114 protein-coding genes and 1 other RNA gene (2 of these 115 cut by a window edge) are annotated in these 115,343 nt (G+C 31.3%); 56 read left to right on the top strand and 59 right to left on the bottom strand.

What is annotated here, in order from left to right:
• The 10 genes from BXY80_RS09045 to BXY80_RS09000 all read left to right on the top strand — a co-directional run.
• Positions 1–1,354, top strand: partial view of an efflux RND transporter permease subunit gene (locus tag BXY80_RS09045; protein ID WP_120201167.1) — the end only. 2,351 nt of this gene lie to the left of the window's left edge; only the last 1,354 of its 3,705 coding nucleotides appear in the window; its start codon lies beyond the left edge, outside the window; the stop codon is at positions 1,352–1,354.
• Positions 1,354–2,589: a TolC family protein gene (locus tag BXY80_RS09040; protein WP_054851357.1), complete on the top strand. Its 1,236-nt coding sequence runs from the start codon at positions 1,354–1,356 to the stop codon at positions 2,587–2,589. Before BXY80_RS09045 ends, BXY80_RS09040 begins: the two co-directional genes overlap by 1 nt.
• Positions 2,590–2,593: 4 nt before the next feature.
• Complete coding sequence (locus BXY80_RS09035; protein ID WP_120201165.1) at positions 2,594–5,089, top strand: heavy metal translocating P-type ATPase; 2,496 nt, start codon at positions 2,594–2,596, stop codon at positions 5,087–5,089.
• 18 nt (positions 5,090–5,107) lie between these two features.
• Positions 5,108–5,590 (top strand): DUF305 domain-containing protein, encoded by a 483-nt coding sequence (locus BXY80_RS09030; protein ID WP_106688417.1) that lies wholly within the window; start codon positions 5,108–5,110, stop codon positions 5,588–5,590.
• Positions 5,580–7,358 (top strand): efflux RND transporter periplasmic adaptor subunit, encoded by a 1,779-nt coding sequence (locus tag BXY80_RS09025; RefSeq protein ID WP_120201163.1) that lies wholly within the window; start codon positions 5,580–5,582, stop codon positions 7,356–7,358. Before BXY80_RS09030 ends, BXY80_RS09025 begins: the two co-directional genes overlap by 11 nt.
• A 32-nt stretch (positions 7,359–7,390) precedes the next feature.
• On the top strand, positions 7,391–7,885 hold the full coding sequence (locus BXY80_RS09020) for a heavy-metal-associated domain-containing protein (RefSeq protein WP_051881039.1): 495 nt from the start codon (positions 7,391–7,393) through the stop codon (positions 7,883–7,885).
• Positions 7,886–8,892: 1,007 nt separating this feature from the next.
• The gene (locus BXY80_RS09015; protein ID WP_245977231.1) at positions 8,893–9,435 is read left to right on the top strand and encodes a DUF6943 family protein; all 543 of its coding nucleotides are present in this window, start codon (positions 8,893–8,895) and stop codon (positions 9,433–9,435) included.
• 125 nt (positions 9,436–9,560) lie between these two features.
• Positions 9,561–10,202: a DUF6266 family protein gene (locus BXY80_RS09010; RefSeq protein WP_054851354.1), complete on the top strand. Its 642-nt coding sequence runs from the start codon at positions 9,561–9,563 to the stop codon at positions 10,200–10,202.
• 301 nt (positions 10,203–10,503) lie between these two features.
• Complete coding sequence (locus BXY80_RS09005; protein WP_120201161.1) at positions 10,504–11,043, top strand: retropepsin-like aspartic protease; 540 nt, start codon at positions 10,504–10,506, stop codon at positions 11,041–11,043.
• A 49-nt stretch (positions 11,044–11,092) separates the two neighbouring features.
• The gene (locus tag BXY80_RS09000; RefSeq protein WP_120201159.1) at positions 11,093–12,055 is read left to right on the top strand and encodes a hypothetical protein; all 963 of its coding nucleotides are present in this window, start codon (positions 11,093–11,095) and stop codon (positions 12,053–12,055) included.
• A gap of 574 nt (positions 12,056–12,629) precedes the next feature.
• Here BXY80_RS09000 and BXY80_RS08995 read toward each other — a convergent pair.
• The 14 genes from BXY80_RS08995 to BXY80_RS08935 all read right to left on the bottom strand — a co-directional run bounded on the left by BXY80_RS08995 (position 12,630) and on the right by BXY80_RS08935 (position 29,353).
• Positions 12,630–13,703, bottom strand: coding sequence for a trypsin-like serine peptidase (locus tag BXY80_RS08995; protein ID WP_120201158.1), 1,074 nt, complete (start codon positions 13,701–13,703; stop codon positions 12,630–12,632).
• An 11-nt stretch (positions 13,704–13,714) separates the two neighbouring features.
• Positions 13,715–14,293 (bottom strand): hypothetical protein, encoded by a 579-nt coding sequence (locus BXY80_RS08990; RefSeq protein WP_120201155.1) that lies wholly within the window; start codon positions 14,291–14,293, stop codon positions 13,715–13,717.
• 74 nt (positions 14,294–14,367) lie between these two features.
• On the bottom strand, positions 14,368–15,024 hold the full coding sequence (locus BXY80_RS08985; RefSeq protein WP_162843293.1) for a TlpA family protein disulfide reductase: 657 nt from the start codon (positions 15,022–15,024) through the stop codon (positions 14,368–14,370).
• Positions 15,025–15,150: 126 nt separating this feature from the next.
• Positions 15,151–16,476 carry a DUF885 domain-containing protein gene (locus tag BXY80_RS08980; protein ID WP_147376121.1) on the bottom strand — a complete coding sequence of 442 codons (1,326 nt, stop codon included), beginning with the start codon at positions 16,474–16,476 and terminating at the stop codon, positions 15,151–15,153.
• A 15-nt stretch (positions 16,477–16,491) separates the two neighbouring features.
• Positions 16,492–17,868 carry a serine aminopeptidase domain-containing protein gene (locus BXY80_RS08975; RefSeq protein ID WP_120201150.1) on the bottom strand — a complete coding sequence of 459 codons (1,377 nt, stop codon included), beginning with the start codon at positions 17,866–17,868 and terminating at the stop codon, positions 16,492–16,494.
• Positions 17,869–17,962: 94 nt separating this feature from the next.
• A complete protein-coding gene (locus tag BXY80_RS14085) occupies positions 17,963–18,097 on the bottom strand; it encodes a hypothetical protein (protein ID WP_262603173.1) in 135 nt (44 codons plus the stop codon).
• Between the two features lie 173 nt (positions 18,098–18,270).
• Positions 18,271–19,521: a retroviral-like aspartic protease family protein gene (locus tag BXY80_RS08970; protein WP_120201148.1), complete on the bottom strand. Its 1,251-nt coding sequence runs from the start codon at positions 19,519–19,521 to the stop codon at positions 18,271–18,273.
• Positions 19,522–19,590: 69 nt separating this feature from the next.
• The gene (locus BXY80_RS08965; RefSeq protein WP_120201146.1) at positions 19,591–20,910 is read right to left on the bottom strand and encodes a hypothetical protein; all 1,320 of its coding nucleotides are present in this window, start codon (positions 20,908–20,910) and stop codon (positions 19,591–19,593) included.
• On the bottom strand, positions 20,911–22,398 hold the full coding sequence (locus BXY80_RS08960; protein WP_120201144.1) for a M61 family metallopeptidase: 1,488 nt from the start codon (positions 22,396–22,398) through the stop codon (positions 20,911–20,913).
• A gap of 34 nt (positions 22,399–22,432) precedes the next feature.
• Positions 22,433–23,620, bottom strand: coding sequence for a hypothetical protein (locus BXY80_RS08955; RefSeq protein WP_147376119.1), 1,188 nt, complete (start codon positions 23,618–23,620; stop codon positions 22,433–22,435).
• Between the two features lie 12 nt (positions 23,621–23,632).
• On the bottom strand, positions 23,633–24,700 hold the full coding sequence (locus BXY80_RS08950; RefSeq protein ID WP_120201140.1) for a serine hydrolase domain-containing protein: 1,068 nt from the start codon (positions 24,698–24,700) through the stop codon (positions 23,633–23,635).
• A gap of 266 nt (positions 24,701–24,966) precedes the next feature.
• Positions 24,967–26,967 carry a S9 family peptidase gene (locus BXY80_RS08945; protein ID WP_120201138.1) on the bottom strand — a complete coding sequence of 667 codons (2,001 nt, stop codon included), beginning with the start codon at positions 26,965–26,967 and terminating at the stop codon, positions 24,967–24,969.
• A 2-nt stretch (positions 26,968–26,969) separates the two neighbouring features.
• Positions 26,970–28,364, bottom strand: coding sequence for an amidohydrolase family protein (locus BXY80_RS08940; RefSeq protein ID WP_120201136.1), 1,395 nt, complete (start codon positions 28,362–28,364; stop codon positions 26,970–26,972).
• 116 nt (positions 28,365–28,480) lie between these two features.
• Positions 28,481–29,353 carry a helix-turn-helix domain-containing protein gene (locus BXY80_RS08935; RefSeq protein ID WP_120201134.1) on the bottom strand — a complete coding sequence of 291 codons (873 nt, stop codon included), beginning with the start codon at positions 29,351–29,353 and terminating at the stop codon, positions 28,481–28,483.
• Positions 29,354–29,761: 408 nt separating this feature from the next.
• On the opposite strand from BXY80_RS08935, the gene BXY80_RS08930 reads away from it, so the two are divergent.
• Positions 29,762–30,292, top strand: coding sequence for an RNA polymerase sigma factor (locus tag BXY80_RS08930; protein WP_120201132.1), 531 nt, complete (start codon positions 29,762–29,764; stop codon positions 30,290–30,292).
• 1 nt (position 30,293) lies between these two features.
• Positions 30,294–31,082 carry an anti-sigma factor gene (locus BXY80_RS08925; protein ID WP_120201130.1) on the top strand — a complete coding sequence of 263 codons (789 nt, stop codon included), beginning with the start codon at positions 30,294–30,296 and terminating at the stop codon, positions 31,080–31,082.
• A 203-nt stretch (positions 31,083–31,285) separates the two neighbouring features.
• Here BXY80_RS08925 and BXY80_RS08920 read toward each other — a convergent pair whose 3' ends face one another.
• From BXY80_RS08920 to BXY80_RS14075, 4 genes are all read right to left on the bottom strand, one after another.
• A complete protein-coding gene (locus tag BXY80_RS08920; protein WP_120201128.1) occupies positions 31,286–33,508 on the bottom strand; it encodes a TonB-dependent receptor in 2,223 nt (740 codons plus the stop codon).
• A gap of 2 nt (positions 33,509–33,510) precedes the next feature.
• Entirely contained in the window at positions 33,511–34,788 is a 1,278-nt protein-coding gene (locus tag BXY80_RS08915; RefSeq protein ID WP_120201125.1) for a tetratricopeptide repeat protein, read from the bottom strand.
• 81 nt (positions 34,789–34,869) lie between these two features.
• Positions 34,870–35,445 carry a DUF4331 family protein gene (locus tag BXY80_RS14080; protein WP_120201123.1) on the bottom strand — a complete coding sequence of 192 codons (576 nt, stop codon included), beginning with the start codon at positions 35,443–35,445 and terminating at the stop codon, positions 34,870–34,872.
• A 20-nt stretch (positions 35,446–35,465) separates the two neighbouring features.
• On the bottom strand, positions 35,466–36,125 hold the full coding sequence (locus BXY80_RS14075) for a DUF4331 family protein (RefSeq protein ID WP_120201121.1): 660 nt from the start codon (positions 36,123–36,125) through the stop codon (positions 35,466–35,468).
• A gap of 541 nt (positions 36,126–36,666) precedes the next feature.
• On the opposite strand from BXY80_RS14075, the gene BXY80_RS08900 reads away from it, so the two are divergent.
• Entirely contained in the window at positions 36,667–38,448 is a 1,782-nt protein-coding gene (locus BXY80_RS08900) for a PQQ-dependent sugar dehydrogenase (RefSeq protein WP_120201119.1), read from the top strand.
• 32 nt (positions 38,449–38,480) lie between these two features.
• Positions 38,481–39,284: a sulfite exporter TauE/SafE family protein gene (locus tag BXY80_RS08895; RefSeq protein WP_120201117.1), complete on the top strand. Its 804-nt coding sequence runs from the start codon at positions 38,481–38,483 to the stop codon at positions 39,282–39,284.
• 105 nt (positions 39,285–39,389) lie between these two features.
• Here BXY80_RS08895 and BXY80_RS08890 read toward each other — a convergent pair whose 3' ends face one another.
• The gene (locus tag BXY80_RS08890) at positions 39,390–39,860 is read right to left on the bottom strand and encodes a DUF6265 family protein (RefSeq protein WP_120201116.1); all 471 of its coding nucleotides are present in this window, start codon (positions 39,858–39,860) and stop codon (positions 39,390–39,392) included.
• A 64-nt stretch (positions 39,861–39,924) separates the two neighbouring features.
• Positions 39,925–40,761 carry a helix-turn-helix domain-containing protein gene (locus BXY80_RS08885; RefSeq protein ID WP_120201114.1) on the bottom strand — a complete coding sequence of 279 codons (837 nt, stop codon included), beginning with the start codon at positions 40,759–40,761 and terminating at the stop codon, positions 39,925–39,927.
• A 48-nt stretch (positions 40,762–40,809) separates the two neighbouring features.
• Between BXY80_RS08885 and BXY80_RS08880 the strand changes: the two genes are divergently transcribed.
• Positions 40,810–41,148 (top strand): DUF4870 domain-containing protein, encoded by a 339-nt coding sequence (locus tag BXY80_RS08880; protein ID WP_120201112.1) that lies wholly within the window; start codon positions 40,810–40,812, stop codon positions 41,146–41,148.
• 74 nt (positions 41,149–41,222) lie between these two features.
• On the opposite strand, the gene dnaN is transcribed toward BXY80_RS08880, so the two are convergent.
• From dnaN to BXY80_RS08850, 6 genes are all read right to left on the bottom strand, one after another.
• Positions 41,223–42,341 (bottom strand): DNA polymerase III subunit beta, encoded by a 1,119-nt coding sequence (gene dnaN, locus BXY80_RS08875; RefSeq protein ID WP_120201110.1) that lies wholly within the window; start codon positions 42,339–42,341, stop codon positions 41,223–41,225.
• 176 nt (positions 42,342–42,517) lie between these two features.
• Positions 42,518–44,191, bottom strand: a complete 1,674-nt coding sequence (gene gldG / locus BXY80_RS08870; protein WP_120201108.1) for a gliding motility-associated ABC transporter substrate-binding protein GldG — start codon at positions 44,189–44,191, stop codon at positions 42,518–42,520.
• Positions 44,178–44,672 carry a hypothetical protein gene (locus tag BXY80_RS08865; protein WP_120201106.1) on the bottom strand — a complete coding sequence of 165 codons (495 nt, stop codon included), beginning with the start codon at positions 44,670–44,672 and terminating at the stop codon, positions 44,178–44,180. Before BXY80_RS08865 ends, gldG begins: the two co-directional genes overlap by 14 nt.
• Positions 44,673–44,674: 2 nt before the next feature.
• The gene (gldF, locus tag BXY80_RS08860) at positions 44,675–45,397 is read right to left on the bottom strand and encodes a gliding motility-associated ABC transporter permease subunit GldF (protein WP_120201104.1); all 723 of its coding nucleotides are present in this window, start codon (positions 45,395–45,397) and stop codon (positions 44,675–44,677) included.
• Positions 45,398–45,532: 135 nt separating this feature from the next.
• Positions 45,533–45,829, bottom strand: coding sequence for a putative quinol monooxygenase (locus tag BXY80_RS08855; RefSeq protein WP_120201102.1), 297 nt, complete (start codon positions 45,827–45,829; stop codon positions 45,533–45,535).
• 2 nt (positions 45,830–45,831) lie between these two features.
• The gene (locus tag BXY80_RS08850) at positions 45,832–46,668 is read right to left on the bottom strand and encodes an SAM hydrolase/SAM-dependent halogenase family protein (protein WP_120201100.1); all 837 of its coding nucleotides are present in this window, start codon (positions 46,666–46,668) and stop codon (positions 45,832–45,834) included.
• Positions 46,669–46,876: 208 nt separating this feature from the next.
• On the opposite strand from BXY80_RS08850, the gene BXY80_RS08845 reads away from it, so the two are divergent.
• A complete protein-coding gene (locus tag BXY80_RS08845; protein WP_120201098.1) occupies positions 46,877–47,830 on the top strand; it encodes a PhoH family protein in 954 nt (317 codons plus the stop codon).
• A gap of 174 nt (positions 47,831–48,004) precedes the next feature.
• Positions 48,005–48,952 (top strand): phosphoribosylaminoimidazolesuccinocarboxamide synthase, encoded by a 948-nt coding sequence (locus BXY80_RS08840; RefSeq protein WP_120201561.1) that lies wholly within the window; start codon positions 48,005–48,007, stop codon positions 48,950–48,952.
• Here BXY80_RS08840 and BXY80_RS08835 read toward each other — a convergent pair.
• Complete coding sequence (locus BXY80_RS08835; RefSeq protein ID WP_120201096.1) at positions 48,949–49,785, bottom strand: peptidylprolyl isomerase; 837 nt, start codon at positions 49,783–49,785, stop codon at positions 48,949–48,951. The two genes, BXY80_RS08840 and BXY80_RS08835, sit on opposite strands and share 4 nt — an antisense overlap.
• A gap of 104 nt (positions 49,786–49,889) precedes the next feature.
• On the opposite strand from BXY80_RS08835, the gene BXY80_RS08830 reads away from it, so the two are divergent.
• The 3 genes from BXY80_RS08830 to BXY80_RS08820 all read left to right on the top strand — a co-directional run bounded on the left by BXY80_RS08830 (position 49,890) and on the right by BXY80_RS08820 (position 54,852).
• Complete coding sequence (locus BXY80_RS08830) at positions 49,890–51,260, top strand: alanine/glycine:cation symporter family protein (protein ID WP_120201094.1); 1,371 nt, start codon at positions 49,890–49,892, stop codon at positions 51,258–51,260.
• Between the two features lie 49 nt (positions 51,261–51,309).
• The gene (gene acs / locus BXY80_RS08825; RefSeq protein WP_120201093.1) at positions 51,310–53,250 is read left to right on the top strand and encodes an acetate--CoA ligase; all 1,941 of its coding nucleotides are present in this window, start codon (positions 51,310–51,312) and stop codon (positions 53,248–53,250) included.
• Between the two features lie 276 nt (positions 53,251–53,526).
• On the top strand, positions 53,527–54,852 hold the full coding sequence (locus tag BXY80_RS08820) for a dicarboxylate/amino acid:cation symporter (RefSeq protein WP_120201091.1): 1,326 nt from the start codon (positions 53,527–53,529) through the stop codon (positions 54,850–54,852).
• Positions 54,853–54,894: 42 nt separating this feature from the next.
• Here BXY80_RS08820 and BXY80_RS08815 read toward each other — a convergent pair whose 3' ends face one another.
• Positions 54,895–56,088, bottom strand: a complete 1,194-nt coding sequence (locus tag BXY80_RS08815; protein WP_120201089.1) for a multidrug effflux MFS transporter — start codon at positions 56,086–56,088, stop codon at positions 54,895–54,897.
• 38 nt (positions 56,089–56,126) lie between these two features.
• Between BXY80_RS08815 and BXY80_RS08810 the strand changes: the two genes are divergently transcribed.
• The 4 genes from BXY80_RS08810 to BXY80_RS08795 are packed head-to-tail and all read left to right on the top strand — an operon-like array spanning position 56,127 to position 58,208.
• Positions 56,127–56,540 carry a hypothetical protein gene (locus BXY80_RS08810; RefSeq protein WP_120201087.1) on the top strand — a complete coding sequence of 138 codons (414 nt, stop codon included), beginning with the start codon at positions 56,127–56,129 and terminating at the stop codon, positions 56,538–56,540.
• A gap of 12 nt (positions 56,541–56,552) precedes the next feature.
• Positions 56,553–56,999 carry a DinB family protein gene (locus BXY80_RS08805; RefSeq protein ID WP_120201086.1) on the top strand — a complete coding sequence of 149 codons (447 nt, stop codon included), beginning with the start codon at positions 56,553–56,555 and terminating at the stop codon, positions 56,997–56,999.
• A complete protein-coding gene (locus tag BXY80_RS08800; protein ID WP_245977230.1) occupies positions 56,992–57,546 on the top strand; it encodes a GNAT family N-acetyltransferase in 555 nt (184 codons plus the stop codon). Before BXY80_RS08805 ends, BXY80_RS08800 begins: the two co-directional genes overlap by 8 nt.
• A gap of 47 nt (positions 57,547–57,593) precedes the next feature.
• Positions 57,594–58,208, top strand: a complete 615-nt coding sequence (locus BXY80_RS08795) for a DEAD/DEAH box helicase (protein WP_120201084.1) — start codon at positions 57,594–57,596, stop codon at positions 58,206–58,208.
• A 32-nt stretch (positions 58,209–58,240) separates the two neighbouring features.
• On the opposite strand, the gene BXY80_RS08790 is transcribed toward BXY80_RS08795, so the two are convergent.
• From BXY80_RS08790 to BXY80_RS08765, 6 genes are all read right to left on the bottom strand, one after another.
• Complete coding sequence (locus tag BXY80_RS08790) at positions 58,241–59,782, bottom strand: acyl-CoA carboxylase subunit beta (RefSeq protein WP_120201081.1); 1,542 nt, start codon at positions 59,780–59,782, stop codon at positions 58,241–58,243.
• A 91-nt stretch (positions 59,783–59,873) separates the two neighbouring features.
• Positions 59,874–61,316, bottom strand: coding sequence for an acetyl-CoA carboxylase biotin carboxylase subunit (gene accC, locus BXY80_RS08785; protein ID WP_120201557.1), 1,443 nt, complete (start codon positions 61,314–61,316; stop codon positions 59,874–59,876).
• 56 nt (positions 61,317–61,372) lie between these two features.
• A complete protein-coding gene (locus tag BXY80_RS08780; protein ID WP_120201079.1) occupies positions 61,373–61,858 on the bottom strand; it encodes an acetyl-CoA carboxylase biotin carboxyl carrier protein subunit in 486 nt (161 codons plus the stop codon).
• Between the two features lie 50 nt (positions 61,859–61,908).
• Positions 61,909–62,589 carry a PrsW family intramembrane metalloprotease gene (locus BXY80_RS08775; protein WP_120201077.1) on the bottom strand — a complete coding sequence of 227 codons (681 nt, stop codon included), beginning with the start codon at positions 62,587–62,589 and terminating at the stop codon, positions 61,909–61,911.
• Positions 62,590–62,600: 11 nt separating this feature from the next.
• Positions 62,601–63,158: an NUDIX hydrolase gene (locus BXY80_RS08770; RefSeq protein WP_120201075.1), complete on the bottom strand. Its 558-nt coding sequence runs from the start codon at positions 63,156–63,158 to the stop codon at positions 62,601–62,603.
• Positions 63,159–63,204: 46 nt separating this feature from the next.
• Positions 63,205–64,293, bottom strand: a complete 1,089-nt coding sequence (locus BXY80_RS08765) for a M42 family metallopeptidase (RefSeq protein WP_120201073.1) — start codon at positions 64,291–64,293, stop codon at positions 63,205–63,207.
• Between the two features lie 171 nt (positions 64,294–64,464).
• Here BXY80_RS08765 and BXY80_RS08760 point away from each other — a divergent pair, with 171 nt between their 5' ends.
• From BXY80_RS08760 to BXY80_RS08740, 5 genes are all read left to right on the top strand, one after another.
• Positions 64,465–65,352: an ABC transporter ATP-binding protein gene (locus BXY80_RS08760; protein ID WP_120201071.1), complete on the top strand. Its 888-nt coding sequence runs from the start codon at positions 64,465–64,467 to the stop codon at positions 65,350–65,352.
• A 37-nt stretch (positions 65,353–65,389) separates the two neighbouring features.
• A complete protein-coding gene (locus BXY80_RS08755) occupies positions 65,390–69,040 on the top strand; it encodes an ABC transporter permease/M1 family aminopeptidase (protein ID WP_120201069.1) in 3,651 nt (1,216 codons plus the stop codon).
• 242 nt (positions 69,041–69,282) lie between these two features.
• Positions 69,283–69,966, top strand: coding sequence for a DUF4294 domain-containing protein (locus BXY80_RS08750; RefSeq protein ID WP_120201067.1), 684 nt, complete (start codon positions 69,283–69,285; stop codon positions 69,964–69,966).
• Complete coding sequence (trhA, locus tag BXY80_RS08745) at positions 69,966–70,592, top strand: PAQR family membrane homeostasis protein TrhA (RefSeq protein WP_120201065.1); 627 nt, start codon at positions 69,966–69,968, stop codon at positions 70,590–70,592. The genes BXY80_RS08750 and trhA overlap by 1 nt, the downstream gene beginning before the upstream one ends.
• Positions 70,593–70,620: 28 nt before the next feature.
• The gene (locus BXY80_RS08740; protein WP_120201063.1) at positions 70,621–71,115 is read left to right on the top strand and encodes a GNAT family N-acetyltransferase; all 495 of its coding nucleotides are present in this window, start codon (positions 70,621–70,623) and stop codon (positions 71,113–71,115) included.
• Here the strand turns inward: BXY80_RS08740 and BXY80_RS08735 are convergent.
• The 4 genes from BXY80_RS08735 to BXY80_RS08720 are packed head-to-tail and all read right to left on the bottom strand — an operon-like array spanning position 71,112 to position 73,364.
• Entirely contained in the window at positions 71,112–71,540 is a 429-nt protein-coding gene (locus BXY80_RS08735; RefSeq protein ID WP_120201555.1) for a DUF4268 domain-containing protein, read from the bottom strand. The two genes, BXY80_RS08740 and BXY80_RS08735, sit on opposite strands and share 4 nt — an antisense overlap.
• Positions 71,541–71,577: 37 nt before the next feature.
• A complete protein-coding gene (locus BXY80_RS08730) occupies positions 71,578–71,874 on the bottom strand; it encodes a GIY-YIG nuclease family protein (RefSeq protein ID WP_120201061.1) in 297 nt (98 codons plus the stop codon).
• A 45-nt stretch (positions 71,875–71,919) separates the two neighbouring features.
• Positions 71,920–72,591 carry a ZIP family metal transporter gene (locus BXY80_RS08725; protein WP_120201059.1) on the bottom strand — a complete coding sequence of 224 codons (672 nt, stop codon included), beginning with the start codon at positions 72,589–72,591 and terminating at the stop codon, positions 71,920–71,922.
• 41 nt (positions 72,592–72,632) lie between these two features.
• Positions 72,633–73,364, bottom strand: a complete 732-nt coding sequence (locus BXY80_RS08720) for a class I SAM-dependent DNA methyltransferase (protein ID WP_120201057.1) — start codon at positions 73,362–73,364, stop codon at positions 72,633–72,635.
• Positions 73,365–73,422: 58 nt separating this feature from the next.
• On the opposite strand from BXY80_RS08720, the gene BXY80_RS08715 reads away from it, so the two are divergent.
• The gene (locus BXY80_RS08715) at positions 73,423–74,580 is read left to right on the top strand and encodes a THUMP domain-containing class I SAM-dependent RNA methyltransferase (protein ID WP_120201055.1); all 1,158 of its coding nucleotides are present in this window, start codon (positions 73,423–73,425) and stop codon (positions 74,578–74,580) included.
• On the opposite strand, the gene BXY80_RS08710 is transcribed toward BXY80_RS08715, so the two are convergent.
• From BXY80_RS08710 to rlmD, 4 genes are all read right to left on the bottom strand, one after another.
• Entirely contained in the window at positions 74,577–75,101 is a 525-nt protein-coding gene (locus BXY80_RS08710) for a DinB family protein (protein WP_120201053.1), read from the bottom strand. The genes BXY80_RS08715 and BXY80_RS08710 overlap by 4 nt on opposite strands.
• Before the next feature lie 67 nt (positions 75,102–75,168).
• Positions 75,169–75,900 (bottom strand): DUF6048 family protein, encoded by a 732-nt coding sequence (locus BXY80_RS08705; RefSeq protein ID WP_245977229.1) that lies wholly within the window; start codon positions 75,898–75,900, stop codon positions 75,169–75,171.
• The gene (locus BXY80_RS08700) at positions 75,872–76,414 is read right to left on the bottom strand and encodes a DUF6452 family protein (RefSeq protein WP_120201049.1); all 543 of its coding nucleotides are present in this window, start codon (positions 76,412–76,414) and stop codon (positions 75,872–75,874) included. The genes BXY80_RS08705 and BXY80_RS08700 overlap by 29 nt, the downstream gene beginning before the upstream one ends.
• Positions 76,415–76,550: 136 nt before the next feature.
• A complete protein-coding gene (gene rlmD, locus BXY80_RS08695; protein WP_120201047.1) occupies positions 76,551–78,005 on the bottom strand; it encodes a 23S rRNA (uracil(1939)-C(5))-methyltransferase RlmD in 1,455 nt (484 codons plus the stop codon).
• A 249-nt stretch (positions 78,006–78,254) separates the two neighbouring features.
• Here rlmD and BXY80_RS08690 point away from each other — a divergent pair, with 249 nt between their 5' ends.
• The 4 genes from BXY80_RS08690 to rocD all read left to right on the top strand — a co-directional run bounded on the left by BXY80_RS08690 (position 78,255) and on the right by rocD (position 81,098).
• Complete coding sequence (locus tag BXY80_RS08690) at positions 78,255–78,740, top strand: hypothetical protein (protein ID WP_120201045.1); 486 nt, start codon at positions 78,255–78,257, stop codon at positions 78,738–78,740.
• On the top strand, positions 78,740–79,282 hold the full coding sequence (locus BXY80_RS08685) for an RNA polymerase sigma factor (protein ID WP_245977228.1): 543 nt from the start codon (positions 78,740–78,742) through the stop codon (positions 79,280–79,282). Before BXY80_RS08690 ends, BXY80_RS08685 begins: the two co-directional genes overlap by 1 nt.
• Positions 79,283–79,327: 45 nt before the next feature.
• Positions 79,328–79,714, top strand: a complete 387-nt coding sequence (locus BXY80_RS08680; protein WP_120201041.1) for a DUF6768 family protein — start codon at positions 79,328–79,330, stop codon at positions 79,712–79,714.
• 139 nt (positions 79,715–79,853) lie between these two features.
• Positions 79,854–81,098, top strand: a complete 1,245-nt coding sequence (gene rocD / locus BXY80_RS08675; protein ID WP_120201038.1) for an ornithine--oxo-acid transaminase — start codon at positions 79,854–79,856, stop codon at positions 81,096–81,098.
• 70 nt (positions 81,099–81,168) lie between these two features.
• Here rocD and BXY80_RS08670 read toward each other — a convergent pair whose 3' ends face one another.
• The 4 genes from BXY80_RS08670 to BXY80_RS08655 form a co-directional block, all read right to left on the bottom strand.
• On the bottom strand, positions 81,169–81,576 hold the full coding sequence (locus BXY80_RS08670; RefSeq protein WP_120201037.1) for a DUF2752 domain-containing protein: 408 nt from the start codon (positions 81,574–81,576) through the stop codon (positions 81,169–81,171).
• On the bottom strand, positions 81,566–81,844 hold the full coding sequence (locus BXY80_RS08665; protein ID WP_120201035.1) for a CD225/dispanin family protein: 279 nt from the start codon (positions 81,842–81,844) through the stop codon (positions 81,566–81,568). The genes BXY80_RS08670 and BXY80_RS08665 overlap by 11 nt, the downstream gene beginning before the upstream one ends.
• A 97-nt stretch (positions 81,845–81,941) precedes the next feature.
• The gene (locus tag BXY80_RS08660) at positions 81,942–82,271 is read right to left on the bottom strand and encodes a CCC motif membrane protein (RefSeq protein ID WP_120201033.1); all 330 of its coding nucleotides are present in this window, start codon (positions 82,269–82,271) and stop codon (positions 81,942–81,944) included.
• A 21-nt stretch (positions 82,272–82,292) separates the two neighbouring features.
• A complete protein-coding gene (locus BXY80_RS08655; protein WP_120201031.1) occupies positions 82,293–82,574 on the bottom strand; it encodes a DUF2752 domain-containing protein in 282 nt (93 codons plus the stop codon).
• Positions 82,575–82,691: 117 nt separating this feature from the next.
• On the opposite strand from BXY80_RS08655, the gene BXY80_RS08650 reads away from it, so the two are divergent.
• Positions 82,692–82,886, top strand: coding sequence for a hypothetical protein (locus tag BXY80_RS08650; protein ID WP_245977227.1), 195 nt, complete (start codon positions 82,692–82,694; stop codon positions 82,884–82,886).
• Entirely contained in the window at positions 82,886–83,443 is a 558-nt protein-coding gene (locus BXY80_RS08645) for a Smr/MutS family protein (RefSeq protein WP_120201028.1), read from the top strand. The genes BXY80_RS08650 and BXY80_RS08645 overlap by 1 nt, the downstream gene beginning before the upstream one ends.
• On the opposite strand, the gene BXY80_RS08640 is transcribed toward BXY80_RS08645, so the two are convergent.
• Positions 83,440–84,354 carry a hypothetical protein gene (locus BXY80_RS08640; protein WP_120201026.1) on the bottom strand — a complete coding sequence of 305 codons (915 nt, stop codon included), beginning with the start codon at positions 84,352–84,354 and terminating at the stop codon, positions 83,440–83,442. The genes BXY80_RS08645 and BXY80_RS08640 overlap by 4 nt on opposite strands.
• Positions 84,355–84,479: 125 nt before the next feature.
• Between BXY80_RS08640 and BXY80_RS08635 the strand changes: the two genes are divergently transcribed.
• Complete coding sequence (locus tag BXY80_RS08635) at positions 84,480–85,625, top strand: cysteine desulfurase family protein (RefSeq protein ID WP_120201024.1); 1,146 nt, start codon at positions 84,480–84,482, stop codon at positions 85,623–85,625.
• Here the strand turns inward: BXY80_RS08635 and BXY80_RS08630 are convergent.
• Together BXY80_RS08630 and BXY80_RS08625 are read right to left on the bottom strand one after the other, a co-directional pair.
• A complete protein-coding gene (locus tag BXY80_RS08630; RefSeq protein ID WP_245977224.1) occupies positions 85,622–88,099 on the bottom strand; it encodes a TonB-dependent receptor in 2,478 nt (825 codons plus the stop codon). The genes BXY80_RS08635 and BXY80_RS08630 overlap by 4 nt on opposite strands.
• Before the next feature lie 12 nt (positions 88,100–88,111).
• Positions 88,112–89,797, bottom strand: a complete 1,686-nt coding sequence (locus BXY80_RS08625; RefSeq protein ID WP_120201020.1) for a M23 family metallopeptidase — start codon at positions 89,795–89,797, stop codon at positions 88,112–88,114.
• A 180-nt stretch (positions 89,798–89,977) separates the two neighbouring features.
• On the opposite strand from BXY80_RS08625, the gene BXY80_RS08620 reads away from it, so the two are divergent.
• The 4 genes from BXY80_RS08620 to rny all read left to right on the top strand — a co-directional run bounded on the left by BXY80_RS08620 (position 89,978) and on the right by rny (position 92,391).
• Positions 89,978–90,268, top strand: coding sequence for a hypothetical protein (locus BXY80_RS08620; protein WP_120201018.1), 291 nt, complete (start codon positions 89,978–89,980; stop codon positions 90,266–90,268).
• A 15-nt stretch (positions 90,269–90,283) separates the two neighbouring features.
• On the top strand, positions 90,284–90,574 hold the full coding sequence (locus tag BXY80_RS08615) for a cell division protein ZapA (protein WP_120201016.1): 291 nt from the start codon (positions 90,284–90,286) through the stop codon (positions 90,572–90,574).
• Between the two features lie 54 nt (positions 90,575–90,628).
• Positions 90,629–90,757, top strand: a non-coding RNA gene (gene ssrS, locus BXY80_RS08610) — 6S RNA.
• Positions 90,758–90,813: 56 nt separating this feature from the next.
• The gene (rny, locus tag BXY80_RS08605; protein ID WP_120201014.1) at positions 90,814–92,391 is read left to right on the top strand and encodes a ribonuclease Y; all 1,578 of its coding nucleotides are present in this window, start codon (positions 90,814–90,816) and stop codon (positions 92,389–92,391) included.
• Between the two features lie 54 nt (positions 92,392–92,445).
• On the opposite strand, the gene xerD is transcribed toward rny, so the two are convergent.
• Positions 92,446–93,342, bottom strand: coding sequence for a site-specific tyrosine recombinase XerD (xerD, locus tag BXY80_RS08600; RefSeq protein WP_120201012.1), 897 nt, complete (start codon positions 93,340–93,342; stop codon positions 92,446–92,448).
• 235 nt (positions 93,343–93,577) lie between these two features.
• Between xerD and BXY80_RS08595 the strand changes: the two genes are divergently transcribed.
• From BXY80_RS08595 to aroQ, 4 genes are all read left to right on the top strand, one after another.
• Entirely contained in the window at positions 93,578–94,051 is a 474-nt protein-coding gene (locus BXY80_RS08595; protein WP_120201010.1) for an outer membrane beta-barrel protein, read from the top strand.
• 208 nt (positions 94,052–94,259) lie between these two features.
• On the top strand, positions 94,260–94,868 hold the full coding sequence (locus BXY80_RS08590; protein WP_120201008.1) for an outer membrane beta-barrel protein: 609 nt from the start codon (positions 94,260–94,262) through the stop codon (positions 94,866–94,868).
• A gap of 171 nt (positions 94,869–95,039) precedes the next feature.
• A complete protein-coding gene (locus BXY80_RS08585) occupies positions 95,040–95,663 on the top strand; it encodes a porin family protein (RefSeq protein ID WP_120201006.1) in 624 nt (207 codons plus the stop codon).
• Between the two features lie 77 nt (positions 95,664–95,740).
• Positions 95,741–96,157 (top strand): type II 3-dehydroquinate dehydratase, encoded by a 417-nt coding sequence (aroQ, locus tag BXY80_RS08580; protein WP_120201004.1) that lies wholly within the window; start codon positions 95,741–95,743, stop codon positions 96,155–96,157.
• Positions 96,158–96,168: 11 nt separating this feature from the next.
• Here aroQ and BXY80_RS08575 read toward each other — a convergent pair whose 3' ends face one another.
• From BXY80_RS08575 to msrB, 4 genes are all read right to left on the bottom strand, one after another.
• Positions 96,169–97,242, bottom strand: a complete 1,074-nt coding sequence (locus tag BXY80_RS08575) for an acyltransferase family protein (RefSeq protein ID WP_120201002.1) — start codon at positions 97,240–97,242, stop codon at positions 96,169–96,171.
• A gap of 96 nt (positions 97,243–97,338) precedes the next feature.
• Positions 97,339–98,715: a dihydrolipoyl dehydrogenase gene (gene lpdA / locus BXY80_RS08570; protein ID WP_120201000.1), complete on the bottom strand. Its 1,377-nt coding sequence runs from the start codon at positions 98,713–98,715 to the stop codon at positions 97,339–97,341.
• A gap of 57 nt (positions 98,716–98,772) precedes the next feature.
• Positions 98,773–99,327 carry a DUF1572 family protein gene (locus BXY80_RS08565; protein ID WP_120200998.1) on the bottom strand — a complete coding sequence of 185 codons (555 nt, stop codon included), beginning with the start codon at positions 99,325–99,327 and terminating at the stop codon, positions 98,773–98,775.
• A gap of 104 nt (positions 99,328–99,431) precedes the next feature.
• Positions 99,432–99,911, bottom strand: coding sequence for a peptide-methionine (R)-S-oxide reductase MsrB (msrB, locus tag BXY80_RS08560; protein ID WP_120200996.1), 480 nt, complete (start codon positions 99,909–99,911; stop codon positions 99,432–99,434).
• 165 nt (positions 99,912–100,076) lie between these two features.
• Here msrB and BXY80_RS08555 point away from each other — a divergent pair, with 165 nt between their 5' ends.
• The 3 genes from BXY80_RS08555 to BXY80_RS08545 all read left to right on the top strand — a co-directional run bounded on the left by BXY80_RS08555 (position 100,077) and on the right by BXY80_RS08545 (position 103,093).
• A complete protein-coding gene (locus BXY80_RS08555; RefSeq protein ID WP_120200994.1) occupies positions 100,077–100,895 on the top strand; it encodes a M48 family metallopeptidase in 819 nt (272 codons plus the stop codon).
• Positions 100,896–100,971: 76 nt separating this feature from the next.
• Complete coding sequence (locus BXY80_RS08550) at positions 100,972–102,300, top strand: MFS transporter (protein ID WP_120201551.1); 1,329 nt, start codon at positions 100,972–100,974, stop codon at positions 102,298–102,300.
• A 46-nt stretch (positions 102,301–102,346) separates the two neighbouring features.
• On the top strand, positions 102,347–103,093 hold the full coding sequence (locus BXY80_RS08545) for a DUF5004 domain-containing protein (RefSeq protein ID WP_147376118.1): 747 nt from the start codon (positions 102,347–102,349) through the stop codon (positions 103,091–103,093).
• A gap of 64 nt (positions 103,094–103,157) precedes the next feature.
• Here the strand turns inward: BXY80_RS08545 and BXY80_RS08540 are convergent, their stop codons facing one another.
• Genes BXY80_RS08540 through BXY80_RS08530 form a run of 3 tightly spaced genes read right to left on the bottom strand, consistent with a single transcriptional unit; the run spans position 103,158 to position 105,054 of the window.
• Positions 103,158–103,886, bottom strand: a complete 729-nt coding sequence (locus tag BXY80_RS08540) for a head GIN domain-containing protein (protein ID WP_120201549.1) — start codon at positions 103,884–103,886, stop codon at positions 103,158–103,160.
• Positions 103,887–103,923: 37 nt separating this feature from the next.
• Positions 103,924–104,481 (bottom strand): hypothetical protein, encoded by a 558-nt coding sequence (locus BXY80_RS08535; protein WP_120200990.1) that lies wholly within the window; start codon positions 104,479–104,481, stop codon positions 103,924–103,926.
• 12 nt (positions 104,482–104,493) lie between these two features.
• Positions 104,494–105,054: an RNA polymerase sigma factor gene (locus BXY80_RS08530; protein WP_120200988.1), complete on the bottom strand. Its 561-nt coding sequence runs from the start codon at positions 105,052–105,054 to the stop codon at positions 104,494–104,496.
• A 228-nt stretch (positions 105,055–105,282) separates the two neighbouring features.
• Here BXY80_RS08530 and lon point away from each other — a divergent pair, with 228 nt between their 5' ends.
• The 3 genes from lon to cmk all read left to right on the top strand — a co-directional run bounded on the left by lon (position 105,283) and on the right by cmk (position 109,544).
• Positions 105,283–107,733, top strand: coding sequence for an endopeptidase La (lon, locus tag BXY80_RS08525; protein ID WP_120200986.1), 2,451 nt, complete (start codon positions 105,283–105,285; stop codon positions 107,731–107,733).
• A 96-nt stretch (positions 107,734–107,829) separates the two neighbouring features.
• Positions 107,830–108,849, top strand: coding sequence for a type IX secretion system protein PorQ (gene porQ / locus BXY80_RS08520; protein WP_120200984.1), 1,020 nt, complete (start codon positions 107,830–107,832; stop codon positions 108,847–108,849).
• Positions 108,849–109,544 carry a (d)CMP kinase gene (gene cmk / locus BXY80_RS08515; RefSeq protein WP_120200982.1) on the top strand — a complete coding sequence of 232 codons (696 nt, stop codon included), beginning with the start codon at positions 108,849–108,851 and terminating at the stop codon, positions 109,542–109,544. The genes porQ and cmk overlap by 1 nt, the downstream gene beginning before the upstream one ends.
• A 63-nt stretch (positions 109,545–109,607) precedes the next feature.
• Here the strand turns inward: cmk and BXY80_RS08510 are convergent, their stop codons facing one another.
• Positions 109,608–109,985, bottom strand: coding sequence for a LysM peptidoglycan-binding domain-containing protein (locus BXY80_RS08510; protein ID WP_211328347.1), 378 nt, complete (start codon positions 109,983–109,985; stop codon positions 109,608–109,610).
• 283 nt (positions 109,986–110,268) lie between these two features.
• Between BXY80_RS08510 and rpsA the strand changes: the two genes are divergently transcribed.
• From rpsA to BXY80_RS08485, 5 genes are all read left to right on the top strand, one after another.
• The gene (gene rpsA / locus BXY80_RS08505; protein ID WP_120200978.1) at positions 110,269–112,104 is read left to right on the top strand and encodes a 30S ribosomal protein S1; all 1,836 of its coding nucleotides are present in this window, start codon (positions 110,269–110,271) and stop codon (positions 112,102–112,104) included.
• 129 nt (positions 112,105–112,233) lie between these two features.
• Positions 112,234–112,773: a bifunctional pyr operon transcriptional regulator/uracil phosphoribosyltransferase PyrR gene (gene pyrR / locus BXY80_RS08500; protein ID WP_120200976.1), complete on the top strand. Its 540-nt coding sequence runs from the start codon at positions 112,234–112,236 to the stop codon at positions 112,771–112,773.
• 53 nt (positions 112,774–112,826) lie between these two features.
• On the top strand, positions 112,827–113,756 hold the full coding sequence (locus BXY80_RS08495) for an aspartate carbamoyltransferase catalytic subunit (protein ID WP_120200974.1): 930 nt from the start codon (positions 112,827–112,829) through the stop codon (positions 113,754–113,756).
• A 4-nt stretch (positions 113,757–113,760) separates the two neighbouring features.
• Complete coding sequence (locus BXY80_RS08490; protein WP_120200972.1) at positions 113,761–114,093, top strand: ribonuclease Z; 333 nt, start codon at positions 113,761–113,763, stop codon at positions 114,091–114,093.
• Positions 114,094–114,101: 8 nt separating this feature from the next.
• Positions 114,102–115,007 carry a ribonuclease Z gene (locus BXY80_RS08485; protein WP_120200970.1) on the top strand — a complete coding sequence of 302 codons (906 nt, stop codon included), beginning with the start codon at positions 114,102–114,104 and terminating at the stop codon, positions 115,005–115,007.
• Here BXY80_RS08485 and BXY80_RS08480 read toward each other — a convergent pair.
• Positions 115,004–115,343, bottom strand: partial view of an SRPBCC family protein gene (locus BXY80_RS08480; RefSeq protein WP_120200968.1) — the 3' portion only. The gene runs 104 nt beyond the window's last position; 340 of the gene's 444 nt are visible here — the last part of the coding sequence; its start codon lies off the right edge, out of view; its stop codon occupies positions 115,004–115,006. The two genes, BXY80_RS08485 and BXY80_RS08480, sit on opposite strands and share 4 nt — an antisense overlap.

Genomic DNA, 115,343 nt, shown 5'->3' with positions numbered 1-115,343 from the left:
TCAACTCATTCCAGACAATAATGGAGAGTTCTATCGAAATTGGAGACCTGAAATACAATCACCAGATGATATTTGGAACGAAATTGTAAAAGTGACCAAATTACCAGGCGTAACGTCTGCACCAAAGCTACAACCTATTGAAACCCGATTGGTAATGTTGCAAACAGGAATGCGAGCACCAATGGGTATTAAAATAAAAGGGCAAGATTTAAAGCAGATTGAAGCGTTTGGAATGCGATTAGAAGATATTTTAAAACAAGCTGAAGGTGTAAAAGATGAAGCTGTTTTTGCAGACCGTATTGTAGGTAAACCCTATTTGTTAATTGATATTGATAGAGAGAAAATTGCTCGTTATGGCGTAACCATTGAGGAAGTTCAAAATGTTTTGAAAGTGGCTGTTGGTGGTATGGTATTAACACAGACAGTAGAAGGTCGTGAGCGTTATGGTGTTAGAGTTCGTTACCCAAGAGAATTAAGAGCAAATCCAACCGATTTAAAACAAATCTATGTGCCTGTTGAAAAAGGAAGCCCTATTCCTTTAAGTGAATTAGCGACTATAAAATATGAACAAGGTCCACAAGTAATTAAAAGTGAAGACACTTTTTTAGTTGGCTATGTGTTATTTGATAAAATGGATGGTTTTGCAGAAGTCAATGTGGTAGAAAATGCACAAACCTTAATTCAAGAAAAGATAGATAGTGGCGAATTGGTAGTCCCAAAAGGTATCAACTACCAATTTACGGGAACGTATGAAAACCAATTAAGAGCAGAAAAAACCTTGTCGGTTGTTGTGCCTTTAGCGTTGGCAATCATTTTCTTAATTCTGTATTTCCAATTTCGTTCAGTAGGGACATCACTAATGGTATTCACAGGTATTGCAGTTGCTTTTGCTGGTGGTTTTGTAATGATATGGCTCTATGGTCAAGATTGGTTCTTAAACTTCAATGTCTTTGGTGAAAATCTGCGCGATTTATTTCAAATGCACCCCATTAATTTAAGTGTAGCGGTTTGGGTTGGGTTTATTGCACTATTTGGTATCGCAACCGATGATGGAGTTGTAATGGCAACTTATTTAACACAAACATTTGATAGAAATACACCAGAAAATAAAAAAGAAATCAGAGCATCAGTAGTAGAAGCAGGAGAAAAACGTATTAGACCTTGTTTAATGACAACTGCTACTACCATATTGGCATTATTACCAGTATTAACATCTACAGGAAGAGGTAGTGATATTATGATACCTATGGCAATACCAAGTTTTGGTGGAATGTTAATCGCTTTAATAACACTATTTGTAGTCCCTGTTTTATATAGTTGGAAATCAGAAGTTAAACTTAAAAGAACAGTATAATGAAACATATAAAATCACACATAAAGTCAGTCATTTTTCTTTGTTTTTTAATCTTTGTTCTCAAAGGAAATGCGCAACAATTAGATGTGCTCATTAATGAAGCATTAGATAACAATCCTGAAATTCAAAAATTTGAATTGCAATACAAAAGGGTTTCAGAAAAAGTAAATGAAGTAAATACGGTTCCTAATACAGAATTTGGTGTTGGTTATTTTGTAAGTGAACCAGAAACTCGAACAGGTGCTCAACGCTTTAAGGTGTCTGCAAAACAAATGTTACCGTGGTTTGGTAATATTTCGGCAAGAGAAAATTACGTTAGTTCGTTAGCAGATGTTAAGTATGAAGATATTGTAATTGCGAAGCGAAAACTAATGTCTTCAGTTTCACAATCTTATTATAGACTATATGCTAATAAAGCAAAACAAAAGGTATTAACAGAGAATATCAATCTGTTAGAAACTTATGAAACAATGGCTTTGACTTCTGTTGAGGTTGGTAAAGCATCAGCGGTTGATGTATTGCGTTTACAAATGCGTCAAAACGAAATGCAACAACTCAAAGATGTGTTGCAACAACAATTTTTAGCAGAACAAACTAACTTCAATAATCTATTGAATAGAGGTAATGATGTTACCGTGAATGTGGTAGATAGTTTAATGATACCTTCTGAAGACTTTGATATTACTTTTGAAAAATTAGTATTACATCCTGAATTACTAAAATTTGATAAACTCTATCAATCCATAGAGCAATCAGAATTATTGAATCAAAAAGAAAGCAGTCCAATGATTGGTTTTGGATTAGATTATATCAATGTTGCTGAAAGACCAAATATGGATTTCAGCGATAACGGAAAGGATATTGTAATGCCAATGGTTTCGGTATCTATCCCAATTTTCAATAAGAAATATAAATCCCAAACCAAACAAAATGATTTGCAACAGCAGGAAATTACTGCTCAAAAACAGGAACGTTTAAATGCATTGGAAACGCTTTTAGACAAAGCGAATAACGAACGCATTTCTGCAAGAATAAGTTATGCTACCCAAACCAAAAACCTACAGCAAGCCAAAGATGCAGAAGACATTTTAATCAAAAGCTATGAAACAGGAACGATTGATTTTAATGATGTTTTGGATATTCAAGAGTTGCAGCTAAAGTTTCAAATGAACCAAATAGAATCTGTGAAGACCTACTATGTGCAAAGTACAATCATTAATTATTTAATTCAGTAAAACAATGACACACACATATCACATACACGGAATGACCTGCAACGGTTGTCGCAGTCACGTTGAGGAAACGCTCTCTAAAGTAGGAGGTGTTTCAAAAGCAACAGTCGATTTAGATAAGGCAGAAGCTAACATAGAAATGGAATCACATATTCCCATAGAAACATTTCAAGAAGCCTTAAAAAAGGATGGTGGTACATATAGCATTCATAAACAAGGTGAACACCATCAGCATTCAGAAGCTAAAAAGGAAAAGCAACCTAAAGGTACAGGCACATTTTATTGTCCTATGCATTGCGAAGGCGATAAAATCTATAACAATCCAGGTGATTGTCCTGTTTGCGGAATGGATTTGGTGGAAGAACAAAATCTATCAGCAACTTCAAAGGAACAATGGACGTGTCCGATGCATCCAGAAATTGTAAAAGAAGAAGCAGGTTCGTGTCCTATTTGTGGGATGGATTTAGTGCCAATGGAAGCAGATAGTTCAGCAGAAGAAAAAACGTATAAAAAGCTATTAAAGAAATTTTGGATTGCCACAGCATTTACCTTGCCCATTTTCTTAATGGCTATGAGCGAAATGCTCAATAACAATCCGTTGTACGATATAATGGAACAGAAATATTGGAACTGGATTCAGTTTGCATTATCAATTCCAGTAGTGTTTTATGCCACTTGGATGTTCTTTGAACGTGCCTATAAAAGCATTAAGACTTGGAATCTCAATATGTTTACACTTATTGGGATTGGTGCAGGTGTGGCGTGGTCGTTTAGTGTTTTTGGTATGTTCTTTCCAGACGTATTTCCAAGTCAATTTAAAACAGAATCAGGTGCAGTTCACGTCTATTTTGAAGCAGCAACTGTGATTTTAACGTTAGTGCTTTTAGGTCAATTGTTAGAAGCTCGTGCACATAGTAAAACCAATTCGGCAGTAAAAGAACTGTTGAAATTAGCACCTAATAAAGCCATAAAAATAGTAGATGGTGAAGAAGTTGAAGTCAGTATTGACGAGATAGAACTTAATGATATTCTAAAAGTGAAACCAGGAGATAAAATTCCTGTGGATGGTGTGATAACTGAAGGCGAAACAACTATTGATGAATCTATGATTACAGGCGAACCTATTCCTGTAAACAAATCTCAAGAAGATAAAGTAAGTAGCGGAACCATTAATGGGAATCAATCCTTTTTAATGAAAGCAGAAAAGGTAGGAAGTGACACTTTATTATCACAAATCATTCATATGGTTAATGATGCCAGTAGAAGTCGTGCACCTATTCAAAATTTAGCAGATAAAGTTTCAGGCTATTTTGTGCCAGTTGTAGTTCTTATTTCTATTATCACATTTATTGTATGGTCTATTTGGGGACCAGAACCAGTTTATGTGTATGCGTTTGTCAATGCAATTGCAGTACTAATCATTGCTTGTCCTTGTGCTTTAGGTTTAGCAACACCAATGTCTGTAATGGTTGGTGTGGGTAAAGGTGCTCAAAATGGTGTATTGATTAAAAATGCTGAAGCTCTTGAAAAAATGGATAAGGTAAATACGCTTATCGTTGACAAGACAGGAACAATTACCGAAGGAAAACCAACAGTTGAAACCGTTGGAGCTTTTAATGATGCTTTAAGCGAAAAAGAAGTGTTACAATACATCGTGTCATTAAATACAAATAGCGAACATCCTTTGGCAGAAGCGACAGTTAAATATGGCAAAGAACACAACGCAGAAATTTTAAAGTCCGAAGATTTTAGTGCTGTTACAGGAAAAGGTGTTGAAGCTAAAATTGATGGAAAAAATGTAGCATTAGGTAATCCTAAAATGATGGAATATGCTAAAGCGGATATTACTTCTAAAATGAAAGACGAAGCTAAATCTTACCAAGAACAGGGTAAAACAGTTTCTTATTTGTCAATAGATGAAACCGTAGTTGGATATGTAGTTATAGGCGATAAAATAAAAGAAACAAGTGCTAAAGCCATTAAAGCACTTCAAGATAAAGGGATAGATGTAATAATGCTAACAGGTGATAATCACAATACAGCACAAGCAGTAGCATCAGAACTAAATCTTGCAGATTTTAAAGCCAGTATGCTACCAGAAGACAAACTCAAAGAAGTAGAGAAACTACAAAAAAATGGAAAAGTAGTTGCTATGGCAGGTGATGGTATTAACGATGCACCAGCATTGGCAAAAAGTGATGTAGGTATTGCAATGGGTACGGGAACAGATGTAGCGATAGAAAGTGCTATGATAACACTCGTAAAAGGCGATTTACACGGTATTGTAAAAGCAAAAAATTTAAGTAATGCTGTAATGAAGAACATTAAGCAGAACCTATTTTTTGCACTTATTTATAACACTTTAGGTGTGCCTATTGCAGCAGGAGTTTTGTTTCCATTCTTTGGAATATTGCTCTCGCCAATGATAGCAGCTTTAGCAATGAGTTTTAGCTCTGTTTCAGTTATTGGAAATGCACTACGATTAAGAACAATTAAAGTTTAACTATAAAATCAAATAATTATGGAAAATTCAAAAGAACACTCAAACAAAGGAAATTACAAAACCTTCTTTATAATGTTGGCTTGCTCATTTGTAGCAATGTACATCACAATGTATCTAAACACCTATGCAATAGACCACGTGTGGTTTAGCTTAACCCGATTTTATATGACCTGTTTAGGTATTTCAGCAATGGCAGTAATAATGTGGTTTTTTATGCGAAAAATGTATAATGATAGAAAGAAAAACATAGCCATACTTGCAGGTAGTTTTATCCTGTTTGTAGGTGCATTAGGATTAGTAAGAACACAAGCACCAATCATTGGTGACGTACTATGGATGAAAGCAATGATACCACATCATTCTATCGCTATTTTAACAAGTGAAAGAGCAGATATTCAAGACCCAGAAGTTAAAAAATTAGCAGAAGACATTATAAAAGCACAACGTAAAGAAATAGAAGAAATGAAAGCAATGATAAAACGATTAGAGAATGAAAAATAATAAAATAGTCATATATATTGGCATACTCGTAGTAGGTGTGTTATTGGGTTGGTTGCTTTTTGGTGGCTCATCAAATGAAGAAATAGACCATAATCACGATGCGGTTGCAGCAACCAATCAAATGTGGACGTGTTCTATGCATCCACAGATTATGCAACCAGAGCCAGGCGACTGCCCCATTTGTGGTATGGATTTAATTCCTGCGGAAAGCGGAAGTGATGGCTTAATGGCAGACCAATTTAAACTAACAGAAAATGCGATGGCATTAGCCAATATTCAAACAACTGTTGTAGGCAAGGGAAATGTTGAAGGCAACACCATAAAGTTATCTGGTAAAATTGCTGAAAACGAAGAAGCCAATGCAGTACAGGTAAGTTATTTCGCTGGAAGAATTGAACGTTTGAATGTGAGTTTTACAGGCGAAGAAGTTCGTAAAGGTCAATTATTGGCAACCATTTATTCGCCAGAACTCTATGCAGCACAACAAGAATTAATCACAGCAGCTTCTTTAAAAGAATCTCAACCTGCTTTATACAAAGCAGTCCGTAATAAATTTAAATTATGGAAACTCTCTGAAAATCAAATCAACCAGATTGAAGAAACAGGAAAAGTAAAAGAAAACTTTCCTGTTTATGCAACCGTTTCGGGTACTGTTACAGAAAAATTGGTAGAGCAAGGCGATTACATCAAACAAGGACAACCCTTATTAAAAATTGCCAATCTCAACACAGTTTGGGGAAATTTTGATGTGTATGAAAATCAGATTGACCGCTTTAAAAAAGGACAGGAAGTGATGATTACAACCAACGCTTATCCTAACAAGGAATTTAAAGGTAAAGTTGATTTCATTGACCCAGTTTTAAACACGAAAACAAGAACTGTAACCTTACGTGTTGTTTTAAGCAATAAGGACGATGTATTTAAACCAGGAATGTTTGTAACCGCAAATATTGAAGGCAGTACAGCTAAAAATGATGAAGTATTATCAATTCCTGCATCTTCTGTATTATGGACAGGTGAACGTTCTGTGGTGTACCTTAAAACAAATCCAGACCAACCTATTTTTGAAATGCGTGAAATTAAATTAGGCAATCAAATTGGTAATGAATATGAAGTTGTAGAAGGTTTATTTGTTGGAAATGAAATAGTGACTAACGGAACATTTACGGTTGATGCAGCAGCACAATTACAAGGCAAAAAGTCTATGATGAATAAAGATGGTGGTAAAGTAATGACTGGACACGAAGGTCATTTAGGTATGGATAACAATGCATCTAACAAAGAAAGTGACCACACTAATATGAATGAGCGTTTGGAAGTATCAGAGAAATTTCAACAACAGTTAAATAGTGTTTACAATGCGTATATCAATTTAAAAGATGCTTTAGTAAAAGAAGATTCAATAAGTACTTCAGCAAACACAACAACTTTATTAAATAAATTGAACAAAGTAGATATGAAATTGTTGTCAGATAATAAGGCGCATAACCATTGGATGTCATTAGAAGGCGAAATAAAATCTTCTGCAACTTCAATTTCTGAAACGTCCGATATAAAATCACAAAGAGACCATTTTAAACATTTATCATCACATCTAATCAATGCTGTACAACTATTTGGTATCAATGAAAAGGTCTATGTAGAATTTTGTCCAATGGCAGATAACAATAATGGTGCTTATTGGTTAAGCAAAGAAGAAAAAGTAATCAATCCATATTTTGGCGAAGCAATGCTAACCTGTGGTGAAGTAAAACAAGTAATAGAATAATAAATCAAGTAATAACAATTAAATTTTAAACAATGAATTTTTCAAAGAAAAATCACGAACACAAAAACAAAAATGTAATCGACGTGAGTAAAAAAGTAATTTTAAGTGTAGCTGTAATAGCAGCATTAGGTTTAACAAGTTGTAAAAACGAAACCAAAAAAGAAACAGAAACCACAACTACTGAAATGTCAAAAGATATGGCAATGACAGACCTGTCTTTTGGTGTAAGAGGAAATTGCGGAATGTGTAAAAACACTATCGAAAAAGCAGCTAACGGTGTTGAAGGTGTTGCAAGTGCTAATTGGGATGTCGATAAAAAGAAGATTGATGTGTCTTTTGATGATACAAAAACCGATGCAATGGCAATCCATAAAGCAATCGCAGCTTCAGGATATGATACCGAAAAAGTAGCAGGTGATGAAGAAGCATATGATGGTTTACCAGGTTGTTGTAAATACGACCACGAAATGATGATGAATCAATCTGGTGAAGAAGAAAGTGATGACCATTCAAATCACGACCATTAAGCAATAATGAAAGAGTCTTTTTCGGAAGGCTCTTTTTTATTCCCCACAACCCAAAACCCAGTTTTTTCGCTTGCCTTGTCTTGAGCCTGACGAAAGCTCAAAATCCTCTGTCTTTTGTGTTGTTCCGCTCACCAAACAAGTTTAGCGTTTTTTTCGTCTTTAAGGTAATAGCATATTACAGCTTTGGTTTTCATAAAATCAAACCAAACTGCAAAAAGCTATTCTGTTATTATTTTATCATAAAACCCTAAACTCACCCAAGCTATGTTACATAATACAAGTTATAGTAGCAAACGGCACTTTTCAAAGGTTTGCTATCGCAGTATTAATGCATTTTGTAGCTATAACTGGTATTATGTAAAATATCCGCTATTCCAACGCGCACTTCCGTACATTAAACCACATTTTGAACTAACATTAAACATTTGAACATTTTAAGGTTTCCGTTAATTGATAATAATATTCGTTACCTCATTCAAGCTGCACAAAACCATCGTTAAGTCCAAGTATTCCTTACCTCAAGTCTTTGTTTGTTTCATTTCGTTAACAAATATAAAAGTCCACTTTTCCCCACCACCCAAGTCAGCGGTTATAAAAAAATAGGTTTATAAAGTGTAGTAATACCCCATAGCATATTGCTTTTTCTCGTGCCTCAAAAAAAGCAATTAGCTATTGTCTAAAAGTCCTGTATAAGTAGCTTGTTTAAATGCTGTTTTATCAAACAACTATTTAAAACGCTACCCATACAAACGCTTCATCCAACACTTAATAACAAAATGCAACCTATTTTTTTAAGTGTTAATTCCCCAGAAAAGTTAAAGGCAATTTCAATCAAGTTTAAACCAATTTGAAATATTAAAATAAAAAAAGATGGCAAATATATGTGGCTACCTCTGCCAACCGCACAAGGCTATAAAGGTCAAGCCCTACGGGTTTTGAATAAAACTTTTTTCAATACCTTTTTTTTTGATTTAGTCATTCAATAAAAAAACTTTTATCCAAAAACCTTGACAGCCTTACCCACGCCACAACAACTATGGCTATCTTTTTTCTTTTCAAAAAAAAATAATGGCGCGAAGCGTAGCGAAGCAATTTTAAATTGGATAGCTATGTCAACTTTTGAACTAAAAACACACCAAGTCGGAAAAGCTTACTCAAACCCTCATTTTTTTATACTAAACAAAGGGCTAAACAGCGGAAAACCACTCTTAAAATCCTGTGCTAACTGTTTCGTTGTCAATACTACAACAGAAGAGGTAAAACACACACTTTTTAACTTATCTATGATGTTACAAATAGGCGGTTTTTACGCTTACCATTTAAAAGGAAGTGTTATTCCGTTTATTTCAATAGATGATTGCAGAAATACTCTAAAAAATAGTTTTATATCATTAATAAATAATGAATTTCAATTGCAAAAGCATATTAATATAGTGTCAGCGATTAGTAAAAAAGAAGCCGAACTTCAAAAAGTCATTTCAAAAATGGCAGATTTGAAAGTATCATACATTCAAAGTTTATTTTCTAAAATGCAAAAAGAAGCAATCTAAAGCAACAAAATCCATATCTAACGAATAGCATAAAACTTGCCATATATTCAGTCGGAAGGTACAACTTCGTGTTAAGTCCGTACCAAGTCCGAAGAAAAATAAGTTTCATTTAAATTATTTATGTTATGGGTAAAATTTCCCAAGGTATTTTAGGAGGGCTTTCAGGTAAGGTTGGAAACGTTATCGGTGGAAGCTGGAAAGGAATTGATTACATTAGAATTAAACCCTCAAGTGTAGCCAATCCAAGAACTGTTGGTCAAGTAAACCAAAGAACAAAGTTTACTGCCACTTTAGAATTTTTACAGGCTGTAAAGCCTTTTATTAAGTTAGGGTATAAAGGATTAGCAGTTAAGAAAACAGAATTTAATGCTGCAATGTCGTATGTGTTGAATAATGCGATTACAGGTACAGAACCTAACTTTGTTGTTGACTATCCAAACGCTTTAGTAAGTCGCGGAGGTTTATCTGGTGCGTTAAACCCGACGACTGATTTAGCAACTGCTGGAGAAGTAACTTTTGGGTGGGATGATAACTCTGCCGAAGGTAACGCAAATGCAACTGATAAAGCGATGTTGTTGGTTTACAATCCCTCAAAAAAGGAATCTATTTCTTTACTTGATGGAGCAGACAGAACAGTAGGTTCTCAAATTGTTTCAATCCCAACAACTTATGCAGGAGATACGGTAGAGTTATTTATGGCGTTTATTACTGCTGATGGTAGTCAAGTATCAAACAGTATTTATTTAGGCTCTGGTACAGCTAATTAATGCTTGGTGTTTTTATTTGGAAACCGCTCTAATCGAGCGGTTTTTTTTGTGCTATATTAGTAGCTCAATTTATTGATGTTTACTCTTTATTTATTCTTTTTATGTATTTTTTGCACCCTATTTGTTGCCCAAATGCCTTAACGTCAATAGACATAAGGATAGTTAAATATTGTATCGGGAAGTAACTAGACCCAAATCTAACTTTATAAAAAATTGCGCTACACCAATAGGTTTGTTTTAGCAATTTTTACCACTTACAAGCAAACGATGTTTTATAATTTTGTTTTTTACAAATTATGAAATGAGAAAAAAATACTTTATTATACTTATACTAACTGTTTTTATGATTGGATGCGGTCAAAAAAACAATAATATTAAGAATGATATGAAAACTACAAAATTCAGTTTAGAAGATAGTCTTCTATCTAATGACTATGTAAAAATACAAATGACCAAAAGTGCTGCAGGTCATTTACATTTAAAGGGAATTCTTAATGGTATTGAAGGGGATTTTATTTTAGATACAGGAGCTGGAGCGACTGTTATAGAACAAAATCGGAAAGAAAAATTTATCATGCAATCTAAAGCTTCTAATGAAACAGCTACAGGAGCAGGAGGTACTGATATTGTAACACAAGAATCGGATGGCAATGAGTTAATAATTGGTGATACGCTAAAATTATCTAATACACTATTATACCTTATGAGTTTAGATCATATTAATATTGCTTATAAGAGTATTGGTATTACTGAGATAGATGGCATTATTGGTGCCGATATCCTTACTAATAATGAGGCAATCATTGACTACTCTAATTTGGTACTTTATTTAAAAGAGTAGAATCAAAAAATAAATATATTATAATGTTTAAGAATTAAACAATGGCGCTATGAAAAAAACATCATACCTATTGGTATTATTATTTGCATATGTTTTATCCTATGGACAAGATACAATTGATGCAGAAATAGATACTCTTTTTAATTACCAATTTAAATCTTTAAAAGGCACACATTACAAAAAAATCCTTTTTGATGAAGCTCATAATACTATATATTCAAAACCTTCTGGAAAGATAACCGCTAGAGAAATGTTTAGAATTATTGATGCTGATGGATTTAATATTGAGTTTACAAAAAATAAGCTAGATGCAACATATTTGGATTTAGTAAAACCAGACTTACTAATTCTTCATGGAATGCCTAATGATAAAATAATACTTAAGAATGGTGAGTTTGAAGAAGTACTTTACAAGTCACCTTTGAAAAATGAAGAGGTAGAAGCCATTGGCAAATATGTTTTTAACGGTGGTAGTCTTTTCCTTTTTTTAAGTCACTTTCCAAATGGTAGTGGAGCATTACCGTTATTAGAAGCATTTAGTGTTAAGTTTAGAGATGGCTATGCGTACCAAAATCAATATCATACTAGTGAAAGCGGTAAATGTGGGCATTTTTTAATGAATGATAAAAATAATATGTTAAATAGTTCACATGATATGTTTAAAGCAAGTTTGGACAAAACTATTACCCCAAAAAACATACGCTTTTATTGCGGTGCTGCTGTATTTAGAAACCCTGAAGACAACATACTATCTTTTCCTAAAAATACTATTAATTACACACCAACAACTAATAGTAGTATAGACATAGAAGAGCAATCCAATTCGTATGCAGGAATGCTTGGTTTTATATATGGAGCAGGTAGAGTTATCGTTTGTACAGACCAAGGTCTTTTTAGAAGTTTAAATTTAATTATAAAAGGAAAAAAAGTGCCTGTTACAATACACGATCCTAAGGCAGACAATGCGAGTTTACTTTTAAATAGTATACGTTGGCTTTCAAAATTACAATAAGTTTTACGTTACTAAGGTATTTAAGATAGTCTGCTTTTAATAATGATGTTATTGTTAACTAGTATCACAAGTTTTTAATAAATTATGGTTTTATAAAGATGTTAAGTCAATGAAGCAATTAAAAATTAATCAATTGCGTTTCTTATTAAGAATATGAAAGGGTAGTGGTACAGGTGATTTTCCAACAATAGAACCTTTTTAATATAATGAAGATCTTAGGTTTGAGTATGATGGTATTCATTGCTTGCATTTTAAATATAAGTTAATAGAAAATGATCCAAGAATGATAGCCAGTGAGCGATTTTTTAAAGTAAAAGGGAATAAACTTTCATATGAAATGAGAATGTCAACTAAAAACACTTTAGAATATCAACAGTATTTAATAGCAGAATTAGTGAAGGTCAATTTGTAAAGATGTGATTTATGATTCACATCTTGATGGTATTGGAATCCTTTGTTTTACGTTAAAGAATCTAATCGAATAGTTAGCTGCTTTAAGCAAAAAAATAAGCTAATGATTGTTGCTTTAACCCTTATGTTATTAACATTAAATCAGTTTTATTATTAACTCCTTTTAATTCTCTTTACTTTGTATTATTTGAATAAAACTGTTCAGTATTTCATTTCGAACCATAACATCTTTTGAAGTTTCAAATCCATTATAGTATACTGACCTAACCCCATATAAGTAGTAATCTTTAGAAATTCTAGAAGAACCACTCTTTCCTGAAATTGAATAAGGCATTGTGTATTTTAAGTTTTTTTGATTGTCCAAGAACACATTTAAAACTTCAAAATATTGATTCCTCTTATTAAAATCGGGTGTTACTAATCTGGTCTTTTGAATTGTTTTTTTATATTTTATTTTTAAAGAATCATTTTTTTCTTTTTCCATTTTTAATTCATTCGATTCTGCCGAACTCATATGAGGATAGCTAAAGCTGTACATTGTTTGCCACGTGTTTAATCGTTTGTCCATTTCTGTTTGTGATAATAATCCTAAGTACCCTAAATCTTTTCCTAGAGGCTCATCAATTTCAACCAAAGCTATATCATAACTATTGGCATCAAATGGCGTACCTTCCATATAATGCTTTTTATAATATGCATTTTTAACATCAACCGTTTTTTCTGCGTGTCCGTTATCAAATAAAATCTTTAATTCAGCTTTATCTTTATACGCTCCATTTGGATCCTTAATACAATGTGCTGCTGTAATTAAGAACCTTTCATTTACAAAAGTTGCCGTACATCCACCAGCTTCTTTACCATCTTTGAATGTTACTATTTTAGTAACTGCCGTAATTGGAAATTGTTTCATATTATCTACGACATCGCGAGTTCTAAATAACAATGATGCTTGACTATTCTTCATTTTAGGTAAATAGTTATACTTCTTTAAATCTATAGGAGGATATTTACCTAAACTTGGCTTTACACTTTTTGTTACCGCGTTAGTTTTAAAGGTTAATATTTTTTCTTTCTTAGTTAACAAATTGTATTGTATAATAGAATCTGTTTTATGAGAACTATAATCTTTTGCAAAACGGAACTCAAAATCATCAAGTGCTTTGTGTTTTGGATTCTGAGCAATCAGATGATTGCTCATTAATACTATTAATAGTAAAGAGGTAATTACTATTCTCATTTTATTTTTTATTAATTATTTGTGTTCTTATTTGAGTCAATTTTCAAATAGTCTTCATATTCTTTTATTAAATCTTCATATCGCGATATAAAACGTGACATATGATTTTGTTTAATTTTAGCTAAATTTAAACTTGATAATTCTGGATCTGAGTTTATAAATAGGTTATCTATGCTGTTTCTAATGAATTCAACCCTTTCTTGCTCTAGATAAACTTTTGAAAGTTCAGTCAATGTTTCTATAGGAATAGCTGAAAAATCATCACTTAAACTTGCCGTTTTCCAAGCAACGTTTCTAATAGCTTCTGAAGTTATGGTAGCTATTGATAAAGATTTTATTTCACTATTTTTATATAGAGAAATTATACTATCATTTCTTTTATAAATATTAATAGTTGATTCTTTAACTGAAGGCACTATCTCATAATTATGTTTAATTTCGTTATTTATGGAAGCCAATAGATTTGCTGCCCTATAGGCTCTATCATTGTTTTCTTTCCAAGAGTTTAATGCTAATGCCACTAGTAAACCAAGCATGATTGCAGGCATTTCTAAAAGAATTTTTTTTAAAAACTTAAAAATATTCCTCATTGGTTTACAGCACTTTATTTAAAATAATCATCATTAAAATGTAAATAGTAATTTTTGTAATGCTTCATTTTTTCTTATAAAGCATTGGTTATTTCTGTCTCTAATTGCTCTAAACTATTTTTATTTAACCCAACACTTGTGTAGCTAATTTGCCCATGTTTATCGATAACAATATGAGTTGGGTAAGCATAAATATTATAAAGCTTTGAGATGTTACCAGCATTTGGTATAATATTGTATTCAAACCTAGTTTTGCTTAAAAATTTACCCAGTAATACTTCAGTATCTTTTGCAAAAGCTATAAAAACTACATTAGAATTGTATGACTCTGCTAATTTGTTTAGTTCAGGAATTTCTTGTATACAAGGAGGACAAGCAACAAACCAAAAATTCATTACTATGGTTTTGCCTTTCAATTTATTTGAATCATAAGTGTTTCCATATAAATCTGTAACCTTGAAAGGTTTTAGGCTTTGTCCTACTAGAGACAGCAAAGTTTCTTTATTAGTCTTGTTGAGATTAACTTTAGGCGGTGTTATAATTATGGTATCTTGAGCCCCATTTTTTCCTTTAATATATTTATGAAATATGTGTCTTCCTCTATAAGTTTGAAATTCAGATTCAGGAATAATTCTTCCATCAGTTTTTGATTTATAAACTGCTTTTACCTCAACAATCGATATTTGAGAATAAGAAACACTGAAAAAGAATACCAATAATGTAATGAGCATTAATTTTCTTTTATGAAACATCCTTTTTGGCTTTTATATATTGATTTTTTCATGTAATGTTCAAGCTATCTGTTTATTAGTAAACTAGTTGTTTATAGCATTTATTTTATTAATAAATTTTTAAAATTAAAACTGTTGTTTTAATATCGATAGAGGCAAATCTCCGTGTTTTAGAACCTCTTTGTGGAATGCTTTTAATTCTATCGATTTAACCGTATTGCCTTTTAGTTTATTTAAAACTTTCTTTCCGTATTTATAAGTAATTACTTGTGCAGGCCAACGTTTCATACGTGCTATTTCACGTTTTGCAATATCGTCTTTATCTGTTATGTGCTCTTTCCAAAAAGCCATAGCTTTGTCATCAGACCAACCATAATAATTAATGCCTACATCGAGAGCAACTCGAACCGAGCGGATTAAATCCCATTCATAAAGTCCATAAGTATCAAAATAAGAAGGATAGGCGCCTAACAACTCTCCAAACTGCTCTACATAGGCACCCCAACCTTCTATAAACCCATAATATCTGAATAAATTTTGCACTACTGATCGCTTTATAATAGTATTCACACTAATTTGATAGTGATGACCAGGTATGCCTTCATGAATATATGTCCATCCCATTTGGCGTGTATCATAAGTGTCTTTAAAGTGATTGTAGTAAAATATGTTATTGTTATAATAGGCTGGTACGTGAGCCAAGTTTTCATTAATGCCTTTTTCAATTTTTAATTCTGGAATATCATCCACATATGGAAAATATTTTTTTGCTTTTTCATCTACTTGATGTCTAACTTGTTCATACCTTTTTTGAATTTCATTAGAATCGCTTAGAAAAAATAAAGGCTTCTTTAAATACTTATTAAACTTTGAGTCACTCATACCAGAGTTATTTCTGATAGTTTTCATTTTTTGTTTTACATCTTCAATTTCATTCAATCCAAACTGATAAATTTCTTCTGGATTAACAGAAGCGTCTACCCATTTTTTTAAATAGTAGACATACCACTTTTTGCCATTAGGTAAGTAATATAGGCTCTTTTTTTCGTTAAGTTTTTCTTTGTTTTTTAGCCAGTCTAATTCAAGTTTAATGCGCTCTAAATTTAGTTCTGTTTCATATTTCATGATTTGATAGTCCAGCATGTCAGCATCATTAAAATCTAAAACATTATATCGCTTTAGCTCTCTACTTACATAATTAAAATAACCTTCTTGAGTTGCTAATTCTGTATAAGTTTTTATGGCATTAAAGTTTGATACATATGATAACTGTAATGGTGCTATTTGAAATTTCTCATAAGTTTCGATAAACGATGTTCTAAATTCAGAAAAGGGCTTAGGCAATGCATTACCGTTGTAGCAATAACCAACTTGATTCCATAATAGTATTATAAGTACTAGGGTTTTGATTAACTTATTTAATCTATTTTTTATGTTTTTTGAATATAACACGTGTGGTTGTGAGTTTTAATTATTTATTATTGATTGCATCCATTTGACACTTACTGAAGTGACTTCAGGATTAAAATTATTACGCATATAACTGCGGTAATTTCCGCTATTAAGTGTGTCTATATTTTCTTGCATTGAATTAAATTTTAACAATACGTGATCTGTGTTTTTTAATAAAGCAAATTTGGCTTTGCCATGGTTGTTATTAACCATATCAACAATTATTTCTGCATAGCGTTTATGAATAGCCTGAATATCAAATTCACCATGCATAACTAAAACATTTGTATTAACAGATTTCCATGCCTTTGGGATATCGATATCACCTAGTGAAGCCCAAAATTTGTAACTCCTTCCTAGATAATATCCTTTTTTTAGTTGACCAATTAGATTTTGATTAGTTAGATATTCTTTGTAAACTTCATTATTAATCATTTCAATGTTCGATTTTTTGTTAATCATCATATCAGTGATAAAAGGAATGTTTTGCTTAGCATTTTCTGCAATTTGCTCTTTTTGAGCACCAAATAATTCTTGTTGTTCGGTAAATACATCTTTCATGTATTCATACCAATTTTTACCTACAGTCCCGAATGTAATGATTCCTTTTGGAGGTTGTTGATTGGCTAATATTGGAGCAGTCACACCACCCATTGAATGTCCAAATAAGAAGATGTTATTTGAGTCTATCAATTTATTTTTAAGCAAATTTTTATAGGCACTATTAAATGCTAGCTTTTCTTGGTTAAAGTCAATGTCTTTGCAAGCTATTTTGCTCTTACTATCTCCTGAGCCAGGTTTTTCTATCAAGTACACAGCAAAACCTGATGATATCCAACCGTTTATTAACTCTTTAATTGGATTTTTATTTGGGTATTCTATTGATTGACATGTATAGCCTTGTAAATAAAACACTACTGGCGCATTGTTAATACCTTTTGGGGTGTATAAAATAGAACGAAGCAGGTTGTCTTTATAGGCTACTGCATCATAATGTACATTTGCATTTGAATGCACTTCTACAGGTTTGCCAAGTGCTTTTCCTTTTATAGTTTTGGATTGGTTATTGAAAAAATAGGTTAAAGACAATTCATTATCTTCACGTAGCTCATCTAAAATTGGTCTTAACTCAGCACGTGATTTTAAAGTTTGACCATTTACTCTTTGTAAGATTGCTCCTGATGGAAGTTTTAAGAGTCCAGCACTGCCATTAGGGTTAACGGCTTCAACATAAATACCATCACCTGTGTATTTAGATGATTTTTTCATCTCTTCTGTAAGAGGCGCTAATCTAACACCAAGCGTAGCTTTTCTTTTTAATTGCTGAGCAAAGTGTAATACTGTAAATGATAGCATGAGCACACACAGTGCTAAAGTTTTTTTATTTAACATATGATGATATTTATAAAAGGTAAAATTGCTTTTTTTGAAGAATACAAAAGTGGTAAAAGTTGCTTTTTTAATAATAGTCTAAATATTAAACTTATTATTTATTAAGTATTATTTCAATTGCTTTTTCAAGGACTTCATCTTTACCATCTCTTATTCCTTTAACTGTTGGTTTTACTTCTATATCTGGGACAATCCCAACTCTTTGGGTTTCATCTCCATTAGAAAGCACATTGTCTTTTCTATGAATTTCAAACCTAAGGTTATATTCATCACTTTCTTGGGCTTGACTGCTAAGAACAATAATAAAAATTAAAGATGTAAGGACTTTTTTTTATTTATTGTATCAACTCAAGATATTTTTCTCTTTGTTTTAAACATGAAGAAATTTAATATATATAGAGATTAATTAAAAAAGACCAACTCTCTTCTCTTATATGAGAGTAATGTTTTTTGTTTTGATAGAATTTCATAGCCTAATAACCCATCAATATTTAGATTGTAACCTTCATTTAAATGGGAGATATCACTAAATATAGTATTTAACTTTTTGTACTTTTTAGAACCTATATAAAAACGTTTAATTTCACCTTTCTCTACTTTTTGTACATTTTTATCTGCACCAGACAACTTATCTGCATGTCGTTTTTTCAAGTGTTTTTTTAATACTTCAAAATGCTTCACATCTATTAAGTTAGCCTCAGCTCCAGAATCAATACCAAGTGCATAAGTTGTGTTATTAATCACTACATCAACTACAGGAATATGAGTAGTTAATTCAAAAGAAACTCTTTTAAATTCATTATTTAATAAATTGTCTTTGCGGTAAATCTCAAAATAGCTAGGTTGTATTAAGGTTAAAATATTTTCTTCATACTTAAAGAGAAGGTCATAATCTTTAATCATTGAAAACCCTATTAATCCATGAACCTTCATCTTGAAATTATCCTCTAAATGAGATAAATCCATTGTCAAAAGTTCTGTGTCATTCATTTGAATACCACCAAAATTTATGTTTTCAATTTTCATTGACCCTATATTTGAAACATTACCACCGGCACCTTTAACTCCACTTGCTTGACTATTAACATTATCTTTAAAGTGTTTTGAGTTAAGTATTACCTGTGGAGCACCAGTGTCTAATAAAAAATCTTTTTTTTGCCCATTTAAATCTACACTTACAATAATTAAATTACCAGCTCTCTTAAAAGGAATATTAATGAAGTTTTTAGTTGATTTTATTAATTCTGGTTTTTCTAATACCGTTTTTACTTCCATGCCTTCAATTTTAATTTCTTTAATTTTATTTTCAGTATTGAAAACGAAAGAAACTTCTTTTGTACCTAATTTCTCATATATGATTGTGTAATTTAACTCATTGGTAGTATTTGGTAAAGATACTTGTGATTTAGCTTTTGATAAGATTTTATTCTTAAAAAAAACTTGAGCAAAAGCAGATCTAGCAACACCTCCTTTTTGACCAGCAAATGCAAAATCTTTAGAGTAAAATAACTTTAACATCTCCATGCCTTCTTTTGTCGGATTCTCTATAATCTTAAAGGTAAAATCAACTGCTTTTTTACATTCGTCTAGTTTTTGTGCATTAATTGATTGAAATGAGATTAAGCAAACAAAAAGTAATATTATTTTATTCATAATTCTATAAGTTATTTAATACAAAAAAAGGATTAGTATTTAATATTGTTTAGGTAAAAATTGCTAATATCATTTGTCTAACTTTATTAATCTAAATTTTGAGTTGTACTTCTGTACTTTCCAATTAGGGTTTATATTTAAAACCCAACCATTGCCTTCAACTTTAGTTTTTGATATTTTTAGTGGTTTCGAAACAATAATATAACTCCAATCTTGAGCTAATAGTGCTCCATTTTTTACTGATAGTATTCCCCAATTGTCAGTAACTCTAATCGTAGGGTATACGGTTCCATGATTTTCTAAAGGAACCAAATTATTTGGATTAAAAGAGATATTCATATTTTCAAAAGATAATTTTAGAGTAACTTCATTTAAAAATAATTTTTCATATTCATTTATTTTTGCAAGCCTTACATTTTCTCGTTCTGTTTCTTCAGAAAGAATTTGTTTATAGTTGTAATCAGTAAGATTTTGAATGTCATTTATTGCAACATCTTTTGAAATATTAATGTTAAGTATTGATTTTATGTGATTTGTAATGTTAGTAGTTGCAGTTATCTCTTGATGCCAATTTCTATCTTTTGTAGCGATTAGAAAACCATATACTGGAATGGTTTGGTAGGCAAATGATCTCACAAAAGTTTCGTTTGTATAAAACTTATCTATATTAGAAATGAGATGTTCTATGGTTTTTTCTTTGGATCTGCCACTTAGCATTAAAGCAGTATATTCTGCAAGACCTTCATTAAGCTCAAAAGTATTTTCTTCATTTTTAATTGTATTGTTGCTTTGTCTAATTGCTCTTAAATATAATGCGTTTTTTAAATGATGTAATTCATCTAGCTTAGTTTTAACAGTAAGCGCTTTTTTTAAAGCTTCTAGCTCTAACCTCAATAGCAGTCTTCCTTGATAAGAATCTAAATGATTGTTTGGCATCTCTTTTAAGCTTCTAAATCCAATATCTGGTTGAATATTATGAAATAACTCATGTATAACAAGATGATTCCTTTTTGTTTTTTCTTTTGGTAAAGGCAACTTCACCATTGTCCATCTTTTTCCTTCCCAATTAAAAGCAGTATTGGCAATATTTATGCTGCCTGGCAGAATTCCAGTAAATACACTATTATGCGCTTGAAACGATTTTGAAGTATTATTTTGATTGGCTATAAAAGTTCTTGTCTCTTTATTTATAAAAAGTATAGGCCCATTTAATTTGTAACACCAAAATTCACCATCTTCAATATTTAAAATAGAATCGACATCAATTAGCGTTTGTTCTATTAATTTGTATCTGTCAGAAACTATATGAGGTATAAAAAACTTTTTCTTACACCCAATAATTATTAGGGTAATTAGTGTCAAGACTAGTGTTTTAGCTTTTTGCCTCATTTATAATTTTAATTCTTTTTTAACCTGTGCAATGTCAACTTTATTTGATAACACAAATTGAGGAATAGATTGCTCATTTTTAATTTCTAATCCACTAACTATTTGCTCTTTAAAGGTAATTAATTTGCCTTCTAAGATGTGCTTATTAAATTCTTTTATTGAGTTTTTACCTAAGTACTTTAATAGCATTTTTTTAAAAACCTCGTTATTTAATCGCATTGAAGAATCAGATTTTGCTATAGCCAACAAGTCTAACATAACATTATCTAAACTATGTTTATAATTAGATTTTAGCTTTATCTGCATATCAATTAAAAAGGCATAGGTCAATCCTCTTCTGTATGGCAGCTTTTGATAGTTTTTATAATCACCCCAATATGTGTTAAAGGTTAACTTAGAATTTGGTATTGCATTTAAGGGGTCTTTATAATGCTTAGCAATGATTGTATTGATTTCTTTCAAAAATTCATTAACACTTAATTGATTATTTTTTAGCAATAATTTGTATGAATAGTAATTGGTGAAACCTTCACTAAACCAATATTGTTGGACTTCATTTTTATTTTTTATTGTTCTTCCTAGCCATTTATGCAATAACTCATGGTTATAGAGCCATGCTATATTTTTTAGTTCTACAAATTGATTGTTTGAGGCAAAGGAGATAAATGAATTAGAGAAGCCACTACCGCCAATTGAGTAATGATTTTTCTCTTGAGTGGGTAGTAAAGAAACTGAGAAACTAGAATTTATAGTGTCTTTCCAAAAATTATTTTGAAATGTAATTGTCTCTTTTAAAATATTAAAAACATCTTCATCATTAAAATTTTTCCAATCTCCTCTTGTAACCCAATATACTGATTTGTTTTTATATAAAAACTCTTTTCTTCTAAAGTCACCTCCCACAAAGAATGAAGCAAATAAGTTTTCTTGATTAACAGTAAAAGTTTGGCTAAGGTTTTTTCCAAAACTATTGTGAATAATTCCTTTGTTTGGAATACCATTCCATTTGACATTAATTTTAGCTACATCTATTTCACTTTTATAAATGTTACTTGGAACCATGAATAGCCTAACTCCTAATACATGAAAATAATCTTTTGTAATAATTGGTCTATATCTGTGATGGTTATATAAAGGTTCTTTAAAATCTTGTGCTATAGAATAAGAAATTACTAGCTCTTTATTAGGTACTGATTTGATTTTAATTAAATTACTATCTCTTACAAAGGAAATATTTGCTTCTTCGTTTTCAACTTTCAATTTTTTAATACAATTAAAAATGTCAGTATCTCCCATAGAACTATTAACATAATCTAAATTCAAAACACCTTTACCATCTGTTTTATACTTAAACTGAACATCTAATGTTGGTTCATTTTTTAAATTAGATGTAACTGTATATTCTAAATCAAATTTTTCTGTTTTTTTTGTTTCACAAGATGCTAAGATTAGACAAAGCCCTATAAATGAAATATTTTTAAAGCTCATCACTATTATATTTTTTAGATTTCTCAATTGAAGTTTAATTTAGAAAATAATTTTTCTCAATATTTTTGTGATGGGTAATAGACTCAATATACTCATCTATGCTTTTCAGTTTTTTAGCTTTAAGCAATTCTTTTAAGTTTTCTCCTTCTAGAAGAAAAATTCTTCTCTTTAATTCTTTTTTAAAAGCGTCTGTATAGAAATAATTCATTTTTTCTGAAAAATGTAACTCATCTAGAGGTTTAAGAAATATCAACCCATCATATGCATCATACATTGTTTGTCCTTCCTTAAAATTTAACATGTGATTACCTATGTAAGATGCTTTACCAAACTGAGAGTTCTTTAAGTCAAACCCAACCTTCTTATTATTATTTTCTTTGAACGCTTTATCCCAATCTCCATTTTCCATTTGAATCCAATTATAAGAATAACTAGCTAATCCGTCTGTAGATTTATCTTTACTTTTTGTATTCTTAGATTTTATAGATAATATTACATTGTGAATTCTAATTGCATATGTTTTTTTGGGGTTGAACTGGTTGAAAAAAGTCCCAGTATTCCAATAAAACTCACCATTCTTCTTTTTTATATTTTTATAAGAGTGTCTTGTGTTTGTTAAAAACAGACCTTTAATATTCTTTTTAAAACCTTTCATTTCTTTTAAAATCATTTTATACATAAAATAATCTCTACCAATCAATGACTTTTGAAACACTTCATAATCTTCAATTGTTTTTATAGCGTCCCAGTATATTGGTTGGTCTACACAAATAACTTTTATTTTATTTTGCGTATCTCGTTTTCTGTTTACTTTCCAAACTGTTTTCAATAAGTCTAAATAAGTTTGGTACCTCCATCCATACCCACTAAAATCATTTTGAAAAACTGGAAGTAATAATTCTTGATCCAAGTTTTTACTATTCAAAAATTTATCAATATGTTTTTGTACTGTGATAGAAAACACTTCAATAAATAGATAATTAATTTTGTTGCTTACAACTTTATATTCTAATAATTCATTATAAAAATCAAAAGGTTCTTTAGCTGAGTGCAATGCATCATCAAAAATTATTAAATCATGACTCTCTAATTTTTTATTTACAAAATTAATGGGGCTAATCGCATTATTAACAGTCTCAGAATAGTTTAAGACTTTTTCTTTTTTCACACAAGAAAAGAATAACAGGGTGAATCCTAAGAAGTAATATATTTTTATTTTCATTGCTGAATTTTTTTATTCACTCTCATCATAAATTTTAACAATTCGAGCGGGCAATTCTTGTGTAATTTTTCCATTATTAAATCTACCATACTCAGGCTTCGTGTTAAATACAATTACTGCATCTATTTCTGGAAGTATGGTTATATTTTGACCATAAGCTCCTAGTGCTGAGTAGGCATCTTTTAATCGCCAATCATTATGGTTTTCCCATAGCCACCACATATAACCATAAGCAAACCTGTGTTCTCCTGTATTCATTACAGGAACGCTTTTTTGCATTTCTTTAGCAGTGGTTCTTGGTGTAATCATTTCATTTACCCAATTTTCTGGTATTATTTGTTTGTTTTTCCATTTGCCTTTATTTAGCATTAGCAACCCTAAACGTGCCAAGTCTCTTGAAGAAAACCACATAGGATATCCTAAATACTTTGATCTAGTCACATCTCCTGATTTTTTATGTATTGTTCGATTCCAATCTTCCATTTGCAAGGGTAATGCCAATTCGTCTCTTACTGCATCATAAATATTTTTTTTGCTTTTACTTTCAAAAATGAACCCTGCAACATTAAAATCCCAATTATTATATAACCACCGTGTTCCTGGTTCTACAGTTCCGCGTTTTTTTAGATATTTAACCCATGTTCCTGGATTACTTGCTCGTCTATAGATTCCTGATCTAGATGAAATAAGATCCTTAATTGTTGCTTTTTGTTCTATTGGTAAAACGCCATCAACATCATCTATACCAAGTGTTTTTATTGTTTCATTAAGACGTATCGTTCCATTTTCAACATATTTGCCATAAAGCATGGATAATACACTTTTTCTACAAGAAGCTATGTATGTGTTTTGTTTGACATCTCCATATTGATATACAACCTTACCTTTATGCACAATTAGCATGCTTGTTATATTTGTGCTATCTACAATATACTTATATAGTTCCTTGCCTTTACTGTCACTCCAACCTTCTTTATATGCATTCATATTGTATGCCCATTCTGTGTCTGGAAATGTTTGCGAAAAAATAGTTGCAGAAATCATTAAAGCGACGCTTATTATAAACTGTTTTGTTTTCATGTTTTTATTTATTAAACCAATTAATGAATAGACAAAGAAGATAGCCTAACAAAAAATGAAAGACTATCTTAATAAACCATCAATCGAATATAACTATTACATTAACCTTGATAACAGTTATTCCTTTCAAAGAAACTACAAGTGTATATTTTATAAGGTGTAAAAGTTGCTAAGTTTTTTATTTACAGTTTTTGTAATTGTCTTCTCATTACATTTATACTTCATAATTAATTGCTGCACGAAGCCAATCGTCATTTACTACACTATCATTGTTTTGTAGTTTTAACAAACTCAATAGAACTCTTGTCAATTTGGTCTTTCAATCCCTCGACTCGTCCTCCTAAATGTTTAGCAAGAAAATCTTCAATTAATCCTTTTAGAGCCAAATCGTTGTTAGTATTGAACCATCCGTGTCCTTCATCCTTTAGTAATAGATAGGTGACTGGGATGTTATTTTGAGATAGTGCTGCTGCAATTTGATCAGATTCTTGCCGTGTTACTCTAATATCGTTTTCACCTTGAGCTATAAGTAATGGTTTTTTAAAATCCCTTGCATATGTAATAGGTGAGCGTTCTTTAAGAAAAGCTCGGCCTTCTTCAGTTCTTGGGTCTCCCATTCTCTTTACAATCTCTTCAAATTCAATCATCCAATATTTTGGCAAAGAATTTAATAAGGTTTCTAAATTAGAAGGACCAAACATATCAATGGCGCAGGCATATTTGTCTGAGGATTTTGCTAATGCCATTAAACTAGTATAACCACTATATGAGGCTCCGAACATTCCTATTTTATCAGGATTTGCAATTCCAACCCTAATCGCCCAATCTACTGCATCATCCAAATCATCTTGCATCTTCGCTCCCCATTCCATATTTCCTGCATTTAAAAAATCTTTTCCAAAGCCAGTTGAACCTCTAAAATTAGGTGACAATACAGCATAACCTCTATTTGCCATCCATTGCCACCACGTATCATAATTATAATGTGTTCTTCTCCATGGCCCATCATGCGGATTTAATATCATAGGTAAAGGTTTGTCAGGTATACCATCCATGTTACTATCACTACCTTTAGGTAATGATAAATAGCAAACAAGGTCTAGACCATCTCTGCTTTTTATAGTAACTGGGATTACTTCTGGTAATTCGTAATTTTCAAGCTCTTTTTTTTCTGAAAAGAGAAATTTTTCTTCTTTTCCTTTTTCGATTATATAAATTTTACCAGGATGTTTTCCGCTGACTTTAATAAGACACTTGTTTTCATTATTATTAAAACCTAAAAAACGTATTCTTTGCTCTGTAAAGCTTTCTGGAAACATGAATTTTTGTTCGTTTAACCAATGCCATTCTGGTTTTAGATAATCTTCCAAATATAGTATAGGCTTTCCTGTTATAGATGAAAAAATAACATCTTTTAAGTCAACCTTTTTAGATGATGCTATTTGTTTTCTTTCTCCTGTCTTGAAATTAATTCTAACGAGGGCTAATTTGTCGGTCTCCTTATTATCAAGAGCATAAAAGAAATCGTCACTAAAGTCAAATTGCAAAACTTTATAAGTTCTACTTTCTTCTAGCTCTATCCTGTAAAAAGGCTGAAACTCTTTTGATTCATTACACTTATATAGCATATAATATGGTGCGTCAGTTGCTGGTTTTCTCGCCATTCTTAACTTTAAATCGGTATCAATATAAAAGCGGTTAAAGCCTTTGGTGTTTTTATAAATTAGCTCTCTTTTACCAGATTCAATATTCACTCTATACAAGTCAAAATAACTAGGGTCTCGGTTGTTATAACCAAGAATTATTTCTTTAGGATGTTTAGGGCTTATTCCATATAATTGTGTTCTAGAACCATCTAATGGTGATAAAACAGTTGTTTTATTAGTTTTGAGTGATATTGCTCTAAACACATAATTTTCGTCGCCACCATTATCTCCTTTATAGATGATTGAAGCTCCATCTGTACTCCAGTAGTAATCATAAAAAACATCTCTTTTAGTACTAAAAGTGACTTGTTTAGCTGCGTCAATATTATTAAGGCTTGCAATCCAGATATTTCGAATGCCGCCCTTTAATTGTATAAAGGATAGTTGATTTCCATTTGGACTCAACTTTACATCCTCTTTATTCTTTGATGCGAATAGGGTAGCTCGGTCAATTAGTTTCTCTTCTAGACTACTTTCTTTATTAGTATTAGTGACAATATTTGAGTTGCAACTACAAAAACATAAACCAACTAACAGGTATATAGAATTTAGATATTTCATTTTCAATTATTCGTTTTATTATAATCTCTGATAGATTTTAACTCTTTAAGAATTTCTTTATTAGAAATCAATTTCCCAGATTTAATCACACTATTTATTGTTTCAGTGTTTTTTATATTTAAAAGAGGATTTTTATCTAATACAATTAAATCTGCAACATATCCTTCTTTCACTAGTCCTAGCTTACTTTCAAAACCAAAATATTTTGATGGGTTTATAGTTGCAGATTGTAATATTTGTAAGGGAGACATTTTTAATTCAGACTTATACAATTGTAATTCTTCATGTAAACTAAATCCTGGTAATACTAATGCATTAGCACCATCTGTACTTGCCAAAACGGAAACATTATTTTGAACTATTTTAGTTGCAAATTTCATAAAATTTGTTTCCAATTCATTCCATGGTACTTGAGATCCTTCAGATCTTTTAATACTTAACTTTGATTTTTTTAATAAGCTCTTTGAAGCGTAAGCTCTTTTTGGAAAATTAGAATATGTAGAGTCGTTTAAAAATGATTTTATTTTTGTTCTATCATAAATTCTATGGTTTTTAAAATAGATAAGCGTAGGACTGTATCCTGTTTTTAATTCTTTCATTAATAAAACGATAGAATCCATTTTAGCATCACTCATTTCAGGAAGTTGAAGTATATCTAAATGCTCTAAAGAACTGATACCTGATTTAACAGCATCATAAAGGTCAACTTTTTTATCTACATGGCCAGATAATTTTAACCCTTTAGCCTTAGCTTGTTTCATTATTTCGAAAAACACTTCTTTAGTTGCCGCTGTTCTTATTTTTAGAAAATCTACACCTAATTTTTTTACAGAGTCTACAACTTTTTCTACTTCAGATGCGTTAGCTATTCGCACTCTGTTCTTTTTAAATTCAGGATCGTTATCAACCTTGGCAACCCAATCCACAAAGGCTTTATTTTCTAATATAGGTCCAGCTGTAAGAATTGTTGGTGAATAATGAGATTCTTTAGATGCTTCTCTTAACTGCTTTATTTTAGTCCAATTTCCACCCATTTCTCTAATAGAAGTTACACCATTTAAGGTGTATAAGCTGAGCATAGATTTTGAATGCTCAAAATCATCTGATAGTTGATCAATATGAGAGTGCATGTCCCATAAACCAGGAATAACATATTTATGATCTACATTGTAGTGTTTGTTTTTTGAAACAAGTGATTTTAGATTTTTAAAATCACCAATGCGTTTTATCAATCCACTATCAATAATAATTGCTTTATCTTTTAGAGTTTTCCCATTTTCTACATCAATTATATTAGCATGGTACATTATAAATGCTTCATTTGAAAATTTTGTTTTAGAACACGAGAGCAGTAGCGTTAATGAAATTATAGCCATTATAGCTAAGTTTTTTTTCATAATATTTTTGTGTTTTTGCTTTAATTAATTAAGTATGATTATATTAATAATCAACTTCAAAAGAAATGAAGAAAACTTTATGTTATGGTGTAAAAGTTGCTAAAAAAGTTAAAGTATTACGAAGCTTTAAAAAGTGCCTTACGAAGATTGCGTTCGTCAGAGAAGCCAATAATATCATTTATTTGAGATATTGAATATTCTTTTTTTAATAACTCTTGGGCTTTGTTTATTCTTAGTTTGAGTAAATACTGATAAGGAGATACTTGATATATAGCCTTGAAACTTCTTGAAAAGTGATATTTAGATAGATAAGCATTTTGAGCTAACTCATTTAAATTGATTTTTTTTGAGTAATTATCTTCAATAAAATCTTTAGCAGAGGAAACTCTTCTAAACAACTCTTCTTTAGTTGTTTTTCTTATAGAAGTTAGCTTGTTGAGTTTTCCATTAATCTCTATCTGGTCTTGTATCAAACATTCAATCATTTCTATATAAAAGCTTTCAAAGTCTATTGCTTCTTGTCTTTTATGTTTAATTAAAATGTGATGAATATTATTTGTTAAATACTTACCAGTTCTACTTTCATTAAACCCAAATGTTTTTTCTAGTAAATTAAACTCTTCAGTCTTATCAAACGGATTATCTAATAATTTTGTTTGCGAATATTTATAGTTTCTAAAAACATCATTGACTAGTATTTCTGATGGGTATAAACATACTCCTTTTACATCTTTAGAGTCATTAATAGTTAAATCAACTTTTGATTGCCTGTTAACTACTAAAAACTTACTAGTGTCTACTTTATAACTTTTGCCATTTAATTTATAGTATTCTATCCCATTAAGTACCATTTTAATAGAAATATTAGAATCTTCTATTGAACTGGAGTATTGCTTAAAACAGGATATGATAAACTTATTTTCACCAAAACTATCTGAAGAATTATTTTGTTTTGAAATATTTAATATCCCATTTTGAAATGTGTTCATAATTAGATGGTGTTTATTATTTAGACTCAATTGTAACAAGAGTGTTACGTTTTTTTAGAAAATTTTAACGTTAAAATGAGTCTTTACCATAGGTGATATAGTTAATATTATTTTGAGTTTCTATACTTTATATTCATAGTAGTATACTATTTCTTATTGTTGGCAATATATTTTTAGATGTATTTTGTATAAAGTAAAAAACATAGTTACAATTTTTTTTTTTGGTTTAGCTAACATTAAAAGATACTATTGTGTTAATACTATGGCTAATTTGCTTCTAACAAAACTGGTTTAAAAAAGTTGTTTTTTATATTTCCATTTGTGAAATATTATTCTGTTATTTTAGGGCTTTGAATTCATAAATTTATATATTGTGAATCATTAATATAAGACCTAATTTTGCCATTAATGGTTGATATAGATATACTTGTTAAACAATTTAAGAGTAAAGATGAATATGCATTTGAAAAATTATATCAAATGTATGGTGCTAGTATACATGGTGTTGTTTTTAATATTGTAAAAGACAGCAATATAGCAGATGAGTTAATGCAAGATGTTTTTATTAAAGCATGGGATAAGGCAGATACTTATTCATCATCAAAAGGTAGGTTTTTTACATGGATATTAAATATAGCTAGAAATGCAGCTATAGACAAGATACGTTCAAAGGCATTTAAGCAATCCAAACAAAACCTTAATGCTGACTTTTTCGTAGATATTATTAGAAGTAATGATAATTTGAATAATAGTACAGACGCTATTGGAATAAGAAAATTTGTAACTAATCTAGGAGAGACGTGTAAGCAAATAATTGAGTTGCTTTATTTTAAAGGATTTACACAAAAAGAAGCTTCAGAAGAGTTAAATATGCCAATAGGGACTATAAAAACAAGAAATAGAAACTGTATCCAGAAACTAAGAGATATAGTGTTATAATATGGATATTAAAGCATACATAGAATCTGGTGTTTTAGAGTTATACGTAGCTGGACAACTTTCTGAGGCTGAAAACCTAGAAGTTTATAAGTTAATACAGCAATATCCTGAAATTCTTCAAGAAGTATTACAAATAGAAGCTGCTGTTATAAAATTAACAGCATCAGCATCACCTCATACTATAAATTTTGAGTCATTTAAAGCAAATTTAAATAACTCTAAAGTTGTTAACTTAAAGCCTGATAAACCAAAATGGACTTCTTATTCTGGTTGGGCTGCATCTATTCTATTAGTTGGTGGATTACTTTGGACATTAAATAATAAAAGCAAAATTGAAGAAGATTTAAAAGTTGTAGAAATTGAAAAACATTTTCTCGAAATACAAATTGAAAACACAAGGCATAATTTGGTTCAAACTAAAAACTTGTTAGATGCTATAAGAGATAAAAATATTATATCAGTACCTTTAGGAGGGCAAGGAGACTACGTTAACGCATACGCAAAAGTATATTGGAATAAAGAAGATAATACAATATACTTGGATGCAGAAGGTTTACCAAATGCCCCTAAAGGAAAAGTTTGGCAAGTTTGGTCTTTAACTTTAAACCCACTTACACCAACAAGTCTTGGTACTATTGACGATTTTAACACTGACGATAACAAAATATTTGCCATTGCAAATACTAACAAAAGTCAGGCCTTTGGTATAACTCTAGAGCCAACAGGTGGAAGTGACTCACCAACTATGGAACAACTCTATACACTAGGTATTGTAGCAAGTACTCCTTAACCTAGCTTTTTTAGTTAAAGTAATGTTGCTTTTAAATAAAACACCCACGCAAAATGCGCAGGTGTTTCAACTAACAAAAAAACTCAAAAAAGATAATCATGAATTCTCATGATACCGATTAACTGTAATAAGCAGTTAATCTTTCTTGCTAGCAATCATCAACTATCTTTAACTTGCTTCCCGACAAATTAAATGTTGACACCCTAAAAATTATAACGTACAGTTCCTTTAATAAAAAATGGTGAACCAGGTGTAAAATGTATTTCTTCTACAGATTGCGTTTCGTTTTGTAATCGCGATTCTGTTGCAAATTGAGTTTCATTCCAATCCACATTAAAAAGGTTCTCTACAGCCAAGCCTAATGTTAGGTTCTTCATCTTATAATTAATGTTAAAATCCGTTACAAAATAGCCTTCAGCCATAATACTATTATCTTCATTAGCTGGTCTGTTATCTAAATATCTAAATCGTAATCCACCAGAAAAATTATTTAAATCACTTACAGATAGACCTGTAGTTAATGTAAAATCTGGTGCTAAAGGAATATAGTCTTGGCCGTTAAGATCATCAATACTTCTAGCATTAGTTAATGTTGCATCAGAATCTAAAAACAACCAATCGTTTATTTGGTAACGCAAACCTAAATCTAGTCCGTAACGTCTTGTTTTTCCGCTTGGTTCTACAATACCAGCATCTCCTACATAGACAAACTCTTGCTCTAAGAATAAATACCATAAAGCAGAGTTCACTACTAATTTTGGAAACGGTTTCCAAACCGTACCTAAATCGGCTCCGTAAGAACGTGGTAAAACGTCTTCTCCTCCATTTGCAACTACGACTCTAGCATCATTAGAATGAAATCCTATACCAGACTTTAAATACAGTTGTAAATTATCTTTCGTATTGTAGTAAAAGTTCAATTTTGGACTTAAAATGGTTTTGGTTTCTGACTGTGTTTGGTAATTAGTTTGTAATTGATTATTGTATAAAAACTTAAAATAGTCTAGTCGTAATGCTGGTGCTATTTTAAATTTTCCTAATTCAAATTCAGCATTAACAAATACATCAATATTAGTCTGATTAATATCTCCTAGCTGAATGTTTTGGAGTGTTGTTGTTCTATTTAAAGTTCTAGATAACTCAACATCATCAGTAGTATCGTGTCGCACTCCCAATCCTGTTGTTAAATTTAGTTCTGTATTTCCTAAATACGTCGTGTAATTTAAGGTAGTGTTGGCACCAAAAATGTTTCGATTTTCTTTTTGCTTTATCTGATCTCCATTTACTGGGTCTTCTAAGAAAAATGTAAAGTTAGAATACAACTCAAACGCATAATGTGAATAGAAGGCATTGGCACTTAGCTTGGTGTTTTTAGAAATGAACTTATTAAATGTTATATTAAAATTTGTACGTTTAGTCGTTCCTCCTTCGGTATCATCTATAGCTCCAAAACGTGCAATATTTCCGTTATCAACTTCGCGCTGAGGGATTTGTCCAGAAGCATCCCAACGACTTGTAAAATGAGACGCCGTTAAGGTTAGCTTATCATTTTCTGGAGAATACATAACATATTTACCAAAAAGGTTAATACGATTAAAATTCTGAGGAGATTTAAAAGGACCATCAGTAGCAATATATTCCATAGCAACATAGGCATTTTGGTTTTTAGTATTCTCTAGCAAATTAAATAATCCTACGGTTCTTAGTGTATTAAATTGACCAGCAGAAACTGAAATCTGGCTTTGTTTTAAATAGTCTTTGGTTTTAAAATTTACATAGCCAGCGGTATTAAAATCTCCTTCTGAAGCATAGTAAGCACCTTTGCCAAAATCAATTTTGTTTACCGTTTCTGGTATTACAAAGTGCAAATCACTATACCCTTGACCATGTGCATGCGATACCATATTTACTGGTATGCCATCTACAGAAATAGAAACGTCTGTACCATGATCTATATCAAAACCACGAAGAAAAATTTGCTCAGCCTTACCACCACCTGCATGTTGACCAATGAATAACCCTGGTACTTTTCTCAACACTTCTTGCGAAGAACTTACAGGAGTTATTTTAAGATCTAACCTAGATATTGTGCTAACTGTATTTAATTCTTCTTTTAATATCATTTCATCTAATTGAAACGTTTTCTCTTCGAGTATAATTTTTATATCTTCTGTTTGGTTTAATACCAATATTTTGGTTTTGTAACCTAACAAGCCAACTCGTAAAGAATCACCTATTTTAGTTTCAGTAATTACAAATATGCCATTTTCAGTAGTATGTGCATGACTTTTAGAATTTAAATTATAGATATACGCAGCTTCTAATGGCTGATTAATTTCATTCAATATCAAGCCTTTTATATTTTGGGCATGACTAACAATTGAAAAGAAACCAAACATTAGCAATGCTAAAATTTGTGTTCTCATCTTTATAATTGTTTAATTTTTGGCACCATTGTAGGTCCAAGTTCATATAGACTGGCAACTAATTCACTTTTTAATTCTTTAACTTTATCTGTTTTACCAGCAGCTTTATAAATCTCTGCAATATGGTATAGCACAGTAGGTTCGTAGGTTTGTCCTTCAATAAATTTTTCAACAATAGCATTTGCTTTTTCTACATCACCTTTTTTGAAATAGCTCCAAGCTAATAAGTCGTACGATTGTGGAGTTGGTCTGCTTTCAACTTCATGTTTAGCAATTTCAAGTGCTTGTTCTGGTAACAATAATTCATCATTATAGACCATGACGTTGTAGGCATTGTACATGTCTCCATATTGTTTATTTTGTACAGCACTTTTGTAATCGTTTAATGCGCTAGATTTTAATTCTTTATCGTTAGTATATTCTGCAATTTCTGCTTTAAGCAAGTCATAATCTGGCGCTTTATAGTAGGTAGAGATGTGGTTTAAAATGTTTAGAGCTTCGTTTGTGTTGTTTTCATATGAATAAGTAATCCAAGCGATTCCTTTTTTTGCATAAGCATCATTAGGGTCTAGCTTTAAGGCTTTTAAATAATGATTATAAGATTTTTTAATCTCGCCTGCATGACCATAAAAATCTGCAAGATTGGTGTATGACCATTGCTTAATACCTTTTAAGTTTGAAGCTTCAGCTATTGCAGTAGCCTTTTCCATCTGCTTAATTGCACCTTCTAGATTACCTTTATGATCTTCCCATTTTGCTAAACGAATGAGGTAATCAAAATCTGATGTGTTTTTTATCTGTTTTAAATAAGCTTCAGCTGCTAAATAATTACCCAATTCTAGATGCACATCAAAGAACATTTTTTTTGTGCCATTACGTTTTTCACCACTAGCGTCAGCTTCTTTTAGTAATACTAAAGCTTCTTTAAAGCGGTGTTGCGAAATATAATTAGCGGCTAAACTTTTAAGAAAAGCTGGAAATTTTCTATTCGTCATTTCTATAGCACTATTTAAATCCTTTTCGGCTTTAATTAGAAAATCGATATTTCCTGTGGTATTAAATATTTGGGTATATGCATTGACACGTTTTGATAGATAAGGGAATTGGTTAGGAGCTTTTTCTAGTTTTTCAGTCCATAAATTGGCATTAGCCATTAGTTCTGAATGGTCTATAGTTGTTGTTAAATATGCTTTGTAATCTTCAGTTTTAGTAACTTTATTAGAATTACAACTAAACATAAATGCGCTTATAATAAGAGGAAGAATATATCTAAGTTTCATGATTTTTGAGTTTTTGATTATTGTTAAAATAATTCTGAAGTAAGGCTTTGATACCTTACCTCAGAAATTGGGTTTAGTATTTTACCAAGGGTTTGCTAAGTAAGGAAATGATGATGAAAATGCTTTATCATTAGCATCTACATTGTCATTAGATAATCCTGGATTTTCAGTAAAGTCTTCTCCACCAAAAATCAATAACAATTCTACTGTTATAACATCATCTGTTAATCTTCTTCCAGTTAAAACTGTAGCTGGTGTTGTTGAAGGATCGTAGAAAGATGTTGGACCATCTAAAGAGACATTTAGTACATCTGTAGCTAATAAACCTGTAAAGGTTGGTGCATCTAAGCCTAAAGCATTAGCGTCTCCTGGATTTGCATAAGCTGGACTTAAGCCTGTTAAATTAGTTTCGAACATGGATTGAAACATAGTATTTTGTTGTGATGGGATCGTTGTATTGAAAGCATCTTTCATACCACTAGATACAAATACTGTATTTATTGCTGGTCTACCCATTTGGTCTTGTTGTACATAAGTTCCTGTAAAATCGGGACCCATTTGTACACTACCATTATTATCGTCATCATTGCTGCAATTAAGCGCAATAACTGAGGTTAAAATTGCGATTGCAAATAGTTTTATATTATTAAATTTCATGTGTTCTCGTTTTTAAGTTATTATTGTTTTCTTTTAGATTCCACCCAAGTATTAATTGTACCAGAGCTACCAATCATAGATTTTGGTACCTCAACAACTACTGACATTACATTAGAGCCAGCGAACGTATCCATACCAGGATTGTTAAAGCTAGTTGCATTACCACCAATGATTTGTCCATACTGACCAAAATCCATAAAGAAAGGGTCATCTCTTGGACCTGCAAAAGCCATCATGCCACCAGAACTCTCAACAATCGCTGATTGTCCATAAGGTGTAATATCTACTACTAATTGGTTTGTAGATGTTGTTGCAATAGTACTGTTTAAACCCGTTTGGCTAGGAGCCGTTGGTCCAAAAACATACATTTTACCATCTCTAGCGATAGCTTGGATAACTAAGTCTTCAACATTATCACCACTAGTGTCAATGTTAAATTCAATCATTACATTTTCATCAAAAGCTGCGTTTTGTGTATCGTTACCAGAACCTAGAAGTCCTTGTAAGTTAGCTACAAAAGCAATGTTTGATGTGCTTTCACCCTCAAACGCATAAAAGTCTGTAATGTCACTTGTGCTTTCACTTTGTGTAGCTGGAGCATCAATATGATCAGCCGCAATTGCAACAAAAGTCATAATACCTAATACAGCTGTTGCGATTAAAAATTTTGTGTTTTTCATAATTTTGAGATTTTGTTAATTATTGTGTCTCTATTCTACCTACGAGAAAATGAAATAAGCGGTTTTGTTTTTTTTAAAATTTAATAGATAAACTAAACAAGTTTGACTGTATGTGTCTGTTTTTTAGTGTTTTGTGGGTAGAATAATATTATAGAAATGATAAGTTATCTTAATTGTAGTATGAATTGAGCTAATAGTGGAAGCAAAAGTCAATGTAAAGAGTTAGATGTAATCATTAAGTATATTTGCCTCACTACTTATATACATGTAAGTTTGTTATGTATAGCGATTGTTGTTTTATTTAAAAACCTTTTGGTTGCATTTATTAAACTTTTAAGTGATAAGAGATAGTAAATGCACACTTAATTTAACAAGTTATAGGTATTGACAATGCTTCCTTTATTGTATTTTAATTACTTAGAACTTGGTTTTAATTTAAGTTTTAGAATACTATTATGGTTTATTTAATGTAAATTATTATCTTTATTTAGAGTAAGATTAGTAGCAAACATAAGTCCCTAGAATATAAAATTTTCTGATTATGAAAAAGCTATTACCATGTCTTATATTAATATTCTTTTTTAGAACTATTAATGCGCAATTACCAGTAAACTATTCAGTCGATATTCTTCCAGATACATTTGTACAACCTATGGGAACCATATTTAATGATGATGGGACTAAGATGTTTGTTTGGACTTATACAGGACAGGTTTTTCTTTTTAATTGGAATGGGAGTGATTACATAAAACAAGAAACACCAGTTTTAGATATTTCTCATGAAGTTGGTGCTTGGAGAGATTTTGGGTTATTAAGTATATGTTTAGACCCAAATTTTGAATCTAATGGACTTATTTACATGTTTTATGCTGTAGATAGGCATCATTTACTGCATTTTGGTACTCCTAATTATGACTCAGGTACTAATAATTATTTTCAAGCTTCAATTAGCAGAGTAACACGATATCAATTAAATCATCTGCAAACACCAATGACAACAGATTATTCTAGCAGGCTTGTTTTGTTGGGAGAGAGTATTACAACAGGTATTCCTTTAACACATCAATCTCATGCAGGAGGCACAATTTTATTTGGTAATGATGGTACCTTATTAATAACTACTGGCGATAATGCGAGTTATGCTACTACAGATGTTGGAAGTGCAAATGAAACGTATTTTCAACAAGCATTAGATGATGGTATCTTGCGAGATGAAGAAAATGTTGGTGCTTTTAGAAGTCAAATGATTAACTCATTATGTGGCAAAGTACTGCGTTTAGACCCAACTACTGGAAATGGAATTTCTTCTAATCCTTTTTACGATTCTAATAACCCACGCTCAGCTAAATCAAGAGTATATGCAATGGGGTTTAGAAACCCATTTAGAGCTGCAATAAAACCCAATAGTGGTAGTGTTAATCCAGCAGATGCTAACCCAGGAATTTTATTTGTAGTTGATGTAGGCTGGTTCACTTGGGAAGACTTGCACATAATAGATAAACCTGGGCTTAATGCTGGCTGGCCTTTATATGAAGGGCAATCACCAATGTCTAATTATTTTACTAGTGGAGCGATAAATCTTGATGAGGGTAATCAAACGTTTGAAAGTTTATGTGCTCAGCCTTCATCTTTTGTAGATGATGTTAATCCTGCTAATAGAAGATACACACATAGAAGACCAGCTATAACTTGGAAACATGGCTCAGATAGAGTGAGAGTGCCCTGGTTTAATGGAGTTAATCCAGTAAACAAAAGAGTTGGTGCTTCTGGTTCACCAACTACCGGAATTGAATTTAGAGGTAATGCAGGTGTAGCTGGCACATATATTTATGGTGATGGTTTTGGAGCTGCTTTAAATGGAAAATTTTTGTTTTCAGATTATACAAAAAACTGGGTAAATATTGCTACTTTAAACTCATCAAATGTGCCATGGGTTAGTCATGTATCAGAATTTGCTCCAGATAATTATGGCTTAGGGATTGTACACATGATGCAAAACCCATTAGATGGCTCTGTTTTTTTTACTAATATTTTTGACGGTACAATTAGAAGGTTTAGTTTTTATGATGATACTCTTAATGCTCAAACCATAGATGTAGATGAAGTTAATATATATCCAAATCCAACTAATAAATTTATTAATGTCACAGGTGTTATAGATAATCTAATCATAAAAGTATTTAATGTTTCAGGTCAACTAATGTTATCTCAAATAATAACAACATCTCAAAAAATTGACTTATCGTTAGATTCTGGATTGTATTTTGTGAAATTAGAATCTAAATCAAGAATGTACACAACTAAAAAACTAATTATAAAATAAGTTTATTCAATTTTATAGTTAGTTTTGTGTTGATGGATGTTACTCAAGTTTTTGGATACTTTGCAGCACTTTTAATTGGAGTCGTTCTTGGCTTAATTGGTGGTGGAGGCTCTATTTTAACGGTTCCAGTATTTGTGTACCTGTTTTATATTAATCCAGTAACAGCTACAGCATATTCACTATTTGTTGTTGGTACATCAGCATTATTTGGTACTGTAAAAAATATTCAAAAAAAATTAGTAGATTTTAAAACAGGTTTTGTATTTGCTATTCCTGCATTTGTTGCTGTGTATTTAACTAGAAAGTACCTTGTACCAGCAATTCCTGAATCTATCTTTACGATTAATGATTTTGAAGTTACTAAAGACATAGCGATTATGGTCTTTTTTGCCATTATAATGTTATTGGCTTCAATGTCTATGATAAAGAACAGAAAGAGTAATGAAGAAAAGCCTTCCAAAGTAGTTGCATATAACTATCCTCTTATTTTGATAGAAGGTGCTGTTGTTGGTGTTCTAACTGGTTTGGTTGGAGCTGGAGGTGGTTTTTTAATAATTCCAGCTTTAGTATTATTGGCTAAACTTCCAATGAAAAAGGCAGTAGCAACATCGCTTCTAATTATAGCTATAAAATCGTTAATTGGGTTTATTGGTGATGTGCAAAACCTTAATATAGATTGGCAATTTTTATTGTCATTTACAGTACTTTCTGTTATAGGAATTTTTATAGGAACCTATTTGTCAAATTTTATTGATGGTAAAAAGTTAAAAAAGGGATTTGGTTATTTTGTATTAATCATGGCATTTTATATACTTTATAAAGAGTTTGTAAGTTAGTGGCTAAAAATTGTAGCTTAATTTTGTTTAGCAGTAAGTTTAAAACTTATTACTATGTTTTAAAATCTAATAGAAATAAAATTTTAACTATAGTTTTTGTTACACTTAGTCTCTCTCTTGAACAAAATCTTGCTTTATCATTTTATAAGAAAATCCTTGATTATTTTCGCCTAAGACTTCAACAAACAGTTCTGATTTGTTTAATATAGTGTATTGAATTTTTTTAGGAAAATCGTGGTTTAAATTTTCAAAAGAAAACTTGTCTTTAATAGTATTATTAAGTTTAAAATCTACACCTTTTCCGTTATTTTGATTTATTACTGTAGCGGTATAAATAATAGTTTTATTAGTACTTGTAATACTTAAAGTTTCAGAAACTATTTTTTCATTATTATTTAAACTATAAGATTTCCCGATGAGCGTATTAGAATTCTGAGTCCAGTTTTCATAAATATTTTTGTTTTCTACTTTCCAGGTTCCAATTAAAAAATGTGTCTGCTCGATATTTGATTGTGCGGAAGAGTCAACAATAAAAAATATAATTAGAAGTAGTGATTTAAAAATTTGCCTTTTCATGGTTTAAGTTTTAATGATACAAACTTAGGTTTTGAAAATATTTTGACATTGGAAAAAACCGACATCAAGGTTTGTTTAAAAAGAAATTTGCCATATTAATAGCATTAAATCCATATTTTGAAGGATCTTCTCCTGTAAATTCTTTAAAGTTTTTTATAAAATGTGATTGGTCATAATACCCAGTTTGGTAGGTAACGTCTGTCCAGTTTTTTGAATCACTTACAATTTTAAAAATATGAGAAAATCTTATAATTCTACAAAAGAATTTTGGAGAAAGCCCAACATAGGTCTTGAAATAGCGTTCTAAAGTACGCTCTCCTATTGTTAAATTTCTGGTTATATCCTTAATAGTTGTGGCACCATTTGAAGACATTATTATTTCAATTGCCTTGTCAATAATGTGTGGTTTTTGCGTATGGGTAGTTACAAAGTTATTGAACCAAATTTCAATTGCGTTAACTTTTTCTTCAAAGGGTGTTTCTGAAGTTGCATTTGTAATAACATCTTTTAAGATTGAAAACAAGTAACTATCTAATGTTGTTACTTTATCTGTATGTAATGCCATATTAATAGAAAACAATTTTGTTAAAGCTGCTGGCTGAAATTTTATTCCAAACATGCCTGTTTCGCCAGTGTTTTCTATGTAAAAGTGATTTTTGATTTGACCAGCAATTAGATATTTGGATTGTGTGTTCCATGTTTTATTAATATTAGATTTGTATGCATCTTTATAATGAAAAATTAACTCAGGATAACCGTCAGGAATTATTTTATCTCTTTTTTTATTTATAAAACCATTGCCTTCAATTTGCCAGAATTCTTTTATGTAGCTTGATAATTTTGAACTTGGCTTCTTTTGAAAATAATTCATACTAAAATAAATAGACCATAAATGTAACATTTTAAAAGTTTCAACGTCAAACAAGTATCAATCAAAATCATCATCATCATGAAACAAGATAGACAACTTATTGTCATTACTCACTTAAGCCAATTAATAACTTTAGTAATAGGTTTTGGGAGTTTGATTCTTCCGTTAATTTTATGGGCAACTCAAAAAGAAAAAGTTTATGCAATGGATAAACATGGTAAACAAATCATGAACTTTCAATTAAGCCTTATTATTTACACCATTATATGTATACCATTAATTTTATTATTTGGACTTGGGCTATTAGGATTTCTAATTTTAGGAATTATAGCTATTATTTTTCCTATTATAAATGCTATTAAGGCAAGTAATGGTCAAACAACAACATACCCTTTATCTCTTAATTTTATTAGTTAGTTATTTTATATAGAGGTAAACTAAAAGCGCTCACTTTTAAGTGAGCGCTTTTTATATGTAAAAATTACAATGTTTTAATTGTTTAGCATTACAGGCATAACTAACATTGTTACTTGTTCGCCTTGATCAAGACCATCAATTGGAGTTAAAATACCAGCTCTGTTTGGTAAACTCATTTCTAACTGTACTTCGTCTGCATTTAAGTTATTCAGCATTTCTGTTAAAAAACGAGAGTTAAACCCAATTTGCATGTCATCACCTTGGTAATCACAAGTTAAACGTTCTTCTGCTTTGTTTGAGTAATCAATATCTTCTGCAGAGATATTTAATTCTGCTCCAGCAATTTTTAAACGTATTTGATGCGTTGTTTTATTTGAGAAAATACTAACACGACGAACCGAGTTTAAAAATTGTGTTCTAGCTATAGTTAATTTATTTGGGTTTTCTTTTGGTATTACAGCTTCGTAATTTGGATATTTCCCATCAATTAAGCGACAAACCAATACAGAGTTTTCAAAAGAAAATTTTGCATTAGAATCATTATACTCAATAGTTACATTATCTTCACTAGCTGCTAAAATTCCTTTTAAAAGATTTAAAGGTTTCTTTGGCATAATAAATTCTGCAACTTGATTTGCTTTTATATCTTCTCTAGTATATTTTACTAATTTATGAGCATCTGTTGCAACAAAGGTTAATCCTTCAGTAGAAAACTGAAAAAACACACCACTCATCACTGGTCTTAAATCGTCATTTCCAGCAGCAAAAATTGTTTTACTAATTGCTGTTGCTAAAATATCCCCAGAAATAGTAGTTGTGCTTGGGTTATCTAAACTCACAGCTTTAGGGAACTCATTACCATCTGCATATGCTAAAGCATATTTACCATGATTTGAACTAATTTCTACAGTATTATTATCCTCAACAACAAAGGTTAGTGGTTGCTCAGGAAATGTTTTAAGCGTGTCTAGTAGTAAACGCGCTGGTAACGCAATATTACCTTCGCTATCACTTTCTACATCAATAACAGATGACATAGTAGTTTCTAAATCACTAGCAGATACAGTTAATTTTGAATGGTTTAATTCAAATAAAAAATTATCTAAAATAGGTAAGGTGTTTGAGTTATTAATAACACCACCTAATACTTGTAATTGCTTAAGTAAATATGTGCTTGATACTATAAATTTCATGTGTTCGTATTTATTATTTTTCAATGGTCACATGCAGTTTGCTATTAATAATCCGCTTGGATGATAATGCTTTTAACATGTTCGTTTTATCTATATGTTTTTAAAACTTTGTGGTCAAAGTTCTACTTACAAATATATCTTAAAGCGATTGTTTTATAAAACAAACTTATTAACAACTATCGCGTATATTTTTTACGTCTTAAATAATTAAATGTTAAGCCAAAAAGAGATAATAATACTAGTGGTAATGCGATGTTTATTAATTGCCATTTTGTTTTTTGATCTGTAATTTTTTGAGAATCTAAAAAAGCTACAGCAACTTCTTTCGACCTAATGTTTATAAGTCCGTCATCATTTAAAAGGTAATTGACAGCATTTTCTAAAAATTCTTTATTACCAAAGCTTTGTCCTGTCCAACGGTCAAACCCTAACTCTTTAGGTTGATTTTTTACAACATCATTTTTAATTACATTGCCATCAGCAATAATAATCATTTTGGTATCTACACTTTTATTTTTTTCTTCAGAAAGCTTAAAAGGCTTAATTCTATTATTATAAACCGAAGTAAATTTACCTTCTAATAAAACTGCTAGAGTTTCTGAACTCTTAGTATAAGTTGATGGGTCTGGTTCTTTTGTTACTTCATCTAAGCTTATAATCTTTGGTGTGCCTTCTAGTTTTGTGAGTTTTGAACTTCTAAGTAAAACTGTTTTTTCTATGTTGTTTTTTATAGTATCTATTTGATTTGCAAAATCAAATTTTACTAAATTTAGATTAGTAGTAATAGGATGATTAGGATTGCTAGAAGCAAGCGGAGAATATTGCCATTGTATAGGCTGAAATTGAGCATTACTGCCTTCACCTATTGCTAAAGTTATTGGAGCAGAGTAGAGATCTTTTACTAAAACAGGATTGACTCTTACACCATATTTAAAGAAAAAGTCGCCTAAATTTAAATCAATTGGTAGTGCTATAGATTGGCCAGATTCATTTAAGAGACTGTCTTTGTCTATAGTTACAGATTCTGTTAACCACAAGCTTTTTCCGCCATTCATGACATATTGGTCTAAAACCAATTTTTCTTCTTCAGTAAATGCTTGTGTAGGTTTAGCAGAAATAATTAAATCAAACTCGTTTAAATTTTTCAATGTTTCTTGAGCATTATTAGCGACACTATCGAGCGTAAAAGGTGCTAAAAAATAATGCTCACGAATGGTTTTTAAAAAATCGGCAATGTAAATGTCATCAAGTTGGCCATTACCTTTTAATATCGCTATTTTTTTACTTTTTTTATGTACTAATTTATTAAAGCCCTCTGCAAAAGCGTATTCTAAATGTTGAATAGAGCTATTTACTTGGTCTTGTGACGTAGCACCAATCTTATTTTTTATTAAGGGTATAATTACGGTTTCACCATTATAGCTTGCTAAAGCCCAAGGAATAATTAACTCTTGTGATGACTTTCCATTTTCTTTTACTGTAAGCTGTAAAGGTTGTAAACCACGTTGTGCAAGTTGTTGTATGTTACGTTCTCTAGTATTAACGTCTTCAAGCGGATTGATAAAATTAAATTTCACCTGACTATTATACAGTGAAAATTCTTCAAGAAGCTGCTGTGTTTCATTACGTAAACGTCTGTAGTCTGAAGGAAAATTTCCTTCTAAAAACACATCTACTATTAATGGCGAATCTACACTATTAACAATTTTTAATGCAGCATTAGACAACGTATATCGCTTGTCTTTTGTTAAGTCGAAACGCTTAAACACATAGCCACTAATAACGTTAATAACAATTATAACTACTATTGTTATTAGTAAAGTTTTTCTATTAGATTTATTCTTTAGCATTTAATTTTAAATCTTCTTTAAAGGTTTTAATAGCTTCTGTTTTATTGTTTTTAAAGACAAGCATCAAACATTCTTTTTTAGAGTTAAAAGCACCTGGTTTTATACCAAGACTATAATTCCAAATAGTTTCATCATGAGCTTTTTTTGAAGCATTCCACCCTAACCACTCATAATTACCTAAAAGGGTTTTTATTTCGTTTTTCGTCTTACCAATTAAGGTGTCTGTTTCAATTATGTCATCTATAAGTTCATAACGTAATGCAGGTTTTTCTACCCATAACTCAGCCTTAAAATATTTTTGATGGTGATAGCTACTAAATATGTTTACAAACGGATAAAAAGCATAAAAATATACAATAGGTGTTAAAATAATACTCACCAAAATTGTTAACCACTTACGTTTGTCTATTGTATTAATAAATAAAAATACAAGTATAAAAACGATGATATTAAAAATGATTAATAAAGGTGTGATAATCATTATTAACTCGTTTTAATATTTAGTTTGGTTAATATAACAAACAATATGGTTACACTTAAAAAATAAATAACATCTCTAGTATCTATTACGCCTCTACTCATACTATTAAAATGTGTTTCCATTCCTAAGTTTTCAAGATGAAATGCATCTCCAAAAGGCTTGTAGTTTGATAAGCCTTCAAACCCAAAATAAAAGAAAAAACAAATAAAAACAGCTGCAATAAAAGCTACAATTTGATTATCTGTTATTGAGGATGTAAACAAGCCTATTGCTGTATACGCTGCTATTAAAAATAAGAGCCCAAAATAAGAACCCATTATACTTCCTAAATCTAAATTACCTTCAGGATTACCAAGTTTTGATATTGTATAAACGTACAATAATGTTGGTATTATAGCAATGATTATCAATAATAATGCTCCAAAATACTTCCCTAAAACAAGCTGTAAGTGACTCATGGGTTTGGTAAGTAATAGCTCAAGTGTACCTTGTTTTCTTTCATCACTAAAACTTCGCATAGTAACTGCTGGTACTAAGAATATTAAGACCCAAGGCGCTAATAAAAAGAAGTTAGACAAATCTGCAAAACCATTGTCGAGAATATTAAAATCACTTTTAAATACCCATAAAAATAAACCGTTTAATAATAGAAAAACGGTAACTACCAAATAACCTATTGGTGATGCAAAAAATGAGTTGATTTCTTTTTTTAATATTGAAAGCATTTTAGTTTTCAGTTTTCAGTTTTCAGTTTTCAGTACTCAATGTGCTGCAAACGATTTTCAAAAATAATATTAAAGTTTAAAGAAAAGCATTTAATTTACAAATTATGAAACTTAGTTACTGCAAACTGTGACTGGCTACTGTAAAGTAGCTAGCTTATCAACACTCCAAGCTTCAGGCTTTGCATTAAACATAGGTTTTGTTTCTGCCCAAATACCTTTAAATAAATTTGAATGTCTGTAACGTTCTAAATCTGCTTCTGTGTTCCAAAAGCTATACGTAAAAAACACGTTTGTATTGTGCTTGTCTCTATATAATTCTAAAAACTCACAACCTTCAAATGCTCTAATATGTTCTTTTTTAGTATCGAAATTGTCTAAAAAGATTTTAATTTTTGAAGGGTCAAAACTCATTTTCACGATACGTACAAACATTGCTAGATTTTATCAAAATTAATAGTTACTGTATCTCTCATTTTTAATCCCATTAAGCTAGAAGCACTACCAACAGTAGCATTGTCACTTTTGTAAACAGCAATTTCTAAATACCCAGACGAGTTAAAAACGACAAGGCCTTTACCTTCATCATAACGTTTGTCTTCTGGGATATCAAAGTTTATGGCATCACTATATGTGTTGTAAATTGTTTTAAATTTATAATTACGAGCAGAGATTTCAAAAGCACGAGTTTTTTGAATCGATTCAAAAAAGCTACGTCTTATGTTTGTAATTACATTGCCATAATTGTCTATATAAATAACACTGCCAATTATTTGAGTTTGTTCATCATTAACAAACGGAATTAAATCTTTAATAGGTTTAATGGTTTCTATAACCTTACCAATAACTTCTAAAGTTCCGCCACGAGCAATATGGCAAGCAACCTTAACAAATACATCTAAAACAGGAAAACTGGTTTCTATTTTATCGTGAATGTTTATTTCTACAATTTTTTCTGGAACAATTTCAGAACAAATCATACTCATAATTCCGTTATTAGCACAAATAAAATAGTGGTCATCAAGCTTTACAGCAATGTGTTTGTTTTCTGGATTTAATTCAGAATCTATACCAATCACATGTATAGTACCTTTAGGAAAGCTGCTATAGGCATTTTGAATGATGTAAGCCGCTTCAGGAACATTAAAAGGCGAAACAGAATGTGAGATATCAACAATTCGTACTTCTGGAAGCTCACTGTAAATAGCACCTTTAATTGCTCCAGCAAAGTGATCTTTCTCACCAAAATCAGTTGTTAATGTGATTATTGCCATGAATTAATTGTTCCTGTTTTTCGCTATTATTTGTTTAAATTAATGGTATTTACCTCTGTTGAAAAAAAATGATATTTTAAATCGTAGAGAGAAACTTTGTCTTGATTTTTTCCGTTAGATTTGTAACTAAGGCATAAAAATCGTGTCTTTTAGTTTCAACACAAAACTAATAAAACAAAACAGATTAATATACTAAATCACTTAGCTTTTGAATGAACTTATAATCGAGCTCGAAGAAATCACTCCAAAGGAGTTTTTTGGAGCACAAAATGTAAATATTGAACTTCTAAAAAAGTACTTTCCAAAATTAAAAATTGTAGCACGAGGTAATAAAATTAAAGCCTATGGAGATGAAGATCTACTCGAAGAGTTTGATCGTCGTTTAACAATGCTTATGGAGCACTTTGGAAAGTATAATAAGCTAGACGAAAATGTTATTGAGCGTGTTTTAACAAGCCAGAGTAAAGACGATTATACAACTAGTGAAGCAAGCGGCGCCGTTATTGTTCATGGCGTTAATGGTAAATTAATCAAAGCACAAACTGCAAACCAACGCAGGTTGGTAGAACTAATGCGTAAAAACGATATGGTATTTGCCATTGGTCCAGCAGGAACTGGTAAAACATATACAGGTGTTGCATTGGCTGTTCAAGCTTTAAAAAATAAAGAAGTTAAACGTATTATATTAACACGTCCTGCAGTAGAAGCTGGTGAGAATTTAGGTTTTCTTCCTGGTGATTTAAAAGAAAAATTAGACCCATATATGCAACCTTTATATGATGCCTTGCGTGATATGATTGCTCCTGAAAAATTGGCAAATTATATTGAAAATGGTACCATACAAATTGCACCACTAGCATTTATGAGAGGTCGTACCTTAGATAATGCATTTGTAATTTTGGATGAAGGTCAAAACACAACACATGCCCAAATGAAAATGTTTTTAACACGTATGGGAAAAAGTGCTAAGTTTTTGCTTACAGGTGATCCAGGACAAATAGATTTACCACGACGTACAATTTCTGGTTTAAAAGAAGCGCTTTTAGTTTTAAAAAATGTCGATGGTGTTGGTATGGTCTTTTTAGATGATAAAGATGTAATTCGTCATAAATTAGTTAAGAAAATTATCGCAGCTTATAAAAGTATTGAGAATAGAGAGTAAAAAAGTATTCAGTTTACAGCCCTTAGTTTTACAGTCGTTACCGTACAAAAACTGAAACTAAATGTTACACTGAGCGTAGTCTAAGTGCTTTATAAGTACATAAATAAAATACTATTTAGAACAATTTCTAGCTTTTCAAAAAAAGCTAACGGCCAAAAGCTAAAAGCAAAAATAATGAGCAATACAATAATAGATACCAACTTTAACTTTCCTAATCAAAAAAGTGTTTATAAAGGAAAAGTAAGAGAAGTTTATAATATAAATGATGATTTACTTGTTATGATTGCAACAGATCGTTTAAGTGCTTTTGATGTTGTAATGCCTAAAGGAATCCCGTTTAAAGGTCAAATTTTAAACCAGATAGCAACAAGTATGATGAAAGCTACTGAAGATTTGGTTCCTAATTGGTTAATTGCAACACCAGATCCAAATGTAGCTGTTGGTCATTTATGTGAACCCTATAAAGTAGAAATGGTAATTCGTGGTTATATGTCTGGTCATGCTGCTCGCGAATATAAAGCAGGAAAACGGTTGCTTTGCGGAGTTGAAATGCCAGAAGGAATGAAAGAGAACGATAAGTTTCCTGAACCAATAATTACGCCTGCAACAAAAGCAGAAATGGGAGATCATGATGAAGATATTTCGAAAGAAGATATTTTAAAGCGTGGTGTAGTTTCTGAAGAAGATTATTTGGTTTTAGAAGATTATACACGAAAATTATTTCAACGCGGAACAGAAATCGCTGCATCTAGAGGATTAATATTAGTAGATACTAAATATGAATTTGGTAAAACTCAAGATGGCAAGATTGTTTTAATTGATGAAATTCATACTCCAGATTCTTCACGCTATATTTATGCAGACGGATATCATGAGCGTCAAGATAAAGGAGAACAACAAAAACAACTATCTAAAGAGTTTGTACGTCAGTGGTTAATCTCTAATAATTTTCAAGGCTTAGAAGGTCAAACAGTTCCTGAAATGAGTGAGGATTATATAGAGTCGGTAAGTGAACGTTATATAGAGCTTTTTGAAAATATTACGGGAGAAACTTTTGTGAAAGCTGATGTAACAAACATTCAAGAACGTATTGAAAAAAATGTTCTCAACTATCTAGATTAATTTTTTAAACGTACAGATAGAATTCTAACATCAGAAAGCGGACGATTGTTTTCATCAACGTCTATTTTTGCAATAGAATCTATGACTTGTAAACCTTCTATTACCTGTCCAAAAACAGTATAGTTTTGGTCAAGATGCGGTGTGCCACCAATGGTTTTATAAATGTCTCTATGCGACTGCGGAATAGCATATTTTTTAAAATTCGAGTAAGATTTAGCTATTGCGTTTATACTGTCATTTATAGAATTATAGAGTTCTTTATTGTCTTCATCAATTGCTTTTGTATAGTCTAACCAAAGCGGTCTATATAACGAATCATTTATAGTATAATGCCTTGCAAGCATTTTGTTAATTCGATATTCTAATGTGTCAATTAGACTGTCATTAAGTACTTTTCCTTGTACAATATAAAATTGAATAGCACTAGATACGCGATCTAAGGATTCAATTCTAGCTGTAGCTAAAGCCCCTTTTTTGTGAAATAGGGTTGGATTGAATTCGGCTTTTACGGTATAGCCCAAATCACCTTCTCCAAGAAGTGTTTTTGATGCAGCATTGCGACTTTCTGGATCTCCGCCTTGTATCATAAAGCTTTCAATAACACGATGAAAGAGTAAACTATCATAAGCTTTTTTGTTTACAAGTTTAATAAAATTATCACGATGTAAAGGCGTTTCATTAAAGAGCTCCATACTCATAGTGCCATGAGATGTAACCATTTGCACAACGCTTCTTTTTTGATTTTCAATTTTTACTGTTTCAGGTTTTGAATTACAGCTCAAAAGCAAAGAAATAAAAAGTAATGCAAGTTTAATTTTTAATAGTATTTTCATAGTGATAATAAAAATTCGTGCCTCGAAGTTAAGAGTTTTTTAATAATGAAAGTTTAGTATAAACTTCTTTAGTACATTTATAACGATTAACGAGAAGCTATTTCATGAATACTTTAAATGAATTTATTGCAGATTTTTCCTCATTTGTTTGGGGATTACCTTTAGTAATTCTATTAATTGGTGGCGGAATATTTCTTCTTATTTATTCAAAGTTTTTACCTTTTAGATACCTAGGTCATGCCATTCAAATTTTACGTGGTAAATATGACAATCCTAACGATTCTGGACAAATCACCCATTTTCAAGCTTTAACAACAGCCTTGTCATCTACAATAGGTATGGGAAATATTGCTGGAGTTGCAGTTGCCATTTCTATTGGCGGTCCAGGAGCAATGTTTTGGATGTGGGTAAGTGCCATTGTAGGTATGAGCACTAAATTTTTTACATCTACACTTGCAATTATGTATAGAGGTAAAGATAGCGATGATGTATTGCAAGGTGGACCAATGTATTTTATAATGGAAGGCTTAGGGAAATCATGGAAACCTTTAGCAGTTATGTTTAGTGTTTTTGGCATGATTGGAGCACTTCCTGTTGTTAATGTTAACCAGTTAACCCAAGCAATTAATGATATTATATTAGTTCCAAATGGGGTAGAAGTCAGTTTTGTTTCTAATCTAACTATAGCCATTGTTTTAGTCGTTTTAACGTCAGTAGTAATGTTTGGTGGATTAAAACGTATTAGTAGTACAGCAAGTAAAATGGTGCCTTCTATGGTATTGCTTTATTTTGTGTTTGTCATGATTATACTTGTATCTAATTATGAAGTAGTTCCAAAATACTTTCTTATGCTGATTACAGATGCATTCTCTGCCGAAAACTATAAAGGAGATCCAATGTTAGGTGGTGTGCTTGGAGCATTAATTTTGCATGGTATTCGTCGCGGTGCATTCTCTAATGAAGCAGGAATAGGAACAGCACCTTTAGCTCATGGAGCAGCAAAAACCAACGAGCCAGTTCGTGAAGGATTAGTAGCTATGTTAGGACCAGCAATAGATACCTTAGTCGTTTGTACATTAACTGCCTTAGCGATTTTAGTGACAGGAGTTTGGGAAACAACAGGCAATAATGGTGTTAGTTTAACTGCTTCCGCTTTTAGAGAAACAATGCCTACAATTGGGCCTTATTTACTTATGCTTTGTGTCTTTATTTTTAGCATTTCGTCACTGTTTTCATATTCGTATTATGGCACTAAATGTTTATCATTTTTAATTGGAGCAGATAAAAAACACTACTATAGTTATATATATGTTTTGAGTATCATTCTTGCTGCAACAACACCTTTTAGCCTAATGCTTAATTTAATAGATGGCGTATTTGCCTTAATGGCAATTCCTACAATGTTAGCTACACTTATTTTGGCACCAAAAGTATTGAAAGAAATTAAAGCTTATACTCGAAAAAATTTGCGTTAAAGTTTGTATTTTAGTACAGTAAATAATTGTAATATTTTAATACACATTCATGCACAGATTTCAAATAAACTCTTATCCAGCATATCAAAAAGCATATAAACGTAGTATAGAAGAACCTGAAGCTTTTTGGGATGAGATAGCATCGTCATTTGTATGGAGAAAAAAATGGACTAAAACGTTAGAATGGGACTTTACAAAACCTGAAGTTAAATGGTTTCAAGGTGGACAACTTAATATTACAGAAAATTGTTTAGATCGCCATCTTGAAAAACGAGCAAATCAAACCGCTCTTATTTTTGAACCTAATAATCCAAATGATGCAGCTCAATATTTCACTTATAAAGCCTTGCATAGTAAAGTATGTCAGTTTGCTAATGTTTTAAAAGCTAATAATGTAAAAAAAGGAGATCGCGTGTGCATTTATATGCCTATGGTTCCAGAACTCACATTTGCTGTTTTAGCATGTGCGAGAATAGGTGCAGTACATTCTGTTGTTTTTGCCGGATTTTCAGCTGCGGCTTTATCTGCTAGAATAAATGATGCAGCTTGTAAAGTCTTATTAACAGCCGATGGTGGTTTTAGAGGTGATAAAATAACACCATTAAAATCAATTGCAGATGATGCTTTAAAAACATGCCCTTCAATAGAAAAAACAATTGTTTTAAATAGAACCAATTCAGAAGTTATAATGCAAGCTAATCAAGTTTGGTGGCATGAAGAATTAAGTAAGGTAGATGATAATTGCCCTGTAGAAATTATGGATGCCGAAGACATGCTTTTCATTCTTTATACATCAGGATCTACAGGTAAACCTAAAGGCATGGTTCATACTTGTGGCGGTTATATGGTATATACTGCTTATACGTTTAGAAATGTTTTTCAATATAGATCTAGTAGAGCTGTAACTTTAGGAAGAGAGGCAACACGTGCCGGAGGTCCAGATGTGTATTGGTGTACCGCAGATATAGGTTGGATTACGGGACATAGTTATATTGTATACGGACCGTTAGCAAATGGTGCAACAACTGTGATGTTTGAAGGTGTACCAAGTTATCCAGATTACGGGCGTTTTTGGGAAATTTGTGAAAAACATAAAGTAAATCAATTTTATACTGCTCCAACAGCAATTAGAGCATTGGCTAAGCATCCTATAAATTTGGCTGAAAATTACAATTTAAAGCATTTAAAAACATTAGGAACAGTTGGAGAGCCAATAAATGACGAAGCATGGAATTGGTATAACGATTATGTAGGTAAAGGAAAATGCCCAATAGTAGATACATGGTGGCAAACTGAAACAGGAGGAATTATGATTTCATCATTAGCTGGAGTAACAAGAAGTAAGGCTACTTATGCAACTTTACCACTGCCAGGCATACAGCCTGTTTTATTAGATGAAAACGGAGAAGAAATAGTTGGCAATCCAGCACAAGGCATACTAGCTATTAAGTTTCCTTGGCCATCAATTGCAAGAACTATTTATGGTAATCATGAACGTTATAAAAACGTGTATTTTTCAGCTTATAAAGGTAAGTATTTCCCAGGAGATGGTGCTTTAAGAGATGAGGTTGGAGATTATAGAATAACTGGTCGAGTAGATGATGTTATTATAGTTTCTGGACATAACTTAGGAACTGCTCCAATAGAAAATGCCATTAATGAACATGAAGCGGTAGTTGAAAGTGCTGTAGTTGGTTTTCCTCACGACATTAAAGGCAATGCATTATATGCTTATGTTATTTTATATGATGGTTATACAGCATCAGATGAATTGCTACAGTCTATACGACAAAAAGTAGCAGATACTATTGGTCCTATTGCAAAACCAGATAAAATTCAGTTTACTCAAGGTTTACCTAAAACACGTAGTGGAAAAATTATGAGACGTATTTTGCGTAAAATAGCTCATAATGACACTACTAATTTAGGAGATACAAGTACACTATTAAATCCAGAAGTTGTACAAAGCATTATTGATGATGCAATTTAACATTTTTATAATACAAGTGAAAAACATAGTTGAAAGTAGTAATATTATAAAATTTAAACAGATACAGGAATTGTAAGTAAAAAGTTATTATAAAATATTAAACTTTATTTTGAAAGAACTGAACCAAATTAAAGAAGAACGACTAAATAGTCGCTCTTTTTTATTAAGTATAATTTGACTCTTAAAAATGTTTTTTAAATAATTGAATAACTGAAACTATTATTTAACTTGTGAGCATATACGTATTAACTAACTAAACTTAAGAACGGAATTAACATGAAAAAACTAGCACTACATTGGAAAATATTGATTGGAATGGTTCTAGGAATCATTTTTGGTTATATCATGTTGCAAATCGATGGAGGAAAAGGTTTTATTTCAGATTGGATTAAGCCATTTGGGTCCATTTTTGTAAAACTCTTAAAGTTAATTGCTGTTCCGTTAATTCTAGCATCTTTAATAAAAGGGATTTCAGATTTAAAAGATATTTCTAAATTTAAAAACATAGGTATACGTACCATAGGAATTTATATTATGACAACTGTAATAGCAATTTCTATTGGTTTAGTTTTAGTGAATGTTTTACAACCTGGTGATGGTGTTTCAGAAGAAACCATTGCAAAATTAACAACAACGTATTCAGAGAATAGTAGTGTAAAAGGAAAAATAGCAGAAGCAACAAAACAAGTTGAAAGCGGCCCGTTACAATTTTTAGAAGACATGGTTCCTGATAATGCTTTTAAAGCAATGAGTAATAATGGTCTTATGTTGCAGGTGATTTTCTTTGCGATCATTTTAGGCATATCTATGTTATTAATAGGAGAGAAGCGTGCAAAACCAATGAAGGATATTTTTGATTCTTTAAACGACGTCGTTTTAAAAATGGTAGACCTCATTATGCTTTTTGCACCTTATGCAGTTTTTGCGCTCTTAGCAAATGTAGTAGTGTCATCTGGTGATCCAGATATTTTAATAGCATTAGCACAATACTCAGGAGTTGTTGTATTAGGCTTAGTATTAATGGTTGTATTTTATACTGTTTTAGTTGGAACATTTGCTAAAAAGAATCCGTTTTGGTTTTTAAAGCAAATCAGTCCAGCACAATTATTAGCATTTTCAACAAGTAGTAGTGCTGCTACTTTACCAGTTACTATGGAAAGAGTTGAAGAGCATATTGGTGTAGATAAAGAAGTGTCTAGTTTTGTGTTGCCAGTTGGAGCAACTATAAATATGGATGGTACTAGTTTATATCAAGCTGTAGCTGCTGTTTTTATATTTCAAGCACTTGGACTAGATTTAACCTTTGGCGATCAATTAACAATAGTTTTAACAGCCTTATTAGCATCTATTGGTAGTGCTGCCGTGCCTGGAGCAGGAATGGTTATGCTAGTCATCGTTTTAGAATCTGTAGAATTGCCACCAGAATTATTGCCAATTGGTTTAGCTTTAATCTTTGCTGTAGACAGACCTTTAGATATGTGTAGAACAGTAATTAATGTTACCGGTGATGCAACAGTTTCTATGTTAGTTGCTAAATCTGTAGGTAAGCTAGGTGAACCAAATATTAAAAATTGGGATGACCATTATGATGAGGTAAAATAACTATATCATCATTTAACTTAACCACTCTAAAATAGTGTAGAGTTAGTTTGCTATAGCTTTTATACGTAAAAGCAAAAGAAAAGACAATACTCCAAAAACCAAAAACCCAACAAAAAGCGGTAACACAGAGTCTGTTACAAAACTACCTATGTAATTTGCAATAGGAACTGCCATAACTGTAGAAATAAATCCATTTATTGCTGCGCCAATACCTGCAATATGACCTAATGGTTCCATAGCTAGTGATCTAAGATTCCCGAAAAGAAAACCAATAGCAAAAAATTGCAATAAGAAGAAGCTAATTAAAACACCTATACTTGGGTTCTTTCCAGAAAAAAACAACAAAACATATAATACAGAAACAATAACATAACAGATTGTTGCTATGTAAGCAATTTTAAACGAACCAAATCTAATTACTAATCTGCTATTCGCAAAGGTAGCAGCGCCAACAGCAATTGCTGTGCTTGCAAAGAAATAAGGAAACAATTCTCCAAGATTATATTGTACTTGAAATATTTGTTGCGATGTACTAAGGTAAACCATAAAACTACCAGTAATAAAACCAGATATAAATGTAAAAATTACTGCATCTTTATGTATAAAAAATTCTTTAGTACCATCAATAAAAATTCGAGAAGAAAATTTAATACGTTTCTTTTTTTCTAATGTTTCTGGTTGTCGTTTCCAAAACCAAATAATAATAAGTAAACCAAATAATAGGTTGGCATTAAAAATGGCCTGCCAATTAAAAGAACTTAATAGTAATTGACCAAAAGTTGGTGCTATAATTGGCACCAAAATAAAAAACATCACAACTATCGATAATATTTTAGCCATATAATCACCACTATAGCTATCTCTAATCATAGCAATGGCTATTGTTCTAGGTGACGATAATCCAATACCTTGCAGAATGCGTCCAATAAGCATGACTTCAAAGCTTTTTGTGGTTACACAAATAATACTGGCAATCACAAAAATTATAAACCCAGCATAAACAATTGGTTTTCTTCCAAAACTATCAGATAAAGGTCCAAATACAAGCTGACCAAAACCTAATCCTAAAAAAATCATGGTTATTAGTTTTTGGTTATTGCTAATGTTTATTACACCTAAAGCATCACCAATTTCAGGAAGCGCTGGTAGTAAAGCATCAATAGATAGCGCAACTATAGACATTAATGCTGCTATTAAGGCAACAAATTCAAGCTTAAACGTGGGTTTGTTTTGCATCACGCAAAAGTAAGCTAATTATTTTCTACTTTTATGGTATGGAAGCGCATTATCAATTAAGTGACCAAGACTTTGTTTATCAATTTGAAAACATAATTTTAGACCCAAAATTATTTTCTCACGAAGCGCATTTACGCATTGCTTGGATTTATATTAAAAATAATAATATTGATTATGCAATAGCTCAACTAAGGGAGCAATTAATTAAATTTGTTACTCATTTAGGAGCTAGAGAAAAGTATAATGAAACAGTAACTGTTGCAGCAGTAAAAGCTGTATATCATTTTTATTTGAAATCTAATTCTGAAAACTTCAAAAGCTTTATTGAAGAGTTTCCTAGATTAAAAACCAATTTTAAAGATGTGTTAGCACAACATTATAATATTGATGTTTTTAATTCTGAAATTGCAAAATCTTCTTTTTTAGAGCCAGATAAGTTACCATTTAACTAATATTACAGAGCAATGCTTAATCAAACATTAATCAAATTATTTACAAGAGATTTAAATAAACTTAAAATAGAAATTCAAACATATAATGATGAGTCTACAATATGGATGACTACTGAGAATATATCTAACTCAGCTGGTAATTTGGCATTACATCTTGTAGGTAATCTTAATCATTTTATTGGAGCCACAATAGGAAAGACTGGCTATATAAGAGAACGAGATTTAGAGTTTTCTTTAAAAAACATACCAAGAGATACTATTTTAGAGCAAATAGATGATACAATTCATGTAATCACTAAAGCCTTAAAAAGCTTGTCTTCTGAAGATTTACAAAAAGAATATAAAAGACGTTCTTTTGAAGATTATATGACTACAGAATATTTTCTAGTGCATTTAACGACGCATCTTTCATATCATTTAGGGCAAATTAATTATCACAGACGTTTATTAGATGTGTAGTCTCAATATTGCTTTCAGGCATTTTAAAATAGATGTATTAAAACCTAATCAAGGCGAAGCCTTTTTTAATTTAATAGATAGCAACAGAGCGCGTCTTGAAGATTTTTTTGCAGGAACTGTATCTAAAACCAAAACACTTAAAGATACTATTGGTTATTGCAAAGAAATTCAACAACGTATAAAGGATAAAAGCTACTTTCCTTACCTAATTATAGATATTAATACCAACACATTTATTGGTCTGGTTGATGTTAAAAACATCGATTGGAATGTCCCAAAAGCTGAATTGGGTTATTTTATTGATATAAACTATGAAGGTCAAGGTGTTATTTCAAAAGCTTTAAAACATGTAGTAGAGTATTTAACTGTCGCCTATAAGTTTAGAAAGTTACTATGTCGTGTTGGTAGTAAAAATGAAGGTAGTATTCATGTTGCTTTAAAAAATAATTTTGAATTAGAAGGTTCTATAAGAAGCGATTATAAAACGACTAAAGGCGAAATTGTAGATTTAAACTATTACGGAAGAGTTTTTAGTTATAATAACTAAGCATAGGTCTTATATCATTATCTTCGCCTCGTATTATAAATCTAATTATGTCTTTTAAAAAACTAATAGAACCTTTAAACGATGCACTCAAACGTAAAGGTTTTGAAACGCCTTTAGCATTTCAAAAACAAGCATTGTCAAAAATTAAAGGTGGTGCTAATCTTTTTGGTATTGCTCAAACGGGTTCTGGAAAAACAACAACTTTAGTTATTAGTGTAATTCAAAAACTTAAAGGAATTGCGTTTGGCGATTCTCCTCGTGCTTTAATAATAGTTAAAGACAAGCAATCTGCTTTAGATTTAGAGAACGAATTTAAAACCTTTACAAACCAGACAGATTTGCGAGTGTATTGCGCTTATGAAGAACGAACTATTGATGCGCAACGCGATGAAATATATGTAGGTGTAGATATTGTTATTGCTACGCCAAAACGATTAAACAAGCTTTTTTTCTTAAACGGTATTCATGTTAGTGAAATGCAATTATGTATTGTTGAAGACGCAGAGTTTTTATTTAAAGGAAATGGTTTTTCTGAAGTATCTCGTATTGCTGAAAGCATAGGTAAATGTCAATATGTAGTGTTTTCAACAACATTTGATTCACGATTTAAAAAATGGCAAGATACCTTTATGTACAACTCACAAATTATAAAAACCAACTAGAGTAATAAATAGCTAAATGAATACTTTGTTAGTTACAAAGGAATATTACCATGTTTACGTTTTGGTCTGTCTACATGTTTGTCTTCTAACATAGAGAAAGCTTTTATCAATTTACGTCTCGTATTTTTAGGTAAAATAACTTCATCAATAAATCCACGTTCCGCAGCGCTATAAGGATTAGCAAACAAGTCTGCATATTCTGCTTCTTTCTCTTTCCATTTTGCATCTTTGTCTTCTGCTGCATTAATCTCACGTTTAAAGATAATTTCTGCTGCGCCTTTAGCTCCCATAACTGCAATTTCTGCACTAGGCCAAGCAAAATTCATGTCTGCGCCTATATGTTTTGAGTTCATTACATCATAGGCACCACCATAAGCTTTACGAGTAATAACTGTTACTCTTGGTACAGTTGCCTCACTTAAAGCATATAATAATTTAGCACCATGAACAATAATGCCATTCCATTCTTGGTCTGTTCCTGGTAAAAATCCAGGCACATCTTCTAATACCAATAACGGAATATTAAAAGCATCACAAAAGCGTACAAAACGCGCTGCCTTTTTAGAACTGTTAACATCTAAAACACCAGCTAAAAACATAGGCTGATTTGCCACAATACCAATACTTCTTCCTCCAAGTCGTGCAAAACCTACAAGTATGTTTTCTGCATAATCTTTATGAATTTCATAAAAAGAATCTTCATCAATAATACCCGAGATTACATCATGCATATCGTAAGGTTTATTGGCATTATCTGGGACGATACTTGACAAACTATCTCTTACTTCATCTTTCAAATTAAAAGGAAGTAGAGTAGGCGTTTCGGTATTGTTCTGTGGTAAATAACTTAGCAACTGCTTTACATCTTCTAAACACTCAACATCATTAGTTGAGGTTTTATGTGCAACACCAGATTTTGTTGAGTGAGTACTTGCACCTCCAAGCTCTTCGCTAGTTACTTCTTCATTAGTTACTGTTTTTACAACATTTGGTCCAGTAACAAACATATAACTTGTGTCTTCTACCATGATAGTAAAATCTGTCATAGCTGGAGAATAAACAGCACCACCAGCACATGGTCCCATAATTGCTGAAATTTGCGGAATTACTCCAGACGACTGCACATTTTTATAAAAAATATCTGCATAACCACCTAGAGAACGAACACCTTCTTGAATTCTTGCTCCACCTGAATCATTTAAACCAATTAATGGTGCTCCAACTTTAAGAGCTAAATCCATAATTTTGCAAATTTTTTCTGCATGAGTTTCAGAAAGTGAACCTCCAAATACAGTAAAATCTTGAGCAAATACATAAACCAGACGACCATTTACGGTTCCATAACCTGTAACAACACCATCACCATAAAAGACTTGTTTGTCCATACCAAAGTCTTTGGTTCTATGGGTTATTAATGCTCCAATCTCTTCAAAAGAATGGTCGTCTAATAAATAGTGTACGCGTTCTCGTGCAGTTAGCTTTTTCTTTTGATGTTGTTTATCTATTCTAGCTTGTCCGCCACCTAAATAGGCTTGAGCCAGTTTATTATTTAAATCTTTTATCTTAGAATCCATAGTTTTTAAATTTTGTCAGTCTTAATAAGGTCCCAGCTGCGCTCGACCTGACAGACATTGTTGTGACTTTTTAACTGTTTACTGCGACTGTTTACTTAATTGGTAAGCGTAGTGTTTTTTGGTCTTCAATGTATTTCTTTACAGCTATTAAAGCGGCAATTTGAGCTTCTTCTTTTTGCTTTTCTTTTAAGGCTTCAGGTGAATAATACTTTTTCACAAAATGTGTGTCGAAATTTCCTGAACGAAATGCTTCATGCTCACAAACAAAACTTCCAAAAGGTAATGTGGTTTGTATCCCTTCAATTTTATAATCCGTTATAGCTTTTATCATGAGTTGAATAGCTTCTTCTCGTGTATTACCATAAGTAATAAGTTTAGATAGCATTGGGTCGTAATATATTGGGATTTCCATGCCTTCCTCAAAACCATTATCTACGCGTATGCCTTTACCTACAGGTAGTTTGTATGTTTCAAGATTACCAACACTTGGTAAAAAATCATTTAAAGGATCTTCTGCATATACACGTAACTCTAACGCATGACCTTTAATTTTTAAGTCACTCTGTTGTATTTGAAGTGTTTCACCACGAGCAACACGAATTTGCAATTCTACTAAGTCTGTTCCTGTAATTAATTCTGTTACTGGATGCTCAACTTGTAGGCGAGTATTCATTTCTAAGAAATAGAAATTTTTATCATCATCTAAGAGAAACTCAACAGTTCCTGCTCCTAAATAGTCGCAAGCTTTTGCAACTTTTATTGCAGCTTGTCCCATTTTTTCTCTTAATTCTTGTGTTAAAACAGTTGAAGGTGCTTCTTCTACAACTTTTTGATGACGACGTTGTATACTACATTCGCGTTCAAATAAATGAATAACGTTACCATGAGCATCTGCCATAACTTGAATTTCGATATGACGAGGAGAGCTTACATATTTTTCAATAAACACAGAGCCATCTCCAAAAGCGGAAGTTGCCTCACTAATAGCGCGATTCATCTGTGATTCTAAATCTTTTTCTTGTTCAACAACACGCATGCCTTTTCCGCCACCACCAGCTGATGCTTTAATTAGTATAGGAAAACCAATGTCTTTTGCTATAGTTTTTGCTTTCTCTACATCAGTAATTGCCTCATCAATACCAGGAACCATAGGAATGTTATAAGCTTTTACTGCGTCTTTAGCAGCTAGCTTACTTCCCATAATTTTGATGGCTTTAGACTTTGGACCAATAAATATAATGGCATTGGCTTCACAAGATTCAGCAAAATCTGCATTTTCACTAAGAAAACCATAACCAGGATGAATTGCATCTACATTTAGGTTTTTTGCTACTTCAATAATTTTATCACCTAATAAATACGATTGGTTAGAAGGCGCTTCTCCTATTAAAACGGCTTCATCTGCATATTTTACATGTGGCGCATGCCTATCTGCTGTAGAATATACTGCAACAGTTTTGATTCCCATTTTTTTTGCAGTTCGCATAACACGAATAGCAATTTCTCCTCTATTTGCAACAAGTACTTTTTTTATATTTTTTTTCGCCATGAATACACGAATATTTTATTAGTTAGATACGTATTATACGCTTATTCAAACTCTATTAATAATTGGTTTTTTTCTACAGCATCACCTTTACTAATGGCAATAGATTTAATAATTCCGTCTCGAGGTGATGCGATTACATTTTCCATTTTCATGGCTTCTAAAATTAAAAGCGAATCATTTTCTTTAACTTCATCTTCAGCTTTCACGTTTATCTCTAAAATTAATCCTGGCATAGGCGCTTTTATATTGTTTACTTTTTTTGAAGCTCCAATTTCAAAACCCATATCTTTTATTAAAACATCTAAATCATTAGTAATGTTTATTTTATATGTGTTGTTATTAACCTTTACTTTATATTTTTTTTTGTTAAAATCGTCTTCAATAATTTCTGTTTTATAAGACGTGTTATGTTGAATAACATGAGATTTGGCATCAGAAATTTTTATGCTATCAAGTTTTGAAACATCATCTTTAGTGATATCAAAATCGAATGTATTATTTACATTCGTTTTAAAAGATTGACTCATTTATGTAGTTTTATTTGAGCGATAAAGATATAATATATCAGGGAATGTTTTTATAAATCTATTTTAAATTTTGAGTTGTTTTGATGCTTTTTAATAGCTTTTCTGGATAATATAATTCCAATAATAAGTGACACAAAAGCACCAATCCAAACACCAGGAATAAACTCAATAAATAAAAAGAAATCATACGCGCCATGAAATAGAGTAGCAAAAAACAACCCTAAGAGGTTAAGTTTTATGCGATTATTAGAGAATTTTGCTTTACCCATAAAATAACCCATAATAATCCCAAAAGTAGCATGTGCAGGCACAGCAGTAAATGCTCTTACTAAAGCAGTTTGCGCGCCGCCATCTAAAACGTACATTATATTTTCGGTTGCGGCAAAACCCATAGATACCATAACGGCATACATAATACCATCGTATGGTTCGTTAAATTCTTTATTTGGTTGCGCATAGTAACGCACCATGATATATTTACTAAATTCTTCTGTTAGACCTACAAGAAAAAAGGCTTTTATAAATTGTTGTAGCACGCTAGTTTTATCATTTAGTGGCAGTACCAAGTCTATAAGTACATAAATTAATGTAGTCACTATAATACTAACAATAGCACCTAATAGAAAGTTTTTAAATAGGAATGATTTTGGTTCTTTCTCATGCTTATCTTTTAGGTAAACATAAACTATGATAATAAAAATTGGAGCAACTGCTAACAAGAGTAATGTCATGCTGAAAATTACTAATTTTTTATGGTCTTAGTGATTTGCTCTAATACAAATTTGTAATAATCTTTATTAGACTCTACAAAATGATTATTTGTAGTGCTATTTTTTAAAAGTGAAATAAACTTTGAAATACTAACTAATTTTAAAGCTTCAACTTCACCTTCTTGTGGTTGAAGCTTACTAATCTCTACGTTTAATTGAGCAATATAAACCTGATGAAATTCATTATCCTGAATTTTACCATTACTATAACTAGTTTCATGAAGAAAGGTTCCAATCTTTTTAAGATTATCAGCATTTAGTTGCAAGCCAATTTCTTCTTTAGTTTCTCTTAAAGCAGCTTCAATGAAAGATTCTCCGGCATCCACATGTCCGGCAACAGATACATCCCATAGTAAAGGATGAATTGCTTTTTTGTGAGAACGTTGTTGTAGTAAAATTTCAGTTTCATTTGTATAAAGCCATAAATGAATGGTATTATGATACCAACCATTTAAGTGGGCTTCAGATTTTAAAGCTGTTTTACCTGTTGGTTTACCATCTATAGTTACTATGTCGATATATTCATCCATAATAAAAAAAACCTCAATGAAGAGGTTTAATTAAATTTTGATTTTACTATTTAAAATACGAAAAGGTTTCACCTTCTTCAATTTTAAGCAATGTTTCATAAATCATTTTAATCACATTTTCAACATCTTCTTTATGAACCATTTCTACTGTTGTATGCATATAGCGAAGCGGTAATGATATTAAAGCTGAAGCAACACCGCCATTGCTATAAGCAAAAGCATCAGTGTCTGTTCCAGTAGCACGAGATAACGCAGAACGCTGAAAAGGTATTTTCTTCTCTTCGGCAGTATCTGTAATTAAATCACGTAGTTTTTGTTGTACTGCTGGTGCATAAGCAACAACAGGACCTTTACCTAACTCTAAATGACCTTCTTTTTTCTTATCAATCATTGGTGTTGTTGTGTCGTGAGTTACGTCTGTAACAATAGCGACGTTAGGTTTTATGGTTTGTGTTATCATTTCGGCACCACGAAGTCCAATCTCTTCTTGTACAGAGTTTGTTACATACAAGCCAAATGGTAAGGTTTTCTTATTTTCTTTAAGTAAACGTGCCACTTCAGCTATCATAAATCCACCCATTCTATTATCTAAAGCACGACATACAAACTTATCTTTATTTAAAATATGAAATTCATCTGGATAGGTAATTACACAACCTACATGGACGCCCATTTTTAAAACTTCAGCTTTATCTTTAGCACCAACATCTATAGTAATGTTATCTGGTTTTGGAGCTTCTTCTTTTGCTCTGTTTCTAGTGTGAATTGCAGGCCAACCAAAGACACCTTTTACAATACCTTTTTTAGTATGAATGTTAACCACTTTACTAGGTGCAATTTGATGGTCGCTTCCTCCATTTCTAATTACATAAATTAATCCGTTATCCGAAATATAATTAACATACCAAGAGATTTCATCGGCATGACCTTCAATAACCACTTTGTATTTTGCATCAGGATTTATAACACCAACAGCAGTTCCGTAAGTATCTGTTATAAATTCATCAACGTAAGGTTTAAGATAATTCATCCAGATTTTTTGACCTTCCCATTCGTATCCTGTTGGTGATGCGTTGTTTAAATAGGCTTCTAAAAAATCAATAGATTTTTTATTTAGTATGCTCTTTTTTGCCATAAGACTTATGTTAGTTTTTTAGCCATTAGATATGGCATTGTATTACTTTTAGTGTATTTTGTAAAAATAATAGGATTTCTTTAGTTATTGCTACATGATAAAAAATATTTTGTAACAAAAGCTATTATTTTTACACCAATCATCAAATAAAATAACTTAAAACAACAAACAATGAAGTTAGTCATCAAAGATTTAACAAAAACCTATAAAAACGGTGTCAAAGCAATTGACAATTTAAACTTAGAAATTGGAACAGGAATGTTTGGTTTATTAGGTCCAAACGGCGCAGGTAAATCCTCTTTGATGAGAACCATAGCGACGCTTCAGAGCCCTGATTCTGGTTCTATTGAGTTTGGTGATATTAATGTAATTGAAGATAAAATGGCATTACGTAAAATTTTAGGATACTTACCACAATCGTTTGGTGTATATCCTAAAATGTCTGCCGAAGCCTTGTTAGATTATTTTGCGACATTAAAAGGTGTAAGTTCAAAATCTGAAAGACAAGCTTTAGTTAGGGAGGTTTTAGAAATCACTAATTTATATGATGTACGTACAAAGCATGTTGCTGGATATTCTGGTGGTATGAAACAACGTTTTGGAATAGCGCAATTACTTCTTAACAATCCAAAATTAATAATAGTTGATGAACCTACTGCAGGCTTAGATCCAGCCGAGCGTCATCGTTTTTTAAATGTATTAAGAGAAGTTGGAACTAATTGTACAGTAATTTTTTCAACACATATTGTTGAAGACGTTAAAGAGTTATGTAATGAAATGGCTATTTTAAATGGAGGACGCATTTTAAAGCATACAACACCAATTGAAGCTGCTGACGAAATTAAAGGACAGATTTGGACTAAGATTATTGAACGCGAAGACTTAGAAACTATGGAGGCAACTTTCAATATTTTGTCTTCAAATTATAATCAAGACAATACATTAAATATTCGTGTGCATGCTTTAGAAAAACCTGCTGATGATTTTGTTTCTACACCACCACAATTAGACGATGTATATTTTATTGCTTTAAAACAAGACGAGCCAGTTTTGGCATAATCTAGTTTTAAATTTAACTCATTAAACAATAAAATTTATGTTTTCTACAATTTTCATACACGAATTAAAATACTGGTTTAAACGACCAGCATTCTATATATACATGGCTATATTTTTTATTATAGCTATGTTTTTTGCAGCTAGTTCTGCAGGAATATTTGATAGTATAACTGTTACTACTGGTTCATCTTCTATAGTTAATTCTCCATCTGGTGTTACTGGTTTGTTTAACGGCATGACCATATTGATATTCTTTTTGTTTCCATCAATTATTGGTGTTTCAGTATATCGGGATTATAAAAGTGAAATGCATACCATTTTGTATTCGTATCCATTTACAAAAGCTAATTATTTATTTGCTAAATTTTTCAGCTCTATACTTATTGTAACACTTATTGTTTTTGTAATAGGTATAGCGATGGTTATTGGGTTTAGGCTTCCTGGTACCAATCCAGATATTGTTACATCATTTGATATCAAATCATATTTTAATGCTTACTTGGTCTATATATTACCAAATATATTATTGTTTGGAGCTATTGTTTTTGCGGTAGTTACGTTTACAAGAAATATTGCTGCTGGCTTTATTACTGTTATTCTATTGCTTTTTGTACAAGGCCTGATGGAGAATTTGCTGTCAGATCCTGATAATAGATATATAGCCGCAATTTTGGATCCTTTTGGAGCCGCTGCATCAAGTTATTACACACGGTATTGGACAGTTGCTGAGCAGAATGAATTGCATTTGCCTATAAAAGGTGTGATTCTTTATAACCGTTTTTTATGGTTAGCCATTGCAGCAGTAGTATTTGGTTTTGTTTATAAATTCTTTACGTTTAGTCAAAACGCAATCTCGTTTAGTTTCAGAAAGCAAAAAGGCGAGCGTACCACAAAAAGTAATTTTGGAGGTATTACAAGAATTAATTTACCAAAAGTAAATTTTGACTATTCATTTTTACAAAACTTAAAAACAACTTGGAAATTATCTAATATTGATTTTAAATACATTATTAAGAGCTGGCCTTTTATAAGTATCATTCTTGTAGGATTAATTATCATATTAATTGCTTTATCAGAAGTAGGAAACCTTTTCGGAACCGATACACTGCCAGTTACATGGAAGATGCTTAATGGAGGAACTGCTTTTACTATAGCTATAAACATTTGTACATTTTTATACGCAGGAATGTTAGTGCATAGAGGTGAAATTGCTAAGATGGATAATCTTGTGGATGTTACTCCAGTACCAAATTGGACATTATTTATGTCTAAGCTAGTTGCACTTATAAAAATGCAAGTAGTACTATTGGCAGTAATCATGTTGTCTGGTATTTTATTTCAGATTTATAAAGGTTATTTTGATTTTGAAATTGGGCATTATTTAAAGGAACTATATGGGCTTAAATTAATTAACTATGTTATTTGGGCGTTGTTAGCACTTTATATTCAGACCCTAATTCGTAATCCGTATTTAGGCTTGTTTGTTATGATTGTACTTTCTATTGGAATTCCATTTTTAAGTTTAGCGGGAATTGAGCAAGCAATTTTTAAATATAATGAAGGACCAGGATTTAGATATTCTGATATGAATGGTTACGGTAACTCATTTTCTAGATACTTTGCATATAAAGTTTACTGGTTATTAGCAGGCTTAGTCATGTTAGTACTTACTGGATTGTTTTGGGTTAGAGGCATACCACATTCTTTTAAAGAACGATTATTTATTGCTAAATCACGTTTTAAAGGCTTAACAATTGTTGCTTTTTCAGTTTTCTTAATTGGTTTTTTAGCTTTAGGTTATAGAATTTATCATGAAAACAATGTTTTAAACGAACGTACATCTTCAAAAGAACGTGAGCTACAAACAGTAGAATGGGAGAAGACCTATAAAAAATATGAAGGAGCTGAGCAACCAAGAATAGTTTCAGTGAAAGCAAATGTTAATATTTTTCCTAAAGCGCGAAACTTTGATGCTAGTGGAACTTATGTTATGGTAAATAAAACTGAAGTTGCTATAGATAGTATCTTTTTAAATCATAATGATTACCCTAGCACTTTTGATTTTAACAAAGAAAACACGTTAGTGTCTGAAGACACGATTTATAATTTTGATATTTATCAGTTAAAGCAAGCCTTACAACCTGGAGATAGCTTGGAGTTAAGCTTTACAGTTAAAAATAAACCAAACACATGGTTGCGTAGAAATTCTCCAGTAAGAGCAAACGGAACATTTTTAAATAATTTCCAGATGTTTCCAAATTTAGGTTATAATGGTGGCGAGCTTACAGATAACAAAACGCGAGAGAAGTACGATTTACCTCCAAACGAATTAAAACCACATCCATCAGATTCTACAGCTTTGGGTAATACTTACATAGCTAAAGATGCCGATTGGATAGACTTTGAAGCCACAGTAAGTACATCTGATGACCAAATAGCAATAGCACCTGGTTACTTACAGAAAGAATGGACAGAAGATGGGAGACGCTATTTTCATTATAAAATGGACAGTAAAATACTTAATTTCTATGCATTTAATTCGGCTAGGTATGAAGTTAAAAAGGATAAATGGAATGATGTTAATTTAGAAATTTATTACCATAAAGGACATGAGTATAATTTAGATAGAATGATGGCTGGTTTAAAAGCGTCTTTAGAGTATAATTCTAAAAACTTTAGCCCATATCAACACAGACAAGCGCGTATTATTGAGTTCCCAAGAACAGGAGGAAGTTTTGCACAATCATTCCCTAATACTATTCCGTTTTCAGAAGGTGTAGGTTTTATTGCAGATGTAGATGATACAGAAAAAGGTGGTGTTGATTACCCGTTTGCTATTACGGTGCATGAAGTTGCGCATCAATGGTGGGCACATCAAGTTATTGGAGCAGATGTTTTAGGTGCAACAATGTTATCAGAAAGTTTATCAGAATATGTATCCCTTAAAGTGTTAGAGCATCAACAAGGTAAAGACAAGATGCGTAAGTTTTTAAAGAAAGCTTTAGATGATTATTTAACGCAAAGAACTTTTGAAAGTAAACGTGAAAAGCCATTAATGTACAATGATGGTCAAGGTTATATACGTTATCAAAAAGGGTCACTAGTATTTTATGCATTGAGTGATTATATTGGAGAAGATGTTTTAAATAATGCTTTAAAAACGTATGTAGAGAAAGTGAAATTTCAAGAAGCACCTTATACAACGTCTATAGATATGGTTAATCATATTAAAGCTGTTACACCAGATTCATTACAGTATGTTATTGATGATATGTTTGAAACCATAACACTTTACAAAAATAGAATTGTAGATGTTAAATCAACAGAGTTAGATAATGGTAAATATCAAGTAGATATTGAGTTTAATGTAAGTAAATATAGAAATGATGAGAAAGGAAAACGTTATTATGGCGAAAAAGAAGGAGACACGTTAACGTATCAAACAGAAAAGATGAAAAGACCAGAGCTATCTGTGAAACTAGCAGATTATGTTGATATAGGGATTTTTGGAGAAGAAGATAATGATGGTGAGAAGAAAGAAATAGAATTGTATTTAAAAAAGCATAAGATTACTGAAATCAATAATAAAGTTTCGATAATAGTTGACGAAAAACCTGTTGAGGTTGGTGTTGACCCTTATAATAAGCTCATAGATACAAACTCAGACGATAATAGACGACGTTTCTAAAGCTCAATAGAATTTTAAAAAACTCATAAGCAAAATAGTTTATGAGTTTTTTTATGACTTAAATATAATATTAATAAGAAATTAAGGTTTAGCACTAAGTAAATTATTAATTTTACTCCGACTGATTTTAATTTAAAAATACGTCGTCATGAACCTATTTATTAGTGAAGATTTATTATAAAATATATTTTTAATTAGGCTTAAACACTGCTTTGGAACGGTTTTAGTTTCAAAATATTAATATGAAAAAGATTACCTATTTATTTTTGTTTCTGCCATTGTTAATGCTAGGCCAAAAAGAGCCTATCGTTAAAGACTCAACAGAAGTCGAATACTATTACATTGAAGGTGATTCAATACCCAAAACAGTTATCGATTTAGATGAGGTTTTGGTGCTTCATAAGTTAAAGTTTGACAATCGTGATGATAGAGTTAGATATTTAATATTAAAACGAAAAACATTAAAAGTATACCCATATGCAAGATTAGCAGCAGAGCGTTTAACGACTTTAACAGAGCGTTTAGAAACGCTAGAAAAAAAGCGAGATAAAAAACGTTATGCAAAACGGATACAGAAGTATATTGAAGACGAGTTTTCTGCAGAATTAAAAAAGTTAACACGAACCGAAGGTCAAATATTAGTAAAACTGATTCATCGTCAAACAGGAAAAACGACCTTTAATCTTATTAAAGAATTGCGTAATGGCTGGCGCGCATTTTGGTTTAATAGTACAGCAAAATTATTTGATATTTCTTTAAAAAGAGAATTTAATCCTATTGATGTAAAAGAAGATTTTTTAATTGAAGATATTCTAGAACGTGCTTTTCAAAACGGAAAACTAACAAGGCAAAAACCAGCTATAGATTTCGATTTTTATGATCTTACAGATAAATGGCTTAAACCAAAACCAAAAGCAAAAAACTAATGAGAGTCCAATCTAATTTTGAAGAGCAGCTAAATGCTTGGAGTCATGGTATTGGAGCAATATTGGGCATAGCTGGACTTGTACTGCTAATTGTGTATAGTACTAGTGATACACCATTTAGCTTATTTAGTGTAATAGTTTATGGCATTTCAATCATTGTTCTTTTTGCGGCATCTACATGTTATCATGCTGTAAAAGGTGAAAAGCGTAAGCATTACTTTAGAATTTTAGACCACATAAGCATATATCTTCTTATTGCCGGAACATATACACCAGTATTATTAATTACTTTACCAGATAGTTTAGGATGGACGCTCTTTTGGACAGTTTGGGGAATTGCTGCTTTTGGTGTTATTTTAAAATTGTTTTTTACAGGTAAGTTTGAACTGTTTTCGACATTACTATATTTAGTTATGGGATGGTTAATTGTTTTTGATTTTTCTACGCTTGCAGATAGAATGGATACTAATGGCTTGTTGCTTCTCTTTGCTGGAGGTTTGTTCTATACAGTTGGCATTGTGTTTTATGTGATTGAAAAAATCCCGTATAATCATGTTATATGGCATTTATTTGTGCTTGGTGGCGCTATTTGTCATTTCTTTATGATTTTCTTTTATGTGATTTAATCAGTGTAAAAATTGTTATTTTTGAATTATGACTGAACTCATTCTAGCTAAAAACGAATCAGATTTTAAAACAATCGCGAAACTAGCACATACGATTTGGCATCATCATTACGAACCAATAATTGGTATTAATCAAGTTGAGTATATGCTTGATAAATTTCAATCTATTGAAGCTATTAAAAGTCAAATTAATGACGGTTATGAATATTATCTAGTAAACTATAATAGCACTTCTGTTGGCTATATAAGTATCAAAAAAGATGATGACGCACTCTTTTTAAGTAAAATATATGTGCTTTCAGATTATAGAGGAAAAAAGATTGGTAAAACGGCTATGCAGTTTATTTCTGATAGGGCAAAAAACTTAAACTGTAATACAATAAGGCTTACCGTAAATAAGTATAATACCAATTCTATAAAAGCCTATGAACGCTTAGGCTTTAAAACTATTGAAGCGCTTGTTATAGATATAGGTAACGGTTATATTATGGATGATTATAAAATGGAAAAGACTATTGGTTAATCTTTAATTATATCTTTATACTCTTCAAAAAAAGCTTCAAATTTATCCATAGTTTCATTGAAGAATTCCATAACATCACGCCAAGAGTTTTTGTTGTGAATAGACACCTTTTGTTCTAGAGGCACATATATTCTAGAAATTTCTTTTCCGTTGTCTAAAAAGTGTTCTTCATCAAAAATAGCTTCAGGTAGGTAGTCATCTAGTAAAATAGATTTAAGGGATTGTAGTTTTTCCCAATAGGTAATTCGATTTTCCAAATCGTCTTCTAAATCAAGAGCAACCAAAGCTTTTTTTGTGTCAAAGTAAAATTTAAAGCTAAAACCTTTTATTTTAGTATCATACAATACCCACTTTCTCGGAAAAGATTTTCCGAAGCTAATCCAAAAGTTTTGACGTAATAATCGTGATTCTTCTTTACTAAACATGTTTTTTGTCATTCTGCGCTACGACGCAGAATCTATTTTAATTAAACCAATCAAATGATAAATCATTCCAGTTTTTATTATTTTTCTCAATTAAATCAATTTTCCATTGTCGATTCCAATTCTTTAACTGCTTCTCTCTTTTAATAGCATCATTTACAAATTGAAACTGCTCGAAATAAATTAATTTGTGCAAGCCGTATTTTTTAGTAAAACCATCTACTAAGTTATTTTTATGTTCAAACATTCGTCTTTCTAAATTATTTGTCATTCCAATATAAAGTGTGCCATTTTTCTTATTAGAAAGTATGTAAACATAAAATTGATAATCTTTCATTTTTTATAGATTCCGCATCAAGCGCGGAATGACAATATTAATTCATTATATCATATAAGCAATTGCAACACCAAGTATAATAGCTGCAAATTTTGACAAGTTAAATTTATGGCCTTCGCCACTTTCAAATAAAATGGTTGTAGAAATATGAAAAAAGATACCAATTACAATAGCATTTATATAATGTGCATAATTTGCTACAACTTCTGATGTGTTTGAAATTAGTGTACCAAGAGGCGTCATTGCAGCAAAAACTAATAAGAATATAGCGATTTGTAGTTTGCTGTAATTTGACTGAAACAAAAACAATGTTATTAACGTAGCAATAGGTATTTTATGTATTAACACACCATATACCATATCGTTATGTTCGTGTATGGCAAAACCTTCTAGAAAACTATGAATACATAGACTAATAAATAATAGCCAAGGGAAAGCTGTTTCATCTTTGTGAATATGTACGTGACCATGTTCTGCACCTTTTGAGAATAATTCTAAAATGATTTGAAGTAATATACCAGACATTATAAAAAGCCCAGTGAGTTTAGCATCTAAATGATTGTATACTTCTGGTAATAATTCAAAAAGTGTTAAGGCTAATAAAAATGCACCACTAAAAGAGAGTAGAAGTTTTGTACTTATAGATTTTTGCTTAGTGATTCGCGCTATAATTATACCAAATATAACAGCGTAAAAAGGAAACAAATAGTTATTCATATAAATATTCTCTAATAGAATAATACAAGCCGATTACCGACTTATTTAAAAATTAGTATTAAGCGTTCTGATGTTTTAGCATCAAATCTATTTAATTTATAATCTCCAAAAACATCTAATAAATGTACATCAGCCTTTTTAAAAAGCGCTTCAAAATCAGCTAAAGTAAACGCTTTTACACGTTCTTGAAAGTTGTATGTGTTTTCATTTGTGGTAAATGAAATGTCTTTTACAATGTAGCCGTTTTCTAGTTTGCGTTTATTGTTAAAAGCAATACCTTCAACTGTTTTTGTGTTTTCAGGGACTAGGTTGTTAATCACATATTCGCTATTCATAAAATCAATTACACCAAACCCAAACTCGTTTAGATTTTCTTTTATAGCTTTTATGGTTTTTAGGTTGTCATCTTCATTTTCAAAATAGCCAAAACTTGTAAAGAGATTAAACACAGCATCAAATGTCTTACTATATGGTTTACACATATCATGAACATTAAAATGCAAAGTTTCATTTTCAAACTGTTTTGCATAAGCAATACTGTTTTCAGATAAATCTACACCTGTAACATCATAGCCTAAAGAGTTTAAATATACAGAGTGACGACCTTTGCCACATGCTAGATCTAAAATCTCACCATGTTCTGGTATGTTTAAATAATTTGTAAGGTTATCCATAAACAATTGCGCCTCGTCGTAATTACGGTCTTTGTATAAAATGTGGTAAAAAGGTGTGTCAAACCAAGAGGCAAACCATTGTTGCGTGTCTTTTGTCATAGATAAATGTGTATCACTGCAAAAATAAAGTATTTTTGCAATCTATTAGTCGTACAGCATGGAGAATAATTTTAAAATGGTAGCCAAAACTTTATATGGTTTTGAAGATTTATTAGAAAGAGAACTTATACAGCTTGGTGCCATGGAAGTAAAAAAAGGCATTAGAAATGTAAGTTTTGTTGGTGATAAAGGGTTTATGTATAAAGCTAATCTAGCTTTAAGAACTGCAATTAAAATCTTAAAACCCATAAAAACATTTAGAGTTACAAGCGAGGAGGATTTATATAATCAAGTGTATAAAATGTCTTGGGATAAGCACCTTAAATCATCAGGAACGTTAGCTATTGATGCAACTGTACACTCTAAGTTGTTTACGCATTCTAAGTATACTGCTCTAAAAACCAAAGATGCCATTGTAGATAAGTTTAGAGAAACCACTGGAGAAAGACCTAATGTAGATTTGCGTTTTCCGGACTTAAAAATTAATGTGCATATCGATAGGCAAGTGTGTACAATCTCATTAGATACCTCTGGAGAATCTCTACATAGAAGAGGTTATAAAACAGCAACCAATATTGCACCTATAAATGAAGTGTTAGCTGCTGGGTTAGTAATGCTTTCTGGTTGGGATGGACAAAGTGATTTTATGGATCCAATGTGTGGTAGTGGCACTATTTTAGCTGAAGCTGCAATGATAGCATGTAACATTCCTCCAAATTTAATGCGTAAGGAGTTTGCCTTTGAGCGTTGGCAAGATTGGGATGTAGATTTATTTGAGAAAATTGAAGAATCTTTATTAAGTAAAACTCGAGATTTTCATCATAAAATGATTGGTTATGATAAGTCGCCTAGTGCTGTGGCTAAAGCCAAAGATAATCTTAAAAATGCACATTTAGATGAGTTTGTTACAATTAAACATGAAGACTTTTTTAAGACTCAAAAATCTGGAGAAGAAAAACTGCATATACTATTTAATCCACCTTATGGAGAGCGTTTAGATATTGAGATGGAAAGTTTCTATAAAAATATTGGAGATACGCTTAAACAAGGTTATCCAGGAACCGATGCTTGGTTTATTACTTCTAATCTTGAAGCTATAAAACATGTTGGTTTGCGACCTTCAAGAAAAATACATTTAGTCAATGCGAAGCTTGAAGCACGCTTGGTAAAGTATGTAATGTATGAAGGTAGTAAAAAAGGAAAGTATATGAGTTAATACTTTTCTTTTAAAGTATTGGTGTGATGTTCTACATGATGCGCAGTCCACATCATTAACTCTCGTATTGGCATTTTGCCCATTAAAGGATGTGGGAGAATATAATCGTTTAGCGCTTCATCTTTCCATCGTAAAGTTTTTGCTTGTAGCTTTTTATTTTCTACTTGAAGTCGAGTTAAAATATAAGCTTTGTCTTTAAGCTTAGGAATTTTCATATTCTGTGAGCCTTTGTATGTCTTGCCTTGAGCTTCTACTAAACGCTCTTGATAGCGATTAACTATAGCATCATAATTACGTAAGTCTCTATTTGATTTTCCGAATTTATAACGCAACATAAACTTAGGCATACTTAAGGCATCATTGAGAGGCTTTATACTTTGTAGTAGATGTAGTACGTGTTGGCCAGTTGTCCACTTACCATTTGGTCCAGTTTCCCATTTGTCTTCATCGTGATTTTCGAGCCAATTAATTAAATCTTGATGCTTGTCTTCTAATAAATTTACAATGGTATCCTTATCCATAGTCTTTAGTTTCTACGGAAAAAGATAAGAAATAAATATGGATTTTAAAATAAAGTAGTGAAGTCTATTACTCTTCGGTAACTATTACTTTGTCTTTTTTGAAAATAGGAATTAAATAAGAGACGTTATAACCAAAACCAATACCAAAACGACCGCTATCAAAAGTTTTATTAAAACCAGGTACGTACAGGTTTTCATAATTTGAAGGTTGGTCTTCACTAACCATTCCTTTTAATTGAACATTTAATCCAACAAATAGATTGTTTATAACCTCAGCTTTAATGCCTATCATTATTTCTGCCCAAATTGCAGTTAATCCTTTGGTCTCTAAATTTGGAGAAGATGAAAATTGATCTTGCCAATATTGGTCAGTATTATAAACTGTAAAATTGTCTAAAGTTTGACTAAAACTACTTACACCTAAACGAAAACCAGCATAAATCATGTTTTCCATATCTAGCCAGTTTTTATACATGTTATAATCAATACCAGCTTTAAAATAACTGCCTTTGGCTGTAATGGTTAAATAGTCATTTGAAGTTGTTTTTTTTTCGTTTCCTAATTCTCCTGCAAGAAATATCTTTTTTGTTAGTCTGTAATCCCCATTAATTTCAAAACCAGTGTAATCATCATCAAGAAAACTTTTTACTAGTTTACCAACATCTGCACCAAGGCGTAAACCATATTTTTGTTTTACTACTAGAGAATCTGTTTTTGTTTCTTCTTCTTGTGAAAATGATGTTAAAGACACTAACATCAAACTCATTATGCTAATGAAAGATATTAATGTGTGCTTCATTTTCGTTTTCTATTGTTGTGTTAATAATTGTTATGCTTGATATCCAATTGTTGGTGTCTACTTCGCTTATAAGAGATGTGCTTTCAAAAATGCTTTTATAACCACAAGCTCTTGATACATACTCAAATTTTGGTGTTGTAGTAATTTCAATAATATCTATATTAGAGTTTGTGCTAGTGTCTTCATCTAATCTTAAATCTGTATCTTTTTCTAGTATAAACTTACTAACAACAGGAACGCCTTCATCTTGAAAACGTAATGGTAAAACTATTGAATCTGAATCTGTATTAAATATAATGTCTTCACGCTCAGTGCCATCATCATTTATGCCTCTAACAGAAAGACGTCTTACATTTTTTGTTTCATCTGGATTACTATTATCATAAAATCTAATAATAAGATGTGGTGTAGTGGCTGTAGTTTCGGCACAAATATCATCGCGCTCGCAACCAATACTTATAAGTGCTAAAGCAAAAGTTGAAATAAAGATTAGTATAAGTGAAATTCTTTTCATCTGGTAATATGTTTATGCGTTTATTTGTTTAACTGATAACTACGTAACGCATTTAACATGTTTGTTTTTTTTTCAATTTTAGTTCTTGCTAATATATTTTCATTTTACGAATAAACGATTAATCAAATAAACGATTTTACTTTTTCTCTAAAAGTACAACAGTTTCTATATGCGCTGTATGAGGAAATTGATCAACTAAACTTAATTTTTTAATGTCATAGCCAGCAAGCATAAATTGTTCTATATCTCTTGCTTGCGTAGCTGGATTGCAAGATACATAAACCAAACGTTCTGCATTTAGGTTTATTATTTTTTTAAGTGTTTTAGGTGTAATTCCTGCACGTGCTGGATCTAAAATAATAGTTCTAATTTTATTTTGATACTGAGGATGCTCACTTAAAAACTTGCCAACATCTGCAGCATAAAATTCTAGGCCTTCAATATTGTTACGTTTAGCATTTTTCTTTGCGTCTTCTATTGCCGAAGCTACTATATCTACACCAACAATTTTTGTGTTATTAGCTTTAGATGCTATAATTTGGCCAATGGTTCCTGTGCCACAAAATAAATCTAAAACTACAGTATTGTTAATAGCATCTTTGTCTTCTAAAGCATAATCAACAACTTTTGTGTATAGTTTTTCTGCTGATTTAGGATTGGTTTGAAAGAAGCTTTTCATACTAATTTCAAAATTTAAGCCTAATAATTCTTCAACAATTTTATCCTTTCCGTAAGCGAGTTTAATACTTCCAGAAGTAGCAATAGTTCTATCTCCAACTTCATCGTTTATGGTATGTAATAAACCAGCAAGTCTATCGCCAAATAAAGACACTAATAATTCTGAAAATTTATTTAAATCAAACTTTGGTAAATCATAAGATGTTGTTACCAAATTAAATAATAACTCATCGGTTTTATATGATTTTCTAACTACTAGATATCTAAAAAAACCTTCTTTTTTTGGACCATGCCAAGGCGCTAAACCTGTCTCAATGCAATACGCTCTAATAGTTTTTAAGCTATCTTCAACCTGCTTGTCAAATAACCCTGAATCTTTTTCGAGATTATCTCCCATCCACCAAACTCCACGACGTTTAAAACCTAAAGTAAATTCGTCTATATCTGTTTTGTTTTTTCTGTCATAACCAATTGCAGAAAAACCATATTCCATTTTATTTCTGTAATGAAATACATTTGGAGACGTAATAAATTCATCAAATAAATCTTCAACATTTTCTACTTTACCTATACGTTTAAATAATGACAGTGTGCTTTCTTTCTTGTATTTGTGTTGTATATCTATTGGTAACTGTATATATGGCGCGCCAGGGATATCTTGAAAAGGCACTTCTATTTCATCATCAGAAGCTTTTAAAACATCAATAAGTTTACACTCAGCATATTTTTTGCTAGACTTTTTTACTTGTGCTTTTACCAGCTGACCAGGAAGTGTGTTTGGAACAAACACCACAAACTCACCATGTTCATTTCTTATACGAGCTATTCCTTTTCCACCAAAGGCATAATCTTCTATTACTAACTCTAATGTTTCTCCGCGTTTTACAAATTTATTGCGTTCTCTTCTTGGCATTTGTTGCTTTAATTTTAGTCGAAAAAAAATTCCTCGATGCTTTGCATTGAGGTTTCCGTTTAAATTGTCATTCCTGCGTGTCGCATTAATCTTGTCAAAATGAAAGCAGGAATCTAATAAAGGTTTTTTAAACCTTTATTGTGCAAAATTAGGAAAAGATATTGTTTGAAGTAGCTTAAAGATGAACATTAGTTATTATTTTTAAAATAAAATGAACCTTTCTAGAAATTTCACGTCTTAATAGTAGAAATGAAAGTTATAAACGTCCATAAACGAATCATTAATCAACCAAAAGCTCAAGTTGTAGAATTGTTAAAAACTCTGGCAACAAAAGACGATAAGATTTGGCCTCGAGAATATTGGCCAGCTATGCAATTTAAAAACGGACTGGCTATTGGCTCAAAAGGAGGACATGGTATTATTCGCTATTCTGTTGAAACCAAAGAAAAGGACTTTGTAAAGTTTAAATTTTCTAAACCAAAAGGTTTTGTGGGTTGTCATCAGTTTGAAATAAAAGCATTAATCCAGAATAAAACGGAGATAACCCATACAATAAATATGAATGCAATAGGTTTTGATGTCTTAAAATGGGTTTTTGTTATTCGTTGGCTTCATGACGCTTTAGCAGAAGACGCTCTAGACAAAGCTGAAAATTATTTTTCAGGTGGTAATAAACGAACACAATGGAGTATTTGGGTAAGATTATGGAGATTCATTTTTAAGACTTTTAGATAGTGTTGAAGACAAACAAATCTATAGATGCTAATTTGGTGAAGCAATTTCAATCTGGAAATGCAAATGCACTCAATCAATTAGTTAAACGTTGGCATAAACAATTTTGTGAAAAGGCTTATTGGATTGTTAAAGATGCTGATCAATCTAAAGATATAGCTCAAGAGACTTGGAAAACAATTATAACTAAAATTCAAGATTTAAAAGAGCCTAATAAATTTAGTAGTTGGGCTTTGCAAATTGTGTATTCAAAATCTTTAGATGTAATTAGAGCTTCTAGTAAAAAACGAATTAAGTTAGAAGCATTTGCAAGAGAGCGACCAGAAGATATTTATGAGGATAATGATAATAGTCAATTAAAAAACGAGCTTTTAAAATCAATAAAAAAACTACCAATAAATCAACAGCAAGTTATTAAGTTGTTTTATGTAGCAGACTATTCCTTAAAAGAAATAAGTGAATTATTAGATGTCTCAATTGGAACGGTAAAATCAAGATTGTTTCATGCACGAGAAAAATTAAAAACAATATTAAAGAAAGAGTAGTAATCAGATTTCCGTTTTCACGGAAACTATAAAATAAATTTTAAGATGAAAACTAATATGGAAGAGATAGACCAGTTAATTAAAGATACATTAACACAAGAAGAAGCTAAATTTTATGATGATTTAGACGAGCAAAATGCTTTTGAGATGATTATTGGGTTATTTAAAGGAAAGAATAAATGGATTATGTATATGATGAATTTTATGACATTAGTATTCTTTGTACTGTTTATTTATTGTGTCGTTCAATTTTTTGATGCAGAAACAACCAAAGAATTATTAAAATGGGGAATAGGTAGTTTAGTGTTTTTATTTGGTGTAAGCATGCTAAAAATATTTGCTTGGATGCAAATGGATAAGAATGCTATACTGCGAGAAATGAAACGTTTAGAGCTACAGGTGTCTTCATTATCTGGAAAATTATCTGAATAACATTTTAGCAAACAAGTTATATTTAGTAATTTGCAAACTTCTAGGGATGATTTCTTTCCCACGCTGAATTTTCAGAACTCTGAAAGGATAAAGGTAGATAAGGAATGGATGTATATTCATTATTTAAAAACTTATTAAAATGGCTGTATTAGACCAATTAACTTCGCAACAAGCGATCGATTTAGAAAACAAGTATGGTGCTCACAATTACCATCCGTTACCAGTAGTATTGAGTAGAGGAGAAGGTGTGTATGTATGGGATGTAGAAGGAAAAAAGTATTATGATTTTCTTTCTGCCTATTCTGCAGTAAACCAAGGGCACTGTCATCCAAAAATTGTTGGAGCAATGACTAACCAAGCTCAAAATTTAACTTTGACTTCAAGGGCATTTTATAATGATATGCTTGGAAAGTATGAGAAATTTGCTTCAGAGTATTTTGGTTTTGATAAACTGTTACCAATGAATACAGGAGCAGAAGCTGTAGAAACTGCTTTAAAACTTTGTAGAAAATGGGCTTACGAAGTAAAAGGTATAAATGAAAACGAAGCTGAAATAATTGTGTGTGAAAACAATTTTCACGGACGAACAACAACAATAATTTCATTCTCAAATGATCCGGTAGCTCGTAAGAATTTTGGACCATATACTGATGGATTTATTAAAATAGAATATGATAACCTTGTAGCTTTAGAAGGAGCTTTAAAAGGTAATCCTAATGTAGCAGGTTTTTTAGTAGAACCAATTCAAGGTGAAGCTGGTGTTTATGTACCAAGTGAAGGTTATTTAGCAAAAGCAAAAGCTTTATGTGAAGCTCATAATGTATTATTTATTGCAGATGAAGTGCAAACAGGTATTGCTAGAACAGGGCAATTGTTAGCTGTAAATCATGAAAATGTAAAACCAGATGTTTTAATTCTTGGTAAAGCTTTATCTGGTGGAGCATATCCTGTATCTGCAGTTATGGCAAATGATAATGTTATGAATGTTATAAAACCTGGAAATCACGGATCTACTTTTGGTGGGAATCCAGTTGCTGCTGCTGTGGCTATTGCAGCTTTAGAAGTAGTACAAGATGAAGCTTTAGCTGAAAATGCAGAAAGATTAGGTAGGTTGTTTAGAAGTGAATTAAACAAGTTTATAGAAACTAGTAGTATTGCAACACTAGTAAGAGGTAAAGGCTTGTTAAATGCTGTTGTCATCAATGATAATGAAGATAGTGATACAGCTTGGAATATTTGTATGGCTTTACGTGATAATGGTTTATTAGCTAAGCCAACACATGGTAATATTATTCGTTTTGCGCCACCTTTGGTAATGAATGAAGAGCAATTATTAGATTGTGTTTCAATAATTACAAAAACACTTAAGCAGTTTGAAGCTTAATTAAGATTATATATTTAAAACAAAAAAGCGACCAATGGTTACTGAGCTTGTCGAAGTATGGTCGCTTTTTTTATGGTGCCAATTCTGTAAACGGATGTAGTTTAATGTTTCTAAGTACCCAAAAAAGAATGACTAAAACCAGTATGATTTTAGTTGTTATTGGTAGATGTAATATATTGTTGAAAGATTTATTGTAAATAGAGTTAATAGCAAATAACAGCACTTGGTATCCTAATACTAAAAATAATAAAAGGAGTAAGTAATTATGGCGGATTCCTGTAACTATATTTCCGTTTATAATTTGATGTGCTGCCCTTTGACTACCGCATCCTGGACAAAAAATCCCAGTCATAGAATAAAATGGACACTTTGGAAAAAAATCATAGTCAGATGGATTCCAAAAAAAATATAGTGATAATACGCCTAAGAGTATTATCACTATGCCTAATATGATTAAAGTTTTTGTTTTAGTAAGCATTGCCACTAGCAAGGGCTCCAAACATTGCTACTCCAAAAATTAATATGTATAAAACCCATCCTAAAACGGCAATACCTATTGATACTAATCCCCAAGTTTTTGCGTTTTTTGATGCTTTTGTTGCTTCATTATAGTTTCCATCTTCATATAGACTGTTTACTTTAGTTGCATAAATAATGCTTACGATTCCTGTTGGGAGACAGCATAAAATTGTACTAATTATTGAAAGTGCTAAATAGCTATTTGGTCTTTGTGGTTTAGTTTCCATTTTTTTTAAAGGTTAGTGGTTAAATTTAATAAAAAAAGCAACCATACTTCGACAAGCTCAGTAACCATTGGTCGCTTTTTATATGTTGTTAGTTTAATTAACGGTTTTGCATTTCTTGTGCGCGCTCCATCATTAATTCTGGGTCACTTAAAGCATCCCAACCAATCTGCGATATAAAATATAAGATATAACATAAAAACAACACGTTTAAGATTAAGCCAATTAGTGCTAAAATTTTACCAGTTTTTACGTTTTGATAACCAGTGTATTCTTCAGGGTTAGTTAAATATACTTTTTTAGCTTTTCCAGCAAGTATTAGAGCTACTATAGATAATGGAATACCAATAACTCCATAACACCAACAAAGTACTATTGAGATGATTCCGAAAACTAAAATAAGTGTTGAATTTGGTAACTGTTGTTTCATTTGTTGTTAGTTTAAAATTGGTTAAATAATTTTTAAAATAAAATTGCCAAGTATTAAGATGGCGTTAATTATTGCCAAAGTAATAATTATTTTGTTAGCGTATTTAAAATTCTTAAAGTAATTTATAAAAATAAAGCCTACTAATAGTATCAACGTGTAAATTGCTGGATACATATAAAATGCAGCTACAAAATCTCCTTGAAGCACTAAAGTTAAAGAGCGTTGCATGCCACAACCCATACAGTCAATACCAAAAAGTTTTTTGTTTAAGCAAGGTAGCATGTATTCTTCTGGTGAAGACATAAGTGAGATTTAAATTCTGCCAAAGTTAATAAAATATAGTATTATAAAACGAAACAGATTTGCTAAAGAGTTACGATAAAGTTGTAAATTCGATGGCTGATAATTTTACAAAACAATATGTCAAGAATTATTAATTTTATTTTAATTGCCGTTGGAGGTTTAATAGCGCTTTATGCTCAAGCAGATGAAAATCAAAATCAATATATTTTAATAGCAGGTATAGTTATACTTATGATGGGGATTTATAGAACTTCAAGAAACATACCTAGTAAAGTAAATCGAGAAGAAACCAATAGTGAAGAAGAAGCGTGATGAAATTTAGTATTGGAGATAAGGTTTCGGCTTTAGATGAAGATGTTTCAGGTATTATCATTGCTATTACTGATGCGTATATTTTAGTTGAAACCACAGATGGTTTTGAAATGCAATTCTCATCAAATGAATTGATTAAAGAAAATACTGATGTATTGAAATCTAAAGTTTTTTCTGAACAATCTTTGGCTTCAGTTATTTCTGAAAAGGAACAACAAAAAAGGCGTAAAGTACCAAGAGTAAAACCTAAAGAGCGAAATCAACCAACTTTAGAAGTTGATTTACATATTCATCATCTAACTAAGTCTACTAAGCGCATGAGTAATCATGATATGCTTACGTTACAACTTGAAACAGCTGAGCGACAACTAAATTTTGCTATACATAAGCGCATACAAAAAGTAGTGTTTATTCATGGAGTTGGTGAAGGCGTTTTAAAACTAGAGTTAGAATACCTTTTTGGACGTTACAATAATGTAAAATTTTATGATGCCGATTACCAAAAATATGGTTTAGGTGCAACAGAAGTTTATATTTACCAGAATGTTACTAATTAATCTGTTAAATTAATTGTTTTAGTATATGTGCCAAGACTAAGAAGGTCTCTGCTAAAAATACCTAAATCTACATCTTGTATTTCTACAGATACGGTTACAGTTCTAACATAGTCATTTACATTAAGAGTAGTGTCTTCATATTCAAATGAAGCGGTATTATCTAAATACCTAGCAGTGTTTTGTATTCCAAATTCTTCATCGAAATCATCAGTTAGAATACCATTTCCGTTTTCGTCTTCTAAACGGCTATCTATTCCATCACCATCATCATCTGCATCTAAATAATTTGGCAGCCCATCATTATCGGTATCCTTTGGATTTGTAAATGGGTTATTGTCTCCATCTTCATTATCGTCTTCATTCTTTGTAAGTACATTATCATTGTCATCATCTGCATCTATATAATTAAAAATGCCATCTCCGTCAAAGTCTGACGGATTTGTTAGATAATTATTATCACCATCTAAGTTTTCATCTTCATCAGCACTAGGTATACCATCATTATCATCATCTATAAAGGTAGATAAAAATTCTACTGTTGCTCCTGAAGCAGCAGGATAATCATTTATTATATTAACTCCAGAGCCTGGAATTAATGCACATAATAAATTTTGTGGATTTCCATTGTAGGTTCTGTAATTAAATTTGACATTACTACCATCTATTGTGAGTGTTTCTTGATAATTGTTTTCTGAAGGATTAAATATTAAATCAGTACTGTTGTTATTTGGAAACAATAAACTCATTGATTCATATGGAGTGCTTTTTATTTTATATAATAAATAGCTTTGAGTGATTTCATCACAAAAGGTTAGTGTATCCTCAAAAGCTAATTCAACTTCAATAACATCACCATCATCACATGATGTAGCTAAAAATATAAAACTTAGTATATAGAGTAACTTTCGCATTTCAATTCAATTTTAAAACAAAAATAAACGATTTGTTAGTTTATAACGAAGCATCTTTAAAATAATTTTGTTTGTATTATAAATGCCATTTTTTTATTACATCTTTGCAATATTATTTACAATTTATGAAGCAAGTATATTTTGATAATGCAGCTACAACGCAAATGCGTAACGAAGTTGTTGAGTGCATGACTAAAGTTATGATTAATAATTTTGGAAATGCATCATCTTCACATAGTTACGGAAGGTCATCTAAATCTATAATAGAAACATCTAGAAAGGCTATTGCTTCCTATTTTAATGTATCTGCTTCAGAAATTGTATTTACTTCTGGAGGTACTGAAGCTGATAATTTAGTGCTTAGAAGTGCTGTAAGGGATCTAGGTGTTAATGAAATTATTACTTCAAAAATTGAGCATCATGCTATTTTGCATACTATAGACCAGCTTGTATCTGAGTATGGTATTTTGGTTAAATATGTAGATGTAAAATCTAATGGGCATATTGATTATTCACATTTAGAAACTTTATTTGATACTTCTAAAAAACAATTGGTGAGCTTAATGCACATTAATAATGAAATTGGTAGTAAACTCGATATAAAACGTGTTGCAGATTTATGTAATGCAAATCAGGTTTTGTTTCATAGTGATACAGTGCAATCGGTTGGTCATTATAAATTAGATTTGCAAGATATTCCAATAGATTTTTTAGCAGCTAGCGCTCATAAGTTTCATGGTCCAAAAGGTGTAGGTTTTGCATTTATAAGAAAGAATTCTGGAATAAAGGGTTCAATTTATGGAGGAGAACAGGAGCGAGGTTATAGAGCAGGAACAGAATCTATACATAATATTGTTGGCTTAGAAGAAGCTTTAAGGCTATCATACAAAAACTTAGTAAGGGAAAGCGATTATATATTAACTATAAAAAACTACTTCATTGAGCGTTTAGTTAAAGCTTTTCCTAATGTTACCTTTAATGGAAGCTCAGCAATAGAAGATGAAAGCACATATACACTAGTTAGTGTATGCTTACCTATAGCTCCAGAAAAAGCTTCATTATTGCAGTTTCAATTAGATTTAAAAGGTATTGCATGCTCTAGAGGAAGTGCGTGCCAAAGTGGTAGCTCAAAAAGTTCTCATGTTTTATCAGAAATTTTAGACGATGAGCACCTCAATAGACCTTCAGTACGTTTTTCATTCAGTACATATAATACCAAAGAAGAAGTAGATTATGTTATTGAAACTCTAAGAGAGTTTGTAGAAAGCTAAAATCTAGTAGATAATCTTACATTAAAGACTCTTGGCGTTAAATAGTTAGGAATTGCAAACTGGCGTTTACTATACACATCTCTAACCCAGGTATTGGTGATTGAGTTTTGTACGTTAAACATGTTGAATATCTCAAAACCAAAAGTAAGCTCTTTAAAATGACGTTTCCAGCCAGTTTTATACGTTTTATTCTGATCAACAAAAACGTAGTTAATACCTAAATCAGCACGTTTGTAATCACGTAACCTATTTTGATACTGATATGGGTCTGCATAGCTAGGAGAGCCTCCAGGAACACCTGTATTATACACTAAGTTTAAATACATTTTTAAATTTGGAAGGTTTGGCATGTAATCCTGAAACAACACACCAAACTTTAAACGTTGATCTGTTGGTCTAGATATGTAGCCACGATCATCAATGTTTTCTTCAGTTTTTAAATAACCAAAACTAAACCATGATTCTGTGCCAGGAACAAATTCACCATTAAGACGCATATCTAAACCATAAGCATAAGCTTCAGCATTGTTTTTAGCTCTATATCTAATTCTAACGTTTTCTAAAGTATAAGGATTAACATCTGTTATATTCTTGTAGTAAGCTTCAGATACTAGCTTAAACGGTCTGTCCCATATTTTAAAGCTATACTCATGTCCTAAAACAAGGTGAAATGATTTTTGAGCCTTTACATTCGGTTGCACAGTACCAGAAGAATCTCTAAGTTCTCTATAAAAAGGTGGTTGATAGTAAACACCACCAGCAATTCTAAAAAGCATGTCTTTTTCCCAATCTGGTTTAATTGCAAATTGAGCTCTAGGACTAAAAACAGTTTGTGTTGATGAAGATACACCATCTTGATTTGGTATGTCGCTATTTACAGTCCAATTATGAACTCTAACGCCAGCATTATAAAACACTTCATTATTACCTAACATAGTGCGTTTGCTCCATTGACCATAGGCTTGTAATCTGTCTATTTGAACACCATTTGTGGCTCTTACATTTTGAAAGGCTTCTAAAGGACCTTCAAAAGGTGCATATGGTTGATTGTTGGGGATATCAAAAATTGGAGGACGAACAGAAAACCCTGCACTATCAATAACTTCCCATTCTACCAAACGATCTCTAATATCTTCATGTGTGTATTTTACAGACCATTCAATTGTGCTTTCGTCATCAACTTTATAATCTCCTTTATGTTCTACATTAAAAATTAATGCATCTAAATCGTTTCTTGCATGTGTTAATTGAGACCCAATACCTTCGCTAAATTCAACTTCGCCTAAATTTTCATCTCCAATATTGCTGTTTACTTCGCCAAGTCTGTATTGCGCTAGAATATCGAAATATTCTTCCTCGGTAGTATGATAAGCAGACGCTATAAGTTTTAAAGTTAAATCTTCTGAAGCAAAATAATTAGCCTTAAAAGCACCAAAAGTAGTTAGGTATTGGTCTTTTTCTTGCCCTTCATAAAATACTAAAAGGGCAACAGGCTCATCTATAGTTCCAAAATTGGTTTGTCTATTTTGAGGCTTGAAATTGTATTTGTTAAGAGAAACGTTTCCAAGAAAATTTAAATGAAATTTATCAGAAAACTTATAAGTTAAATAGGTTTGAGCATCAGCAAAAACTGGCTCTACGTTTGTTTCAGTTTCAAGAGAATTTATTAACAAGCTATTGTCTCTATAACGTAAGCCAACAATGCCTGAAAACTTTGAGTCTTTACTAACGGCTTCAGCAGCAATGCTTCCACCTAGCAAACTTAAATCTGCACGAACACCAAATTTTATAGGATTTCTATAAGTGATGTCTAAGACAGAAGATAGTTTATCGCCATATTTAGCTTGAAAACCTCCAGCTGAAAAATCTACATTTTGTACTAAATCTGTATTTACAAAACTCAAACCTTCTTGTTGCCCTGAGCGAATTAAAAACGGACGATACACTTCAATTTCGTTTACATAAACTAAATTTTCATCAAAATTTCCACCGCGAACAGAGTATTGTGTACTTAATTCGTTTGAAACATTTACTCCAGGAAGTGTTTTTAGTATATTTTCTACACCAGGTTGAGCGCCTTTAATTGTACGTATGACTTCTGGAGTTATAGAGGTAACACCTTCTACAGATTGCCTTGTATTGCTATTGATTACTACCGTTGCAATTTGTTCTATCTCAGTTTTCATAACTGGGTTAAATTCTAACTCTTGACCATTCTTCAGGTTAAAAGTAGCTTCAATTCGCTTGTTTGAGAGATGCGTAAAAACTATTGTTACATCTGTATTTGCAGGTATTTTAAGTTCATAAAATCCATTTTCATTTGTGGTAGTTCCGTTATTGCCAGCTTTAATGTTAACATTTACAATTGGTAATTGCGCATCATCTAAAATAACACCTTTTACAGTGGCAGTTTGCGAAAACCCTAAAAAAGGCAAGCAAAATAAGGCTAGGAGTAGAGGTATGTTTATTTTCAAAAGTCTTAATTTTTATTTTCTAAAAAACGTTGCTTCAAATGTAGAACTATTTCCAACATTATCGGTAACAATTATTTTCAAATTATGTTCGGTATCTTCAATGATATTATCTGCAAAATTATAAACCAACAAATCTGTTTTATAATCATATTCCATTAAAATCCATTTTCCGTTTATGGTAGCTCTATAATTGCTTATTCCAGATAAATCATCATCAATTTTCACTTTCAAGTAATTATGTTTGCTTAGCCATTTTTTATCTTGAAAATTTACAGGTTTAATAGTTGGCCGTATTGTGTCAGTTTGAAGCGCAAAAGTTCCAAAAGATTTTGAACGTGCAGAAAGCACATCACCTTTTCTAGTGGTTCTAACATAATATGGTTTTTTATAATACCCATAAAGTTTAGCTATAAAAAGTTTACTCTTGTCGCCATCGTTATAATTGCTGATATCGTAATTGATGGTAAAGTTTTTCATAATAGGAACAATATCTTTGTGTAAGATTAAAGTATCACTTTTAACCCCAAAATCTATATAGAAGTCATCGTAGAAAGAGTTTGAAGGGAAGTATACCGAAATGTTTCTGTCACTTAATTCATTTACTTGGTCTTTAAAAATGTAATGCTTTGGTGTTATGCTTTCACCTTCTAGAACTTCTTTGTGCTTTTTTCCTTTAATAGGAATTGAAAGCCAAGTTTCATTGCCTTTAAAATCTCTTATGCGGACTTTGTAAACCGAAGATGTGCTATCTTCAACTTTTATGTAACCATTATCAGAAACATCTTTAAAAAGGCTTAATGTGTTTCCTGGTTCTATAAATAATTTTTGTATTCGCGATTTTTTAGTTTTAAAGATTTCGAAATCTATATAACGATTTAAATGTTTGGTTTCATTAAAACTAAAACGTTTAAAATCTACTTCTAAATTTTTATTCCCATTAAAAAATGACTGTATGTTACTTACTCCGTTTTTGTTTGTAGCTAAATCTTGTTGGTCATAACTTACAATTCCAAATCCTATATCGCCAAATGCTTCAATAGGTTCTACACTATAATCTCCATTTTTACTCGGAATTAATCTTAGTTCTTTTCTAACTTTAGATTCGTCTACATAAGAGTTTTTGTTTTTTGGGTAAGCATAAACTTTAGAGACAACAGGCGCTTTAGAGTCGTCTATATCTATTCCAAAAAGCATTGGATTTATTGGTCTTTCTGCATTGTCTCTAATTTCAAAATGCAAATGAGGTCCGCCAGAACTACCTGAATTTCCAGAAAATGCTACAATCTCATCAGTAGCAATAGGTAATTCATCTGGCGAAGGAAAAACTTCTACCTCGTAGGTTTCTTTTTGATATTGGCATTCTTTAATGTAAGCTTCAATTGCAGGAGAAAATTTTTGTAAATGAGCATATACACTTACATAGCCATTTGGGTGCGTAATATATAAGGCTTTGCCATAGCCAAAATGTGAAATTTTAATTCTACTCACATAGCCTTGAGCGGCTGCATAAACTTTTAAGCCTTTGCGTTGTTGGGTTTTTATATCTAAACCAGAATGAAAGTGATTTGAACGCAATTCTGCAAAAGTTCCAGAAAGCACAAGTGTAACATCTAAAGGGCTTCTAAAATAGTCTTTTGGATATTTTACTTGAGAGAAAGCTAAATGAGAACATAATAGGATTAATAAAAATTGCTTCATATGCATGTATCTAACGCTAAAATATCAATTTGAATATAATCTACAAAAGGATATTTAATTAATGCACTCTAACTCAACAATAAAGGAACATTAGCAAACTATTTAAAAATTTATTACAAAACAATTGTGTTTTTTAGCTTAGGTGTATTAACTTTGTTACATCAGTATTGAAATTTGTAAATGAGTAAAATTGAAGATATTGTAGATTCTTTAGAGAATAAAATTAGTAAAATTTTGCATAAACTAGACGTTTTAAAGCAGACTAATACTAAACTTTCAAATGAATTAGCAATACAGCAACAAAAAAACATTCAGCAGCAAGAAGATTTAAGTTCTTGGGTTGAAAAATATGAAGCTCTTAAAATGGCAAATTCATTACTAGGCAGTGACGAAAATAACAGAGAAACAAAGCTCAAAATAAATACATTAATTAGGGATATTGACCATTGTATTGCTCAATTATCTGAATAATGTTAATTTAATTTAATGGCAGAACAGCTTAAAATAAAGCTATCTATAGCAAATAGAGTATATCCTTTAACGATTGCGCCAAGTCAAGAAGAAGGTTTACGTAAAGCAGCTAAAAAGATTGAAACCATGATAAGTCAGTTTGAGCAAAACTATTCTGTAAGAGATAAACAAGATGTATTAGCCATGTGTGCTTTACAGTTTGCATCTCAAGTAGAACAGAAAACAATAGATAAAGCAGATGTTAATGAAGAAGTTGAAGCAAAGCTTAATGCTTTAAATCAATTACTACATTCTCATTTAAGCTAACGTTCATTTAAATAAAATTAGGTTACTGCCTACATTAGTTATTTTTTTTGATAAACTCAACGTTAATTCTTTAAAAAGGGTGAGTTTAAGTTGTAAAATCGTGCTGTTAGTACTGAATTTTTTTAGTATTTAGAACAGATTTTTGATCAGCTTGTTAGCCCTAAACTTGTTTTTAAGGAGTTTATACAAAACTTTATGCTGGTGTAGGCTTTTTTATATACAAAAAACACTAACTAAACATGGAAACGAATACAATTTTATTGATTGTTGGAGGAATAGTATTAGGTGTAATACTAGGATATATTATAGCAAAATCTCTAGAAAAGAGTAACGCTTCAAAATTGATTAAAAATGCACAAAATGAAGCTAAAAACATTTTAAAACAAGCTAATAGTGAAGGTGAGTCTATTAAAAAAGACAAAATACTTCAAGCAAAAGAAAAATTTATTGAGCTTAAAGCAGAGCACGAGAAAGTTATTTTATCTCGTGACAAAAAAATGGCTGAAGCCGAAAAACGCACCAGAGATAAAGAGTCTCAAATTTCAAACGAACTTTCTAAAAACAAAAAATCTAATCAGAGTTTAGAGCAAAAGATTAAAGATTATGATTTTCGTTTAGAATTTTTAGAAAAGAAAAAGGACGAAGTTGAGAAAGCCCATAAAAGTCAGATAAAGCAATTAGAAGTCATCTCTAGTCTATCTGCCGAAGATGCAAAGTCGCAACTTGTAGAGTCTCTTAAAAATGAAGCTAAAACAGATGCTATGGCATTTGTTCAAGATAGTATAGAAGAAGCAAAACTCACAGCGCAACAAGAGGCTAAAAAAATTATCATAAGTACAATACAACGTATAGGTACAGAAGAGGCAATTGATAATTGTGTGTCTGTATTTAATATCGAGTCAGACGATGTTAAAGGTCGTATTATTGGTCGTGAAGGACGTAACATACGTGCTATAGAAGCTGCTACTGGTGTTGAGATTATTGTAGATGATACGCCAGAAGCAATTATATTATCTTGTTTTGATTCTGTTAGACGTGAAATAGCTCGCCTATCATTACATAAATTAGTAACAGATGGTAGAATTCATCCAGCTAGAATTGAAGAAGTTGTTAGAAAAACTCAAAAACAAATTGAACAAGAAATTATTGAAGTTGGAAAACGTACAGTTATAGACTTAGGTATTCATGGTTTGCACCCTGAACTTATTAAGTTAGTTGGACGTATGAAGTATCGTTCGTCTTATGGGCAAAATTTATTACAGCATTCACGTGAAGTGGCAAAGCTTTGTGGCGTTATGGCGGCAGAATTAGGTTTAAACCCTAAACTAGCTAAACGTGCAGGGTTATTACATGATATAGGAAAAGTTCCAGATTCTGAAGCAGATATGGAAACACCACACGCAATTTTAGGTATGCAATGGGCAGAAAAACATGGTGAAAAACCAGAGGTATGTAATGCTATTGGCGCGCACCATGACGAAGTAGAAATGACGACTTTATTATCTCCTATAATTCAAGTGTGTGATGCAATTTCTGGGGCAAGACCAGGAGCAAGACGTCAAGTATTAGATTCTTACATTCAACGTCTTAAAGACCTTGAAGAAGTTGCATTTGGGTTTAACGGCGTAAATAAAGCATATGCTATACAAGCAGGTAGAGAATTACGTGTAATTGTAGAAAGTGAAAAAGTTACTGATGACCAAGCTGCTAATTTATCGTTTGAAATTTCTCAAAAAATTCAAACAGATATGACGTATCCTGGACAAGTAAAGGTTACCGTTATTAGAGAAACAAGAGCTGTAAATATTGCTAAGTAATTAGTATTATATAGTTGTGAATAAAAAAAGCATTCAATTTAATTGAATGCTTTTTTATTTTCTAGGATGAAATTCCATGAGAACATTTTTTAAATGACTTCTGTCAATATGCATATAAACTTCTGTTGTTGTAATGCTTTCATGCCCAAGCATAAGCTGTATAGCTCTTAAGTCTGCACCATTTTCTAGTAAATGTGTCGCAAATGAATGCCTAAATGTATGAGGAGAAATACTTTTATTTAAATTAATTTTAACCGCAAGCTGTTTAATGATAGTAAATATCATTGCTCTTGTTAATTGCTTTCCGCGTCTATTTAAAAACAAAGTATCCTTGTATTCTGGTTGAATATTTATATGCGTTCTAACTTCATTTCTATAAATATTAATAAACTTTTGAGTAGATTTTTCAATGGGTACAAAACGTTGTTTGTCTCCTTTACCAGTAACCTTTATAAAACCTTCATCAAAAAATAAATCAGACAGCTTTAAGTTAGTGAGCTCACTAACCCTTAGTCCGCAGCTATATAATGTTTCGAGAATGGCTCTGTTTCTTTCGCCTTGCGGCTTACTTAAATCTATAGCAGCAATCAATTGATCAATTTCTTTAGTACTTAAAGTATCAGGAAGCTTACGACCAATTTTTGGCGATTCAATATGGTCTAAAGGATTTGTGCCTCTGTAATCTTCAAAAACCAAATAACTAAAAAAGCTTCTTAACCCAGAGATTAAACGCGATTGCGACCGAGCATTTAAGGTTTTTGAAGCTTCGTATAGAAAAGTCTGTATTATGTTGTGAGGTATGTATATAGGTGAAATGGTTATAGAATTTTCTTCTAAATAATTAATGAGTTTATAAATATCTAACACATAATTATTAATTGAGTTTTGAGATAAGCCGCGTTCAATTTTTAAATAATGCTTATAATCTTTTAGAGCATGTTGCCATTTCATTTAATAACATAATTTAGAGTAAAGGTATTTAGAATTTAATAAGATACACAAATTAATATACGCTAAATGTCGTATTTTTTGTAAAAAATGTTAATAAATGAATTTGTAATTAATTGATATGTAGATATTTGTGTTTTTATTTACAATAAATTGTTAATAAGTCGTTAATAATTGTTTAATAATTAAAAAAAAAGGCTTTAGTTTGTACTAATCAATTTTAAAAACTTAATAAATTATGAAAAAATTATTTTTATTTGCTGCAGTAGCAGTTTTTGGATTAACAAGTATGAATGCTCAAGGCCTTAAGGCTGGAGTAAGTGGTGGTTTTATTTCTGGGGATTTTAGTGATGGATATTCGTTTAATATTTCTGTAGATGTTACTAATTTGTGGGATGTTTCTGAAGATTTTGATGCAGGTGTTACTGCTGGTTATTCGCATTCTATAGGTAAAGATAATATCGATGCTGCAGGTTTTCTGCCTATCGCAGGTGCTGCCCGTTATAATATTTCAGAAGAATTTACATTAGGTGCAGATTTAGGATATGCAGTAGGAATTAGTCCAGATGGTAATGATGGAGGGTTTTACTACTCTCCAAGACTTCAATATGGAGTAAGTGATTCTATTGATATAGTAGCTGCATATCGTGGAGTTAGTGTTGATGGTGGGACATTTAATACCATTACTTTCGGAGTTGAATTTGGTATATAATTAAAAAATATAAATTCAAAAAAAGAGAGCTAATTAGTTCTCTTTTTTTTGTTTAAAAAGGTATTAAAAATGAGGCTTTATGTATTGATAATCAACTACATAAAATTTTATTTGTTAATAAAACTGTTAATAAATAGAAATTAAAGACCAAATAGGTAAACAAAAAGTACATAGTTTGGAGTAATTAATCTTTAAAATCTATAATATTATGAAAAAAGTATTTTTATTTGCTGCCTTGGCAGTATTTGGATTATCGAGCATTAACGCTGGAGAAGGCGATGAAGACAACGATGCTTTTACAGGTGGTTTTTCTCAAGGAGATTACTTTGTATCTGGTGAAATTGGTTATTGGTCTGAAAAAACAGGAGATAACAAGAATAATATTTTTCATGCCAGCCCTTCTGTTGGCTATTTTTTAAATGATAATATAGCACTTTCTGTAGGAATAAATTATGAAAGCGATAAAGATGAAAATGGTTCTTTTGAAGATACCATGACTACATTTGGTGGGAGACTATCTGCATCTTATTTCTTTAATCCCGAAAAACGATTTAATCCTTATATAAAAGGTGGTGTAGGTTTTGAAAGTACAAAATACGAGCAAACTGGTAGCGATGAGTCTAAAGCTACTGGTTTTAGAGTACGCGTTGCTCCTGGTGTTAATTACCATTTGTCAAATTGTTTTTCAGTTTATGCAAACCTAGGTGGTATAACATATTCTACACTTAACCCAGATGGTGATGGCGACTCAACTAATGAATTTCATTTTGACTTAGGAATGAAAAGACTCAGGTTTGGTGCGAGATATCAGTTTTAAGTACCTACAATATTATAAAAAGGGAAGCAAAAGCTTCCCTTTATTATTTGTAAAATACTAGTTATTAGTAGTATAAGAAAATTCTGATAGATTTTAAGCAAATTGCTAGGTCAATAGCAAGCCAAAACTTACTTTTGCCGACTAATTTTAATTAATTTAAACAAATCTATTATGAAAAAATTATTGCTATTATCTGCATTTGCAGTATTTGGATTATCAAATGTTAATGCACAAGACTCTGGAGATATTGAGTTAGGTATTGGTTTGGGATTAAACCTATCTAATGTTTCAGATATACAAGGAAACAATAACGCTAAATCTAAAATTGGATTTAATCTATCTGGTTCTGGTGAGTACTATTTTTCTGACCGATGGGGAATTAAAGCAAAACTAATTTACGATCAAAAAGGTTGGGCTGATGGCTTTATCTATAATGTTGATACTGATGTTAATGTTATTACTGACTTTAAATTGAACTACCTGTCTGTACCAGTAATGGCTAATTGGCACTTTGGAAGTAATCGAAACTGGTATTTAAATTTTGGACCGTATATTGGGTTTGTAATTAATGCTGAAGATTCTGAGCTTGGTTTAGATGTTAAAGAAGGATTTAAAAGCACTGACTTTGGTCTTGCATTTGGCATAGGATATAAGTTTGAAATTAATGATAACATTAAATTATTTGTTGAGTATGACGGACAATCTGGATTTTCTGATATTTTTGAAGAAAACGCAGGAGATTCTATACGAAATGGAAGAAGTAGTTTTAATGTAGGTGCTTTGTTTTCATTATAATTTAAGATTTATTTTTCATGAAACCGAGGCAAAGTGCTTCGGTTTTTTTATGCTCATTTTTTTGATACCTTTACTCTATGAAGAAACTTATTATCATTAATGGCCCAAACCTTAATCTTTTAGGTAAGCGTGAACCTAATATATATGGAAGTTTGTCGTTTACTGAGTTTTTAGATAAAGTTAAACAGAAATATTCTAACATAGAGATTGATTATTATCAATCTAATATAGAAGGAGAGCTTATTGATAAGCTTCAAGAGGTTGGTTTTTTATATAATGGTATTATTCTAAATGCTGCAGCTTATACGCATACTTCGGTTGGTATTGGTGACGCTGTAAAGGCAATTGAAACACCAGTAGTAGAAGTGCATATTTCTAATACATTTAATAGAGAAGAATTTAGACACAAATCATTTATTTCTCCTAATGCTAAAGGTGTTATTCTAGGTTTTGGTTTGCAAAGTTATGAACTAGCAATACAGAGTTTTATTTAAAGTGGTTAAGATTATTTTTTTAGTTTTTTGTAGAAACGCTTTTCGATATACTCGTATGTGAAATAAGAATATAAGCATACCATAGCAATTAATAATATTTCTGAAAATATAATATATTCTTTACTCACTCCAATGGCTTTAATAATTATCATATTATACAAGATTATCATCAATGTATGATTTAGGTATATAGAGTAAGACCACTGCCCGAGTTTTTGAAATAATTGTAGTCTTAATAATTGTGAGACTATTCCTTTTTCCATTGAAAAAACAAAAAGAAGTAAACCAAAGACTATGTGCACAATAAAAAAATAGTCTTTATAATATCCCATATTACAAACCACATATAGTACTAAAATTAAAACTAAAACTTCTAATACATTGCCAATAATTTTTGATATTCTATTTAATAGCACTAAAAAGTAATTTCTCAATATGTATACTATTATTCCAAAATAAAACCCTATAAAACCTCTAATAAAACTAAATTTAAAGTCTACAGAAACTTTGTAAGTATTATATTTTAAAACAAAAAAGAGGTATCCAAAACATATAATAAGAAATGAAATAAAGAATGTTACTTTCTTTTTTTTAAGCCATAAAAGAGACGTCAGTATAAATAAAAAATAAGTTATTAGTTCTGCACTTATAGACCAATTTTGACCATTCCAATTAAACCCAGAAAAGAAAGGAGTAGAATTTAATAGAAATAATTGAGGCCAAAAAGAAGTCATTGTATTATACTTAAATGGGACTATACTATATGTAATATAATCTGATGTTAAGTATTTGATGAATTCTAAAATTAATAGAATTAGTAATGTGTATACATGCAAAGGTATAAGACGCTTTATTCTTTTTGTAATAAAAGATTTACTTGTGCTAAAATCATATAACTTGTTTTTATAATTATGATAAATAACAAAACCACTTAGCACAAAAAATAAATCGACAAAAACTCCAGAACCTTTTATAAATGCATTTGCAGTTAAACTTGATAGTTTTGGCATATGATACAGAAAAACCAAAAGAGCGGCAAGCCCTCTAAAAGCATCTAAAACATAAAACCTTCTTATTGTATCCAAATATCAAGTGTTATTATGGTAAAATAATTTAACTAAAATATGAATAAAAAAGACGATTCTATTAGAATCGTCTTTTTTATGTTTTTTAATTATTTGTTATAGGTGTATGACTTCATCGTAAGCATCAGCTACAGCTTCCATAACAGCTTCGCTCATTGTTGGATGCGGATGTACCGCTTTTAGCACTTCATGACCAGTAGTTTCTAATTTTCGTCCTAATACAGCTTCAGCTATCATATCTGTAACGCCAGCACCAATCATATGGCATCCCAACCATTCGCCATATTTAGCATCAAAAATTACTTTTACAAAGCCGTCTTTTGTGCCAGCAGCACTTGCTTTACCAGAAGCTGAAAACGGAAACTTACCAACTTTTATATCTAAACCTTGGTCTTTGGCTTGCTTTTCGGTTAAACCAACACTTGCAATTTCTGGAGATGCATAAGTACATCCAGGAATGTTTCCATAATCTAATGCTTCTACATGTAGTCCTGCAATTTTTTCTACGCATAAAATGCCTTCAGCAGATGCAACGTGTGCTAAAGCTTGTCCAGGAGTAACGTCTCCAATGGCATAATAGCCAGGAATGTTGGTTTGATAATAATCATTCACCAATATTTTATCGCGATCTACAGCAATACCTACATCTTCTAAGCCAATGTTTTCTATATTAGTTTTAATACCTACAGCAGAAAGAATAATATCTGCTTCAAGAATTTCTTCGCCTTTTTTAGTTTTAACTGTAGCTTTAACACCTTTTCCAGATGTATCAACATTAGTTACTTCGGCAGAAGTCATAATTTTAATGCCACTCTTTTTAAAGCTACGCTCTAATTGTTTAGAAACATCTATATCTTCTACAGGAACAATATTTGGCAAATATTCAACAATGGTAACTTCTGTTCCCATTGAGTTGTAAAAATATGCAAATTCAACACCAATGGCTCCAGAACCAACAACAATCATCTTTTTTGGTTGCGATGGTAAAGTCATTGCCTCTCTATAACCGATTACTTTTTTGCCATCCTGTGGTAGGCTAGGTAACTCACGAGAACGTGCTCCAGTTGCTATTACTATATGATCTGCACTGTATTCTTTTCCATCAACATCAATCTTTTTTCCAGGCTTTAGTTTTCCAAAACCTTCAATGACATCAATTTTGTTTTTCTTCATTAAGAATTTCACGCCATTACTCATGCCTTCTGCAACACCACGACTTCTTTTTACAACAGCATTAAAATCTTTGTCTGCATCTTTTACAGATAAGCCATAGTCTTCTGCATGTTTTAAATATTCAAAAACTTGAGCAGATTTTAATAAAGCTTTTGTTGGTATACAACCCCAATTTAAACAAACACCACCAAGACTTTCTTTTTCTACAACAGCAGTTTTAAAGCCTAATTGTGAAGCACGAATAGCAGTTACATAACCACCAGGACCGCTTCCTAAAACTATAATATCATATTTACTCATGCGTATTTTTTTTAGTCATTTTTTGAAGCAACGAAGTTACAAAACCTAAATGTAATATTAAAGGTCTTCAGTAAAATGTCTGCGACCTTTTTTATTAGCAAATTTTTCTTGATTATAGTTTGAAGATTTTCCTTTTGGTATTGATAATGATTGCCAATGCTTTCCTTTAATGAGTTTACCAATAAATGCAATTTGCCCAACGTGATAGCTATAATGAGATAGCTGTCTGTTTATGGCTTCAGTAATAGTGTGACCTTGGTTTCTAATATAAATAATACGTTCTAAATCGTTTTGAGATAAAGGCTTAATGGCTTTAAATAGACATTCCCAACCTAGGTTCCATGTTTTTAATAGTTCATCTTTACTAGTGAAAGTGTCTATAAATTCTTGATCTCTATGTCTCCATTCTTTTTCGCCATCTTCATTTAAAAAGTTAGTCCATCTGCTTAACATGTTTCCGGCTAAATGTTTTACTATTATAGAAATACTGTTGGAGTCTTGAGAAAATTCTTTTTGAAGCTCTTCAAAGCTTAATTGATTAAATGTTTTATCTCCTAGGCTTTTATAATATTCAAATTGTTTTGTAATGCTAGTTAGATATGAATCTTTCATTGCTTTAAAATTTATAATATAAAAATAGTGATACAAAACCTTTGTTGCTATCAATTATGATAGCTAGTTTTTATATCACTATTGTATTTAATGAATAAGTTAAACTATTCTGAAGGCACAAATTTTAAAGCAGCACCATTAATACAATGACGTTTTCCTGTAGTATTTCTAGGACCATCATCAAAAACATGACCTAAATGTCCGCCGCAGGTTGCACAATGTTCTTCATTTCTTGTATAGCCTAAGTTATTGTCTGTGCCATAAGCAACATTGCCTTTTATTTCTCTATCAAAGCTTGGCCATCCCGTACCAGAATCAAATTTATGTTCACTTTTAAATAGTGGTGTATCACAAGCAGCACAATAAAAAACACCTTTACTGTATTCTTTATTTAAAGGACTAGTAAATGGTCTTTCTGTGCCAGCTTTTCTAAGTACATAATATTGTTGTTTTGTAAGCTGTTTTTTCCATTCTGCATCTGTTTTAGTAACGGTATAAGCTTTTTCTGTAGTTTTGTTTTTTTGAGCAGAACTATTGCAACTAAAAAACAGAAAAGTAATGGCTATTAATACTATGTTTTTCATGTAATTAGAAATTTGTGTTTGATTTGTATTAGGTCGGATAGAAAATTAAAACTTAACAAAGAGAGTTTTGTTTTTTTTAAATTATGTGACATTCTAAGTAAAAATGTGTCTAAATTTTTGGAACGTTTTTTGTACTTTTATATATAAATATTAAAACCATTAATAATGAACTTTAAAAATAGTATAATAGCATTTGGAACTATAGTTATGTTCTTGTCATGTGCTACAAATCCTTTTACAGGAAATAAAACTTTAGCATTTGTTTCTAATGACCAGTTATTTCCATCAGCTTTTGCGCAATATAATCAGTTTTTAACAGAAAATAAAGTTGTAAAAGATACTCCTGATGCAGAGATGATTAAAAGAGTTGGGCAGCGTATTGCTGTTGCTGCCGAGCGTTGGTTAAACGCTAATGGACATCAAGGGTATTTAGATGATTATAAATGGGAATATAATTTAGTAAATGATAAGACAGTTAATGCTTGGTGTATGCCAGGAGGAAAAATAGTGTTTTATACAGGAATTTTACCTATAGCACAAAACGAAACTGGTGTTGCTGCAATTATGGGACATGAAGTTGCTCATGCTTTGGCCAATCATGGGCAGCAACGTATGAGTGCTGCTTATATACAACAAGGTATAGCCGTTGGAGGAAACCTGCTGTTAAAAGATGATAAAAATTTAGGAATTTATAATCAAGCCTTTGGTATTGCTTCTAATGTTGGAGGTATGTTGCCTTTTAGTAGAAGTCATGAAACTCAATCTGATGAGATTGGATTACGTTTAATGGCAATTGCTGGTTATAATCCTGATGAAGCTGCTGAGTTATGGAAAAGAATGAAAGCTAATAGTGGAGGACAAGCACCGCCAGAATTTTTAAGTACGCATCCATCAAACGATACGCGAATTGCTAACTTAACAAAATGGGCTCCTGAAGCAAAAGCTGAAGCTCGTAAATTTGGAATTACTTCATTTAGAGAATAATAGTTAAGTCTAGATATTAAAATATTTGATTACTTTAGAAGCTGCTCATTTAAGAGCAGCTTTTTTATTTTTAATTATGGCAAAACTCGAAAAAGGAAGTAAAAAACTACTCAATGCTTGGGCATTTTACGATTGGGCAAATTCAGTTTATACACTAACAATTGCTTCGTCTATATTTCCTATATTTTATTCGGCATTGTTTTTAACAGATGATAAAACTGTTGAGGCCTTTGGCTTCAAATTCGATAATACGGCGTTAATTTTTTATGTTACAGCTTTCACGTTTCTAGTTGTAACATTTACATCTCCAATATTGTCAGGCATTGCCGATTATGTTGGAAACAAAAAGAGTTTCATGAAATTCTTTTGTTATTTAGGAGGTTTTGGTTGTATAGGTTTATTTTGGTTTAATCTAGATTCAATTTATTTAAGCTTGCTATTTTATTTTATGGGATTATTAGGATATTGGGGAAGTTTAGTGTTTTATAATTCATATTTGCCAGACATTGCTTTTGAAAAACAACAAGACAGTATAAGTGCTAAAGGTTTTTCGATGGGTTATATTGGAAGCGTAATTCTTCTACTTATTAATTTAGGAATGGTAATGTATCCGCAGTTTTTTGGTTTTGATATTGGAGAGACCGAAGTCGAGAAAGATGCAGCATCACTAAGAGCAATGCGCTATACGTTTATTACTGTTGGCTTATGGTGGATTTTATTTAGCCAATACACATTTTATATATTACCAAAAGGTGTTTCTAAAGGTCATAAAGTGACTAAAGAAGTTGTTTTTAATGGCTTAAAAGAACTAAAATTGGTTTGGATACAATTAAAAGAGGATTTAAGATTAAAACGATATTTAGCTGCTTTTTTTGTTTATAGTATGGCGGTACAAACCATTATGCTTGTTGCAACTTATTTTGGCGAACAAGAAATAGCATGGGGAAGTGCTAGTGAAAAAACTATGGGATTAATCATTAGTATACTGGTTATTCAGGTGGTTGCAATTTTTGGTGCAATATTAACATCTAGAGCGTCTTCAAAATATGGTAACATTAAAACATTAATAGCTGTTAATTTTGTTTGGATGGCATTATGTGTATGTGCATATTTTATAACGCTACCAATTCATTTCTATGTTACCGCAAGTTTTGTAGGTTTAGTTATGGGAGGCATTCAAGCATTATCGCGTTCTACGTATTCAAAATTTTTGCCTGAAACAGAAGATACAACATCATACTTTAGCTTTTTTGATGTTGCAGAAAAAATTGGAATTGTTATCGGTATGGCTATTTATGCTACAATGGTACAAGTCAGCACGATGCGTAATGCCATACTGTTTTTGTTTGTTTTCTTTTTTGTAGGAATAATTTTGCTATTTAGAGTTCCAAAAGAGAATGCATAATTAAATGAAAATTAGTATGTTTGTGAAAACCCAAATTCAGTTTATTATGAAAAAATTATTTGGCCTGTTAACTTGTTTGATTTTATTAACAGCATTTACATGCGAAGATGAACCATTAGATAGTGATTTTGATATTAGTACAGATCCAAATTTATCTTGTGAAGCAGCATTGTTGAATACGGCAAATGCAGCATTGTCTTTTGCAAGCGCAACTGAAGATAATTATGCTGCTTTGTGTGCAGCTTATAAGGTAGCTTTGCAAGCGCAAAGTTTAGCTTGTGGTGACGAAGACGGTAACATACAAACAGCCATAGATGCTTTAGGAGATTGCACAAATGATACTGTACCTAATGAAGGAATTGTTGGCACTTGGCTAGCTACATCTTGGATCTCTACTGAGCCAGTAGATATTAATAACGATGGAGAGGAAAGTACGGATTTATTAGCAGAATTTGATTGTTATGATAATGAAACTCTAGTGTTTAATGCAGACAATACAGGGATTATGATGAGTACATCTTATGCAGATGTAGAGTTTGAAATAGAAACAGGTACAACAGATTCATATATTTACACAGTAGATTGTGTAGAAGAAGTTGATAATACCAATTTCACTTGGACTCAAGTTGATAATGAAATAACAATTATAGATGAGTTTGATGTCGAGTCTGTTTGGACACTTAGCGGTAACCAATTGTCCACGGTCGTTCCTCAAGGCTTTATTGCTTTTGATAGTAACGATGCAACTGTAACAGTATCACAAGATTTAACCTTTATTTATACAAGACAATAAGAAATAGAATAATTGCATAAAAAAAGCCTCACATTTGAGAGGCTTTTTTTATGCAATTAAATTTTTAGTTGCTAATACTTCCAGAACCAGCAACTTTAGTGTCTTTTTTATCAGGATTACCTTTATAATTGATGTCTCCAGTTCCTGCTACACGAGCTTTTAAAGTTTTATTACTTACAACTTGGGCATCACCAGAACCTGCAACAGAAACAGTTGTATTATTTGCTTCTAAACCAAATCCGTGAAAATCACCAGAACCTGCAACTTTAGCCTCTAAATCATTTGTAGTTCCTTTTAATGTTAAATCACCAGATCCAGCAATACTGCCTTTTACAGAAGAAGCATCGATGTTTATGATTACATCACCAGAACCAGCTAGTGATACACTAAATGATGAAGCGTTAATTTTATCTTCATTCCATAAATCACCAGAACCAGCTAAAGAAACTTTTTCAATATCTTGAAACGGAATAGTAATTTTTATAGTTTTATTCCAACTAGGGCTTAAGTTTGCATTCTTTTTTGTTTTAACAATTAAATTGCCATTCTTAACTTCTGTTATAATATATTCTAATAAATTTTCTTCACCTTCTATAGTGATTTTACCTTCTGTTCCTTTTACTAATATATAGTCCATAGAACCTGCACATTTAATACCGTTATAGTCAGAAGTAGTTCTAGTTGCAGTTGTAACATTACCATTACCTTTTATTTTTTTGTTTCCAAAAATTTGTGCGTTACTAACATTAATAGACATTAATGTTAAGGCTAATAATAAGATTGATTTTTTCATAATACTCGTTTTTTTAATTGTTTTTTTTGGTTTGTTATTATAATTGTAAAGCACTAGTTGTATTTTGTTTTTTTGCTAATTCTATTTTTTCTCTTACGTTTTGTAATACCTCAATTCTACTTTGAAAATTTAAAATCATGGCTGTAATAATTAACTCATCATCAGGAGCAACGTTTAATCCTAATGTTAATTGATTATAATCTTCTTCTAGGACTTTAATTTCAAATAAAGCATCAACAATTAACTCTTGAAACTCAGGTGTATCTTCACTGTTAAGTTTGCTTAATTCAGTTTTTATTGCAGTTGTAAACAGTGTTTGAGTTTCTGCCATTGCAGGAGAAACACTTGCGAGTTCTCTAGATCCAACTTGTTGAGATTGATAAACGGTAAATATCCCAAAGCATATAATAATTGTTGCAGCTATACTTATAAATGGTTTCCAAAAACTAGATTTTTTAGCTGCTGAATTTACCAGAACATTATTTTGATTTTGTAACTTGTTTAAAAACCTATGCTCATGACCAGAACTTGGTGTTTCAACATTAAATTCATTATGTAATGTTTCAAATAAAGTGTCGATAGTTGTCTTCTTCATTTATATATAATTTTAATGTTGAACTATTGGTTCTAATTTTTGCCTTAAGCTTTCTTTAGCGCGAGATATCATCGTTCTAGAGTTTGCTTGAGAAATGTTCATGATTTCTGAAACTTCTTCATAATCGTAACCTTCAATTAAATGTAAAGTCAAACATATTTGATAGTTGTCTTTAAGCAGTTTCATAGTATCTAATACCTGAGCAGCTTTTATATTTGTAATCTCATGATTTTCTATATCATTAGAGCTATCTTCAATTTTATACATTACATCATCTAAAGGAATAGCGTTGTATTTACTATTTTTTTTATAATGGTAAATACTGTTATTAATTACAATGCGCTTTAACCAACTACCAAAAGTGTTTGCTTCTTTTAAGCTATCGAGTTTGGTAAAAGCTATCAGAAAAGAATTTTGCATAATATTTTCAGCTTCAAAATTATCTTTCACAATTCTGTAGGCTGTGTTATACATGGCTTTGTAATATCGATTATAAACTTCCAGTTGCGCGCTTTGGTTGTTTACTTTACAAAGTTGCAATAACTCTTTTATGTTTTGATTGGTTAGTAACAAAAAACTAGTGCTTTAAAATAAAGATGTAGATTAATTTGGTTTGTTACACTTTCATTAAAAAAAGTTTTTATTATGATATTTAGTAATGGCATAACTATTGAAATTATATAAAGGTAGATAATTGAGTTTACATTGTAAATACTTGGTTTTCAGTAAAAACTCAATCTAATATTAATTAATAAGAAAACTAATTCTGTTGTTTTGATGACAGAATGACCTAAAAATAATATGGCAAAATCTAATTTTATAAGTCTTGACAGTTTGTCATTACAGGAGTTTGATGAAAATTCTGAGTTAATTCCTTTAATGACGCCTGAAGACGAAGCAAAAATAAATAGTGAAGTACTTCCAGAATCTTTACCAATATTACCATTGCGTAATACGGTTCTTTTTCCAGGTGTTGTAATACCTATTACAGCAGGACGAGACAAATCAATTAAACTAATTAATGATGCAAATAAAGGCGGTAAAGTTATTGGTGTTGTATCTCAAAAAGATGAAACAGTAGAAGATCCAACTGCTAAAGATATTTTTAAAAAAGGAACTGTAGCAAGAATTCTTAAAGTATTAAAAATGCCTGATGGTAATACAACTATTATTATTCAAGGCAAAAAACGTTTTGAAATTAATGAAGTCGTACAAGAGAAACCTTATATAACAGCAACAGTTAAAGATGTAGCAGAAGCTAAACCAGCAGTAGATAACCAAGAGTTTTCTGCAATTATAGAATCTATTAAAGAGTTGGCACTTCAAATAATAAAGGATAGTCCAAACATTCCTACAGAAGCCACTTTTGCTATTAAAAATATAGAAAGCAATTCATTTCTTGTAAATTTTGTGTCTTCTAATATGAATCTTTCAGTAGAAGAAAAACAAAAACTTTTAGAGATAAACGATTTAAAAGAACGTGCGCTTGCAACCTTAAAGTATATGAATGTTGAGTTTCAAAAATTGGAGCTTAAAAATGATATTCAATCTAAGGTGCAAAGCGACATGAATCAGCAGCAGCGCGAATATTTCTTACATCAGCAAATGAAAACCATTCAAGAAGAACTTGGAGGTGTTTCTTCTGGAGAAGAGTTAGAAGAGATGAGAATGCGTGCTAAAGATAAAGTTTGGGATGAAAAAGTTGCAGAACATTTTGATAAAGAACTAGCAAAAATGCAACGCATGAATCCTCAGGTTGCTGAGTATTCTATCCAGCGTAACTACTTAGATTTATTTCTTGATTTACCTTGGAATGAATTTAGTGAAGATAAGTTTGATTTAAAACGTGCTAAGAAAATTTTAGACAGAGACCATTATGGTCTAGATGACGTAAAAAAGAGAATCATAGAATATTTAGCAGTTTTAAAACTTCGTAATGACATGAAATCTCCAATTTTATGTTTGTATGGACCTCCAGGAGTTGGTAAAACATCTTTAGGAAAATCTATTGCAGAAGCATTAGGTAGAGAGTATGTTCGTATGTCTTTAGGAGGTTTAAGAGATGAAGCAGAAATTAGAGGCCATAGAAAAACATATATAGGAGCGATGCCAGGACGAATTCTTCAGAGTTTGAAAAAAGCTGGTACTTCAAACCCTGTTTTTGTTTTAGACGAAATAGATAAGTTGTCAAATTCTCATCAAGGTGATCCTTCTTCAGCTATGTTAGAAGTTTTAGACCCAGAACAAAATAGTGAGTTTTATGATAATTTTCTGGAAATGGGTTACGACCTATCAAAAGTCATGTTCATTGCAACATCTAATAGCTTGAATACAATTCAACCTGCATTAAGAGATCGAATGGAAATTATTAATGTTTCTGGTTATACTATCGAAGAAAAAGTAGAAATTGGTAAGCGTCATTTATTACCAAAGCAGATAGAAGAGCATGGTCTTAAAGACAAGCACATAAAAATTGCTAAACCACAATTAGAAAAAATTGTAGAAGGCTACACAAGAGAATCTGGTGTTCGTGGCTTAGAAAAACAAATTGCAAAAATGGTGCGTTATGCAGCAAAAAATATTGCAATGGAAGAAGACTATAATGCAAAGATTTCTAATGAAGATGTTATTGAAGTATTAGGAGCTCCAAGATTAGAACGTGATAAATACGAAAACAATAATGTTGCAGGAGTAGTTACGGGCTTGGCTTGGACTAGAGTAGGTGGTGATATATTATTTATCGAATCTATTTTATCTAAAGGAAAAGGAAACTTGACCATTACTGGTAACTTAGGGAAAGTAATGAAAGAATCTGCAACAATAGCAATGGAATATATAAAAGCTAATGCAGATGAATTTGGTATTAAACCAGAAGTGTTCGAAAAGTATAATGTGCATATTCACGTTCCTGAAGGCGCAACACCTAAAGATGGACCAAGTGCAGGCGTAACGATGTTAACGTCATTAGTGTCGTTATTTACACAAAGAAAAGTAAAGAAAAGCTTGGCAATGACAGGAGAGATTACATTAAGAGGGAAAGTGCTTCCTGTTGGAGGAATTAAAGAAAAAATATTAGCAGCAAAACGTGCTAAAATTAAAGAGATATTGCTTTGCGAAGAGAATAAAAGAGACATTGATGAGATTAAACCAGAATACCTAAAAGGCTTAAAATTTCATTATGTCAGTGATATGAGTGATGTTTTAAAACTAGCGCTTATAAAACAAAAAGTTTCTAATGCAAAGAAATTATAACTTAAAAAGGCAACGTTTTGTTGCCTTTTTTTTATGCATTAAAAATAAAACAAACATACATTCGTTTTAAGATAGATTTATTTACTTTGCAAACTTATGCTAAAGAAGGTTACCACTGTTTTGTTTTTTGTCTGCTGCACAAGTGTTTTTGCACAGCTTGGAGGTGAATCTACATATCAGTTTTTAAACTTAGTATCGTCTCCTCGTCAAGCTGCACTTGGTGGTAAAGTACTCACTAATTACGATTATGATGTAACTAGTGGACTATACAATCCAGCCACAATTAATGCAGAAATGGATAATCAGTTAGCTGTAAACTATTCAAGCTATTTAGGAGGTATAAGTTATGGTACTGCAGCATATGCATACACTTGGGATCGTCATGTACAAACATTTCATGTTGGGATGACATATATTAACTACGGCACATTTGATGGCTATGATGTTAATGGTGTTTCTACAGGTACTTTTACAGGTACAGAAGGCGCTCTATCTGCTGGATACGCGTATAATATTCCGTTTACCGATTTTTATTTAGGAGTTAATGCTAAACTTATAGCATCTAAATTAGAACAATACAACTCGATTGGGATTGCTGCAGATTTTGGAGCAATGTATATTAATGAAAGATTAGATTTTCATGCAGCACTTACAATTAGAAATGTAGGAACTCAAATTGTAACCTTTGCCGGTTTGCGTGAAAAACTGCCTTTAGAAATTAGTTTTGGTATGTCTCAAACTTTAGAAAATATGCCATTACGTTGGCACTTAACTTTTGAGAATCTTCAAAAATGGCCAATAGGAGTGGCTAACCCTGCACGTGCTACAACAGATTTAGATGGAAATCAAACTCAAGAAGAAGTAGGTTTTCTTAATAAAGCATTACGTCATACAATTTTAGGTGCCGAATTATTTCCAGATAGAGGATTTAGTATTAGATTAGGCTATAACTTTAGAAGAGCAGAAGAATTACGAATTGTAGATCAGCGAAACTTCTCTGGTTTGTCTTTTGGTATTGGCTTAAAGCTTAATAAAATGAGATTTAGTTATACACATGCAAGATATACTAGTGCTGCAAACACAAGTTTTTTTGGATTACAAATAGATTTACGTTAATGAATAAAATTACAATTGCTATAGATGGATTTTCTTCAACAGGAAAAAGCACAGTTGCCAAGCGTTTGGCAAAAACTCTAGGATATGTGTTTGTTGATTCTGGTGCAATGTACAGAGCTGTTACTTTATATGCTCTGCAAAATGGGTTTATAGAAAAAGATTGCTTTGACCAAGACCAACTTGTTGATCAACTTAATAATATAAATATTAGCTTTAAGTTTAATGAAGATTTAGGTTTTGCAGAGTTGTTTTTAAATGGAGAAAATGTCGAAAAAGAGATTAGAACTTTAGAAGTCTCTCAGTTTGTGAGTCAAATAGCAACAGTTTCTGAAGTTCGTAAACAATTAGTCAAGCAACAACAAAACTTCGGGAAAGATAAAGGTGTTGTTATGGATGGTAGAGATATTGGAACCGTGGTTTTTCCAGATGCCGAGCTTAAACTATTTATGACAGCTTCAGCAGAGCGAAGAGCAAAACGAAGATATATAGAATTAATAGAGCGAGGAGATGATGTTGTCTATGATGATGTTTTAGAAAATGTAAAAACACGCGATTATATCGATTCAACTAGAGAAGATTCACCTTTAATGAAAGCAGAAGACGCAATAGAGATAGATAATTCTAATTTAACTTTAGAAGAACAATTTGAAAAAGTGTTGAATTTAGCTTTAGAAAAAATTGAGTTAAACGAATAAAAAAAAGCGACCTTGATTACTGAGCTTGTCGAAGTATGGTCGCTTTTTTTATGTCTTTATAGATTATAAATTCGGAATAATCAATTCTTGATCTGGATAAATTAAATCAGGGTTTTTTAATATGTCTGAATTAGCCGTAAAGATGTCTTTATACTTCATAGCATCACCATAATAATGCTTTGCAATTTTTCCTAAAGTCTCTCCACTTTTTACAGTATGTCTATGGTATACAGTATCATCAATAACTTTTATGTCTGCAATAATGTCGCTAGGGTTTTCACCACCAGATGCTTTAATGCTATCCCAAAGCAAGTTTTTCTCATACTGTGTTTTTGCGGCTCCAGACACTTTTAATACACCATTTTCTTCAGAAACATCGCCATTTTGAATGCCTAGTTCTTGGCCTAAATCCAATACATTTTTATATTTAGCCTTTATCATAATAATTATAGTTTTTAATGTTAATACTTACTCGTAAATATATCAATTTAAATGCCAAAAATATAATCTGTTTAGTACTCATTATTAACATTTTAGAACTTCAAATTAAATGAATTATAATACGTGTAATTATTTGGTTGTATAATCTATTAATTGTATTTTTGCACTCCTTTTAGCGAAAGATTGGAAGATAAAAGGATGAAACCAAAACAATTAATAACACTTCTGTGTGTGAATCGCTTAAAATTTCCAAAGCATACAGAATACAAATTTTAATCAGCACATGGCTGAAAAAGAAACAAAACAAGCTGAAGTTGTAGCAACTGAAGCAACTACAGTAGAAGCTCCAGTAGTATCTGAAGCTCAAGCAAATCCAGACAAATTTTTAAAAGACTTTAATTGGCACAATTACGAAGAAGGAATTGATCCAGTTGATGACAAACAATTAGAAGAATTTGAAAAATTAGTATCAGAAAATTTCGTTGACACTTTAGATGACGAAGTAGTTGAAGGTGAAGTAATTCACATTAGCGATCGTGATGCTATTATTGACATTAACGCTAAGTCTGAAGGTGTAATCTCTCTTAATGAGTTCCGTTACAATCCAGATTTAAAAGTTGGTGACAAAGTAGAAGTATTAATTGATGTACGTGAAGACGCTACAGGTCAATTAGTATTATCTCACAGAAAAGCAAGAGTAATTAAAGCTTGGGATCGTGTGAACAATGCACATGATACAGGTGAAATCGTAAATGGTTTTGTAAAATGCAGAACTAAAGGAGGTATGATCGTTGATGTATTTGGTATTGAAGCATTCTTACCAGGTTCTCAAATTGACGTGAAGCCAATTAGAGATTACGATCAATATGTAAACAAAACTATGGAATTTAAAGTTGTGAAAATCAACCACGAATTCAAAAACATAGTTGTATCTCATAAAGCGCTTATCGAAGCAGATATCGAAGAGCAGAAAAAAGAAATTATTGGTCAATTAGAAAAAGGTCAAGTACTAGAAGGTATTGTTAAAAACATTACGTCTTATGGTGTATTTATTGATCTTGGTGGCGTTGACGGATTAGTTCATATTACAGATCTTTCTTGGTCTAGAATTAATCATCCAAATGAAATTGTAGAATTAGACCAAAAACTTAATGTTGTAATCCTTGATTTTGATGAAAATAAATCAAGAATTCAATTAGGTCTTAAACAATTATCTAAGCATCCTTGGGAAGCTTTAGGTGAAGCGGTTAAAGTTGGAGATAAAGTAAAAGGTAAAGTTGTAGTTATAGCTGATTACGGTGCATTTATCGAAGTAGAAGAAGGTGTTGAAGGCTTAGTTCACGTAAGTGAAATGTCATGGTCTACACATTTACGTTCTGCTCAAGATTTCGTATCTGTAGGAGACGAAATAGAAGCGGTTATCTTAACTTTAGATAGAGAAGATCGTAAAATGTCACTTGGTATTAAGCAATTAACACCAGATCCATGGACAGACATTACGAGCAAATATCCTGTAGGTTCAAAACACACAGGTATTGTACGTAACTTTACAAACTTTGGTGTTTTTGTTGAATTAGAAGAAGGTATCGACGGATTAATTTATATCTCAGATTTATCTTGGACTAAGAAAATCAAGCACCCAAGTGAGTTCTGTAATGTAGGAGACAAATTAGACGTTGTTGTTTTAGAGTTAGATGTAGAAGGGCGTAAATTATCTTTAGGTCACAAACAAACTACAGATAACCCTTGGGATAAATACGAAACTGAATTTGCTTTAAATACGACGCATACAGCTGAAATTTCTGAAATCGTTGATAAAGGAGCTACAATAGAGTTTAACGAAGATATCGTTGCATTTGTACCTTCTCGTCATTTAGAAAAAGAAGACGGTAAGAAACTTAAAAAAGGAGAATCTGCAGAGTTTAAAATTATTGAGTTCAATAAAGAATTTAAACGTGTAGTCGCTTCTCATACAGCTATCTTTAGAGAAGAAGAAATGGCAAATGTAAAAGCAGCTGCTAAAAAAGCAGAAGCTCAAGCAGCAGAAGCAAAACCAACCTTAGGTGATGCTAATGATGCGTTACAAGCGCTTAAAGATAAAATGGACGGAAAGAAATAACCCTTTTCTAACATTATAAATTTAAAAGCCTTTCAGAAATGAGAGGCTTTTTTAATTTATGCTAATTTAAAGCCTAACATTTTTAAAATTTTGCATTACCTTTGTTCTCCAAATACGTTTGGATAGTATATGAGTCAAAAAGTTTTACTTAACGCAAAAGAGGTAAACATCATTCTTCATCGATTGGCTTGTCAACTTATTGAAAATCATAACAAATTTAGTGATACAGTATTAATTGGTATACAACCAAGAGGAAAATACTTAGCTAATCGTTTAGCAAAAATCTTAGAAAATGATTATAAGATTAAAGATATTAAGCTAGGACATTTAGATATCACTTTTTTTAGAGATGATTTTAGAAGAGGCGAAAAAACACTAGAAGCCAATACAACAGAGATTAATTTTTTAGTCGAAAACAAAAGCATTGTTTTTATTGATGATGTATTGTATACAGGACGTAGTATTAGAGCGGCTTTAACTGCAATTCAATCATTTGGGCGACCAAATGAAATAGAATTACTAACGTTAATTGATAGACGATTTAGTAGACATTTACCAATACAGCCTAATTATAGAGGACGACAAGTAGATGCCATAAATAATGAAACAGTAAAAGTAAACTGGAAAGAAAACCAAGGCGAAGATTCAGTTTATTTAGTTAATAACTAAAAGTTGCAGATGAGTACTTAAAACTGATACTGTAAACTGAAAACTAAAACAATATGAGCGAGTTAAGTGTTAATCACTTATTAGGAATTAAATATCTTAATCAACAAGATATTCAGCTTATTTTTGAAACTGCAGATCACTTTAAAGAAGTGATAAACAGACCAATTAAAAAAGTACCTTCGCTTAGAGACATTACTATTGCTAACCTATTTTTTGAAAACTCAACTAGAACAAAATTATCTTTTGAGCTTGCTGAAAAACGGTTATCTGCAGATGTTATAAATTTTTCTGCTTCACAATCTTCAGTTAAAAAAGGAGAAACCTTAATAGATACTGTAAACAATATCTTATCAATGAAAGTTGATATGGTAGTCATGCGCCACCCAAATCCTGGAGCTGGTGTTTTTTTATCGCAACATGTTAATGCAAGTATTATAAATGCAGGAGATGGCGCACATGAGCATCCAACTCAAGCTTTACTTGATAGTTATTCTATTAGAGAACGTTTAGGAAATGTTAAAGGAAAAAATGTAGTAATTGTTGGTGATATTTTGCATAGTAGAGTAGCACTGTCTAATATTTATGCCTTGCAATTACAAGGTGCAAATGTTATGGTTTGCGGCCCAAAAACACTTATTCCAAAGTATATAGACAAACTTGGCGTGAAAGTTGAAACAAATTTACGTAAAGCGTTAAATTGGTGTGATGTTGCCAATATGTTACGTGTTCAAAATGAACGAATGGATATAAGTTATTTTCCTTCTACAAGAGAGTACACACAGCAGTTTGGTGTAAATAAAGCTTTATTAAATTCTTTAGATAAGGAAATAACGATAATGCATCCAGGACCAATTAATCGTGGTGTAGAAATCACGAGTGATGTTGCAGATTCTAAACAGGCAATCATTCTTGACCAAGTTCAAAATGGTGTTGCTATTAGAATGGCGGTAATTTATTTATTAGCATCTAAAATTAAACACTAAGATTATGATTTTTGATAAAACAGGAAATACAAGTATTATCACTCAAGAAAAAGCTTCAGTGATTGAGTTAGTTAAGAAAATTGATGTTTTATATGAGCGTTTTAAGAACGACAATATTATTGTATGTCTTACAAGCTTAAATAAAATTCCTTTAGAACAAATTGTTGAGTTTTTACAAATCTCAAATATGCATAGAGCTTCAAAGCTTTCGTTTGTGATTGTTACAAATAAAACAGATATAAATGAAACGCCAGATGAAATTGTTGTTGTGCCTACACTTCAAGAAGCACACGATATTATTGAAATGGAAGAAATAGAACGTGATTTAGGGTTTTAATTTACTATATGAAACTCACAATACTTGGCTGCTATAGTGCTACTCCTAGAACAAATACAAATCCTACATCTCAGGTTTTAGAAATCAATAATCACACGTTTTTAATAGATTGTGGAGAAGGCACACAGGTTGAATTACGTAGAAATAAAGTAAAGTTTGTTAGAATTAAACATATTTTTATTTCGCATTTACATGGCGACCATGTTTTTGGTTTGGTTGGTTTAATTTCTACATTTAGGTTACTTACTAGAGAAGCAGATTTGCATATTTATGGACCTAAAGGCATAAAGGAAATGATAACGCTTCAAATGAAGTTAGCAGATTCATGGACCAACTATAAGCTTATATTTCATGAATTGACTTCAAAAAAATCTGAACTAATTTTTGAAGATGATAAAGTAGAAGTGCATACAATTCCTTTAATACATCGTATATACACAAATGGGTTTTTATTTAAAGAAAAAGAAGGCGAGCGTAAATTAGATATGAACGCTGTTTTAAATGCAGGCATTGAGGTGGCATATTACAGAAAGTTAAAGCAAGGTTTTGATGTAGAAAATAAACAAGGTAATCTTGTTAAAAATAAAACCGTAACCAAACCAGCAAACAAACCAAAAAGTTATGCGTTTTGTAGTGATACTGCTTATAATGAAGCCATGCTTGAGACCATAAAAGATGTAGATGTACTATATCATGAGTCTACTTTTTTAGATAAGCATGAAAAACTAGCAGCACCAACCAAACATAGTACAGCAAAACAAGCAGCTAGTATAGCCAAACAAGCTAAAGCTAATACACTTGTTCTTGGTCATTATTCTACACGCTATAATGATTTAAATGAATTTAAAACTGAAGCTCAAACAATTTTTAAAAATGTAGAGTTAGCAGAAGATGGTAAAGTATTTGAATTTTAGTGTTGCTCGCTATATTTTGATTCGCAAAACGTTTTAAAATTTTGCATCCATTTATAGACTTGTTTTTTAAACATACTTGGAAACAGCTTTACTAACACATTAATCAAAAAGCCATTAAACGCTGTATATTCAATTTCTGAAATATACTTTGTTTTAGTATCAGATAATGCTTCAAAGTTTACCTTCATTGTATTTGTGGTATGTTTATGTTCATAAAGTGCCATAAACTCATCTGGTAAATTATTTGTTATAATCGTTTCAATGAGTTCTAATCTCTTATAAGTTAGTTTTGATTTTGCAGCTTTACTACCAACAGTTCCGCTTAAATGTTCCTTA

This window comes from Ichthyenterobacterium magnum (assembly GCF_003610635.1).
In the GTDB taxonomy this organism is placed as follows: Bacteria; Bacteroidota; Bacteroidia; order Flavobacteriales; family Flavobacteriaceae; genus Ichthyenterobacterium; species Ichthyenterobacterium magnum.
The sequence above is the reverse complement of the archived record's forward strand: the minus strand, read 5'-3'. Positions and strand labels throughout refer to the sequence as shown.

What these genes read in the sequence shown, in the direction of transcription:
- BXY80_RS09040 (WP_054851357.1), top strand. Translation starts at nt 1,354, where the DNA reads ATGAAACATATAAAATCACACATAAAGTCAGTCATTTTTCTTTGTTTT.
- BXY80_RS09035 (WP_120201165.1), top strand. Translation starts at nt 2,594, where the DNA reads ATGACACACACATATCACATACACGGAATGACCTGCAACGGTTGTCGC.
- BXY80_RS09030 (WP_106688417.1), top strand. Translation starts at nt 5,108, where the DNA reads ATGGAAAATTCAAAAGAACACTCAAACAAAGGAAATTACAAAACCTTC.
- BXY80_RS09025 (WP_120201163.1), top strand. Translation starts at nt 5,580, where the DNA reads ATGAAAAATAATAAAATAGTCATATATATTGGCATACTCGTAGTAGGT.
- BXY80_RS09020 (WP_051881039.1), top strand. Translation starts at nt 7,391, where the DNA reads ATGAATTTTTCAAAGAAAAATCACGAACACAAAAACAAAAATGTAATC.
- BXY80_RS09010 (WP_054851354.1), top strand. Translation starts at nt 9,561, where the DNA reads ATGGGTAAAATTTCCCAAGGTATTTTAGGAGGGCTTTCAGGTAAGGTT.
- BXY80_RS09005 (WP_120201161.1), top strand. Translation starts at nt 10,504, where the DNA reads ATGAGAAAAAAATACTTTATTATACTTATACTAACTGTTTTTATGATT.
- BXY80_RS09000 (WP_120201159.1), top strand. Translation starts at nt 11,093, where the DNA reads ATGAAAAAAACATCATACCTATTGGTATTATTATTTGCATATGTTTTA.
- BXY80_RS08995 (WP_120201158.1), bottom strand. Translation starts at nt 13,703, where the DNA reads ATGAGAATAGTAATTACCTCTTTACTATTAATAGTATTAATGAGCAAT.
- BXY80_RS08990 (WP_120201155.1), bottom strand. Translation starts at nt 14,293, where the DNA reads ATGAGGAATATTTTTAAGTTTTTAAAAAAAATTCTTTTAGAAATGCCT.
- BXY80_RS08985 (WP_162843293.1), bottom strand. Translation starts at nt 15,024, where the DNA reads ATGCTCATTACATTATTGGTATTCTTTTTCAGTGTTTCTTATTCTCAA.
- BXY80_RS08975 (WP_120201150.1), bottom strand. Translation starts at nt 17,868, where the DNA reads ATGTTAAATAAAAAAACTTTAGCACTGTGTGTGCTCATGCTATCATTT.
- BXY80_RS08970 (WP_120201148.1), bottom strand. Translation starts at nt 19,521, where the DNA reads ATGAATAAAATAATATTACTTTTTGTTTGCTTAATCTCATTTCAATCA.
- BXY80_RS08965 (WP_120201146.1), bottom strand. Translation starts at nt 20,910, where the DNA reads ATGAGGCAAAAAGCTAAAACACTAGTCTTGACACTAATTACCCTAATA.
- BXY80_RS08960 (WP_120201144.1), bottom strand. Translation starts at nt 22,398, where the DNA reads ATGAGCTTTAAAAATATTTCATTTATAGGGCTTTGTCTAATCTTAGCA.
- BXY80_RS08955 (WP_147376119.1), bottom strand. Translation starts at nt 23,620, where the DNA reads ATGAAAATAAAAATATATTACTTCTTAGGATTCACCCTGTTATTCTTT.
- BXY80_RS08950 (WP_120201140.1), bottom strand. Translation starts at nt 24,700, where the DNA reads ATGAAAACAAAACAGTTTATAATAAGCGTCGCTTTAATGATTTCTGCA.
- BXY80_RS08945 (WP_120201138.1), bottom strand. Translation starts at nt 26,967, where the DNA reads ATGAAATATCTAAATTCTATATACCTGTTAGTTGGTTTATGTTTTTGT.
- BXY80_RS08940 (WP_120201136.1), bottom strand. Translation starts at nt 28,364, where the DNA reads ATGAAAAAAAACTTAGCTATAATGGCTATAATTTCATTAACGCTACTG.
- BXY80_RS08935 (WP_120201134.1), bottom strand. Translation starts at nt 29,353, where the DNA reads ATGAACACATTTCAAAATGGGATATTAAATATTTCAAAACAAAATAAT.
- BXY80_RS08930 (WP_120201132.1), top strand. Translation starts at nt 29,762, where the DNA reads ATGGTTGATATAGATATACTTGTTAAACAATTTAAGAGTAAAGATGAA.
- BXY80_RS08925 (WP_120201130.1), top strand. Translation starts at nt 30,294, where the DNA reads ATGGATATTAAAGCATACATAGAATCTGGTGTTTTAGAGTTATACGTA.
- BXY80_RS08920 (WP_120201128.1), bottom strand. Translation starts at nt 33,508, where the DNA reads ATGAGAACACAAATTTTAGCATTGCTAATGTTTGGTTTCTTTTCAATT.
- BXY80_RS08915 (WP_120201125.1), bottom strand. Translation starts at nt 34,788, where the DNA reads ATGAAACTTAGATATATTCTTCCTCTTATTATAAGCGCATTTATGTTT.
- BXY80_RS14080 (WP_120201123.1), bottom strand. Translation starts at nt 35,445, where the DNA reads ATGAAATTTAATAATATAAAACTATTTGCAATCGCAATTTTAACCTCA.
- BXY80_RS14075 (WP_120201121.1), bottom strand. Translation starts at nt 36,125, where the DNA reads ATGAAAAACACAAAATTTTTAATCGCAACAGCTGTATTAGGTATTATG.
- BXY80_RS08900 (WP_120201119.1), top strand. Translation starts at nt 36,667, where the DNA reads ATGAAAAAGCTATTACCATGTCTTATATTAATATTCTTTTTTAGAACT.
- BXY80_RS08895 (WP_120201117.1), top strand. Translation starts at nt 38,481, where the DNA reads ATGGATGTTACTCAAGTTTTTGGATACTTTGCAGCACTTTTAATTGGA.
- BXY80_RS08890 (WP_120201116.1), bottom strand. Translation starts at nt 39,860, where the DNA reads ATGAAAAGGCAAATTTTTAAATCACTACTTCTAATTATATTTTTTATT.
- BXY80_RS08885 (WP_120201114.1), bottom strand. Translation starts at nt 40,761, where the DNA reads ATGTTACATTTATGGTCTATTTATTTTAGTATGAATTATTTTCAAAAG.
- BXY80_RS08880 (WP_120201112.1), top strand. Translation starts at nt 40,810, where the DNA reads ATGAAACAAGATAGACAACTTATTGTCATTACTCACTTAAGCCAATTA.
- dnaN (WP_120201110.1), bottom strand. Translation starts at nt 42,341, where the DNA reads ATGAAATTTATAGTATCAAGCACATATTTACTTAAGCAATTACAAGTA.
- gldG (WP_120201108.1), bottom strand. Translation starts at nt 44,191, where the DNA reads ATGCTAAAGAATAAATCTAATAGAAAAACTTTACTAATAACAATAGTA.
- BXY80_RS08865 (WP_120201106.1), bottom strand. Translation starts at nt 44,672, where the DNA reads ATGATTATCACACCTTTATTAATCATTTTTAATATCATCGTTTTTATA.
- gldF (WP_120201104.1), bottom strand. Translation starts at nt 45,397, where the DNA reads ATGCTTTCAATATTAAAAAAAGAAATCAACTCATTTTTTGCATCACCA.
- BXY80_RS08855 (WP_120201102.1), bottom strand. Translation starts at nt 45,829, where the DNA reads ATGTTTGTACGTATCGTGAAAATGAGTTTTGACCCTTCAAAAATTAAA.
- BXY80_RS08850 (WP_120201100.1), bottom strand. Translation starts at nt 46,668, where the DNA reads ATGGCAATAATCACATTAACAACTGATTTTGGTGAGAAAGATCACTTT.
- BXY80_RS08840 (WP_120201561.1), top strand. Translation starts at nt 48,005, where the DNA reads ATGAGCAATACAATAATAGATACCAACTTTAACTTTCCTAATCAAAAA.
- BXY80_RS08835 (WP_120201096.1), bottom strand. Translation starts at nt 49,785, where the DNA reads ATGAAAATACTATTAAAAATTAAACTTGCATTACTTTTTATTTCTTTG.
- BXY80_RS08830 (WP_120201094.1), top strand. Translation starts at nt 49,890, where the DNA reads ATGAATACTTTAAATGAATTTATTGCAGATTTTTCCTCATTTGTTTGG.
- acs (WP_120201093.1), top strand. Translation starts at nt 51,310, where the DNA reads ATGCACAGATTTCAAATAAACTCTTATCCAGCATATCAAAAAGCATAT.
- BXY80_RS08820 (WP_120201091.1), top strand. Translation starts at nt 53,527, where the DNA reads ATGAAAAAACTAGCACTACATTGGAAAATATTGATTGGAATGGTTCTA.
- BXY80_RS08815 (WP_120201089.1), bottom strand. Translation starts at nt 56,088, where the DNA reads ATGCAAAACAAACCCACGTTTAAGCTTGAATTTGTTGCCTTAATAGCA.
- BXY80_RS08810 (WP_120201087.1), top strand. Translation starts at nt 56,127, where the DNA reads ATGGAAGCGCATTATCAATTAAGTGACCAAGACTTTGTTTATCAATTT.
- BXY80_RS08805 (WP_120201086.1), top strand. Translation starts at nt 56,553, where the DNA reads ATGCTTAATCAAACATTAATCAAATTATTTACAAGAGATTTAAATAAA.
- BXY80_RS08800 (WP_245977230.1), top strand. Translation starts at nt 56,992, where the DNA reads ATGTGTAGTCTCAATATTGCTTTCAGGCATTTTAAAATAGATGTATTA.
- BXY80_RS08795 (WP_120201084.1), top strand. Translation starts at nt 57,594, where the DNA reads ATGTCTTTTAAAAAACTAATAGAACCTTTAAACGATGCACTCAAACGT.
- BXY80_RS08790 (WP_120201081.1), bottom strand. Translation starts at nt 59,782, where the DNA reads ATGGATTCTAAGATAAAAGATTTAAATAATAAACTGGCTCAAGCCTAT.
- BXY80_RS08780 (WP_120201079.1), bottom strand. Translation starts at nt 61,858, where the DNA reads ATGAGTCAATCTTTTAAAACGAATGTAAATAATACATTCGATTTTGAT.
- BXY80_RS08775 (WP_120201077.1), bottom strand. Translation starts at nt 62,589, where the DNA reads ATGACATTACTCTTGTTAGCAGTTGCTCCAATTTTTATTATCATAGTT.
- BXY80_RS08770 (WP_120201075.1), bottom strand. Translation starts at nt 63,158, where the DNA reads ATGGATGAATATATCGACATAGTAACTATAGATGGTAAACCAACAGGT.
- BXY80_RS08765 (WP_120201073.1), bottom strand. Translation starts at nt 64,293, where the DNA reads ATGGCAAAAAAGAGCATACTAAATAAAAAATCTATTGATTTTTTAGAA.
- BXY80_RS08760 (WP_120201071.1), top strand. Translation starts at nt 64,465, where the DNA reads ATGAAGTTAGTCATCAAAGATTTAACAAAAACCTATAAAAACGGTGTC.
- BXY80_RS08755 (WP_120201069.1), top strand. Translation starts at nt 65,390, where the DNA reads ATGTTTTCTACAATTTTCATACACGAATTAAAATACTGGTTTAAACGA.
- BXY80_RS08750 (WP_120201067.1), top strand. Translation starts at nt 69,283, where the DNA reads ATGAAAAAGATTACCTATTTATTTTTGTTTCTGCCATTGTTAATGCTA.
- trhA (WP_120201065.1), top strand. Translation starts at nt 69,966, where the DNA reads ATGAGAGTCCAATCTAATTTTGAAGAGCAGCTAAATGCTTGGAGTCAT.
- BXY80_RS08740 (WP_120201063.1), top strand. Translation starts at nt 70,621, where the DNA reads ATGACTGAACTCATTCTAGCTAAAAACGAATCAGATTTTAAAACAATC.
- BXY80_RS08735 (WP_120201555.1), bottom strand. Translation starts at nt 71,540, where the DNA reads ATGTTTAGTAAAGAAGAATCACGATTATTACGTCAAAACTTTTGGATT.
- BXY80_RS08730 (WP_120201061.1), bottom strand. Translation starts at nt 71,874, where the DNA reads ATGAAAGATTATCAATTTTATGTTTACATACTTTCTAATAAGAAAAAT.
- BXY80_RS08725 (WP_120201059.1), bottom strand. Translation starts at nt 72,591, where the DNA reads ATGAATAACTATTTGTTTCCTTTTTACGCTGTTATATTTGGTATAATT.
- BXY80_RS08720 (WP_120201057.1), bottom strand. Translation starts at nt 73,364, where the DNA reads ATGACAAAAGACACGCAACAATGGTTTGCCTCTTGGTTTGACACACCT.
- BXY80_RS08715 (WP_120201055.1), top strand. Translation starts at nt 73,423, where the DNA reads ATGGAGAATAATTTTAAAATGGTAGCCAAAACTTTATATGGTTTTGAA.
- BXY80_RS08710 (WP_120201053.1), bottom strand. Translation starts at nt 75,101, where the DNA reads ATGGATAAGGATACCATTGTAAATTTATTAGAAGACAAGCATCAAGAT.
- BXY80_RS08705 (WP_245977229.1), bottom strand. Translation starts at nt 75,900, where the DNA reads ATGAAGCACACATTAATATCTTTCATTAGCATAATGAGTTTGATGTTA.
- BXY80_RS08700 (WP_120201049.1), bottom strand. Translation starts at nt 76,414, where the DNA reads ATGAAAAGAATTTCACTTATACTAATCTTTATTTCAACTTTTGCTTTA.
- rlmD (WP_120201047.1), bottom strand. Translation starts at nt 78,005, where the DNA reads ATGCCAAGAAGAGAACGCAATAAATTTGTAAAACGCGGAGAAACATTA.
- BXY80_RS08690 (WP_120201045.1), top strand. Translation starts at nt 78,255, where the DNA reads ATGAAAGTTATAAACGTCCATAAACGAATCATTAATCAACCAAAAGCT.
- BXY80_RS08680 (WP_120201041.1), top strand. Translation starts at nt 79,328, where the DNA reads ATGAAAACTAATATGGAAGAGATAGACCAGTTAATTAAAGATACATTA.
- rocD (WP_120201038.1), top strand. Translation starts at nt 79,854, where the DNA reads ATGGCTGTATTAGACCAATTAACTTCGCAACAAGCGATCGATTTAGAA.
- BXY80_RS08670 (WP_120201037.1), bottom strand. Translation starts at nt 81,576, where the DNA reads ATGCTTACTAAAACAAAAACTTTAATCATATTAGGCATAGTGATAATA.
- BXY80_RS08665 (WP_120201035.1), bottom strand. Translation starts at nt 81,844, where the DNA reads ATGGAAACTAAACCACAAAGACCAAATAGCTATTTAGCACTTTCAATA.
- BXY80_RS08660 (WP_120201033.1), bottom strand. Translation starts at nt 82,271, where the DNA reads ATGAAACAACAGTTACCAAATTCAACACTTATTTTAGTTTTCGGAATC.
- BXY80_RS08655 (WP_120201031.1), bottom strand. Translation starts at nt 82,574, where the DNA reads ATGTCTTCACCAGAAGAATACATGCTACCTTGCTTAAACAAAAAACTT.
- BXY80_RS08650 (WP_245977227.1), top strand. Translation starts at nt 82,692, where the DNA reads ATGTCAAGAATTATTAATTTTATTTTAATTGCCGTTGGAGGTTTAATA.
- BXY80_RS08645 (WP_120201028.1), top strand. Translation starts at nt 82,886, where the DNA reads ATGAAATTTAGTATTGGAGATAAGGTTTCGGCTTTAGATGAAGATGTT.
- BXY80_RS08640 (WP_120201026.1), bottom strand. Translation starts at nt 84,354, where the DNA reads ATGCGAAAGTTACTCTATATACTAAGTTTTATATTTTTAGCTACATCA.
- BXY80_RS08635 (WP_120201024.1), top strand. Translation starts at nt 84,480, where the DNA reads ATGAAGCAAGTATATTTTGATAATGCAGCTACAACGCAAATGCGTAAC.
- BXY80_RS08625 (WP_120201020.1), bottom strand. Translation starts at nt 89,797, where the DNA reads ATGAAGCAATTTTTATTAATCCTATTATGTTCTCATTTAGCTTTCTCT.
- BXY80_RS08620 (WP_120201018.1), top strand. Translation starts at nt 89,978, where the DNA reads ATGAGTAAAATTGAAGATATTGTAGATTCTTTAGAGAATAAAATTAGT.
- BXY80_RS08615 (WP_120201016.1), top strand. Translation starts at nt 90,284, where the DNA reads ATGGCAGAACAGCTTAAAATAAAGCTATCTATAGCAAATAGAGTATAT.
- rny (WP_120201014.1), top strand. Translation starts at nt 90,814, where the DNA reads ATGGAAACGAATACAATTTTATTGATTGTTGGAGGAATAGTATTAGGT.
- xerD (WP_120201012.1), bottom strand. Translation starts at nt 93,342, where the DNA reads ATGAAATGGCAACATGCTCTAAAAGATTATAAGCATTATTTAAAAATT.
- BXY80_RS08595 (WP_120201010.1), top strand. Translation starts at nt 93,578, where the DNA reads ATGAAAAAATTATTTTTATTTGCTGCAGTAGCAGTTTTTGGATTAACA.
- BXY80_RS08590 (WP_120201008.1), top strand. Translation starts at nt 94,260, where the DNA reads ATGAAAAAAGTATTTTTATTTGCTGCCTTGGCAGTATTTGGATTATCG.
- BXY80_RS08585 (WP_120201006.1), top strand. Translation starts at nt 95,040, where the DNA reads ATGAAAAAATTATTGCTATTATCTGCATTTGCAGTATTTGGATTATCA.
- aroQ (WP_120201004.1), top strand. Translation starts at nt 95,741, where the DNA reads ATGAAGAAACTTATTATCATTAATGGCCCAAACCTTAATCTTTTAGGT.
- lpdA (WP_120201000.1), bottom strand. Translation starts at nt 98,715, where the DNA reads ATGAGTAAATATGATATTATAGTTTTAGGAAGCGGTCCTGGTGGTTAT.
- BXY80_RS08565 (WP_120200998.1), bottom strand. Translation starts at nt 99,327, where the DNA reads ATGAAAGATTCATATCTAACTAGCATTACAAAACAATTTGAATATTAT.
- msrB (WP_120200996.1), bottom strand. Translation starts at nt 99,911, where the DNA reads ATGAAAAACATAGTATTAATAGCCATTACTTTTCTGTTTTTTAGTTGC.
- BXY80_RS08555 (WP_120200994.1), top strand. Translation starts at nt 100,077, where the DNA reads ATGAACTTTAAAAATAGTATAATAGCATTTGGAACTATAGTTATGTTC.
- BXY80_RS08550 (WP_120201551.1), top strand. Translation starts at nt 100,972, where the DNA reads ATGGCAAAACTCGAAAAAGGAAGTAAAAAACTACTCAATGCTTGGGCA.
- BXY80_RS08545 (WP_147376118.1), top strand. Translation starts at nt 102,347, where the DNA reads ATGAAAAAATTATTTGGCCTGTTAACTTGTTTGATTTTATTAACAGCA.
- BXY80_RS08540 (WP_120201549.1), bottom strand. Translation starts at nt 103,886, where the DNA reads ATGAAAAAATCAATCTTATTATTAGCCTTAACATTAATGTCTATTAAT.
- BXY80_RS08535 (WP_120200990.1), bottom strand. Translation starts at nt 104,481, where the DNA reads ATGAAGAAGACAACTATCGACACTTTATTTGAAACATTACATAATGAA.
- lon (WP_120200986.1), top strand. Translation starts at nt 105,283, where the DNA reads ATGGCAAAATCTAATTTTATAAGTCTTGACAGTTTGTCATTACAGGAG.
- porQ (WP_120200984.1), top strand. Translation starts at nt 107,830, where the DNA reads ATGCTAAAGAAGGTTACCACTGTTTTGTTTTTTGTCTGCTGCACAAGT.
- cmk (WP_120200982.1), top strand. Translation starts at nt 108,849, where the DNA reads ATGAATAAAATTACAATTGCTATAGATGGATTTTCTTCAACAGGAAAA.
- BXY80_RS08510 (WP_211328347.1), bottom strand. Translation starts at nt 109,985, where the DNA reads ATGATAAAGGCTAAATATAAAAATGTATTGGATTTAGGCCAAGAACTA.
- rpsA (WP_120200978.1), top strand. Translation starts at nt 110,269, where the DNA reads ATGGCTGAAAAAGAAACAAAACAAGCTGAAGTTGTAGCAACTGAAGCA.
- pyrR (WP_120200976.1), top strand. Translation starts at nt 112,234, where the DNA reads ATGAGTCAAAAAGTTTTACTTAACGCAAAAGAGGTAAACATCATTCTT.
- BXY80_RS08495 (WP_120200974.1), top strand. Translation starts at nt 112,827, where the DNA reads ATGAGCGAGTTAAGTGTTAATCACTTATTAGGAATTAAATATCTTAAT.
- BXY80_RS08490 (WP_120200972.1), top strand. Translation starts at nt 113,761, where the DNA reads ATGATTTTTGATAAAACAGGAAATACAAGTATTATCACTCAAGAAAAA.
- BXY80_RS08485 (WP_120200970.1), top strand. Translation starts at nt 114,102, where the DNA reads ATGAAACTCACAATACTTGGCTGCTATAGTGCTACTCCTAGAACAAAT.